This window comes from Flavobacterium sp. LS1R10 (genome assembly GCF_003968825.1).
Taxonomy (GTDB): Bacteria; Bacteroidota; Bacteroidia; order Flavobacteriales; family Flavobacteriaceae; genus Flavobacterium.
Genome location: NZ_RYDH01000001.1, coordinates 340,093 through 455,435, shown reverse-complemented (window position 1 = coordinate 455,435; position 115,343 = coordinate 340,093). Strand labels below are relative to the sequence as shown.

Genomic DNA, 115,343 nt, shown 5'->3' with positions numbered 1-115,343 from the left:
TGTGGTAACCAAAGATGGTATTGACATTAAAGTTACTAATGATGATAAATATGTGCAAAAATTTTCTGGATATAAACAATATGATTTTATGCAAAAAATTATTTTTCAGCAGAATATCAGCACACGACATAGTATAAATTTACAATTTTCTACCACATCAAACATTCCCAGATATGACAGGCTAACTGATTTGAGTTCAAACGGAAAATTTAAATCTGCAGTTTGGAATTATGGTCCACAAAAAAGGTTAATTTCTTCTTATAAATTAGACAAAAAGAAGGTATTCTTAAACAGTGATATGAATTTGGTTGCCAGTTATCAAAACATCGAAGAAAGTAGAATTACCCGTAATTTCGGCAATCCAACGCAAAGTTCAAGGATTGAAAAAGTTTCGATATTTGCCATCAATTCTGATTTTAAAACAAAAATAGGTAATGGTGATTTTATTTATGGCGCCGATGTTTATTATGATAATTTAAATTCTTTAGGAAATAAAAAAAATATTTTAACTAATGCTGAAAGCATTACTGATTCGCGTTATCCAGATGGAAAAAACAATACTTTTAGAGCCGAAGGTTTTGCATCCTACAGCAATGACATTAACAAAACAGCCTCGTGTAATGTAAGTGCTAGGGCTGGTTACACGACTTTGAATAGCGAAATTTTAACCAATTTTCTGAATTTACCTTATACTAGCGTATCACAAAAAAACTTTACCTATAGCGGTGCCGTTGGAATTGTAAATAATGCCAGCGAAAACACAAAAATAGGTTTTAATTTAGCTTCTGCATTTCGAGTTGCAAACATTGATGATTTAGCAAAAATATTCGAATCGGCAACAGGAACTTTAATTGTACCAAACAAAGATTTGAGGCCTGAAAAATCAGTAACGGCTGATTTGAGCATTACTTTTTGGGAAGGTAAGCGTTTTCAGTTTGAAAATATTTTTTATTACACAAGACTGTATGATGCAATAATAACGGGTTCTTTTACGTTAAACGGACAATCTTCGATTGTTTATGAAGGAAAAAACAGTCTCATTCTTGCCAATCAAAATCAAGGAAAAGGAAATATTAGCGGAATTTCCTCTACCTTAAGAAGTTATATCACAAAATCATTCTTGTTTTATGGCGTTTTCAATTTTACTCACGGTAGAGTCCAAAATGCGGGGGGTAATTTTCCTTTAGACCATGTTGCTCCATTTTATGGAAAAACAGGTTTTAAATATGAAAGTAAACTAGTAAATTTGGATTTATATATGTTGTATAATGGAAAAAAAGAGTTGAGCAATTACTCGCCTAGTGGAGAAGATAATTTGCAATATGCTCCAAAAAATGGAATGCCTTCTTGGGAAACCTATAATTTGAAAGGATCATTATCTTTAACGGAACAGTTCACTGTTTATTCCGGTATTGAAAATATTTTAGATATACAATACAGGACTTTTGCCTCTGGAATTAATGCTAGCGGAAGGAGTATTTACCTTGGAGGGAAATACAATTTTTAGAACCTAAATCACTAAATACAAAAAGCCCTAAATTTCATTAAATTGTGGTTTTTTTGTGTTTTTAAGACTCGGGCTACTCAATAACCATCTCCGGAATATCACCTTCAATAATTAAATCAGCTTCCGTAGAAGCGATGATATGTTCTACAGTTACACCCGGTGCGCGTTCCAAGAGTTTGAAACCTTGAGGGGTTACTTCTAAAACGGCTAATTCAGTTACTATTTTTTTAACACAGCCAACACCTGTTATCAGAAGATTTATTTATCAATCATTAATTTTGAAAAAGCTTCAAATAAATGATACACATCTTTTTCATTATTTATAGGATATTCAGCTCCTTGATGAAGTGATTTGCCTTTTCCGGTGTAAGCTTGTATCCTTATGACATCTGCATTAGGCCAATCTTTTAAATTACTTCTGTTTTTTTGTTCAATGTAAGAAATTCTTATATTTCCAACATCAACATAACTAGCGCCCTTTGAATCTTTTAAAATTTCCATTTTATTTCTTTAAGATTTTATAATTAAAACTGTTTTCATCATCTTTTAATTTAAGAATATATATGCCTTTTTCTAAATTTATCATATTTATTTCGTTTGAAAAAGTTGTTCCGGATAAAACTTTTTTACCTTGTAAATTAAACATTTCATACTTGTAATTTGAATTGTCTAAAGTTTGTAAATGCAAGATGTCTTTGACAGGATTAGGATATATTATTACTTTTTGCAAATCAAAGTTTTTAAAACCTAAAGTGTTATTTGTAAAAAGCCTTATTAGACCAACAGAACTTTTGTTATTGTATGAATCGAAAGCACCTCCAACTAATAAATTGCCATCAGATTGTAAAGCAAGCACATAAACATAATTATTAAATCCAATACCAGAATTAAATCCTGTATCGCGAGTTCCATCTGTATTAAGGCGAGTTATATAATTTTGTTTTATTACATCATAATTATAAGTAGTAAAATAACCCCCAATGATTATTTTTCCATCAGGTTGCAACGCAAATGAACTAACGTAAGCATCTGGTCCGTTCCCAATATTAAAAGAAGTATCTTTAGTCCCATCAGTATTTAAGCGAATAAGATGGTTTTGATTTAAATTGTTATAGAATGTAAAAAGACCACCCACAAGAATTTTTCCATCATTTTGTAATACCAAAGTTAAAACTCTTAACCAAAAACCTGTACCTATATTGAAGGATGTATCTAGTGAACCATTAGAATTTAAGCGTGTTATGTGGTTTTGTGTGTTTCCATTGTATGAAGTAAATTCTCCTCCTGCAAGAATTTTTCCGTTCGATTGTATTGCTATAGTATTTACATAAGCATTAAATCCTGTTCCACTATTAAAAGTAGTATCTATTGAACCATTAGTGAGTAAACGAATTAAATAGTTTTTAGCAGAACCATTATACAAAGTGAAATAACCTCCTATTAAAATTTTTCCATCAGATTGGACGGCAATTGATGTTACTCGGTCATTAAATCCAGAACCTATATTAAAAGATGCGTCAACACTACCATCTGTATTAAGACGGATTATATGATTTTGTATTGTTCCATTATAGGAAGTGAAATTCCCTCCAACTAATATCTTTCCATCTGATTGTAAAAAAAGGATATTTACGGGAGCATTAAATCCAATTCCACTATTAAAAGTCAAATCAATTGCCCCATCGGGATTAAGACGACTAATGCGATTTTGCAACAGACCTTTATAAGAAGTAAAATAACCTCCAAGAATTGCTTTGCCATCTGATTGCGATACAATTGTATTAATAGCACCAGTGCTGTTAAATCCTATAGCTCCGTTGAAAATCAAATCATTTGAACCATCAATGTTAATACAAGTAATGCCTGCCTGTGTTGGTATTTGTTTATATTTAATGAATGTGCCTCCAACAATTATTTTTCCGTTTGATTGTAAAGCTATTGAACGGACAATACTTGTAAAACCACCATTATCAAAACCATTCCCTATATTAAAATTAGTGTCGAGATTACCATCCGGCAAGAGCCTGCTAATTCGATTTTGAGCGGTGTTATTATATATTGTAAAACTACCACCAACGATTATCTTACCATCAGTTTGTAAAGTCATAGAGTTTACATCTGAATCAAACCCTTGAACACTATTGAATGTTGTGTCATAATTGCCATCACCATTGAGTCGAGTAATATAATTTTGAGAAATGCCATTATATGATCTAAAACTTCCGCCTATCAATAATTTACCATTGTGTTGTAAAGCGAGAGTTAAAACATCATTGCTAAAACCTGAACCAATATTAAAAACAGCATCACGACTCCCGTCATTATTTAGGCGAATAAGGTGATTTGCAGTCGAACCGAAATATGATGTAAAACTTCCTCCTACAACAATTTTTCCGTCAGTTTGTATTGACAAAGCTTTAACAGCACCATTAAATCTATTACTCACCAAAAAACTAGTGTCTAAAGCACCATTAGGATTTAGCCTAGTTATATAATTTTGAATTGTTCCATTGTATGTTGTAAACCTACCTCCAGCCAATATTTTACCATCGGATTGCCTTGTTAAAGTTAGCACTTCATTAGAAAATCCAGTTCCTGTGACAAAAGAAGTATCTCGACTTCCATCAACATTAAGCCGAGTAATATAGTTTTGAGATGCACCATTATAGGATGTAAAATTGCCTCCAACCAATATTTTTCCATCAGATTGAACAAATATGGCGTTTACATAATTATTGAAGCCAGTACCTATATTAAAAGATGCGTCTAGGGTGCCATCAATATTTAAGCGAATAATATAATTTTGTGCATTGCCAATATAAGTAGTAAATTTACCTCCTACCAATATTTTACCATCGGATTGTATTGCTGTTGTTTGAGAATCTAAATTTCCTTGAATACCATAAAGATGTTCTATATCACCAGAGTTTTGTGAATAGCTAGTAAAAGATAAAATAGTAACTAGTAAAAAAAACAATCTTTTTCTCATGAAATTTAATATTTATATTCTTTCAAAAGTAAATTTTAAGAATTCATAATTTTTAATATTTTTTTCTATTATTGAACTATTTTTTCTAATTTTGAACTAATTAATCTATTAATAATAATGATACAACAGCCCGAAATCAAAATAAAACAGATACGTGAATTAAAAAATTTAACGCAAGAGCATATCGCAAATCAATTAGGATTATCGGTAAGAGCCTATTCCAAAATTGAGACCGGAGAAACCCAACTCACTATCAACAGGCTGAATGAAATCAGTAAAATTTTGGGAATTGATCCAATTGAAGTTTTGGGTTTTGATGAAAGACAAATTTTCAACAATTGTAAACAAGATGGTTATATTGGAATTAATCATATCAGCGCATCGGAAAAATTAGTTCAACAATATGAAGAAACTATCCAGTCCTTAAAAGAACAAATTTTACTTTTAAAGCTTTTGATGGATAAATAATAGTTCATTTCACAAAGATTTTAAAGCCACAAAGACCGTCAATTGACAGTCTTTGTGGCTTTATAAGAGGGGACACTTTTAGTCAATTTCCATCTCCGGAACGTCACCTTCAATAATTAAATCAGCTTCCGTAGAAGCGATGATATGTTCTACAGTTACACCCGGTGCGCGTTCCAAGAGTTTGAAACCTTGAGGGGTTACTTCTAAAACGGCTAATTCAGTTACTATTTTTTTAACACAGCCAACACCTGTTAAAGGCAAGGTACATTTTTTAAGTATTTTAGATTCGCCAGCTTTGTTAACGTGCATCATGGCTACAATAATATTCTCGGCAGAAGCCACTAAATCCATTGCCCCACCCATTCCTTTGACCATTTTACCAGGAATTTTCCAGTTGGCAATATCACCATTTTCGGAAACTTCCATTGCACCAAGGATTGTTAAGTCAACATGTTGTCCACGAATCATTCCAAAACTGAATGACGAGTCGAAGAAACTTGCTCCAGGCAAAGTAGTTATGGTTTGTTTTCCGGCGTTGATTAAATCAGCGTCTTCATCGCCTTCTAAAGGGAATGGACCCATGCCGAGAATTCCGTTTTCACTTTGAAATTCGACGTCAATTCCTTCTGGGACATAATTAGCAACTAATGTTGGAATCCCGATTCCGAGATTCACATAGTAGTTGTGTTTTAATTCTTTTGCAATGCGTTTTGCAATTTGATTTTTATCTAAAGCCATAATCAGAAAATTTTTCTCACGGTTCTTTGTTCAATTCTTTTTTCATATTTCACACCTTGAAAAATTCTATTTACAAGTATTCCTGGAATATGAATTTCGTTTGGATCTAAACTACCTACAGGCAATAATTCTTCTACTTCGGCGATAGTTATTTTTGCCGCTCCGGCCATACAAGGATTAAAGTTTCGTGCTGTTCCTTTGAAAACTAGGTTGCCGGCTTCATCACCTTTCCATGCTTTTACGATGGCAAAATCAGCTTTGAAAGCGTATTCCATAAGATGCATTTTTCCGTTGAATTCCCGTGCTTCCTTCCCTTCGGCTACTTCAGTTCCATAACCGGCAGGGGTAAAAAAAGCTGGAATTCCTGCTTGTGCCGCACGACATCGTTCTGCAAGAGTTCCTTGCGGGATTAATTCTACATCGAGTTCTCCAGATAGCATTTGACTCTCAAATTCGGCATTTTCACCTACGTAAGAAGAAATCATTTTTTTGATTTGGCGTTTTTGCAAAAGCAATCCAAGGCCAAAATTATCTACTCCTGCATTGTTTGAGATACAGGTTAAATCCGTAGTTTCTTTTTTTACTAATTCGGCGATGGAATTTTCTGGAATACCGCATAATCCGAAACCGCCCAGCATGATGGTCATCCCGTTTTCAATTCCTTGAAGGGCTTTATGTACGTTATTTACTTTTTTGTTAATCATAAAATTGAATGCTAGTTGACGAATTTTAATTTAAAGAAGAACCCAATCTGTTTGTAGTATTAATAACAACAAGATTTAATTTTAAGAACGAATTGCCTAGCCCAGATAGAAGCGACATCCTTTTAGTCTCCTTTTTTAAGGAGACTAAAAGATATAGCGGATGGCTGGATTAGCTCCAGATGAAAATTTTACAATTCAAATTCATCGGTATTTTGTTCAATATTAGTGGTGTCTATTACTTTTGGAGCGGTGTAGCAGTCTACTTTTATGGATAGATTTGCGGGTCTTTCAAAGGATGCTTTGGATACTTTTAGGGCGGGATCTTCGTAACAAAGTTTCATAAAATAACCCCAAACCGGCAGTGCTGCTGTGGCACCTTGTCCGTAAGTTATGCTTTTGAAACGGGCAGAACGGTCCTCGCAACCCACCCAGACTCCAGTTACAAGATTAGGAACCATTCCCATAAACCATCCGTCAGATTGGTTTTGTGTAGTTCCTGTTTTACCTGCAATAGGATTTTTAAATTGATAGGGATATCCTGTCCAGCGTTTGTCTCCGTTTCCGCCGCCGGTGGTGCGCAGACGATCTCCGGACCCGCCTTCCGTAACGCCTTCTAATAATTTGATCACGGCATACGCGATGTCTTTGTTTAAAACATCATGTGATTCAGGGATGGGTTCGTAAATAATTACGCCACCTTTATCTTCGATTCGAGATATAAATTGGGGTTTCATATACACGCCTTGATTGGCAAAGGTGCTGTAAGCAGCAACCATATCTTCGACGGTTATTTCAACGGCTCCCAAAGCAATGGAAGGCTGAAGTGGAATCTCTGATTTGATGCCTAATTTATGGGCTAAATCGACTACAGCTGCCGGACCTACTCGGTCTATTAATTTTGCGGATACAATATTGATGGAATTTGCCAATCCTCGTTTTAGGGTTACCATTCCGCTGTATCTGTTGTTGGAGTTTTTTGGTTCCCAATCTTCGGTAACATTATGACGTCCTTTTCTAATCATAAAAGGGGAATCAATAATGGAATCACAAGGTGACATATTCAATTGCTCTATGGCTGTAGCATAAACAAAAGGCTTGAAAGTGGAACCAACTTGTCTGGCACCTTGCCCTACGTGATCGTATTGAAAATATTTATAATCGATACCCCCAACCCACGCTTTTATATTTCCCGTTTGAGGTTCCATCGCCATGAGTCCGGATTGTAAAAAATGTTTGTAATACCGAATGGAATCCAATGGCGTCATAATCGTGTCTTTTTCTCCTTTCCAAGAGAAGACTCTCATTTTAGTTTTTATGCTAAAGGATGCTATAATTTCTTCGTCCGTTTTTTCCAGTGATTTTAATACCGCCCATCTGTTTGAGGATTTCATGGCTTGGCTTAAAATGCGTTGTGTTTCTACAGAAGAGATGTTGACAAATGGCGCATTTTTATTTGTTTTGGATTGCTCGAAAAATTCTTCTTGAAGATTGGCCATGTGCTCCGTTACTGCTTTTTCAGCGTGCAGTTGCATTCTGGAATCAATGGTAGTATAGATTTTTAGACCATCTTTGTAGATGTCATAATCTGAACCATCCGGTTTTTTATTTTCCTCCGCCCATTTTTTCAGGTAGTCTCTTAAATATTCTCTGAAATAGGTTGCTGTTCCGTCTTTGTGCGTTTGTAATTTGAACTTTAATGTGATTGGTAAAGCCTGCAGTCTTTCTTTTTCTTCTTTTGAAATTATTTTTCCTTTTTCTAATTGCAGAAGCACTACATTTCTTCGGTTTATCACTCCTTGTGGATTTCTCACAGGATTGTAAAGGCCAGAATTTTTAAACATTCCCACTAATATTGCCGACTCGCTGATGGTTAAATCCTTTGGTTCTTTCGAAAAATACGTTTTTGCGGCTGAACTAACTCCGACAGAATTGTTTCCAAAATCGTATACATTACAATACATGGCAATGATTTCATTTTTAGTGTATTGTCTTTCTAATCGGATGGCAATAATCCATTCTTTTATTTTTTGTACAATTCTAAAAGGCAGGAATTTAGATCCTTCTCCGTGAAATAATTGTTTGGCTAATTGCTGCGTCAAGGTACTGGCTCCTCCGCTGGTTCCTAAGCTCGAGATGGCTCTCAAAGTACCTCTTCCGTCAATGCCGGAATGCTCATAAAAACGAGCATCTTCCGTTGCGATTAGTGCTTGAACCAAATTTTTTGGCAAGTCAGAATACTTTAATTGAGATCTGTTTTTTTCGAAATATTTCCCTAAAACCACTCCGTCAGCGGATATGATCTCAGTCGCTAAATTAGAATCGGGATTTTCTAAATCTTCAAAAGAGGGCATCGAACCGAAGATTCCCCAGGAAGCAAACAGGAAAAATAAAGCAAGACTTCCTAACCCTACAAAAAATATTTTCCAAAAAATATTTTTGTAATGAGCCATGTCTTTGTCATTATCTTTAGCGGGACTGTTGTTTTTTTTGATAGCCATAATACTATTTTATTCTTTTTTTTCTATTCTAAAACCTACATCTGTAACTCCGTCTAAAGCCGTCACGCCGGGAACTTTGCCGTTTTCTCTGACTGCTTGCTTAATATGAACGGTGTATTTGGATCGAAACCGTACATTTTCCTTATAAAAAAGTTTGCTTTCTTTTATGTCTGAAAATCCATTCCCTAATAGTAATCCCTCCGGATCAGCCATTTGGTATTCGAGCGTGTCTACTTTTGTAAAACCATTAGGTAGTTCTAAAGCTACAATTAAGAACAAATTGTTGTATTGATACGCATTATTCGCTCTCAAATTCACAAACAAATTATAGCGTTTTGTGGAATCTAGTTCTGGTAAATGGAACGTTACAATGCTGTCTTTATGCCACGCACTACCCACAGATTGATAGTCATCAAAAACCCTTTTTTTATCACACGACCAGAATAGAATTACTACCAAAAGAAGTAAAGCGCTATTTTTTATCCACATTTTTAGTAATAATTATAGGTTTTCTTGGCTCCACAGGCTTTTTGTCATTTGGAGTTTGACGGGTATTGTTTGCAGGTTTGTTGCTGTTTGCTACAATTGCATTTTCACCGCCTGGTTTTCGTTTTTTATTTGGTTTTTTCTTCGTTTTGGGTTGATCAAAACGAGTTAAACTTTCTTGTCCCATTGCATTATTGAAGTTTTTCTCTGGTTCTGCAATGATTTCTATTGCAAAATCTTCTAGCGAAGAAACTTTATTTTTCAGTTTGTTTTCAGCGATGATTTCTCGGACTTGATCAATTTTCAATACGTGCCAATTTGCAAAATTATTTGTGTAGGCAAACCACATTAATCCTTTGAAAATATCTTGTTTCTGGCAAATGGCATCTCCTTTTTCCGTTACCAATTTTGTTTCAAAATCCGGGAAGTCTTTCAAAGCATCCATGTACGTATCCAGTTCATAATTCAAACAGCATTTCAATTTTCCGCATTGTCCGGCTAGTTTTTGTGGATTCAAAGATAGTTGTTGGTACCGTGCCGCTGAGGTATTTACACTTCTAAAATCCGTCAGCCAAGTCGAACAACACAATTCTCTTCCGCAAGAACCTATTCCGCCTAAACGAGCTGCTTCCTGACGGAAACCTACTTGTTTCATTTCTATTCGGGTACTGAATTCTTTAGCAAAATCTTTAATTAATGCTCGAAAATCAATTCGGTCATTTGCCGTGTAATAAAACGTAGCTTTTGATCCGTCCCCTTGAAATTCGATATCTGAAATCTTCATTTCCAGTTTTTGAGCAATCGCCAGTTCCCGTGCGCGCACCTTCATTGGCTCTTCTTTTTCCCGTGCCGCAGACCAAATATCAATATCTTTTTGGGATGCTTTTCTATAAATTTTCGGAATTTCGTTGCCCAGGTGATTGGCTCCTTTTTTCTTCATTTGAATTTTAACTAATTCTCCTGTCAAAGTAACAATTCCTATGTCGTGTCCCGGAGAAGCAACAGTAGCCACGATATCGCCCATGCTTAACGTTAATTTCTCTGTATTGCGGTAAAATTCTTTTCTGCCGTTTTTGAAGCGTACTTCCACACAGTCAAAAGGGGCGTCACCATTAGGCAGACTCATATTAGAAAGCCAATCAAAAACCGTCAATTTATTGCAGCTGTCGGTGCCGCAAGTCCCATTATTTTTACAACCTTTAGGTGATCCACCATCAGAAGTTGAACAACTTGTACATGCCATAATTTTATATATAGTGTTGCGACGAGCACAACTTATGTTTTTAAAACGTTTAATGTGTAAAGATAGTATTTTTTAATTTTACGTCACAACGCATAAAAGCACGAATGCCTCATAAATTTTCAATAAAAAAACCCATTACAAATTAGTTTGTAATGGGTTAGTTTTGAATCCCTTCTTATAAAGATATGATGTGTTTTATATCTATTTTGATTTCAAAGATTGCCCCATGAATGTCTTCAACCGTTGAAACGGTTGGCTATAGTTTAATGGCTGTGTGTGTTTAGAACATAGCCTACGGTTTCAACCGTTGGCAACGTAAAGTAAAGAACAATGCATTATTTTTCAAAGATTGTCCCATGAATTTTTCCAACCGTTGGCAACGTAAAGAATAACACATTGTTTTTCAAAGATTTTCTCATGAATGTCTCCAACCGTTGAAACGTTTGGCTATAGTTTAATGGTTGTGTGTGTTTTGAAGATAGCCACGGTTTCAAATTTGGCTTAACCCATGTAATTTTATAAATTCGTCAAATTCATCTTGAGAATTTTTCTTTAAATGATGTTGCTTTTGATTCTTTATGTAATTATAAACGGATTCTAATTGAGATTCACTAACGGAATAAGCGGCATAACCTGTTTGCCAAGCAAATTTTTCAATCATTAAATTTTCTCCATTTATAGAATGTGACGAGCTCCCTTTAATTTGTTTTATTACATCTGCAATTGATTTTTGTGGATTTAATAAAAATAAGGCGTGAATATGATCGGGCATTCCATTAATGATTCGTACGGGACATCCCAATTCAATTAATTCTTGTCTGATATAGTCGTATACTTGTTTCTCTATTGAAAAGTCAATTAATTTACCCCTGTTTTTGGTTGCCCAAACAGCATGAATCCATAATTTATTAAAGGAATGTGGCATACAATTAGTTTTAAATTTCCACTAATCTACAACTTTATATAATTTATCTGACAATCGAATCCGGAATGGCAATTTAAAGGTACAAGTGTCTCCTGAAACTGCTTTTTCTTGTGCTAAATCGTTCACCAGCATTTCTTCGATTACCAGTTTTTGCTCGCCTGTTGTGGCTCCTTTAATCAGAATCGTATCGCCAATTTTGATTTCGTTTTCTTCAATTAGAAACTGACCAATACTTGGTTTTGGATAAAAGTGAGTTCCTTTTCCAATGTATTGTTTTTTGATCTTTATTTCTTTTTTGAGAACGGTAGCTACTCTGCGAGCAATTTTTGACTCAGCCAATTCACTAAGATTCGGAACTCCTGCTAATGGATCTTGATTATTTTTGAAAGTCAAAACGTCTGATTTTCCTTTTTTGAAGATCTTATTTCCGTTTTTAACTCCTCGTCTAATAGCTTTCTGTTCTTCTTCCGGCAAATGAATTATAGTTACACATTCAGCAGAACAACAGTTTTCCATTTTTCCCTTGCACGAGTCACATTGAATAAAAAGTAAATGACAACCTTCGTTCACGCAATTCGTATGTACATCACAAGGTGCGCCACATTGATGGCATTGCGAAACAATATCGTCTGTAATTCTTTCGCCCAAGCGATGATCAAATACGAAGTTTTTTCCAATGAATTTACTTTCTAAACCTTCTGCTTTTACCTGGCGTGTGTATTCAATAATTCCGCCTTCCAGTTGGTACACGTTTTCAAAACCTTTGTGTTTGAAATAAGCACTGGCTTTTTCGCAGCGAATTCCTCCGGTGCAGTACATCAATAGTTTTTTGTCTTGTTTGTGTTCAGCTAGTTGCTCTTCGATAATGGGTAATGATTCCCGAAAAGTATCCACATCTGGTTTTATAGCTTTGGTGAAATGTCCAATTTCACTTTCGTAATGATTTCGCATATCGACTACAATCGTGTTTGGATCTTCTAGAAGTTCATTGAATTCTTTGGCTTTTAGGTGAATTCCAATATTCGTTACATCAAAAGTTTCATCAACCAAACCATCAGCCACAATCTTATCACGCACTTTTACAGTCAGTTTCAAAAACGAGTGATCGTCTTGTTCTACGGCAATATTTAATCGGATTCCTTTCATGAAATCATAAACTTCAATTGAATCTTTGAACGCGTAAAAATTATCGGCAGGCAATGATAATTGGGCGTTGATTCCCTCACTGGCTACATAAATCCGACCCAAAACTTCAAGTGAGTTCCACGCCAAAAATAATTCGTTACGAAATTGTGTTGGATTTGAGATTTGCGCATAAGCATAGAAAGACAAGGTAAGACGTTGTTTTCCGGCATCATCAATCATGATGGCTCTTTCCTCTGCGCTTAATGTGTTATACAGTTGCATGCTATAAACAGTTTTAAGTTGAGAAATATATTTTTTGCAAAAGTATGAAAAAAGGTTCAGAGAGGCAAAGTTTTCAAGGAACTAAGGTTCACAATCAAAAACAATGCTTGCTTAATTTACGGTAATGTCTTGATGGTTTATTTTTTTTGGAGCTCTTTCCAGCTTTTCGCTCTATCTCTTGTTTCCGCTATCGCTACAACAAGAGGATGCCGCTGCAATCTGGGCTAGGGTAGTTGTGGTGAATAGAAGGGTTAGTTTCTCAGAATTGTAATTAGCTCTTCAAGCCACACGAAAGGATTCGTGCGGGAGCGGGGGACAATTTTGGGTTGACCTTCCTGCGTTTATTTTGTCATTCTGAGGAACGAAGAATCTTTATCTGTTGAGCAATTTATAAGGACTCTTCCTTAGTCAGAGTGACAACTTTGTCTTAAATGCAAATAATAATCACCATCAATAAACAAAAAAACCACGCCGAAACGTGGTTTTATATTCTATGCTTTGACTGGGATTAGCAATACTCGTTAAATGCGTCTTTCAAGTTTTCAGCAATTAGTTCTGCTGGGCGACCTTCAATGTGGTGACGCTCTAGCATGTGCACTAATTCTCCGTTTTTGAACAAAGCCATACTTGGCGATGATGGAGGAAAAGGGAACATGTGTTGTCTTGCGGCATCAACTGCATCTTTGTCAACTCCTGCAAAAACAGTGATTAAATGGTCTGGTTTTTTAGCGCCATCCAAACTCATTTTTGCTCCCGGACGTGCGTTTCTGGCAGCACAACCACAAACCGAATTTACAACTACAAGCGTTGTTCCTTCTAATTTCATTGCGTTTTCTACTGCTTCAGCACTATGTAAATCTTGAAAACCTGCAGCGGTTAATTCCTCTTGCATTGGTTTTACCATTTCTTGTGGATACATATTTTTTTTATTTTAAATCAATACTAATTTTGAATTGCAAAGTTACAAAGTTTACAATCAAGTATAGGAGTTGAATTATAAAGTTTTGTTATAGTTTGATTTCTATTTAGTTGCTTTTGAAGCCACATGAAAAATAGCTTTTATAAATAGCATTTTGGGACATTTTAGAATAACGGTAATGTCCTCAATAAAAGAAGTTTCCTCATCCAGAAATTTAAAAATCAAAGTTGGATTTCCTTTTTTGAACATCGAAGAAAAGATAGAAGAACCCAATTCATTTTTTCGGTCTAAGATGTCTAACAGAAGTAAATCGTAAAACCAGAATTTAGTGCTTTTATGAAACTTAGTAAAGTCGGTTTCCCTTTGTAGAAAGGCAACCAATTCTGTTGATTTTTTATCCGAATTTTTGAAAGTATAGCCCGTACTAGCTTTCGTCCAACCACCAGAAGTTCCTATATTGATTACGTTTTTAGTATTCGCTTTCCAAAAAGGATAACACGTCATAGGAATGCTACCTTGCTCTTTTTCGACGATTTCATAGTTTGTAATCCCAAGTTTTTCGATGTATTGCTGGATTTCGTTTTCGTATTCTTCGGTCTTCAAATGGTGGTGCGAAAACAAGGTGTATTCCAGTAAAGCTTCAGTTTTGGAAGTGGGCAACACATACATAAAACGGGTATTCCCTTTTTGCTCCACCGAAAAATCCATGAAAGTAGCTTGTTCGGGATTGAAAACAGCTTGCTCACTTTTAATAAACCAACCAATAAAATGCTGTTGTAAAACAGGATATTTGGTCTGACTTTCTGCTTTTTGTTTGTTGTAAATGCTGTTGAATAATTTCGTGCACGAAAAGGATTCACTTTCGGTTTGTACCAGAATTATGGTTTCGGATTCTTCAATTTCCAATACTTTTTCATGAATGAAAGTAATATTTTTTTGTTTCGAAAGTAGATCAAATACCTGAGTGTAAAAATACAATCCTTTCACCATATTGTAGCGGTACGGTTTCAAGTCTAAATCCCGGCGAAAATCTCCATTGGCAAACAAAGCCGAATCCCATTTCTTTGAAATAGATTGTTCCCAAAGTGAATCGTTAGTTTTCCAAAAACACCACGTTCTGTCGTTTGTTTTTTTGGTATTTTCATCCAATAACAAAATACTCTTGTCCTTAAATTTTCCGGATTGGACCATTTTATACACGGTCATCAAAGTCGATAATCCTGCGCCGGTAAAAATATAATCGTAGTGTTTCATTTGGGAATTTGACATTTCCATCAAAAATAGACAATTTTATTCTTTTAGTTTCTCTAAAATCAGCTTTAATTCTTTTGGTTTTAAGTACCCGCTGTGTTGAAAAATAATCTCGTTTTCACTATTTAAAACACACAAAACAGGAAAGTTCAATTGCTTGTTGACTGTTCCTAATGCGATGGCGAGCTCATGGGTTCCGAAATTATTTCCAGTCGGCTTATATTGAAAAGTAGTTTTATTGAAAATAACCGTTCGTTTTTCCTCGGCATTGAAATCAATGAAATAAAAAGCAGCGTTGAGCTCCTTGATGATTTCCTCGTTTTTAAAAGTGGTGTTTTTCATCGCATGGCAAAACGAGCACCATTCGGTTTGAATGAAGACAATCGTTTTTCTCTTTTTGATTGTTTGTAAACTGTCTATTTTTTCGAATGAAACCGAATGCAACTGCGCAAATCCAGCGGGAATCGCACAGCATAAAAGCAACAGTATGAAAAGTTTTTTTCTCATTATCTCAAGGTATATCGGATTCCGAAAAAACTTCTGATTCCTTGATTGGGTCCATATACGTACGTCGTGTCAAATGTCAACCCATACGGGTTTTCAGGCGTTGCCAATACTTGTCCGTTTGTGTCGTAGGTTACATTTTTATCAAAAGGATCATTTGTTCTTGCAATTAAAAACGGGTTATTTTGTTTAGGCAAAAAGTTCAACAGGTTTTTAATTCCGACATAAATTTCAAAATCAGGTAAACCAGAATAGGTGAATTGAATGTTTTGTAAACTGTACCAAGGTGATTCTGGAGCACGGGGATCTAAAGCGCTTAAAAGTGGGAGTCGCATAGGGCTGTATAGATTTCCGGTGTAATCAATATTTAAATCGATAGCTTGAATTTTATAGGAAGCACTCCAGGTTGCAGTAAATTTTTCGGTTAGAAAAGGTGTTTCTTTTAGACCATTTTGAACGTTTTTGTTGTCTAACAAAGAAGCGCCGGTGATAATTTTTAATCCATTAGGAAAATTGAAATCGACATTCATACTGATTCCTTGACTTATCGCATAGCCATTGATGTTGTCATAAATGATTTGGTTGGGATCAGTAACATAATCAGAAACAATTTTATTGCTGAATCTGGTATGGAAAAAGGAAGTTTCAATGCCAATAAAGGTTCCGTTATCAAAATTTATTTTCTTAATATAATTCAAATTAGCATTGATGGATTGTTCCGGCTTCAAATTATTTACGATTACAATTTCACGAGCGCCAGTCAAGGCAGCATGATCTTCGGTAAATAAATTTACCACTCTAAAACCTGTTCCGGCGTTCAGTCGAATAATATTATTATCGTTCAATTTCCATTTATAGGCAATTCTTGGCGTCAAGATACTTCCGTGAAACGAGTTGTAATCGTAACGCAGTCCCAAGAGTATCTTGTGTTTTTCGGTAAATGTAATTTCGTCCTGAACAAAAATTCCCGGCAGCCAGGTTTTCTCGGGATTGTTATTTCCCTGTTTTAATGTTGCCGGTGTATTGTCATCGTAATAATTGTATCGGGTAGCAATTCCGGTTAGTAAATCATTCCTCCCTGTTTTCTTGTCCCAAGTTAGTTGTACAAAACCAATTTTTTGATTGGCAATATAACTGGTTGTCCCGTAGCGACTGTCTTGAAAATGTACATTTCCTGAAAAGGAAAGCATTAGTTTTTCCTGAAAAGGCAATTGGTAACTTCCTATTAGTTCCGCTCGTTTTGTATAAATGCTTTCGCCATAGATCTCGTCTCCGCCACGGTGTTTTTTCTCCCAACGCACATCGCCGCCAAAACGGTCTTCATAAACCCCACGCGCCGCAATAGTGAACAAACGGTTTTCTTTTCTGTTGAAAGTCCATTTTTGAAAAAGGGAAATTCGGTCTGAAAGGGTGACATCAGTAAAATTGTCGCCATCGTTGTCTGTTTTTTGATTGTAGCTAAAATAATTTAAACCCAAAAGAGCTGTCGCTTTCTTGCCTACATTGATTTTTACTCCTAAATCAAGGTTGGTTTCCAACCAAGAAGTAGAAAACACATCTGCGGAGAATAGGGGAGCGTTTGTTGGATTTTTGGTAATAATATTAATCAAACCTCCAACGGCCTCACTACCGTATAGAGACGAAGCGGGACCTTTTACGATTTCAATTCGTTCGACCAGTGAATTTGGAATTCCAGATAATCCGTACACCGTCGATAAACTGCTCACGATGGGCATTCCGTCAATTAGAACCAAAGTATACGGACCTTCAAGCCCATTAATATGGATGTCGCCCGTATTGCAAACGCCACAATTAAGCTGTGGTCTTACACCATTTACATTCTGTAATGCTTCATAAATACTGGCTGTTGGATTTTTCTTGAAAAATATTGGGGAATAAACTTCGACAGGAACGGGACTTTCCAGTCTTTTTACGGGTTTTAAAGTTCCGGAAACCACAACTTCGTTAAGTTGGTTTTCATTATTTGAAAGTTCCAAATCCAGAATAGTGTTTTCATTAATTTTGACCGTTATATTCTTTTTTAAAGTTTGAAAACCTTCTGCAATAATTTGTATTTTGTAATTCCCTTCAGCAATATTCGCTATACTGTAATTTCCTAAACTATCCGTTTGGGTGGCGTATTTTGTTCCAATTAAAAAAACTCGAGCCTCCGAAACCCCTTTTTTTTCTGATGAAATAAATCCAGAAAGATTTGTTTTTTCTTGGCTGTAGCCAAAGTGAAACATAAGGAAAACTAATAATGAACATAATCTTTTCACAATGCTTAAATTAAATTTAGGCAAAACTAAAAATTATATTTCGCAAAACCAATTTTTTAATTACATTTGTATCAATAACTTAATTGGTTTAGTGAGAAGTCTTCAAGAAGAAATCAATAAATTGATTTGTATTAAAATTTAAAAAGAGTATTCAAAAAACATAGCATGACCTTTTCAGAAGAAAATTATCTCAAGACCATTTACCACCTTACGGCAGTTTCAGAGGTGGATATCAGCACCAATGCGATTGCCGAAAAAATAGAAATCAAGGCGTCATCCGTTACCGATATGCTCAAGAAACTCGCCGAAAAAGAGTTAGTCAACTACATCAAATACCAAGGTGTTTCCCTTACTGATCAGGGACAATTAGCCGCTAAAATGATTGTTCGAAAGCACCGGCTTTGGGAAACTTTTTTAGTTGAAAAATTAGATTTTTCATGGGATGAAGTGCATGATCTTGCGGAACAATTGGAACACATCAAATCTGAAAAACTCATCAATAAGTTAGATGATTTTCTGGGAAATCCCACTGAAGATCCACATGGAGATCCGATTCCGGATGCTAACGGAAGAATTATAAAAGTAGACAAACAACTGCTTTCTGAATTCGAGAAAAACCAAATCGGGATTTGTGTGGGTGTCAAAGATACATCTTCTGATTTTTTAAAATATTTAGACAAACAAGAAATCGCTTTGGGTTCCCAAATTGAAATTATCGAAAAGGAAAGTTTTGATTCCTCTTTGAGAATTCGGGTTGGAACAAAAGAAATAACGGTTTCAAATAAAATAGCCAGTAATATATACATCAAATAATTATGTTTCAATCTGTAGTAGATTATTTTACGAGTATCGACCCAATATTAGCCGCTTTGTATGCGAGTTTATTCACTTGGTTTCTTACGGCTTTAGGAGCCTCGTTTGTTTTTTTGTTTAAAACCATGAACCGGACGGTACTGGACGGAATGCTCGGATTTACCGGGGGCGTAATGGTTGCTGCAAGTTTTTGGAGTTTATTGGCTCCAGCTATAGAAATGACCGGCGGCGAAGGTTTTCAAAAAGTGATTCCCGCAGCTTTTGGTTTTTTTCTTGGTGCCTTGTTTATTTTTGGGATTGATAAAGTATTGCCACATCTTCACATTAATTTTAAAGTTACGGAGGGAATTAAATCGCCTTGGCAGCGTACTACATTACTGGTTTCGGCAATTACACTGCACAATATACCTGAAGGATTGGCCGTAGGGGTTCTTTTTGGGGGAGTGGCTGCCGGGATTCCGGAGGCTTCCATTGCGGGAGCTGTTACCTTGGCCATTGGTATTGGAATTCAGAATTTCCCCGAAGGTATTGCCGTGGCCATGCCGTTGCGGCGTATGGGAATGAGTAGAAGAAAAAGCTTTATGTACGGACAATCATCAGCTTTGGTAGAACCTGTTGCTGCTGTTTTAGGCGCTTTTGCAGTCACGTTTTTTACCCCAATTTTACCGTACGCTTTGGCTTTTGCAGCAGGCGCAATGATTTTTGTAGTTGTGGAAGAAGTGATACCGGAAACGCAACAGGATAAAAATACCGATATTGCCACACTGGGATTTGTTGGCGGATTTATAGTGATGATGGTTCTGGATGTGGCTTTGGGATAGGGTTTTTAATTTTTGCCATTTGTTATTAAAAAGAAGCGTAGCTTTATCTTTTAAACCGCGTTTATGAAAAAGTCAGTAGTATTCCTTTGTATGATTATCAGCAGTGCAGTTTTGGCGCAAATCCCAAAATCCCAAAAGGTCAAATACAGTACAATACATCAGAAAATATGCCCCAATCAAAAAGGATTTCAGTTGGTTCTAAAATCGATTTCTTCTGATTCCCGTTGTCCGGAAGGGGTTACTTGTATTTGGGAAGGGGAAGTTTCGGGAGTCGTTTCTGTTTACAAAGATTCAAAATTAATTGAAAACAAGATATTGGTTTTTTCGATGAAAAACGAAAAAGAAAATAAAGAGTGGTTTTCTAAATATTTGCCTAAAAAGCAAAAAAACATAAAAAACTATAGTGTTCTTCCGTATCCAAAAGAAGGTGTCAAAATCAACCCGAGTGAATACTATGTGAAAATTGGGTATTTAAAATAACTTTTTATATCACTACTGAATGACTGCATATCACTATAGCAAAATGAAAAATATTTTCATTGGGATTAAATATATATAACTTAAATATCAGATTTTTGTTAAAATTATGATGGTCTAATCGCATACGGATTACTAATTCATAATAGTACCATAATTTCAATTTTTGTAGGGATAAAACTAAAATCATGTTCAAAGTCAAATTAGATACAAGTTCAAATTTGAAAACATTTTCTAAAACATACAAACGTAAACAGTTGATATTGAGTCTAAAAATTCATTCTATTAAAGTATCGTACTTTTTTTATATTTTAAAGAAAGCACAGACTTATTGTTTTTTAAGATAGTTCAGACTACTACCAAACATTTTACATGGGCTCTTTTTTAACGTTTAAATACGAAATAAAATTTTAATGGCAGCCGCAATCACCACCACTGCCACAATTTTTATCTGATTTTTTCTTTTTGAGGAAGAATTTTTTAATCAAAAAAGCAAGTGCTATTCCAAGGGCAAAAAAAGCTAAAATTTCTTGAATATCCATATTGTAAAAATAAGAAAAAGCAACCAAAAGAGGTTGCTTTTTTGAGTTAAACTAATGAGAAAGTTTTTTACAACTGTGCCATAATTCCAAAATTGATGTTAAAAGGCATTCCGGGTCTTAATCCTGCAGGAACTCTTGAAACGGCATACTTTTCATTCATTAAATTAATGATATTCGACATCAGGCTCACTTTTTGACTAAGGTGGTATCTTGCTGAGAAATCTACAATAAAATTATTGTTTACTTTGTTTTGGGACGGAATAGTTCCCGTTCCTGCCAATGTTCTAAACGCATCTACATATTTTCCACTGATGGCCAAATTGAATTTTTCTGTTTCGAAAGCGGCAGTCAGAGCAAATTGATTTTTGGCGATGTACGGAATCTCATCTCCACGTGTTACATTTCCCCATATTGGGCTGTTAAAGTCACTATTTAATTTCGTATCCGTCAAAGTATAGGAAAAGCTAAGCGGTAGTTTATATCCTTTTTCTGAATTTTTCAGGATTTCATACGTGGCCAAAAATTCAATTCCCTTTACGATTGCTGCACCTGCATTGAATAAATCTCCAGTTCCAGTTCCGCCACCGGACATGTTATCCGAACCTTGTAAATTAGAAAAATCATTGTAATAGCCAATCAATTCTCCGTAAAAGGCATTTTTTTGAAAGCGAAAACCCAGTTCTGAGTTGATACTGTTTTCGGCATCTTCTCCAACTTTAGCGCCCGGAGGAGAAAACCCTTTGTGAACACTCGTAAACACATTGTAATCTTCATTTATTTTATACAGAATTCCCATTCCCGGTATCCAAACATCAGAACGGTTATTTGCATTTACGATATTTGTACCGGTTCTTGTAATATCGTTGCTCCCGTAATTAATCGATTCTAAATTGATATTTTCATATCGGACTCCTGGCGAGAACGTAAATTTGTCATAGGTAATCGTATAAAGCACATGAGCGGCAATTGCTTCGGCGTAGGTAATCCTATTTGCATCTGTGCCTGGAGTTCCGTTTGAAGTTCTATTCATCACTCCATTTTGTATGGCGTATCCGTCAACCCATTGAAAGCGATCTTCATAATCTTCGTGGTAGCGAAATCCAAAATCAAAATCGTGTTTCAGCGCTCCTGTTGCAAAATTATAATTGGCTACTGATTGGATTCCTTTGGCCTCGTACATCCGATTGTTGGCTTTAACTAATAAAGCATTATCAGCAGTGTTATTAGCTCCTGTTAAAGCTAAATATTCCGCATTATACTTTATTGGATCAATTAATATAGAATTGATTCCTACTTTTGTAGTTCCAAGTTTTAAGGCATCAAGTTTATACCAATTTCTGGCAAAATCATTCTTGTAGGCCTTTGTGGTGATGTTGAAATTTTTTGAGGGTTGAATAAAATGGGTCAACATGATTTGTTTGTGCTCCGTATCAAGATAATCTTCATTTGATCCGGCATACCTTCTGTAAGGACTCTTGTTGTAATCGTCTTCGGTCAAACCAAGGTAAGTTTCATTGGCAAAATCTTCGCCAAACTGGACTTTAGCGGTTAAGGATTGAAAGATTTTGGCATCGAGATCCGTATTAATTCTAAATTTAGCAACATAATCATTTCCCTGAAAACCGGTGTTTTTAGAACTGTTGTCTATTTTTTTAAATCCGTCTGAATTTCGGTTGTTGTATTCTAAAACGTAACCAAAATTTTTGCGTTCATCTCCAATATTTACGTATGTTTTTTTGGTATTGAAACTACCAATGCTGGCTACAACTCGGGCTTTGAAACGATTTGGGATTTGAGTAGAAACCATATTGATGGCGCCGCCGGTAGTATAAGGACCGTATTGTATTTGACTTCCTCCTTTTACAATTTCGAAAGACTGCATTCTGTTTACTGTTGGGAAATAATACGCGGCAGGAGCGGCATAAGGAGCAGGTGCTATTAGAACGCCATCCTCCATTAGTGTAATTTTACTCGAACGATCTGGGCTGGTTCCTCTCATACCAATATTTGGGCGGAGTCCAAACCCTTCTTCTTCCTGAATATTGATGCCGGGAACGGTTCTTAGAATCCTGGAAACATCATCATAATTAAAGGTTTTTAATTCTTTTGGAGAGATAAAATATGTTGATCCGGCTTTATTTTTGGCTTTAAATTTACTTCCAATGATCGCATCGGTGGTAATAATAACTTCGTTTAAACTTTCAATACTATCTTTTTGAGTTTTTGTAAGTTCCTTTTCTTGTGCAAACAAAACGGACGTAATTAATAGCGAGCCGATAATTATAATATTTTTCATTTTTATTTAGATTAATTCTACACTGCAAATGTAGAACCTAAATCTTATTTAGACAAATTAAAAATAATAAAAATTTGACATTTTAACTTTTGTTGACATATAAGTAATGAGATTAAAATAATGTCGTATTTGTTTTTAACTCAACCTCAGTCTTTATTGAAGGTTTGACATTATAATATGTGACAATATATCGTTCCTATTACTTAGTTCTCATAAAGGAATTAAATTTATGAGTCTTAAAAGCATGTATAACCAAGTGCTTTATCCTATTTTGCTTGATCTTCTTAATTTCTTTTGCTGCTAATTCGCAAATTGTTTGTCCAACTTGGAGTTATTTAATAAGTAATCAAATCGCACGGTAAAAGGCTAAGATCTGCATTTTAATTTTTTTAAATTTTAGCTTTTTTCACTCACACTCATACGAGTGATTTTAAAACCATTGTAGTGTGTGATTACTTTAAAATTTGGTATGCAATTAAAGCAACAACATACGCAAATCCGGACATAAAGATCAATTGTCCTGCCGGCCATTTCCAGGAATTGGTTTCTTTTTTAGTAACGGCGAGTGTACTGGCGCATTGCAAAGCAAAAGCATAAAAAAGTAATAGTGATATTCCGGAAGCAAAATTAAAAACCTTTTCTCCGGTAACCGGATTAATCTCGGCAGCCATTTTATTTTTAATAGTGACTTCATTATCGCTACCACCCACACTGTAAATAGTGGCTAATGTTCCCACAAAAACCTCCCTGGCGGCAAAGGAACTGATGATGGCAATTCCTATTTTCCAGTCGTAACCCAGAGGAGAAATAGCAGGTTCAATGGCTTTTCCCATGATTCCGATATAAGAGTTTTCCAGTTTTTGGGAGGCCACTGCATTCTCAAATTCAGCTTCAGGCAACGGATTATTTTTGGTGTTTTCAGTGACAATGGTTTCTGCATCATTGAATTTTTCTCCTGGTCCGTACGAAGCTAAGAACCATAAAACTATAGAAATAGCCAGTATGATTTTTCCGGCACCAAAAACAAAGGCTTTTGTTTTTTCGATCACATTAATACCTACGTTTTTGAAAAGCGGTAATTTATAATTGGGCATTTCTACCACAAAGTATGTTTTTCCTTTTATTTTAAGGATTTTATTCAAAATGTACGCTGAAAAAATAGCCGTTCCAAAACCCAAAAGATACAACAGCATCAAGGTCATTCCTTGCATGTTCAGAAAACCCAAAACACGAGTATCCGGAATTACCAGAGCAATGATTATGGCATAAACAGGTAATCTGGCGGAGCAGGTCGTGAATGGGGTGACCAGGATGGTGATCAATCGTTCTTTCCAGTTTTCAATGTTTCGGGTTGCCATAATTGCCGGAATCGCACAGGCCGTACCGGAAATAAGTGGGACTACACTTTTCCCTGATAATCCAAATTTACGCATAATTTTATCCATCAGGAAAACAACTCGGCTCATGTAACCGCTTTCTTCAAGAATTGAAATAAACATAAATAGGAAAGCAATTTGAGGGATGAAGATCAAAATACCTCCAATTCCAGGAATTATTCCCTGCGAAATTAGATTGGTTAAAACGCCGGCCGGTAATTGCTCGGCAGCAAGAGCGCTTATTGTAGCAAAGGTACCGTCAATGAAATCCATTGGAATTTTAGACCATTCGAAAATAGATTGAAAAATAACAAACAAAATCATGAAGAAAATCACATAACCCCAAATCTTGTGAGTCAGGACGCGATCCAGTTTGCTGCGAAAATCTTTAGCAATTGTCTCATCGACTTTTAATCCTGTTTTCAAGACGTCATTGATGAATTGGTAGCGTTTTATGGTTTCTTTTTGTTGCAAACGCTTTAGATCCGAATGCGATTTAGTAAATGAATTTCGGATTTCATTTCGGTCTAAATTCAGGAAATTGACGTCTTGAGTAATGACCAGCCATAATTTATACAAGAGCTGGTTGGGAAATGTTTTTCTTAAAGTATTAAAATATTCCGGATCAATGCTTGAGGCATTCAAGCAGGGTTCATTCGAAAGGGATTTGTAGTTGACTATCAATTTTTTTAGTTCATCAATTCCAAAACCTTTTCTCGAACTGATCAGCGCAATTTTTGTTTTTAAGTGCGCTTCAAGATACGGAATATCCAGCGTAATTCCTTTGAATTTCATTCTATCGGCCATGTTGATGACTAATATGGTTGGAATTTCAAGGTCTTTTATTTGGGTAAAAAGTAATAAATTTCGTTTTAGATTCTCCACATCCGTAACTACAAGGGCTACATCAGGGTATAATTTATCGTTTTTATTCAGTAATAATTCAATGACAACGTTTTCATCAATCGAACTGGCATTTAGGCTGTAGGTTCCCGGTAAATCCAAGATATTAGCCTTGATGTTATTGGGTAATTTGCAAAAACCCATCTTTTTTTCAACGGTAATTCCAGGGTAATTCCCTACTTGTTGATTCAAACCCGTCAATTGATTAAAAACAGAGGTTTTTCCGGTGTTAGGATTTCCAATTAAAGCAACATTGATATTTTGATTGGTCATTATAAATTGGTTTTTAGTATTTCAACTTCAATCTCACGGGCAGTTTCCAATCGGATAGCAACGTGTGAACCATTGATGTTTAAATATAAAGGATCGCCAAAAGGAGCAATTTGAAGTAATTCTACCAGATTGCCCGGTAAGCAACCCATTTCCAATAATTTTAATGGAACTGTATCAATGTCAAAGTCTTTTATAATGGCCTTTTCGCCTTTTTTGAGAGAATTTATCGTTGTTTGCAAATCTTATTTAGATTGAATTAAGATTGCAAAAATACACATTTTAATACAAATAAAAATGATAAATATCACATTTAAACCTTAATTAAGACAAAAAAAATGCATGGATTGGGATGGGATTTATCAGAAAAGGCGAAGAAATTAAAGGTCAATTAATCTTATTCGGCACTCAAAAAACGAATGTCGTCGATTAATCGTTTCATGTCTTCTTTGTTAGTACCGTCATAAAACCCACGAACTCTTTTTTTAGTATCTACCAATACAAAATTTTCCGTGTGAACCATGTCGTATAATTCGCTTGGTTCTCCCAGTTTAACGGCCAAATACGATTTTCTGGCCATCTCATAAATTTCTTTTTTATCGCCGGTGACTAAATTCCATTTTGAGGCATCTACCTTATATTTTTTGGCGTAAGCCTTCAAAACCGGAACGCTGTCCGTCTCTGGAAAAACAGTATGCGACAATAACTTCACCTTGGGATCATTGGCAAAAACTTTCTGGATATCCGATAAATTGGTGCTCATTTTTGGACAAATGGAGCCGCAAGTGGTAAAGAAAAAATCAGCCACATATATTTTTCCTTCATAGTCTTTTTGGGTGATGGTTTTTCCGTTTTGGTTGACAAACGAAAAATCAGCAATGGTATGGTATTTACTTTTATACTGAATCGTACTGTCTACTAATTCCGGATTTACATCAGAAGGATTAAAAATAGGAAGTGTTTTTTTTGGCTTTAAGGCCGAATAAAATAAGGATAAAACGACTGCAGAAAAAACCAGGAAGACGCCTAAAAAGATTCGGTATTTTTTTAAAATTCGTAACATAATGTTATTTTAATACAAAAATACGAAAACGAAATTTGTTTTTAATTCAAATTAACACAATCTTATTGGGATAAAATTTAACAAGAAGTTAAAAGTTTTATTGATAGCTTTGTAAAACTAACTAAATATATATTAAAAATGAAAAAGAACATCAATAAGCAGTTGCTTTTTGTGATTCCTGCAATCATGGGTTTTACGGTAAGTCAAGCCCAGAACACAGCCGTGGCGAAAGAGCCAGGAATCAATGTGAACCACATGGACAAGAATGTACAACCCAACAATGATTTTTTTCGCTATGTGAATGGAACATGGTTGGATAATACAGAAATTCCAGCTGATAGAACCCGTTGGGGAAGTTTTGATGAATTGCGTCAAAAAACAGATGCCGATGCTTTGGCAATCTTGAAGGAAGCCACTAAGAATCCGAGTTATAAATCAAATACTGATCAAGGGAAAGCCGTTAATTTATACCAGTCGATATTAGATACCATAGGAAGAAATAAGCTTGGGATAGCGCCTTTAAGGCCGTATTTGACAAAAATAAACGCAGTTAAAAATGCGAAAGACCTAGAGGCATTATTAATTGAAATGGAGCCAATTGGCGGTATTGGATTTGTGGGAGCCAGTGTAGGCACTGATGCAAAGAACAGCAATAGAAATGTAATTAATGTAGGATTGGGTAGCGTAGGTTTGCCAGACAGAGATTATTATGTTTCTGAAGATGCCGACTCTAAAGAAAAACGAGCTAAATACGTGCTTCACGTTGCTAAAATGTTACAGTACCTTGGTGATACTCCGGTAGTTGCTAAAGCGAATGCCGAAAAAATCCTGGCACTTGAAATCGCCATGTCTAAACCAAGATTGGATAGAGTAGAAAGAAGAGACCGTCGTAAATCATACAACCCAATGACGGTTAAAGATTTACAAAAACTGACGCCTTCAATCAACTGGGATAATTATTTCACAAAAATAGGATTGCCTAAAGTGGATTCCTTGATAGTGTCGCAGCCTAAATATATGACTGCTTTAGAAACAATTTTCAAAGAAAATAAAGTAGAAGACTGGAAAGCATACATGCGTTGGACTTTATTAAACAGAGCATCAAGTCAATTGTCAACTACTATTGAAGACGCAAACTGGGAGTTTTACGGAAAAACCCTGACGGGCGCTGTAAGTCAAAGACCACGTGACGAAAGAGCACTTCAAACCATCAACGGAACGGTTGGAGAAGCGTTAGGAAAATTATATGTAGAGAAAATGTTTCCGGCTGAAGCCAAAGCCAAAGCGGAAAAAATGATCAAAAATATATTTCTTGCTTTCGAAAACCGAATCAATAATTTGCCTTGGATGTCTACAGAAACTAAGGTAAGTGCACTTGCTAAACTGCATAAATCAAGAATAAAAATTGGATATCCAGACAAATGGAAAGATTATTCAGCCTTGACCATTAAAAGTCCAAAAGAAGGCGGAACGTATTTTGATAATGTTAAAAACTTGGCAAAATGGCGTTTTGAAGAAAACATAGCTGAATTGAACAAGCCAGTCGATAAAGAAAAATGGGGCATGTCTCCACAAACGGTGAACGCCTATTTCAACCCATCAAATAATGAAATTGTATTTCCAGCAGCTATTTTGCAACCGCCTTTTTATAATTATCAAGCAGATGAAGCCGTAAATTATGGTGGAATTGGAGCCGTTATCGGGCATGAAATTTCACATGGGTTTGATGATTCGGGATCGCGTTACAATGCTGACGGAAACTTAGTAGATTGGTGGACCGCTGAAGATTTGAAACAATTCTCTGCTTTAACAGGAGCGCTTGCAGCTCAATACAGCGCTTTGCAACCTATTCCAGGAACTTTTGTAGATGGTAAATTCACGCTTGGTGAAAACATTGGAGATTTAGGAGGCGTAAATGCCGCTTATGATGGTTTGCAATTGTACCTGAAAGCAAACGGAAACCCGGGATTAATCGATGGATATACTCCGGAACAACGGTTCTTTATTTCCTGGTCAACGATCTGGCGTTCCAAAATGCGTGATGAAGCCTTGAAAAACCAAGTGAAAACAGATCCGCATTCTCCAGGAATGTACCGTGCGTATGTGCCTTTGCAAAATATTGATACGTTTTATCAAGCCTTTGATATTAAAGAAAATGATGGAATGTACATTGCTCCAGAAAAGAGAGTAAAAATCTGGTAGAAATTATTCACGAGAGTATGATCCTGATGTGATTTCTCCTTAGTCGAATGACACAGATACGTAGCTTCAGTCCAGAAAAAAATACAGGTATAAAAATTATCTTGTAGTATGAAAAAGTCCCATTTGCCTGAGCAAATGGGACTTTTTTTATTCTGTTTTGATACTGTTTTTTCGGGTTCTTCTCAGCGAATAATTCACCAGATACAAGCCAAATAAGGTGACGCCACCTCCTACGGCTATGGCAGTATTGAGGGTTTCCCCAAAGATTATTGCGCCTAAAATCACGGCAATAATTGGGTTGATATAGGAATACACACTACTGATCTCCGCAGGAAGATTTTGAAGAGCATAAATAAAGGCAATGAAAGTAAGTATGGAACCAAAAACAACTAAATAAGCGATAGACCACCAGGAAGCAGCAGGAATTTCACTTAATTTGACGGAAATTCCAGTTGCGCCAGTGTAGGCGAAAACTAAAATACTAGAAATAAACATTTGCAGTCCCAAACTAAAATACGGATTAAAAGTGGCTGCTTTTTTCTTCGTGTACAAGGTGCCAAAAGCCCAAGTTAAAGTAGAAATTATGGAAATGATTATTCCAAATCTGAAACTAGGAATCAAAAAATCACTCAGGTGGTCGTAAAAAATCACACAAACCCCACTGAAACTGATAATCAAACCCACAACTGATACTCTGGATAATCGTTCGCCTCTAAAAAAAGTAATGATCACAATCCATAAAGGGACGCAAGCACCAATAATTGCGCCTAGACCACTACTGATATACTTGACGCCCCAAGTGCTTAATCCGTTGCTTAAAACAAAATTAAGAATGCTTAGAATGATGATCGTTTTCCATTGTTTTCCCTTTGGCCAAGGCGCCTTTTTAAATAAAAAATAGGAAATATACAGGAATCCTCCTAAAAATTGTCTGATGGCGACAAGTTGTAAGGCGGGCATGTGTTTCACGCCCTCTTTAGAAGCAATCCAGGTAGTTCCCCAAAAAAAACTGACCCAACACAAAGCCAAAATTGGCAGTCCAATAGTGTCTATTTTGGACGAAACGGCATTCTTAATTTTAGTTCTCACATTACAAATTTGGTTTCGTAAAAGTATACTTTAAAACCGTTTCTATGCGAGCACTCAAAATTATTTTTCCAGTTGAATTTTCTTCAGAATTAAATTTTGGCAAAGCTAAATCCAGATCCTTCGCTTTTTGGGTGTAGTACTGTTCTCGAGAAGGATGAAATGGAGCCACTGCATTGAAGGTTTCATTCCATGAATCCGTTTCAATAATTTTTTCAATGATTCCAATACAATCGTCTTGATGAATTAAGTTAATGGTTGCATTAGGGTTGTCAAGATTTTCTCTGCCGGCCAAGAATTTTACAGGATGGCGGTCCTGGCCAATTAATCCGCCAAAACGCAATACCGTCGTTTTAAAATGACTGTTGTTTTGCAAAAGCTGTTCTGTTTCCAGTAATTGTTTGCCGCTTTCCGTATCCGGTTTTGGGATAGTTTCTTCAGTAACAAAAATAGCTTCATCATTATAAACAGATGTCGAACTGATGAAAAGTACGTTTTCAATAGAAGATTTTTCGATAGATGGAATCATATTTCTAATCTTGGCAACAAAGTTTTCTTGCGCTAAACCACGAAGTTTTGGTGGGACATCAATGATTAAAATTTTAGAATTTTCCAGAAAATCAGAAAGGTTTCCTTTGGTTTTATTTTCTGAAAGCGCAATTAAGAAAGGAGCGATTCCGGCATTTTTCAATACGTCTAATTTCGCTGTAGAAGTCGTCGAGCCCTTCACGGAAAATCCTTTTGAAAGGAAGGCTTTCGCCAAAGGCAAACCCAGCCATCCGCAACCCAGAACACTAATTTTTGTCATTTTCGTTTTTTGTAATCAATCGTAATTTTCAAATTTATATGCGGTTACAATTGGTGGCCGTGCATTCTCATAAATTTAAATTTATTCAAGGTCATAAAATGTGACCTTAAAGAAATTCCATCATAATTTTTTCAAACTGTCTTTCACTACTGCTAAACTATCTTTTACAACAGGATTTGTTACAGTAGTATTCAAAGTATTCACAACAACCGGACTCGCTTTTATTTTTTGCCTAATGACAACCGCATCGTTCAAAACAAAAGGGGTTGGCATCATCCAGTTTTCTCTTTTCGTGATTTCAAATAAAGGATTTGAAAGTAGGTCAAAAGAACTTTCTAACAGTTCCATGTTGAACGCAGTTGCAGCATTAAAACTAAACTGCAATTCTAAAGGGGCGTTTCCTACCACATAATAACTCAATATCTTCTTTCCTTTTCGCTGGTAAATTGAATTTTTCCGACCTAGTGTAGTCACGCCATTCGCTTTTAAATTATGAAGTATCATTTTTTCATTGGCAAAAATGTCATAGCGATTAACGTTTCTGTTCGGGGAAATTTTTATTTTGACATGTCTTTGATTTCCTATAATTCGGTCTTCCAGAAATGCGATAGTTGGTTTCGGAATCGCTTTTTTAGGAGCTTTGGCAGCATAGGTAAAACCAGAATTGTATTTGCTAAACAACGGAATTTCGTTCAAATTGGTTGCCTTTTTCGGGTTTACACCCAAATAGCCTGTGGTCCAGGAATCGAGATTGGTGTCATACGTGGCCCAATTGGCTTGATCTGTGTCAGCATTATAGAGGTATAATAAACTATTTGACTTCGCTTTTCCGGGTTTGTATCCCGACTCTAAATGCGCTTTCGCAAAAAAGCCAATGGAAAGCAAAAGCAGGAGTATAGACCAGATTCCCTTTTTGGCGAAAGCCCCAAAAATAGGCAGCAATAATCCGAATAGCAATACGGTAAGAAGGGCACTTCCAAACAATACCTTTAGTCCCAAACCGATAGGAAACATTTGGATAAAAGGAGCTATAATGATCAAAGCAGGAATGCTAAAAATAAGATTTAATGTTTCGCTTGATTTTTGAGTCACAATGAAAACCCCAAAAAGGAATAGACCAAAGTACACCGGAATAATCAAGAATCCAGCTCCCGGTAACATAAAAGCTATGATGGCATTAATCACAATCCAAATAAATAATGGCGCTACATAATGATTGATGTTGACTTTACGACATGAAAATAAATGATAAAAGACCATGCTTATTGCTAAAGCCAGCAGTACGAAAGCAGCTATGTAAGCATGTCCGTTATAGGTAAATCCGTTCAGCAAATCCGTGTATTGAGGATAGACGAGCAGCAATCCTTTCCATCCAAAAAAGGTAATTATTCCCGTTGCCGTCAGGGAACCAAACAGCGGAATGAATCCTTTTACAATTTCTCGGGCTGATATAAGGCGTTTGGCTCTTCCTATAAATAATAGCGAAAGAAACAACGCTAAAGCGAGTAGAACCATAGGCAAAACCCAACTGAAAGGATAGCTTATAAAAGTGTATGGAATGGTAAAATAGACATACTCTTCACTGGATTGCACCGCATTTAAATCCGTATTGGAAAAATAATTTAACAACGGCATTAAATATGAACCCTGATGAGCCAGCGTATTTTTGTTTAAATGCTGGATGTCATCCTGAGCGGTATGGTAGTTAAAATGGTCGTCAATAAATGCAAAGTTATAGCCCTGAATATCGCCTTGTTCCCTAAAAACGGTCAAATCAGTGTCGTTGGGTAACATTTTATAAATACTGTACATCAAGGAATTAGATACTGGAAAAGTCGCTTTTGCAGCAGCAAACTCTTTTACTAATCCTGCATTTCCATTGTTAGTTTCCATCAGCATGTAGCTGGGGCCGGAAGAACCACGGGCTTCAAAGTTGAGTACCAGTCCCACTTGTTTTGCCCATTGATGTTGGGTTACAAAAAGTGCAGCACCATTAAGTCCTAACTCTTCTGCATCCGAAAACAGAATAATAATATCGTTTTTATGCGGGGTTTTATTGTATAAAAAAGCCCGAACACTTTCCAGAATTGTAGCTACACCGGAACCCGCATCACTAGCTCCAGGCGAGTAGGAATGGGGTGCGCTGTCATAGTGTGAAAGCAACAACAAGGCTTTGGAACTATTAGAACCTTTGATACGAGCCAAGATGTTTTTTGATTGTACAAGATTTCCCCAGTCACTTAGCGTATAGCCGGTTTGAACAGAAGTCTGCAGTCCTAACTTTTTTAGCTCTTTCAGGAGGTAATTTGCGACCACATCATGATTGTCGGAGCCTACATAATGAGGTTTTTTTGAAATGGATTTGATGTGATTCAAAGCCCTTTGGGTCGAAAACTCAGTAAGGGACCCTTGATCATTGGAAGTCCATTGCGGCATCATCGTAAAGTAGATTAACGCTAGGGTTACTGAAATAAACAAACCGGCAAAAATGGAGAAATAATCTTTTTTCATGGTAAGTAAGTGGATTTGGATGCGGTGTTAAATGTCTTTTTTGACTAGCATGTAACACTCATTGTCTAAAACTAAATACCCCTGATCGTACAGGAAATAGTAAGTATTTCCTGTTTTGGTTCGCAGAATATTAGTAAAAAATTCAAAATCAAAACCTTTGCTTAATAATTTTGCGCGGGTGGTTTTTGATTTTCCATCGGGATTAAGTTCAATTAGAATGCGGTAATTTTTACGCAACTTATTGTTGATGTTGCGCATAAAATTAGTGCTGTCTTTGTTCATTTTATTGTTGTAGGCGTTGCGACATCCGTCACTGCAAAACTTTTTATCTTCACGGCCTACAATTTTCTCTTCACATTCTAAGCAGGTTTTTGTCATGGATTTGTTTTTTTGATATCGTATAAATCAGTTCTACGGTCTTTTAGAATGCGTACGCTACCGTGCTCGTGAAGCTCTTTCAGTAAATCTAAATCTACGTCTACAATGAGTGTCATCTCGGTATTTGGGGTTGCTTCGGCTTTGATTCCATTACTTGGAAAAGCAAAATCAGAAGGTGTAAATACTGCTGATTGCGCATATTGAATATCCATGTTGTTTACCTTTGGAAGATTTCCTACACATCCTGCTATGGCTACATAACATTCGTTTTCAATCGCTCTGGCTTGTGCGCAATGTTTGACTCTGGTATAGGCGTTTTGAGTATCTGTTAAGAACGGTACAAATAAAATATTCATGCCTTCATCTGCCATTAATCTAGAGAGTTCCGGAAATTCAACATCATAACAAATCATGATGCCTATTTTACCACAATCGGTATCAAAGGTCTTAATTTGTGATCCTCCGGTCATCCCCCAGTGCTGTACTTCGTTTGGAGTAACATGAATTTTGGCATACATTTCTGAAGTTCCGTCTCTCTTGCATAAAAAACCCACATTGTAAAGCGTGCCGTTTTCTAAATGAGGCATACTTCCTGTAATAATGTTGATGTTGTACGAAATGGCTAGCTCCTGAAAGCGTTTGCGAACAGGCTCTGAATGTTTGGCTAATTCCCGTATGGCTTCTGCCTCGGACAAATGATTGTAATCCGCCATCAACGGAGCGGTAAAGAGTTCTGGAAATAGTGCAAAATCACTGCCATACCCGGAAACGACATCAACAAAAAATTCACATTGTTCAAATAAAGCTTCCAGATTGTTGAGTTGGCGCATCTGCCACTGAACGAGTCCCAGGCGGATGACACTTTTCTTGAGGTTTATTAATTTAGGGCTTTCGTCGTAATAAATATTATTCCATTCTAGTAAAACGGCAAATTCTTTAGAATCGGTATCGCCTTCCAGATAGTTTTTCATGACCCGGATTACGTGAAAATCATTGCTCAGCTGAAAAGAAAGCACAGGGTCGTGTAGCTCTTTTCTTTTTACTTTTTCGATATAATTTTTAGGAGTGAGGGTTTTGGCGTGTTGCCCATAATTTGGAATCCTGCCGGCAAAAACAATTGCTTTCAAATTCAATTGTTCACATAGTTCTTTACGGGCGTCATACAAACGTCTTCCCAAGCGGAGTCCTCTGTAGCTTGGATGAATAAACACATCTATTCCATACAAGACATCCCCTTGTGGATTGTGGGTCGAAAAGGTATATTTTCCTGTTATATCAGAATAATTATGGTTTTTGTCTACTAAGCTTTCATCCACAATTAGCGATAATGCAGAGCCTACAACTTTGCCGTCTACTAAGATTACGAGTTGGCCTTCCGGAAAAATGCTCAATAATTTTTCAATATGATGTTCTCTCCAATAGGAACCTACCATTTCCGGATACGATTCTACCATTGATTTTTTGAGCTCTTTATAGTCTTCAATCGCTAGATTTCGTAACTCTACTTTGTTTATTTTGGCTTGCATGAAATAATGATTTTATCAAATATAGCTAAAATTTACCAATTACAAACGGTTACAAATAGTTACAACCGAAAGTAAATAGTTAACAACCGAATGCTTTTTAGCTATGATCGCATCTTTGCCCTGTTGATTTGAAAGACCAATTCAACAAACATACACTAACATTTAAATAGTATACGCCATGAGCACATTAAGAAACAAAGTACAGTTAATTGGACATGTAGGAAATGATCCGGAAATCAAATCATTTGACGGAGGAAAAAAACTAGCTAATTTTTCCTTAGCTACAAATGAAAGCTACAAAAACGACAAAGGAGAAAAAGTAGAAGAAACCCAATGGCACAAACTCGTTGCTTGGGGAAAAACGGCTGAAATCATAGAGAAATATGTTACCAAAGGAAAAGAAATTGCCATTGAAGGAAAATTAACCCATAGAAGTTATGACGATAAAAATGGAGAAAAACGTTACATCACTGAAGTTGTCGTTGATGATGTTTTGCTTTTAGGGAAATAGGTTTTTCAAGACTAAGCAATAAAATAATGCCCTCTGTATCAGAGGGCATTTATGTTTTGAATCAGGATACTTTTTTTAATAAATCAAACAACGGACACCGCTTACAGCGATTGTCTTCCCCTTTTTTGAATTTTTTGCAACATTTAGATTTGCAGTTTTCTGCAATCTTAATGGTTTTAAGGATTTCTTTTTGATTTTTTTTCTTTTCCTTTTTTTTCTTTTCCAATTTTTATAAAGAATTAAAAACTAAGGCAAATGTATATTATTTTTATCTGTTCTAAATAAATTTTAACATTTAAATAGCAGGTTTGACAAGCGCCACTTGTTGTAAGTCTCTGTCAAATAAGTATAAACCGCCTTTGTCATCTCCTATTAAGTTGATTTTGTCCAAAATAGATTTTGCGGTCGCTTCTTCCTCAATTTGCTCGGCAACATACCATTGCAGAAAGTTATGTGTGGCATAATCTTTTTCAGAGAAAGTGATGTGTACCAACTCATTTATCGAATCCGAAACAAAAATTTCATGTTTATAAAGTTCCTCAAACATATCTTTGAAGGTTTCATAAGTAGTTTTTGGGGCTTTTAAGTCCGTTATTTTTGCATGGCTACCACGTTCATTTACATACTTGATTAATTTGAGCATGTGCAGGCGCTCTTCGTCAGATTGGGCAAACATGAATTGAGCAATTCCTTCCAGTCCGCTCACTTCAGCCCAACACGCCATAGAAAGGTAGGTTTGCGAGGATTCTGCTTCAATGCGAATCTGTTTGTTTAGGGCAATTTCAATATTTTTAGATAGCATAATTTTAGTTTTTAGTAAAGTTAAAAAAAATAAGTCACTACTGATTCATCAATTCCTGAAAACAATCCACAAATTGTCCCAGATGAAAACCGTCCATTAATCCATGATGTACATGAACAGACATGGGCATGGTTCTTTTGCCACTAGGGGAGACTTTCATTTTGCCAAAAGATATTTTTGGACAGCTGTCCGGAAAGGAAAAACTTCTAGCATGGGATAAAGAGGAAAAATCCAGCCACGGAATTGCTGAAAAATGGATCACGTTATCCTCCTCAAAGGTTCGGGTAAAAAGTCCTGTTGTGGTTTGAATGCGGGCAATCTCTGTAGCGGAGGTCGTTTTGAAAACTGCAAAATCAGCATTGTATTCGATTAAAGAAAATCCGAAAGTGCCGTCCTCCCGACCAATTGTAGCTGAAGCATTAATTTGGTCACAAATATATATTTGGTCCTCTGAAACTCGATACTTAAAAGATTCAATGGTATTTACCGCTACTAATGTTTGGTGTAAATAATAATTAAAAAAAGAAGAATTTAGTGCTTTTGCAGCTGCATAAGCTTTCGTACAATCAATTTTGACTGTGGCTCCAAAAAAAGGTTCTTCAAATTGTCTAAAAAAATGAAAATGTTCTTTTCTGGGCCAATTTTCTATATCTAAAAGGGTTCTCAAAATGAAGGGATTTTATTTAAAGTTCAAAAGTACAGCTATTCTTTGTGAATAGTTAGGAGTTAGTTGATTCTCTATTCTAAAATGGAACAGTTAGATAAGGTGTAGTTCTAAAAAAAGCCCTAAAGAAATTTTCCTTTAGGGCTTTTTTATAAGTAAGTATGAAGCTTATTTTACGGAGAACGTAACTCTTCTAACTAATTTTCTTGCATTTACTGAATTTTTATCTACAGAGGTATCTTCACCGTTTGCAACAACATTCAATCTTGATGCATCAATGTTAGCTTTTACCAATGTAGTTTTAACATGGTTAGCTCTTGCTGTAGATAATTTATCATTGTAAGCAGATCCTCCTAATTCATCAGCATGGCCAATAATGTCTACTGAAGCAGAAGGATTGTCTCTCAAGTATGTTAAAATAAAACTAGTAGCTTCTGTAGATACGTCAGTTGGTCTTGATTGATCAAAGTTAAAATAAACAGCAACATAACCACCATTAATTAAACTTTTGATTAGTTCGTTATCATATACAACGTTACTATCGGGGGTTTTGCTAGCATAATTCTCTAGGACGTAAGCTTCTGTAGCATCAGGAACATTGTTGTTATTTTTATCAATTGATCTTCCTTTTGTGTCAACCAAAGCTCCTGCAGGGGTATTTTCTTCTTGATCTAAATAATTAGCTACGCCATCTCCATCCGTATCCAGCATTTTATTTTCGATAGCCATAAATCTTGTATCAATTGCATCAAATTTACCTTCGTGATCGATAACCCAGTCCGCATGTTTTTCGTTTTTACCTAAGTAAACTGTTAAACCTACTGTACCATTAAAAAGAATTCCTGAGAAACCTCTGGCATCACGAGTACTTGCACCATCAAAAGCGGCATCTTGCGCAGCATTAAGAATAGTTGTGAAATCTCCCGTTAGAGCAATTCTGTTTGATAGTTTAATTTGACCTGTAACACCGGCCATAAAGTTACCCATTCTGTCTTTCAACGCCGAATTTTGGTCTTCTAATTGTGCTAAACCAAAACCTGCATGACCCAATAAACCAAGAGTGTTTGTCCATGTTTCAAAATTCATGATTCTTCCTAAATTAGCGACGGCTTGAATATCTGCTCTGTAATATTTAGTGTCAAAATCAATTGAATTGTTTTTGCCTTGGAAGCTGTTGTATCCAATGTCAGCCTTTAAACCAAATTTGTTGTTGAACATATATCGAACTCCAAGATCAGCAACAAAAGGACTAGGTGTAGAGGTGAAATAACCAGCAGTCATTGGTCTTTGTGTTTTATTAACACCACCTGCTAATTCAACAGACCATTTGTTGTAATCGTTTTCAGTATTTTTCTGAGGTTCTGTTTGAGCGCTTAAAGTTGTAATCGCTGAAGCAAAAACTAACGTAAGTATGATTTTTTTCATCATATAAAAATTTAAAGTTTTTACAAACCTACAGTACAAAAATGGAGGATAGCCGGTAAAGAGTAAATTATATAAGGATTCGTTCCAATTGTAATAAACAATGTACTAAAACGGGCATTTTTTGAATGTTTTAAAGCGTTTTTGATAGCTCAAAATAGGTATTTATATGCTGAATTTGTGTCTTTTTTACTTAAAAAAGAGGTTTAAAGGGGCTAAATTTAAGACAGAACAGATCTGACAAATGCACTCGCATACTCTAATTTTAGCCAATTGGATTGGTGGATTTATCGTAATTCCAATCGTTTTAAAACGTCTGTTATTTTTTTGAAAGCAATGAAATTTTCGTGTTCTATTTTATGGTCAATTTTTTCATGTGCCCAAGTGGTATGAAACGGAATGTGAACGGCATGTCCGCCAATGGCTAAAACCGGAAGTATATCTGATTTTAAGGAATTGCCAATCATAAAAAATTCCGAAGGTTGTATTTCCAATCGTTTGATGAGATCAGAATAATCTTTTTCCTGTTTGTCTGACATCACTTCTATATGGTGAAAATAATGTCCCAAACCAGAATTGTGCAATTTTCGGCGTTGGTCTAATAAATCGCCTTTGGTAGCTACAACCAATTTGTATTTTCCGTTCAATGCGTCTAAAGTTTCTTGAACACCATCCAATAAAACGATAGGTTTCTCCAGCAATTCTTTTCCATATTGAATAATTTTTTCGATTATTTCAATAGGAATGGTATTATTCGAAATATTCATCGCGGCTTCAATCATCGAAAGAATATAGCCTTTGATTCCGTAGCCGTATAATTTCAGATTGTCAATTTCGACCTTGAAAAGTTCTTTAGAAATTCCCTGATGCGATAAATAATCTTCCATCAAACCGCAGAATTTTTTCTCCGTTTCATCAAAATAGGTTTCGTTGATCCATAAGGTATCATCGGCATCGAAGGCAATTACTTTTAAGCTCATATTTTTTATTTACCGCGAATTCGCTAATTAATATATTTAAGATTACATATTAATTAGCAAATTTGCGGTTGTTTTTTCTTAATTTATAGTCTCTCCATTGGCAATGCCATCGGTATCCGGATTTACAAAAACCAGTTTCCCTTCGGCATTAGTGGTCATCAATATCATGCCCTGACTTTCTACGCCACGAAGGTTTCTTGGAGCCAAATTCACTAAAACAGTAACTTTTTTTCCTATTATATCTTCGGGCTTAAAACTCTCCGCAATTCCTGAAACAATGGTGCGCACGTCAATTCCAGTATCTATTTTCAAAATCAAAAGCTTGTTCGCTTTCGGCATTTTTTCGGCTTCCAGAATTGTTCCTGTACGGATATCCATTTTGGTAAAATCCTCAAATTGAATTGTTTCTTTCTGTGGTTCGGCTACTTTATTCTCTGCTTTGTTAGCCGTTTTAGTCGCCTCTAATTTGTCAATTTGTTTCTGTATTTCCTCGTCTTCAATTTTGGCAAACAATAATTCCGCTTCTCCAATTTGGTGACCAGCTGGAATCAAATCAGAGTTTTGAGCAACAGTATTCCAATTCAAAGGACTTTTTATTTTTAGAATTCTTGATAATTTTGTAGCTGTAAACGGCAAGAAGGGTTCGCAAAGTGAACTCAACGCAGCCGCAATTTGCAACGCAACGTACATTTGTGTCTGCACGCGCTCCGGATTGTCTTTGATTACTTTCCAGGGTTCTTCGTCGGCTAAATATTTATTTCCTAAACGAGCCACATTCATCAACTCGCTCAATGCTTCCCGGAATCTGTAACGCTCCAGAGAACTTGAAATCACCGCTGGATACGCTTTCAATTCCGTCAAAGTAGCTTCGTCCACTTCCGAAAGTTCATTTGGAGTAGGTACAATTCCGTTGTAATATTTATTGGTTAAAACTACCACGCGATTAATGAAATTTCCGTAAATCGCCACCAATTCATTATTGTTTCTCGCCTGAAAATCTTTCCAGGTAAAATCATTGTCTTTTGTTTCCGGTGCATTTGAGGTCAACGCATAACGCAACACGTCTTGCTGATTCGGGAATTCTTCCAAATATTCGTGCAGCCAAACCGCCCAGTTTTTTGAAGTCGATAATTTATTTCCTTCCAAATTTAAGAACTCATTTGCAGGCACATTGTCCGGCAAAATATAACTTCCTTCGGCTTTCAACATCGCCGGAAAAATAATGCAATGGAAAACAATATTGTCTTTCCCTATGAAGTGAACCAGTTTTGTATCCTGATCTTTCCAGTACGGTTCCCAATCTTTTCCTTCGCGCAAAGCCCATTCTTTTGTAGAAGAAATGTAGCCAATAGGCGCATCAAACCACACGTATAATTTTTTTCCTTCGGCACCTTCAACAGGAACGTCAATTCCCCAGTCCAAGTCACGAGTTACTGCACGAGGCTCTAAACCACCGTCAATCCATGATTTTACTTGTCCGTAAACATTCGGTTTCCAGTCGTTTTTATGTCCAACAAGAATCCATTCTTTCAGGAAATCTTCATAACGATCCAAAGGCAAAAACCAGTGTTTCGTTGCTTTCATAATTGGCGTTTCGCCTGTAATGGTCGATTTTGGATTAATCAAATCCGTAGCATTCAACGTAGAGCCACATTTTTCGCATTGATCGCCGTAGGCTTCTTCGTTGCCACATTTTGGACACGTTCCCACCACAAACCGGTCTGCCAAAAATTGATCCGCTTTTGCATCATACAATTGCTCGGTCACTTCCTCAATAAAATCACCTTTATCATACAGCTTTCTAAAAAATTCCGAAGCGGTATCATGATGGATTTTAGCCGAAGTTCTGGAATAATTATCAAATGAAATTCCAAAATCAGAGAATGATTTACGTATAATTCCGTCATATTTATCGATTACTTCCTGTGGTGTAATACCTTCTTTTTTTGCTTTCATCGAAATCGCCACGCCGTGCTCGTCACTTCCGCAAACAAACAAAACGTCTCTTCCCTGCAATCTTAAATATCTGGAATATATGTCCGAAGGTACGTAGACACCCGCCAAATGGCCAATGTGAATTGGGCCGTTCGTATAAGGCAATGCCGCTGTAATTGTATATCTTTTTGGATTCTGTATCATGATTCTATTTTATTGAGCACAAAAATAAGCAATCCAATTTTTATTTGGAGCTATTTCCCACTATCCCTTGCAAATATATTCACGGAACGTCGCAGGAAATAAAAGTTAAGATAAGTAATTGTTCTGTTTTTAAGATAAAATAGAATAGATTTACAACTATAGGGGATTAAAACTATAGTGTGTATCCGATTTTATTTTGCCTACCGATAACAAGGAACCTCAAAAGAAGATCATTTGGATAGAATTCTGAGATCTATAAAAGGGTTTGTTTTATAAAAAACAGATTTTGGATCCAAAGAACAAAATAAAAGTAGCAATGTTTAGTATTTGACGTTAAATCAATATATTTGTAAATAATATAACAATTTTTAATAAAAAAGTTACAATGATAACAATAGCAGATCAATTCGGAATCAAAGACGCCCTAAAGCAATTAGGGATTGAGGAGGTAAATGAAGGAACATCAACAGGAGCAGCTAATTTTGCCAATGGAAAAATCATCGAAAGTTATTCACCAGCAGATGGGACTTTAATTGGAAAAGTAAAAACGTCTTCTAAGGAAGACTATGAAAAAGCAATGCAAAAAGCTTCGGAAGCATTTTTAGAATGGCGTATGGTTCCAGCTCCTAAAAGAGGGGATATCGTTCGCCAGATGGGAGATGAATTAAGAAAATTCAAAGAGCCTTTAGGAAAACTAGTTTCTTATGAAATGGGAAAAAGTCTTCAAGAAGGATATGGCGAAGTACAGGAAATGATTGATATCTGTGATTTTGCGGTGGGATTATCCCGTCAATTGTACGGATTAACCATGCACTCTGAAAGACCTTTGCACCGGATGTATGAGCAATACCATCCAATAGGAACGGTTGGAATCATTTCAGCGTTTAACTTTCCGGTAGCAGTTTGGAGTTGGAACGCTATGATTGCTTGGGTTTGCGGTGATGTTGCCATCTGGAAGCCAAGTTCAAAAGTACCTTTATGTGGAATTGCTTGTCAGAACATCATTAAAACAGTGTTAAAAAGAAATAACGTTCCTGAAGGCGTTAGTTGTTTAGTAACAGGAAATGAATCCGGAGACTTAATCAATAATGATAAGAGAATTTCGCTGGTTTCTTTTACAGGTTCAACTAGAATAGGTCGTCACGTATCAAAAACTGTTGCCGAACGTTTTGGAAATACTATCCTTGAATTAGGAGGGAACAATGCTATTATCGTTTCGGAACACGCGGATATCAGTATGGTATTAGTCGGAGCGGTTTTTGGAGCGGTAGGAACAGCAGGACAGCGTTGTACCTCAACCAGACGTTTAATCATTCACGAAAGTGTATATGACAAAACCATCAGCGTGTTGAAAAATGCGTATGGTCAATTGCAAATAGGAAATCCATTGGATGAGAATAATCACGTAGGACCGCTGATCGATAAAGGTGCTGTTCAGGAATATTTGAATGCGATTGAAAGCGCTAAAAAAGAAGGTGGAAAAATTATTGTTGAAGGTGGTTTGGTTGAAGGCGAAGGATATGAAAGTGGTTGTTATGTAAGACCATGTATCATTGAAGCTGAAAACCATTTTAACATTGTGCAAACAGAAACTTTTGCTCCTATTTTATATGTAATGAAATACAGCACGATTGAAGAAGCGATTGCGTTGCAAAACGGAGTTCCACAAGGACTTTCTTCTTCTATTTTTACAAACAGCATGAGAGAAATGGAATTGTTCCTTTCTCAATCGGGTTCTGATTGTGGAATTGCCAACGTAAATATTGGTACTTCAGGAGCTGAAATTGGTGGTGCTTTTGGAGGGGAAAAAGAAACTGGCGGCGGACGTGAATCGGGTTCTGATGCATGGAAAGCCTACATGAGAAGACAAACTAATACTATCAATTACGGAACCCAATTGCCATTGGCACAAGGAATAAAATTTGATTTGTAACCCTAAAATAGAATTAACTAAAAAAGGCAATTTGAATATTTCAAATTGCCTTTTTTAGTATTACAAATTCCTTGTAAACTTATTAAAAAACACGCACAATAATCTTTGTGATGTAATCTAACCCGTCATACACATCGAAAAAAACAAACCCTTTTCTACAGCAATAATAAAATCCAAAGTGCCCAGACAAATATATTTGACTTAGACGATTTTTTTTTGTTTTTTAAAGCTTGTGCAAGTGTTAATGTGGCAGTAATAGATCACTTTTAAACACAGGTTTAAAAAAATAGGACATCTAATTTCTTCCTTTTTCGTCAAAATACAATTGGTTCAAAGGTTCACTTTGCCAAAACTCCTTGGTGTCAACATCCATAATAGTCAATGGTCCTTTGAAGGCTGCTCCGGTATCCACATTCCAAACATTTGCCTTTTGAACGGGAGTCGTTTCACCTATTCGGGTGACAGGCGTGTGACCAATATAGATTTCATTATATAAAGTAAAGCGTTTTGGGTAAAACGCATGGTCGGTTTTCATTGTCGTGTCTAATGCCAAGGCCGTTTCCCATAAGGTTCTGTCCCAATAGAAAAGCCCGGGAAAATATTCAAAGTCAACACCATTCATATTCGTAAAACCGGCATGGACAAAAAGCCGTTGTTGCTCGTCCAGATGAAAATTTTCTAATGATTTCAGGAATTCAATGTGTTTTTTCTTGGTTTCTAAGCCAACCGTTTCGTAGGCTAAAACAGTTGCTTCTCCACCATGTTTGTGCCAAAGCAGATTGTCTTTGCTTTCGCCGAGCCATTCCAGCAATAAATCATCATGGTTTCCGCGGATGCAAATGCAGTTTTGTTTGGTTTTTAAATCAATGATAAAATCAAGTACCTGAGGAGATTGACTCCAGCCATCGACGTAATCTCCCAGAAAAATCAGGGTGTCGTTTTTAGTAACGTTGGCTCTTTCCATAATTTGGTGTAATGCTCGCAAACCACCGTGGATATCGCCTATAACAAGTGTTCTCATGTACGGGTTGTTCATTTATTAGTCTAAAAACAGCAAGAAATACGAGCTGTCTTTCAAGGTATAAAATTAAGTAAAAGAGTGGTGAAGTACTACTTTTTAACTTATTTTTTTAACTAAAGTTAAAGGAGCTCTTTTTTAAAAATTCTGATTTTTATAGCAAATAACAGGGCTAAATTCCTCAAATCTCATTTTAAAGTAAAACTTGAAATATCACTGCTTTACGGGCTTATTTTACTTTTCAGGACATTTTAAAAATAAATAAATCAACAAAAAATTACTGCACATCATATTTCATCTTTCTCAAAATTCGCAACGCTTCCTTGAACGATAAATACACGTGGTTGAAAGGTTTCAACAGTACTTTGGCATCTATTAGCTTTTGTTTGGCTTCTTCAAAACCGTTGAGGTAGCAAATCATAAATGTTGAGGGTAAATTCTCTAAATCTTTTTCTTCTCGTTTGCTTAATGAAAGTCCTTTTTGGAGTTTGTTCAGCAAAGTAATATTGGCATTATAAATATGGAACAGCATTTTCTTGTTGAATTCCGGTGGTTGAAAAAGCATCTCTCTCTCAATTTTATAATAGCCATTGTCGTGAAAATGAATCGTTTGTTTTTCTAAAGGATAATAACTCGTTTTATCATTCAGACCCAAAGGAACATACTCAATAATGGTAAAAGTATCTTCGTCAAAAGTGATTTCGACCACATCCTGAGCCGAATAAAACAGCTTGATTTGTTCGTTGATCAATTCAATATCCACGCGGGATAAATACGTTTTATCACGGGATTTTTTTGCAATTCCTGCCCAGCAAATCACAAATAACTCCTTGAATACTTTATACTTTGGCGACATGTCTTTGTGGCGTAAATTCATAAAATCAATCACGCCATCAAGTGTGTATTCAATGCTGTTTCGGGAGTTGTTTTCAATGCCAATTACGGTTTCCGTATTCTGATAATTCTTTTCAATTTCGCCTTCAACCGGTGTCGTGTTGCTGCCTCTTCGGATAAAAATACTGTTGGCAGGAATCGTGTGAATTCCTTTTTTGAAATAGGAGGTGTTGCTTTTTGGCTTGATTGTTACCAGTCCGATAACCTTGTCCTTTGGTAGATTTGGAAAAGGTATATTTTCATATTGAATTTTGGGTGGATTCTCCAGATAGGCATTCACTAAATTCTGAATCCGACTGTCATCAAAAAAATCATCCCCCACAATAGTATTGTCTTGGTCTTCAACCCCCACTACAATATAGGAGTTATTCATAGGGTTTGAATTGGACAGCGCGCAAATGTGTTTGAGAAACTTGGCTTTTCCTTCCCGTGTATGCAAATTTAACTGGCGCTTTTTGTCATAAAAACTACTTTCATCATTGTGAGCAAGCAGGTTTTTAATAAGAATGCGTTTGTTGATCATTGGTACTGTTTATTATGTATTTTTTTTTCAGTGTTGTAAAGACATATTTGTTGATCCTATTTTGATCCTTTTCTATCAGAATATTTTAATAAACTACCGCTAATTCGCAGATTTTAAAATTAATTAGAAAATCTGCGAATTAGCGGTTGCATTTTTACCTGTTGCATTTTTTGTTTATTCCCTTTTATAAATATAATGATAACTCGATGTATTGTAGTGTTTTATAATAAATAATGGGGATAATCAATTCCTTTTTAAAATAGTAGCAGCGGCTTGTGCGGTTGGCAACACCATCAAATCGGCAATATTTACATGGTACGGTCTGGAAACTACAAAGTGAATAATGTCAGCAATGTCTTCAGGATGTAATGGCTCAAAACCTTTGTATACATTGGCGGCTCTGTCTGTATCGCCTTTGAAACGCACTTCACTGAATTCTGTTTCCACGGCACCGGGATGAATGGCTCCCACCCGGATTCCATAAGGATTCAAGTCCATTCGCATAGCTTGGTTTAAGGCATCAACAGCATGTTTGGAAGCACAATAGACGTTTCCGTTTGGATATACTTCTTTTCCGGCTATGGACCCAATGTTGATAATATGACCTGATTTTCGTTCGATCATTTGTGGGATTATGGCTTTTGAGACATACAAAAGTCCTTTTACATTGATGTCAATCATGGCATCCCAGTCGTCTAAATCTCCTTTTTGAATGGGGTCTAAACCATGTGCATTTCCGGCATTATTAATCAAAACATCAATTGTAGCAAAGACTTCCGGAATAGAATTGATGCTTTCGAAAACCGCTTTTTTATCTCGAACGTCAAAAGACAACGTATGCACTTTGGTAAATGCTGAAAGCTCCTTTTTGAGTTCAGTCAATCGGTCCTCACGGCGTCCGCAAAGAATAATCTGATAGTTATTTTTAGCTAATATTTGTGCTGTTGCTTTACCAATTCCGCTGGTGGCTCCGGTCACTAAGGCTGTTTTAGTCATGAAATTTTTTTCTTTTTTGATTCTAAAGTTGTTGAGTTGAATAGGGATTCTAGGCTACATTTGTTCCCATACTTGCTGCCCAAATAGCAAACCAATCTTCTTTGTCTAATTCTAATTCAACGGCTTTCATCAAGGATTGGATTCGGGCTACATTTACCGTTCCGGCAATAGGAATTACTTGAGCAGGGTGTTTTAAAATCCAGGACAGCAAAATCGAGTCGGAGCCTAAATGGTATTTTGAAACTAAGGTCGCCAATAATTTTTTTAAGCGATGGGTTTGCGGAATATCTTTTCTGAAAACAGATCCAAGTGGATTCCAAGACATAGGCCGAATGTTATTGGCCTGCATATAATCAAAACTTCCATCCACCATAGGTTCGAAATTAGTGGCCGAAAATTGGACTTGATTGTACAAGACTTCTGTTTTTTGACCAATTAATTCGGTTTGTGTAGAAGTGAAATTAGAAACTCCAAAATCGATGATCTTCCCTTCTGATTTTAGCTTCAAAACGGCTTCGGCAATTTCATCCGGCTGCATCAAAGGACTGGGTCTGTGTAGTAAAAGCACGTCTAAATAATCGGTATGCAGGTTTTTTAAGGAGTTTTCAACGGACCAGATGATGTACTCTTTTGAATATTCATAATGTTTGATCGTATTGTTCCGGTTTTCGGTCACCATTTGGATTCCGCATTTGGATATCAATTGCATTTTTTCCCGGTCAATACTGCTGGCTGCAAATGCTTTTCCAAAATCAGACTCGGTGGTGTAATCCCCGTAGATATCAGCATGGTCAAAAGTGGTGATTTTATTTTCTAAACACACATTAATCATGTTTTCCATTTCTTTGGTATTGAGATTTTTATCCCAAATCCCCCAGTTCATGACGCCTGCTACAATGGGTGATAATTTAGTTTTATTCATGTTTTTTATTTTTTATTAAAATGCGTAAATCTTCAAATTCGAAATATATTTTCCAAAGTTCTTAAAAATATAAAAATTGTATCATAATTCGGCCTTAAAATTAAGTCTTTTGTCGAAGTTTTAACCATTTTTTAACATCTTACTTCTAAAAAAAAATTCAATTTGCACCTTCAAAACGACGGCATTAAATTCAAGGTTTTAAAAATAATAAAATGGAAGAAAATACAGCGGCTTTAGACATCAGAGCAATCAATGAAAAAATTGAAAGAGAGAGTGCTTTTATAGACCTTCTCACAATGGAAATGAACAAGGTTATTGTAGGTCAAAAGCACATGGTGGAGCGTTTGTTGATTGGACTTTTGGGTCAGGGTCATATTTTATTAGAAGGAGTTCCCGGATTAGCAAAAACATTAGCGATCAATACGCTTTCACAAGCCGTACATGGTTCTTTCAGCAGAATACAATTTACGCCGGATTTATTGCCTGCGGATGTTGTGGGAACAATGATTTACAATATTAAACAAAATGAGTTTTCGATAAAAAAAGGACCAATTTTTGCTAATTTCGTCCTTGCGGATGAGATAAATCGTGCACCTGCCAAAGTACAATCCGCCTTACTGGAAGCCATGCAGGAAAAGCAAGTAACTATTGGAGACACTACTTTCAAACTAGACCGTCCATTCTTGGTTTTGGCTACTCAAAATCCTATTGAACAAGAAGGAACGTACCAATTGCCTGAAGCCCAGGTGGATCGTTTTATGTTGAAAACGGTTATTGATTACCCAAAAATGGAAGACGAACGTTTGATTGTTCGCCAGAACCTGAAAGGGAGTTATGAAAAAGTTAATCCAGTAGTTTCAGTAGAGCAAATCTTGCGCGCACAGGAAGCCGTTCGGGAAGTATACATGGATGAAAAAATAGAGAAATACATTCTGGATATCGTTTTTGCCACACGGTACCCGGAGAAATACAAATTGGCTGATTTGAAACCGTTAATCAGTTTTGGAGCATCTCCTCGAGGAAGCATCAATTTAGCAAATGCTGCAAAATGTTACGCTTTTATCAAACGTCGCGGTTATGTAATTCCAGAAGATGTTCGGGCGGTAGTGCATGATGTATTGCGTCACAGAATTGGTGTTACCTACGAAGCAGAAGCCGAAAACATTACTTCGGTTGATATTATTAACAAAATTGTAAACGAAATAGAAGTACCATAAAAGTGAATAGTAAAAAGTGAATAGTAATTAGCCTTTTTTGGTTGCTACTCACCACTCACTTCTCACTAATTACCAAAGAAATGGATACAAAAGATCTCTTAAAAAAAGTACGAAAAATAGAAATCAAAACCCGAAGATTGAGCGATCACATCTTTTCGGGGGAATACCACACATCTTTTAAAGGGCGCGGAATGACGTTCAGCGAGGTGCGTCAATACCAGTTTGGAGATGATATTCGTGCTATTGATTGGAATGTTACGGCGCGATACAATGAAGCGCACGTAAAAGTGTTTGAGGAAGAACGGGAATTGACCATGATGTTGATGGTGGATATATCAGGATCAGAAAGTTTTGGTTCGAAAAATCAATTCAAGAAAGATATTGTTACGGAGATTGCGGCAACAATGGCTTTTTCAGCCACACAAAACAATGATAAAATAGGTTTAATTTTGTTTTCTGACGCAATCGAATTGTATATTCCGCCAAAAAAGGGAAGATCGCATGTATTGCGCATCATCAGGGAATTGATCGAATTTCAGCCCAAAAGCCGTAAAACAGATCTTGCCCAAGCCTTAAAATTTTTATCGGGAACCCAGAAAAAGAAAGCTATTGTGTTTGTAATTTCTGATTTCATGTCGGAAGAGTATGAACATACATTAAAAATAGCCTCTAAAAAACACGATATAACTGGGATTCGCGTGTACGACATTCGGGAAGAAAAAATGCCGAATTTAGGGATGGTTTCTATGCTTGATGCCGAAACCGGAGCAATTGAATTGATAAATACCAGCTCGAAAGCAGTGCGAATGAATTATGAAAAACAGTACCATAATAAAGTAACCTATTTTAAAGAAACATTCAGTAAATCAGGTTCAGGTGTGGTAAACACAAGAGTTGATGAAAGTTATGTGACTAAATTGCTGAGTTATTTTAAATCGAGATAAGGGTTCAATAATAAAAGATGAAAAAACAATTATACCTACTATTGCTGCTTTCTACGGCTGTTTTTGCACAACAAAAGCAAGTAGTCACAAGTATTGATACAATTAAAAATAAAATTGGTGCCGAATTTAAATTATCCATAAAAACTACTGTTGACACTTCGTCTAAGGTCATTTTTCCAAACTTAAAAAACCTTGGCGCTTTAGAGGTGATTCAGTCGTATCCTATTGATACGGTCAAAATGGACGGCCGTTATGAATTAATCAAGAAATACGGGTTGACCCAATTTGATTCTGGCAGATATGTGGTTCCAAGTATCAAGATTTTTATCAACAGCAAACCGTTTTTTACGGATTCGCTTTTGGTTGAGGTAGCGAATGTTCAAGTGGATACTTTGAAACAAAAAATGTACGACATCAAGGACATTGCTCCTGCGGATAATTCAATTGGGGATTGGTGGAAATACCTGCTGATTGTTGCTTTGATTGGTGGTATAGGAGCGTGTATTTATTGGTTTATTAAAAAACGACAAGAGAAAAAACTACACAAAGAAATTTATAAAACGCCTATAGAAAGAGCGACTAGTTTGCTGGATTCTTTGGAGAAAAAAGAACTTTGGCAAAAAGGAGAAGTCAAGGCCTATTACAGTGAATTGACTGATATTGCCCGAAATTATATTGAAGAAGCCATAGAAATTCCAGCTATGGAAAGTACTACATCAGAGCTGATTCTTGGACTTAGAGCGGCTTCTGTCAAAAAGAAAATGACGCTTTCGAAGGAAATTATCGATAATCTGGAGCGTGTTTTGAAACAAGCCGATTTAGTGAAATTTGCCAAATCGAAACCATTGGATTTTGAAATAACCGAAGACCGAAATAAAATTCAAAAAGCAATTTTAACCCTGGACAGCTCCATTCCGCTGGAAGTTCCAGAAGCAGAAGAGATACTGTTGAATGAAGCACAAAGACAAAAACAAATTCAAATTCAGTTGCGCAAACAAAGAAATAAACGGATTCTTACGGCCAGCGCTATTGTACTTTTTTTATTGGCAGCGACCACCACTTTTTTTATTGTTACCAAAGGGTTTAGTTATGTGAAAGACAATATCATTGGTCATCCTACAAAAGAATTATTAGAAGGCGAATGGGTAAAAAGTGAATATGGAAATCCAGGAATTATCATAGAAACACCAAAAGTACTCAAGAGAATAGATCTGACTAAAACGCTTCCTAAAAATGGAATGGCATTGATTAAAGAGATGCAATCGTTTGTGTATGGTAGTGTTTTAGATCGTTTTTATGTGATGGTTTCTACGTTAAAATTCAAAGCAGAAACGCAAATTGATTTGGCTAAATCGATGGACGGGGTATTGCAATCATTAGAATCCCAAGGAGCTCAAAATATGATTGTTAAACAAGAAGAATTTGAAACCAAAGAAGGGGTCAAAGGGATTAAAGCCTACGGCACTTTTTCCCAAGTTGATGGCGGTGATACGACAGGTGTAAAAATGTACTATGAAGCAGTATTGTTCAGTCAGGAAGGTGGATTACAACAAATTTTACTTTTTCATGAAGAAGGAGATACCTATGGCAATGAAATCTCAGAACGAGTTTTGAACTCGGTCGAATTAAAACAAGCAAGTAAATAATGGATAAAATAACTTTTTTGAACCCAGAATTTTTTTGGCTGTTTCTACTGATTCCAGTTGTGATTGCCTGGTTGCTTTGGACAAAAAACGAACAGATCGCAACATTAAAAATTAGTTCTATAGCAGGATTTAAAGGCGCAGAGTCGTATTTGACAAAGTTAAAGCCACTGTTGAATGTATTCCGGGTTTTGGCATTGTGTTCTTTAATTGTTGCCATGGCCAGGCCAAGAACGGTGGATGTAAGCAGTAGAACAAAAACAACTAAAGGAATTGATATTGTTATGGCAATAGATGTTTCTGGAAGTATGCTGGCCAAAGATTTGAAACCAAACCGAATGGAAGCATTGAAAAGAGTCGCAGCTGATTTTGTTGAAGAACGACCAAATGACAGAATAGGATTAGTGGTGTATGCCTCGGAAGCGTACACAAAAACACCGGTGACCAGCGATAAAGCAGTAATCCTTAATGCGATTAGCAGTATAAAATACGATACTGTTTTGCAGGACGGAACCGGAATCGGGATGGGATTAGCCACTGCCGTAAACCGATTAAAAGACAGTAAAGCCAAAAGTAAAGTCATTATTCTTTTGACAGATGGTGTGAATAATGCTGGATTCATTGAGCCGGAAACAGCCTCAGACATCGCCAAGCAATATGGAATAAAAGTATACACAGTAGGAATTGGAACTAACGGAATGGCCATGTTTCCCTATAAAATAGCACCTAATGGAACGTTTTTATTCCAAATGATGAAAGTGGAAATCGACGAACAATTAATGAAAAGTATTGCCAGAAAAACGGACGGAAAATATTTTAGAGCCACCAGCAATAGCAAGCTGGCCGAAATTTATGCCTCCATCAATAAACTGGAAACTACAGAAATAGAAGAACTAAAATTCTATGATTACGATGAAAAATTCAGGCCTTTTATATGGTTTGCCGGTTTTTTGTTGTTGCTGGAAGTAGGACTAAGGAATACAGTTTTTAAAAGCTTTATATAAAATCCCCACCCCAGCCTCCCCGAAGGGAAGGGAGCACGAACTGGAATATTGGAATTAGAATGACCAAGTTTAGAATTTTGATTTAGGGTAAAAATCTAAGATCAAAATTCATAAATCTAAAATTAAAAATGGAATTAGACGAAAAAAAATATTTATACCTTCTTTTTATACTGCCTCTTTTAGTGTTGGTTTTTCTGGCCAATTTATATTGGAAAAGAAAGAAACAGCGCGAGTTTGGAGATTTAGAAATGGTAAAAAAATTAAGTCCGGAAAGTTCCGTTTTTAAGCCAGTATTAAAAATAGTCGTGCTGATTTTAGCTTTTCTTGGACTGATTTTTGCTTTGGTAAACCCAAAGATTGGCACCAAGATGGAAACCGTAAAACGGGAAGGGATTGACATTGTTTTTGCAATGGATGTTTCTAAAAGTATGCTGGCCGAAGATGTTGCGCCCAATCGATTGGACAAAAGCAAGCAAATTGTCTCACAAATCATCAACCAGTTAGGAAGCGATAGGATAGGTATTGTGGCGTATGCCGGAAGTGCTTTTCCGGTATTGCCCATCACTACGGATTACAGCGTTGCAAAAATGTTTTTGCAAAGCATGAATACTGATATGGTTTCCTCCGTAGGAACATCGTTCAACGAGGCAATCAAATTATCGTCAACCTATTTTGATGATAAAAAAACGAGTAAGTTATTGATCATGATTTCGGATGGTGAAGACCATAATGAAGGTGCTGAAGAAGCGGCTGAAGAAGCCAATAAGTTGGGAATTAAAATTATTACAATTGGTGTTGGAACTGAAAAAGGAGGTACAATCCCATTGAAAAGAAATGGAATTATTGAAGGTTTCAAGAAAGACAATAACAACCAAGTGGTTATAACGAAGTTGGTTCCAGAAAGTCTGACAGCGATTGCTAAAGCCACAAAAGGGGGTTATGTAAACGGAAATAATACCAAAGAAGTGCTTGAATATGTAAAAAATGCATTGAATAATATTCAAAAAACCGAATTTGAAGCGACGGAAATGGCGGATTTTCAATCGCAATTTCAATGGTTTTTGGGCTTTGCCTTCTTGCTGTTATTTGTAGATGTCTTTCTATTGGAGAGAAAAACAAACTGGGTTAAGAAATTGAATTTATTTAACGAAAATAAATAATTATTTCCTAAAGGTTATTAGCCTTCTGGATTTATAGATACAATAAATGAAAAGATTTAAAATTATCATAATTGCTTTTTTAATGATTGCTTTCTGCGGAACGGCCGGTTTGTACGCACAACAAAAAGACCGAATTTTGCCTAAAGCAAATGCAGAATATGCGGAAAACAAATTCGCAGAGGCAGAGGCTAATTACAGAATTTCGGATTCAAAATTCCCTAATAGTACCGCTGCGTCCTTCAATCTTGGAAATAGTATTTACAAGCAAAAGCAGTCTGGAGAAGCCAAATTTGCGTACGCCAAAGCATTTAAAAATTCAAAAACGAGACCTCAAAAACACAGAGCCCTGCATAATTTGGGAAACGTATTCATGAATGAAAAGGATTATACTCAGGCGGTAGAAGCGTATAAAAACGCCTTGCGAAATGACCCAACCGATGAGGAAACCCGTTATAATTTTGCTTTGGCCAAAAAAATGCTGAAAGACAATCCGCCAAAGGATGACAAGAAAAAAGACGACAAGAAAGATAAAGACAAGAAAGACGATAAAAAGGACGAGAAGAAAGACAAAAAAGAGGACGATAAAAAAGACGATAAAGGCGATCAGGACAAAGATAAAAATGAGCCAAAACCCAATGAAAATGGGGAGCCAAAACCAGCACCTGGAGGTATCTCCAAGCAGCGTCTGGAAAATTTACTAGATGCTGTAAATAGAGAAGAAAAGAAGGTTCAGGATAAGGTGAATGCCCAGAAAGTAAAAGGAAAACCAGTTAAAACGGAGAAGGATTGGTAATTCAATTAGACAGTTTGAAAATGAAAAAATATATAGCAGCAATCGTTTTATTGGTGTGCAGCTCCCTTAATGCTCAGGTTCAGTTTGAGGCCAAAGTCAGCAAAAGTACGTTGGGCTTAAATGAGAGGTTGCGTATTGATTTTATGATGAATGTAGATGGGGATAATTTTGTGAAGCCTTCATTTGAAGGATTTAGAATTGTTGCCGGGCCCAGCCAGCAAGTAAGTCAGTCCTGGGTAAACGGGAGAAGTTCTTTTGAGAAAGTCTATTCATATATTCTTTTGCCAAATCAAAAAGGAACCTTGGTTATCAAGCAGGCAGCCATAGAGTTTAATGGTCAAATTTATAAGACAGCACCAGTAAAAATAAATGTTACTGAGGCTACGCAACAACCCAGAGATCCAAACGATTCACAAGTGTCTGCGGATGAAAACTTATATCTTGTTGCCGATGTGTCTAAAACAAATCCGTACATCAACGAACCCATTACGGTCGTGTACAAATTGTATTTTGCAAATATTGGCATCTCAAATTTAGGAGAACTGACCAAGCCAAAATACAATGATTTTTGGAGTCAAAATATTGAAATAAAACAGCTTGCTGCCGAAGAGGGGATGTTTAAAGGCCAAAATTATCGCTATATCGTGCTAAAAAAAGTAGTGCTATATCCGCAAAAATCAGGAAAACTTAAGATCGAGCCCCTATCATTAGCAGTTGATGTGCAGTTACCAACGAACCAAAGGGATATGTTTGGTCGAATGGTACTAACGGAAACGACCCAAAGAGTTTCGGCCGGAGCCAAAACCATTACCGTTAAACCACTACCCGAGTCTGGAAAACCAGAAAATTTTACCGGAGCGGTTGGAAGTTTCGACTTCAAAGTCACACCGTCTAAAACCGATTTAAAAAACGGAGAAAGTCTGGATCTTGTTGTCAGCGTAACCGGAAAAGGGAATCTAAAATTGTTCAGTTTGCCAAAACCAGTTGTGCCAAATGCGCTGGAAATGTATGATGCCGTTCACAGCGAAGACATCAGTACACCACTTTCCGGTATGAGCGGAAAAATGTCAGACAGTTATACTATAATTCCGCAATACAGAGGAAATTATCCGGTAAAACCAATGCTGTTTTCTTATTTTGATCTGGATTCCCGTACGTATAAAACACTCCGTTCTCCAGAGATTATGATCCATATTCTTGATGGCCCTTCTCCGGCAGATTCTTCTGCTACAGCTGGAAATAAAAATAAAATTGCAGCGGTTGAAGAATTTAAAACGATCAAGTCAAAAACCAATCTGGTTACCATTGATAAAGAGGATTTCTTTGGATCGAATTTGTTTATTGGATTGTTAGTACTGCCTTTTTTATTGGTTCCAATAATTGTGTTATTCAAAAAGAAAAAGGAAGCTATGGATGGCGATATTTCCGGAAACAGAATCCGAATGAATAATAGACTGGCCAAGAAATATTTATCAGTGGCCAAGAAACAAATCAATAACAAAGAACTGTTTTACATTGCACTGGAGAAAGCGATGCATAATTTCCTGAAGGCAAAATTACACATTGAAACCTCTGAAATGAGCAAGAATAATATTCAGGAATTATTGTTGTCCCGAAATGCAAAACCGGAAGCTGTAAACGACTTTATTGTGCTTACTGAAAATTGTGAAGTGGCCCGTTATGCACCTTCATCCAGTGTTACAATACAACAGGATTTTGATAAAGCAGTTTATATCATCGCTGCGTTGGAAAAACAGATTGCTTAATAAAAGTACTAAAATTAATTTTTGAGTAAATACACTATGAGCCTTTGTGCCCTCGTTGCAAAAAAAGATAATGATGAAAAATATACTATACATACTTTTACTTTCAACTCAGTTTTTCTTTGCCCAAAACGGCTTTGAAAAAGGGAATGCGTATTATGAAAAGGCAAAGTACACTGAAGCCGTGGCTGCCTATGAAAGTGTTTTGAAAACCCAGCAGCAGCACTCTTCGGAATTGTATTTTAATTTAGGAAATGCCTATTATAAATTGAATCAGGTTGCGCCTTCGATCTACAATTATGAAAAAGCATTAGTGCTCAATCCAAACGATCAAGGAAGTATTAACAACCTGAAATTCGCTCAAAAAAGAACAATTGATGAAATTAAAGTAATCCCAAAAGTAGGTTTTGCAAAATTAGTTCGTGATTTCACGGGAATTTATCATTATAATACCTGGGGATGGGTTTCTGTAGGATTGGCTGCCGCTTTTTTGTTGTTTTTTATCGGGTACTATTTTTTACAAAGAACACTTCCTAAACGGATTTTCTTTTTTGGAATGTTTCTGGCTGTTTTTCTTTTACTAATGGCGCTGGTCGCAGCTATTATTGAGAAAAGTCATTTTGATACCGAAAAACCAGCCATTGTTTTTGCCGAAATGGCGAATGTGAAAAGCGAACCCAGAAATGGCGGTAAATCTATTTTTGTGCTGCATGAAGGAACTAAAGTTTATGTGAAGGAAGTCATCGAAAAATGGAAAAAAGTGCAGCTAACGGACGGAACCGAAGGCTGGATAGAGAGCAGTGCAATTAAGGAAGTGAAATAATAGTTCACGGTTTCAAATTGTCCAGTTTCTTTATTTATAGCAGAAACAGGGCGGTTTTCATGGTAATTAAACTGACCGCCACCATATTTAAAATCAGTTTCAAAATTGCAAATTCTACAGTTGGCATTTAATATTTGTCTCATGTTTTTATATTGAAACTTTAAAAACATAATCACCCCATGACATAAGTATTATTGCGATTAAATGCCCAATTTACTCTGAAGCTTAGTAAGAATTTAATGCAGAAATAAATACAGTAAATTATGAAAAATTGTTTTCCATTTTATTTGGTTAATTTTACCATCATGAACTAATAAAACTGTCCCTTTCGTAAGTTTTAATGATTGACTTTCTGCAATTTCAGAGTTTATAAAAACGCTATCATCTTTTGATATCTCCCAGTAATTTTTTTGATGTACTGTAATTTCTGTTTCAGAAGAAGTTTTGTAAATGTTAACTGTAAAAATCTGTATTATTGTATTGTTTTTGACTTCATATATTTTTTTTTCGTTGCTTATTTGATATGAGCCGTCTTTAATAACCTCATTGTTTATAGATACTTTATTTCCAATTTCTACTTCTGCTAAATAATATGATCTTTCTATTTCAAAAATTTTGCCATCAACAAGTTTTTGCTCAACAATAAATAATTTTTCCCGACGAATGTTATTCAAATAATTTCCAATATCTAAATCTGGAATTACATTTTCATTTGCTAAAGTGAAAAGCTTAATGCCTGTTTTGCACGAAATCGCAAGCTGGGGTAATTCAAATCAAGCAAAAAAGATTATTGCAAAAATGGTAAAGTAGAAAATTGTAATGGCTGAAATAAATAAGAATTCATTAATTTTTGTTTAGAATCTCTTAATTATGGTAAAAGTATTTGATCTAATATCTCAAGATTCAAGGCCTATAAGTCTATTGCATCATAAACCAAAACTTTCTTCCAAAGATGGGAACAGTTTTTTACAAAATCCTGATGAATAGGGTGGTCCTGATATATTTTTTGACCCGCTTCATCATCAAAAAATAACAGCTCTGAAACGTCCCAAGAAGTGTCTACTACTTCCCGTTTTTCCGTAGAAGCTAATATACCCAAATGAAATTGGCGAACCGTTGGAATTGCTGCTAAAGTTTTCAAGCCGGAAATCAATTGCTGTTTATCTTCTTCCGATTGGGGGTTCTTTAACCAAAAAAACACATGGTGTATTAAATTTTTTTCATTGGAGTGTTTTGTGAATCCAAAAGCACCTGCAATACCTACTAAAGCCGCCGAACCAATAAACTGTCTTCGTATCATCTGATTAATTTTAAATGTAAATATCTAAATTAAAAATAGAATAGGATCACTATTTATCTCAAATTTTAAAAGGAGAATGACTGCTGTTTTTGAAACAGAACGGTTTTTGCAAAACAAGATAGTTTTTCTCATTAATCACCATGAAGCCCGGCTTTCACTAAAGCCTTAAAACAAAAAAGACCTTACATTGCTGTAAAGTCTTTTTAAAAAGCTCCTCTCTTGGGCTCGCCCCTCGGGACAGATTAGCAGTTAAATCTCGACTGCGCTCCATTTGACAAGATTGATACGATCTAATTATTTTATTTCCTTATCTAAAATAATGGCAGGAATTTGCTGTTTCATTACAAAAGCATTAAATTTCTTGACATCGTTATCCACGATATCTTTTATTTTCTGGAGTTCGGCATCTATTTTCATAGCTAAATCTTCATAAACAACATAAGCATTTCGGGTTGGTTTTGATTCCGATGACGAAATATTGGATCCTAATCCAGCCATTTTGTCGTTCAATTGAATTGGGTATGCTAACACATCTTGTGGTGCTTTAGCTTTTGGCTGCATTAATGATGACTCAATTTTATCCAAATTTTCCAGAGTCGATTTCGTCATTTTTTTCATTTGATTGACTGCCACAGTATCTTTTACAGTTGCTATGTATCCATTAATTTGCGTCCGAATTTTTCGCAGTTGGTTAATCGCGAGATGAGCTTCATTGACTTTTTTATTGACTTTTTGGTGCAAGTCAAATTGCTCTTTTAAATCAGCATCACTCGTGGTCATTCGAGGATCAAGTTTGATTTCAACAGCTGACTCTGCAATAATGGTTTTGTCTTCAATTAACCGAACAATATAAGATCCCGGTACTACTTTTGCGCCAATACCAGATCCTGCCCACATTACATTAGTTCCGTCAACTGCAGTTGCATTTGGATAGCGCATGTTCCATACAAATGAATTCATACCTGCTTTTGCGGTGATGAAACCCGCTTGCTCTTTTTTTGGATCTTGATAAAATTCCTTGGAAATTTTCATGGGTTCACCCTTCATGTCTTTGGTTGAAGAGTAGGTATTTATCGTATCTCCTTTGAGTGTCAGAAACTGTAATTTTATCTCAGTTGAAGGTTTCTTTTTGAAAAAGTAACGTACAATTACTCCATTTGGGGCATTAGTTCCTGAACTCATGTCATCGCTTTGTCCGCCTTGCATTCTATAAGCAGGACGCGGTTTGAAAAGGTGTTTGTTTCCTTTTACTGTTTTGTCTTTTATTTCATAAAGCGGTGTAATATCATCTAATACCCAAAAAGATCGGCCGTGGGTTGCAACGATTAAATCCTTTTCTCTTTTTTGAATTTGTAAATCTCTAATAGGAGTAACCGGTAAATTCAAGTTTAGTTTTTGCCAAGAATCTCCATCGTTGAAAGAAACATAAACGCCTCGCTCAGTTCCAGCAAACAGTAATCCGGGTTTGTTAGGATCTTCACGCAATACTCTGCAATATTCATCAGATGGAATTCCATTGGTTATTTTAGTCCAACTTTTTCCATAATCAACCGTTTTGAACATATACGGTGTACGATCGCCGTACATGTATTTATTGGCTGTTAAATATGCTTTTCCTTTTTCGTGTTCTGAAGTGTGAATCATACTAATCAAAGAAAAGTCAGGTAATACTGTTGTTGGTAATGAGATATTCTCCCATTTTGCCCCATTGTTTTTAGTGATATGTACTAAACCGTCATCAGATCCGGTCCAAATTACCCCTTTTTCTAGCGGTGATTCTGAGAGGGTGAATATGGTAGCGTATACTTCCGCTCCTGTTTGATCCTTAGTTATTGGTCCGCCCGTTTCTCCTGTAGTTTTTGGATCATTTCGGGATAAATCAGGACTTATAATTTCAAATGAATGACCTTGATCTTCCGTCACGTGTACTACCTGAGAGGTAACATACATTCTTTTTGGGTTGTGAGGCGAAAAAACAATTGGGTACGTCCATTGAAAACGGTATTTTTTAGCACTTGAAGGAGCCCCAATATTCGATTCTGGATACGGAGAGATATCTTTTCCTTGGCCTGTTTTTTTGTTGTAAGAACTCAATTGACCGTCGTACTCGCCACCGTATGTAATGTCAGCATTCGTTGGATCTGCCTCGATGTATCCTGCTTCGCCACCCGCAACGGCGTACCAAGATTCAGGACCTATACTATTGCCACTAGTTCTAGAAGCAATCCGAATAGAAGAATTGTCCTGCTGAGCTCCGTAGATATTATACGGGAATTCATTGTCTACTGATACATGATAAAATTGAGCGGTTGGCGTATCTAGTTCCGTGAAGGTTTCCCCATCATTAAAGGTAACTTCTCCACCACCATCATCACCAATGATAAAGTTATCTGGGTTTAAAGGATTAATCCATACATCATGCGTATCTCCGTGTCGGACATTTATTTTTTTAAAGCTTTTACCGCCATCGCTAGTTTTCCAAGCATCTACATTTAATACAATTAATCCATTTTCGTTTTTAGGATCGGTTTGTAAATTCATGTAATACCATGGTCTTTGCCAAAGATTTTTATCTTCATTAATCAATTCCCAGTGCTCGCCTGCATCGTCAGATCGATACAGTCCGCCTTTTGTATTTTCGATCAAAGCATACAAGCGATTCGAATTTACTGGAGACACAGCGATTCCCATTTTTCCGAGGATTCCAATTGGCATTCCTGGTTTTTCGTTAAGCGATTTCCAAGTATCACCGCCATCAATAGATTTGTACATTCCAGATCCTTTTCCTCCTGATGACATAGAATGACCGTTACGATACCCTTCCCAAAGCGTTGCGTAAACAATTCTAGGATTGGTAGGATCGATACGAACACACATGGCGCCCGTTTTTTCATCTTTAGAAAGAACTAATTGCCATGTTTTTCCACCATCTTTTGATCGGTAAACACCGCGTTCCGGATTAGATTTAAAAGGATTTCCCATTGCTGCAACAAAAACGATGTTAGCATCAGAAGGGTGTACTTCAATATTAGCGATTGCATCCGCTTTATCGAGGCCAGATTTTGACCAAGTTTTTCCGCCGTTTACAGATTTATACATTCCGTCACCAAAAGAGATATTGGATCTCATATCCGCTTCGCCCATTCCTACATATACTACATTCGCATCAGATGGAGCAACTGTAATTGCACCTACAGCAGATGATTTAAAAATACTATCAGAAATAGGAAACCACTCATTTCCTCCATCAATTGTTTTCCAAACGCCACCTCCTGTTGAACCAAAATAATACGTCAAAGGATGGTTGGCATGTCCTGCTACCGCAAGTGATCTTCCCGATCGAAAAGGTCCGATATTTCTCCATTTAAGCGCATTAAATACGCTATCTGAGACAAAATTTGAAGTTGTTTTGTTTTTTACATTCTTTTTTTGAGCATAGCCTAAGCTAGTGGAAAGTGTTATAAAAAAGACAAGAACGATACTAAAATTAATTCTTTTAAAATAAGTTTGGTTCATAGGTTTTAATAGATTGGTTAGTGGTTGTTAAATTTTAAACTTCAATAAGGATTTGCCATTTTTAGTTTTAAACACTGCATATTGGAAAAACACATACCTAGTTATTTATCAAATATAAGAATTAATTTAGTAGTAATTGTAGTTGTTAAACGGCGTTGCATGGAAGCACAGATTTGTAACTAAGTTAAAATGGTTATCAACAAATTTTCTATTTCTATCTTTGAACTAGGTGAGGTCTTAATTTCATTGTGAATTTAAAACAAAAAAGACCTTACATTGCTGTAAAGTCTTTTTTAAAAAGGTTCTACCGATAGCTATTGAGGCTTGTTCGGGTGATTTATTCGATGATTAACTTTTTATATGTTTTCAAGTAATCTCATTGAACTTTCAGGATTCTGTATTAGGTTTTCAATATCAATTTTGCTTTACATCTTCTTGCTTTAAATTAAAGTTGTAGCCAACGTACAAGTGATTTAATAGATGCGGGTATTTTTAATTTTAATCTTTTAAAACTATTTATAGTCTTGCGGTAATTTTCGAATTTTTGTTGCTTTTTCAAAGGCAAATCCCATTTTTAAAAGGCTGTCTTCATGATACGGTCTGGCTATAAATGTAAGACCCCATGGCTCTCCCGTTGTTTTGTAGCCCATAGGAATAGTAAGGCAAGGGTAGTTGGCCGCAGCGGCATGACCGGCGTTATTATTGTTTATGGATAAGATAGCGTCGAGTTGGTATTTTACCATCGGTTTTTCAAAAAAATTGACTCCTTCTTTTTTGATTTTGGCCTTTATTTGCAGTAATTCTGCTTCAGTAGTGTTTTCGGCTAGCATTTGTTCAAAACGTCCTTGTCCGTAGGGAATTTTTAGTATCGAATCATTTTTATTGTACGCTATAATGTCAGCAATAGAGCGGATAGTAAGTTCATTTGATGCATATTTATTCAAATAATTAGGAAGATCAACTTTCATGTCGGCACTAAGTATGGTGCCAAAACCGTCGAAGTTCATTGGTTCTGGATCATATTCAACGACTATACCACCTAACTTAATTATGGTATTGATACTCTGCTTATAAATTGAATCTCCTAAAAAGTTTTTAATGGCACCAAATCGTAATCCTTGCAGCGTTCCCGACTTTAGATCATCGAGGTACTTTATGTTTTTTGGATTGTTCTTGGTTGCAGGATCATTATTGTCTTCTCCACTCATAGCCGAAAGAAGGATTCCACTATCAGTAACATTTTTTGTCATTGGCCCAGGCGTGTCTAATGTACTTGAGATTGGAATAATACCCGTTCGGCTCAATAAACCAGTAGTTGGTTTTAGACCAATAATTGAATTTTGCCACGAAGGAGAAAGAATAGAACCTGAAGTTTCAGTTCCCACTGCTGCCGCTGCATAATTGGCGGCTACCGCAGCACCACTTCCTGAGCTCGAACCACCAGTGTCAAATATTTTCCGTCCATAGGGATTAAGCGTTTGCCCTCCCACTGCACTATAGCCATTAGGACCAGTCAGGAAAAGGAAATTAGCCCATTCGCTTAAGTTTGTTTTACCTAAAACAATAGCACCTTTATCTTTTATTTGGGTAATTATAAATGCATCTGCAGCGGTATTGTTTCGTAACAAATGTGTTCCTGCGGTGGTAGGCATGCCCTTTACGTTTGTATTGTCTTTTACAAGTATTGGTATGCCGTAAATTGGATGGTCGTGATTGGATTTGTTTTTATCTCTCTTTCGTGCTTCATTAACTGCTTCAGGGTTAATAGCTACAATTGCATTTAGCATCTTATCTTTATCATTTTCATATTTGACAATTCTGTATAAATACCACTGTGTCAGTGTTTCATAGCTAAGGCTGCCAGATTTAATATGGGATTGAATGGTGGGAATGTTTTGTTCTAAGATTAAAGGTTTTAGTCTTTGATAATCGTCCTCCGAAAAAGCACCTATCTGTTGTGCTATGTTTTCCCAAATAGTGTTTTTATCCAGAATTTTTGACTGGATCAATTTGTATTGCATTCTTGTTGATGCGTTGGTAGCATTTTTTGCTAGTTCTTCGGTTTCGTCATAAGGGGCCCATGCCGGAATAACTGTTTTTTGAGTTGGCTTACAAGCCAGTATAAAAAAGAGAGAGAGGAAAAGAATTTTCTTCATTAAATCTAAATTTAGGGTTATGTATTGGTTTTTTTTAGGTCAGTTCTAGTTCGTTTTTACACTATTTACTTAATCGAAGCAACTATAAACAAAAGGTGTTGGATGTATATTCGAAAGAAAAGATATTAAAATCCGCAAGTTCAAACAGCATTAAGTGTCTTTATTTATTCCCGAACCTATTTGTAAATAATAAGTCATGTGATCGAAATTCAAAGATATACAATTAATGTACTATTAGCGTAAAATTATAGCAAAGGCAGGATAGGATTCTTTAAAAAAAGGAGGTGGGTTTTTGGCAAGAGGCACTATTAGAATTGTAGTTTTTTTTTGATTCATGTTACCGTTTTTTAGAGTTAAACAATTGGCATGACAAGTCAGAATATAAAATGGGTACCTCGAGATTTTAGATGGGTACCGAATAGTGTGCCTTTTTTTTATAAACGAACCTAGTAACTTGGCAAAATCTAGAATTAGCTTTTATCTACTGAATCACCCTGAAGTCCCGATTTCACTACAGCTTTAAAACAAAAAAGACCTTACATCACTGTAAAGTCTTTTTAAAAAGCTCCCTCTCTTGGGCTCGAACCAAGGAGTGTAATTAGCAGTAAAATCAAGACTTTACGTTGTTTTACTTTTTTATGTTACCGAATTGTATGCCTTTTTTATTAATTTATTCGTGTTTGAATATAAAAGAACGCTTTATTACTTCTCTCTAAATGTACAAAAATATTGGTTTTTTATCGAATATAAACTACTTATTTAAGTTCTTTATCTGTTTTCTTCTTTTAATATCCAATAAATATCATTAAAGAAACTATCAGCTTCCAATAGATTTTTTAACTTGAGTTCATTACAAATTTCCCCAACTAATAAGCAGTATTGCTCATAATCTTCGCCACTAAAAGAACCACTATGAGCTTTAAAATAAACCCCTGCTTCTTCTTTTAAAACTTTAATTGGGTTTGAATTAAGATTAGCAAATCGTTCTGGCTGATAGGTCATCATTATTTCTGTGACATAATTTACTCTAGCTCCATTTATAGTATTAATCATTTCACGAGCCTTAGCAAAAACTTTCGATGCTGGTAAATTTTGATTGTCTCTGATAAATTTTACTAGTTCTCTAAATTCATTTCGATGGTTATATACTTTGTGTCTTAAACGCAGTAAACTACCACTTTTCCATAGGCCACTTTGACCTTTTTTACCCACAAGGGAGTCTATTGCATCTTCAAATGATTTTTGAGTCAATCTAGGAGAATCTATAATATTATCTAATACACCTTTTGCTTGTTTATAGTCTTTTGTTCTTTGAATAAAAGCTTTTTTACTTTCTGCATTACTATATTTAGCTAAATGTTCTCTTAACTTAGCATAACTAAAATTATATTCATTAGTGCTTTTGGAAGGAACAACTTTTTGTCCTTTAAGAAAATTATATTGCTCAATATAAAACTGTTCATAACGATTAATAATCATATAACCAGCAACATCCGCATTTTGTGTAGATGTAATCGTTGAAAAATAATAACTGGCATCCTTCCAATTTGAACTTTCAATAATTGTATTTATAACAATGGATGATTCTTGATTATCCATTAATCCTCCTTTTGTCAGATTGGCAGAACCAGAAATGATAATTCCGCGATCTCCATTTTTAAACATAAAAAGTTTTGGATGAAAAACGGCTGATTTGTTTAATGCTTTATCCAAATACAAAATAGCATTTGGATTTTTAAGAAATAAAGTATGCAGTTTTCTTAGGGCATCTGGTTCAGTCAATCCAAAATGTTGTCCTGCAATAACCTGTATTGCTTTTCCTTTTTCAACATGTTTTTTAATGTAAGGAAATAGTAAATTTAATCCTGACATTTTAAGAAATGCAGTGGCTAAATAAATTTTATCTGTATCTTCAAAACTCTTGATGATATAATCAAGATGATTAGATGGTTTGTTATTTGTAATAAATTCAACTTTTATCATTTCTTTTTTTGACATCTATATTACTTTTTTTAACATCGATTAGGTATGTGTTATTATAAAAGTCAATCTGATTTTTGATTAATTTTTTTCTGACACTTTAATCAAAAAGTGTTTTTATAATTCCTTCAAAATTCTTTCAATTTGCGATTGCTGATGCAATTCGTCACCGCTTAAATCAAAAGGGACTACTTCTAAAGTTAAGTCACCTTCATAGATAAAATTGTCCAATTTGTTTGAGAAGTTGGGATTTGAAGGATAAATAAGGACAAGACACGGATCAATTTTTTCGTTAGTGTATTTCCTGCCATAAGCGTATAATTGGTACATATCCGCTTGAGATATATTATAGTTTTTCCTTTCAGCAAATTCATCAAGTAATTTCCACTTAGTGTCTACTATTTTTTTTCTTGTTGCTTCTTTATCAATTACTATGTCTGGTTTTAAACGAAATTTATTTGCTCCCTTATGTTTCTCAACCAAGAAGTATGATTTATCCTGGACTCGTATTTTAAAACCATCTGAATATTTGCCAAATAGAAAAGCAATGTAATCTTCAAATATTTTCTGCATTGGAAACAATATTGCCATGTTTAGATTGTCACCTTTAAAGTTTGTAAATGATTTGTTTAAAAGGAATATTTCAGACCATAAAAGAAGTGATTTGTATTTTGATAATAATCTGTTTGATGAATTTATAGCCGTTAAGTCTGCTTTTATATTAGACGATACATCAACCTCTTCTAAGTGAGAAAGTAATTTATTAATAGAATAGGAATTATTATAGCTATTTGTAATTTTAAGTAACTTGATTAATGTCGATTTTACCAAACGATTAGCCGGGATGTTCTGAGAATACTCAGAGAACTCACAATAGAACTTGGCTTTGTTTGCAAAATTATATTTGATGTTTTGATTGATTTTTAATTTACCTTTCAAATACGGAACGTTATCTTCATGAAGAACATAATCTGATTTTACACCGCGAGTAAATACTCTTTCTGCCTCGTTTATATATGATTTGATAAAAACCTCTAAAATTGGAAAATCTTTTTTCGTTTCAATATGTGCTTTACTGATATTAACAAAAGGTGAGTTTTTGAGGTGTTTTAACATTCTTAAAAAAACACTCTTAGTCTCACCTAATTCATCAGTCGTCTTATTAAAATGAATTTTAGGGAGAATTTCCAAATGCAAACCATCTTTGGTCTCAATGACACCAACATAATTCTTTACTTTTATTTGTTTTCGCTTTCCTTTTGAAAATAAAGAAAATGGCTTTTCTCCATCGGGTGAATCATCTTGGTTTTGAGAAATGTAATTGTGAAAGCTATCGAATTGTTTTTCTGGTAAGTACAGTTCCGAAAGAGAACTTTGCGATTCATTACCGTAGTCGTTTAATGAACGAATTACTCCGTACTCACAAATATGATATGACTGTCTTTTCAAACTAAGCTTCTTTTAGTTGTTTTGAATAAATAGAAGTAAAGAATTCAGTTGTTATTGATTCAAAATCTTCAACAACTAAGTTTTCATTAATTTTATATAGTGTTTTTTCTTCAAAGCCGTCTACTTCTTTTCCAAATATTTTTTTCTGTTCAGAAGTTGGTTTTGGTATAACGATTCTATTTTCATCTTTTTTACCAAATTCTTTATTATCACCTAATACTAGTTGAATTTTTTCATAGTCTCCATAAAAGTATTCTTCTAGTAATGGGAGAATCTTATTTCTAAAAACAGAACACAATTCATCTTTAGTTCTTATATTAAGAAAAAAAGCATGTCCAAGTAAATGGTCTTTATCTAGTAGGAATTCTATTCTTTCATTCATCATTGAAACTAAAGCCCTTAAATCAATACCTTCAACATCAACATTAAGAAGTGATGTCTCAGCTGAATATTCAAAAAACACAAACCTTCTTCGTAAAGCTGTATCAATTAAGGCAATTGACCTGTCAGCAGTATTCATCGTACCAACAATATAAACATTACTAGGCACACCAAACATTTCTACACTATTAGCACCTGAATATGTCAGTTTTGCTCTTAACGATTCCTTAGCACCAATACGTTTTGAATCTTCAATTAATGTAATTAATTCACCAAATATTTTTGAAATGTTACCTCTATTTATTTCGTCAATAATTAATACATAATTAGCATTATTGAATTTTTCTTTTGACAAGATAAATTCAATAAGAGCTTTTAAAACACTATTATAACCAAATATATATTTATCAAATCTAATACCAAGAAAATCTTGTAAAAAATCTTGTAAATGAATACCGTCCTTTTCTTTAGTCTGAATATTGATTAATTCTATTACGTTATTAGCTAAAAGTTCAAGTAAACCAGTAATTAGTTTTGTAGGAAAAGTAATAATCGAACCTTCGTCTCTAGTAATTTCGACGATATCATTTGTAAATTTAGATATCGAATGGGCAGAATTATGTGAATTTAAAAAAGTATCGCCAACATTTAATATTGATAAGTCTTGTGCTTTTTTACATAATTTTTTAAATATTCCGTCTTCAATATGGTATTCAATATCACCGTTTGCATTAACCTGAGGTTTAATGCCTTCAACAAATTCTTCATAAGAATATGATTGATGAAAAGTAACAAACTGAATTTGTCCACTCTCTACAAAAGCATCAAACTCTTTTTTAATTTGTTCTCTGGTCATATCACTTAAGTCATTACCTTTTACAATAGATAAAGCATGATTTATTGAATGATGGGTTTTTCCAGTTCCTGGCGGACCATATAAAATCTGATTCAGTGGCTGGTCAGTTAAAGGGTATGGTTCTACAACTTCATTTTCCTCATTTCTTCCTGTTCCGTGAAGTAAATCTTTGTTTAGTAAGTAATAATATATAAACTCTGGCTTAAATGCAAAGATTTTACGACCATCACTCAAAGTATTAGAAAAGCCAAATTTAAATGCCTCAGAAAGTAAATCAACTTTAAGGTTATAATTAAATGGCTTCTCTCCTTTGTTTGGTCCCCATTCAAATGCATCCCAACCACAAATTAAATAGTCACTACTAGTTGGATCAGCATAAATTCCTAATGCAAAAGTTTTTTCAAACTCAGACTGAGGAGCGTTATAACCACGCATATCAACAGAACCTTGCATTTGATGTTGTTTTTCATTTTCGACACGACCACTTCTCCATTTAACCGGTTTTAGATAAACATGAATAATGTAATCTACAGTGTTGGCATGTTTTAATTTATAACATACATATCCGCTATTTCCCTCTTGAATTAATTCATAAGTCCAATTATTAATTGCAAGCGACCTTTCAAGATATTCTTTTTGATTATTAAAATCTAAATCCTTTCCCTCTAGAATAAGACCTTGATTATTTACTATTTTTGCCATATGTACTTATTTATTAAAGTATTGCTCTTTTATAGATTTAGCGATTACAAATGATAACTTTGGCGGGACAGCGTTACCAACTTGTCTCCATTGCTCTTTAAAGGAACCCAAGAAAATATGTTTATTACTAAAAGTTTGTATTCTTTTAATTTCTTCAATCCTTAAGAATCTATTTTTCCAATGAAATGGTCCCATATTATTTGAATGACTTGCTTGGATTGTCCAAGATGGCCTTTCAGGTGAAAGCTTTAGTAAAAAAGACCAATACCTAGAGCGCCACTTAAAAACAGGTTCAGGATGATTTCTTTCTTCAGTAAAGAATAAATAATTATCCCCAGGAGGTATTTCTTTTAAAAGATCTTTGTGTTTGGAACCAGCTTCCATTTTTATATCCTCAGGTAAATCGAAATCAATGTCCTTTAAAATGTCACCACAAGTTACCCAAGGTTTTGTGTCTTTTACAAGTTTAGCTGGATCAGAATGAGTTTTGTCTGGAAAGGTAAAATCTTCCATTTCTTTTTTAACTCCTATACAAATAAAACGCTGCCTTGTTTGTGGAACACCATAATCTGCAGCATTAATAACTTTATGGAATATTTTATAACCCAATCTTTCACTCTCCTTTTCTACCATTTCCAGTGCTGATTTGTGAGGCTTAAAAACAAAGCCATGAACATTTTCAAAAAAGAAAAACTTTGGATTCAATTCTTTAACAGCTCTAAAATAATTGGAAACAGTCATAAAACCATCTTCATCATCAATACCTCTTTCTTTTTCTTTACGATAAAATCTAGACTTTGAAAAAGGGGGGCATGGAGGTCCTCCAACAAGGCCATCAATGCTTTTATGTGTTTTTTTAATTTTTTTGAAATCTATATTTTCAATATTATCACAAACCACCTCTGAACTTGGAAAGTTCACTTTTAATGATTCGCAAGCCCTATCCCATATATCGGATGCGAAAACTGTTTCAAAACCAGATTGCTCAAAACCAAAATCAATACCGCCAACTCCCGAAAAAACACTTACAATTTTTGGTTTCATTATATATTTTTAATTAAATGTTTAACCATTGCTTCTCCTAATAAGGATGGAACAGCATTACCAATTTGTTTTTGAATAGAACGTCTTGTCCCTACAAAATTATAATCTTCTGGAAAGGTTTGTAATGCAGCAATTTCTGGCACCCTTAAACGTCTATTATTCCAATGGAAAGGACCTACCCAAGGTCCTGGCTGTGCCGAGATAGTCCATGATGGGAGATTAGGGTGTAATTTTAAAAGAAAATTCCAAAACCTCTTATTAGCTTCAAACTTTGGATTAGGATGGCCGTTTCTTGCCGTTAGTGCAAAATAATTCTGTCCAGGTGGTACTTGATTAAGTTCATTTTCATATGTTTTACCCAAAGTCAATTCTTCTTTCTCAAAGTATTTATCATCATCAAATTTACCAATCCAGTCTATTACTCTTTCATAAGGCAATAAATTATCATTAAATAAAATTTCTTTACTACTACCATGTGTTTTAATTGGTTCATCCAATATTTTATTTTTTGATGCCATAAAAAACACTCTTTTCCTTTTCTGAGGAACACCAAATTCAATTGCATTTGACTTATAGACAATAAAATTATATCCTAATTTATCAATACCTTCTTCTAAATTCTGAACCGCACTTTTATTTTTTGGATGTAATAAACTCTCTACATTCTCCAATAAAAACCCATCTGGTTTTAATTCATCAATCATTCTTAAATATTGACCAATCATATTACGTGGATCTTCGCTCCCAAGCCTATTTTTATGTGTTACCCAATATCCAGCTTTAGAAAAAGGTTGACAGGGAGGACCGCCAACTAAAATTAATTTTTCAGGATTATTATTTTTTATAATTTCAGAATAACTAATACCTGACATTTCTTTAATGTCTTTGTGAAAATGTTTGGTATGGTTAAAATACTTGTTACTCTTCATTGTAGCTACACTGTCTTTGTCAAAATCTAAACTTGATATAACTTTAGAACCAGCTAATTGAGCGCCTATATCTAGTCCACCTGCTCCAGAAAAAAAACCAATAGTTTGTATTTTACTATCAATAATTTTTTCAACTTGATCGTTAACATTATACCCTCTATGATTAAAGTTAATATTTATTAAATCTTTTTTTCCAAACTTTTCAAATTCATCTTCAAATAATAACAATTGAGGTTCTTGTAAATATATTAGAGACTCTTTTGGGAATTTATATTTTTTATTTTGTGCTTCTGTCATTATGCTCTGTATTCCTTTAAGGAAATTTATTATTAATTTAAATTGGTTAAAATCGTAATATTGCTATCTTATCATTTGTCAATGAATTTTAGAAAATCAAATCCTAAGAACCATGAAAATTTAGACAAATAATCCATACTACAATTGAACTTTCCATTTTCAATTTTAGAAATAGTCGTTCTACTTACTTTCATAATTTCGGCTAATTGTTCTTGATTGTACCCTTTTTTTTCTCGGATTTCCCGAATGGATTCCCCCATTTTTAAGCGAGAGTCGTGGAGGTAACCTTCCATCGAATTCTCTGCTATTTCAAAGTCACTATTTATCATTTTTATGCTTCTGTAATTTGTCTTGCAATAATCTCAATGGCTTCTTCTTTACTAACAGTATTGCCAAACTCTTGTAAAGATTCCTCATCTTTATAAACCCCATTACTGTCATTCCAACAAAGCCACTCTATTAATTCCAATCTAGACCAAGAATTTAATTCTTTTATCAATTCATCATCACTGAATTCCATAAGTTTATAGAATGGATGCTTCAATTTTTCTTCTTCACTTATATATATATTCATAATGATAGTATTTTATGTACTCTTTAAATCACTTAGTTGGATTAACGAATAAAGTTCCTATGTGCTCAAGACCTTTATTATCAACAACTGTGAGCCAAACATTAGTTTCTACACCATGGACAGCATTAGACAGATTGATTTCTATTTTTTGTTCGCTAACTTTGATTACTCTACCTTCAACTTGGGAATAATCGGATTTATTTATTGTTACTTTATGACCAATTAAATCATTGGTTTCTACTTCAACTATTTCTAGATCGTCTAATCGCACTGTATTTATTGGTGGAAAAGATAATCCGGTATTCAACGCTTGAATATCTGCTCTTGGCCTTTCGTCGTCTTCAATTACTTCTAAAACCACATATAATTGGTTTGGATTTTCATCTGCTAAAGGCGTATGAAATTTTACAATTTGTCCTTGTTTAATGGGTGTCATAATTAATCTTTTTTATGTAGACTATTTCTTGTGTATTTAACAAAATCAGTAAAACGAGTGCAATATAATGAACAATTCATGAACAATTGTACTCCTTTCAAATTTTAAATTAAGATAGGAGGGTAATCATATTTTCCCTCACTTGGTTTTGGTTCCTAAAGTGTTACGAATAACACTGTTGATATTGAAAATTTGGTTGTAAGGATAAATCATTGAGAGGGTAGGGAAAAGAATAGAGATTTTGCTACCAAGCAGTTTAGTACGCCTATATTCATTAAACTGATTTGGTTTAAAATGAAAAAAGACAGCTGTTACACTGTCTCTCTCTCTCTCTCTCTCTCTCTTATTAATCTTGATATTTCCAAAGAAATCCTGACGAACTCCTTCTTTCTCCTCTGCAACAACGTGAGATACAGGTTTTGGATTGTCCAGTAATCCTACTTGCGTCTGCAACGGAATTATAACGAGCTAAAATTTCACCATCTAAAGTAAATTGAGTGACTTCTTTTTTCCTATTATCCGTAGCAGGTTTAAAGGTATTGTTTTGGGAATAAGACCAAAAGTGCCCTTTCCAAACTGTAGCTGTTAAACAAGCGTTGGAAACCCTCCGTTTGTCATGCCCTAGTGTTAATTGAATTTCTTTTAAACCATCGAAAGAAGCTATTAAATTACCTTCTAAATCAAACTGGTAGACAACCTTATTGAATCCCCCACCAGAATCTGAATTATACCCATTCTCTTGACTATTGTATTGTAAGATATATTTTTTTTCTTTCTCAGCAAGTTCATTAGAGGAAGCTGCAGTGTCAATTTGTTCCCATCTAAAAGCATCCGCTCCATACGTTGCGATTGCTTCTTGAAAATGACCTCCCGTACCTTTATTGGCTTTTTTAATGTGGTCTGCCTTTCGCTCTTCTATTGACCTGGTCGTTATTCCTATGTAAGCTTCTTCTGTTCCTTGGTTAGTTACTTTATAAACTATTCTCATCTGCTTTTCCATCCTCCATTTTTATTTTAAGTTGATACTTACCTTTTTCAGAACTTTCTATTTTTTCTTCTGCTCTCAATTTATCCAAACATTTGTACAAAGTATTTTTCGACATAGTTCTAGTGTCATTGTTTACAAATTTTTTAATTAATTCAGCACTTAGGACGGTCTGACTACCGTGACTACTATGACTACCGTGACTTTGAATATAGTTATGTACTAAATCTTTGTTTGTTGAGTCTTCTCTGTAATCAATTTTAACTTTACTGTCGTATAAGTCATTTTTATCCACATCACCTAGTTCTTCAATCCATCTATCCTTATCTATCTTGTAAACGGTTGCTATAGAACTATCGACTTCAATATATTTATTAAATAACATACTAGAATATTTACCCTTGCCATTAGGGATATTTGCAAAACCTAGTGCGTACTCAAACTCTTGAAGAATTACCCTGCTTCCTGCAATGTTATCTTGTTCGATGGGTCTGTCGTTTCCTTTAATATTATGATGTATTACAATTATGGTTTTTTTAGAACTCACAACATATTCTCTGAATTTATTAACAAACTTTACACACTCGTGACTTGATTCAATTTGGCCTTGAAACAAATGAGTAAGGCTATCGATAAATACAATATCTGCGTTAGATTCTTCAATACAATCTTGCAATTTTTGCCAATCTTTATCAGAGTTAATAGACTGAATAAATTCTTCTGGCGGTGTTAAATAATTTTGACCAAACAATTTCATTTCTTCTGTATCTAATCTAGAAATTTGTTTTCTAAGTCGTGCAAATCTCAATCGTGCACTTTCTTCAAGGTTAACAAAAACCACCTTTTTGGGACCACCGTTAATTTCTTTGCCATAAAAGGTAGTTCTGCCCACAGCGAGTGAAATCGCAAAATTCTCTGCGAAAGTTGTTTTTCCTGCTTTACTTACTCCAACAAAAAGCCCTTTGGAGCCCTCTATTATGCCATTCCATATTTCTACTGGCTCTGGTTCATTTTCAAATTTTTTAATTAAATCGATTGCCTTATATACCAATTGTGGCTTCTCATTTAATGGATTTTCATTCTCCTTTTTCATCCTCGTCTTCCAATTTAAGTTATTAATTTATTTAGTCATACTAGTCACGCTAGTCATACTAGTTTGGTTGGACATATAAAACTATCGTGTTTACATGTTAGTTTTATTAATTTAATTATCTCATTTTTTTATCTTTTTAGTTTGTAAATCCTACTTTTCTTTCAGTAGCGTTTACAAAGATTCAAATAAATAAGAGGTTAAAATGGGGGTGTAGTATAGGTGCAGTATAAAATTGGCGCTAATATGAGGTATATGGGAAAGGAAAAGAAAGAGAATAATTTAAATATTTTGTTTGCGCAGTATAAGCAATATTTTATTGTCTGGATTTCTCAGTTTGAAGATGCTTTGTGAAGTATTTGTTCACAATTAAAGAATTCATTTTAACCTTAGTTGCTTCGGTTACTTTATAAGTCCTTAAATCTTTAGAATTAATTTTTTCAATTGACCTCTCCTTGATTTTTAAGAAACACTTGACAGCGATACGCCATTTTTGATCTCCGTTATCTTCAAATTCAAATTCAGAAGTGTTAATTATCTGTATAAAGTACTTGAGTTCACTTGTGGTGCCAATCCATTGAATTAACTTTTCAATAGGTTTGTTTTGAAAAACATACTCAAAATCTAGTAATTCTGTTTGCTCGTCAATTAGTTTTTCTTTTTTCAACACATTAAAAATAGTACGTATTCTATTATACTTTGTACCGTCTTTGTACTTGAACGAATTGTTTTTTGTGTTTTTGTTTTTGAAATTTAAATAATCATCGGTTAATTTTTCAATGGCAGTGTTTAATTCTACGATGTATTGCTTGAATTCAGGGTCTTTAAAGAAGTCTTTGAGTACTTCTTTAAGTCTTAAGATAAAATGTTGACAAATGTTGTTTCTTTCTAATTCAGTTAGCTTTTCAAACTCATTAATAACTAGTTTCGTTTTTGACTTAAACTTTTGTAGCTTAAAGCCATTAAAAGTTATGGTCTCAGTATGAGTTATAGTGTCTGAGGAAGTTTTTAGTGCTGTAGTAAATGAAAAATCAACTAATTTTTCAAAACCACCATCGTACTCCCTGTTATTTAAATTGCAATACTCCTCATAGAATTCTTTTACTAAATAATCCGGCTTTTTAAATTCCTTAAGATCGTCGATTAATTTATCAAGTTGCATGGTGCTTGTAGCATTAAAGTTTTAGTCCTACAATATTAATCGTTTTTTAATGAGATAAAAAATGGAGAGAAGAATCTCTCCGTTTTCAATTTGTACAAAAAGCTTTTTCAGTGGTTCTTTGATAAAGGAGAAACCGTCTCAAAAGATTGGGTATTCAAAATTCAGCATAACTCCTTGTTTTATAATAGTTACTCTATAGATTCCTCAATAAGGATTTCAAAAGAGTGGTAATGGTAAGCATTGCCGTTTATTATAAAAATTGTTTTTAATTCTGTTGTTACTTTAACCTCACTAACCCATACCAATCGCCCTTTCCTTAGCATTCCCACATTGGATAACACCTTGACTTTAAAAGGGCAAAAAAGCAATTTGAGTACATTGTAGTAGGTAATTACATAAAGTTCTGTAGGCGAACTGTATTGTAGCACATTTGCTAATTCATGGTCTTCCATAATTTCTTCTTTCTCTACCTCCCGTTAAGTATTCCCTGCAAACAAAAGAGCGATGATTAATAATGGAGGAACCAATTGGGAATGTTGTTTTGGATGGATTTACCTAGGTCATTGATTAGTTCGTATGCGTTGACATTACGTTCTAGGTTATTATCGATGTAAGAGGATTTGTTTGCTTCTGTAAATAAGTTGTACAGATTCCAGAAACTTATCGAACCATCGGGACTTCTTGAGAAGTTTGGACACTGATAATAGTCTTTCACAATATTGTTTATCTGACTGTCATTCAATGAAATTGGGAAGATTGACTTCTGTGTTTGTTTGTCTAAGTGTGTAAACATTCTGAATTTTCCAATTAAGTGTGCAAATTGCGTTTCAGACAACTTGTGTTCAATCATTCGCTCCATCATTTTTAGATGGTTGTCTCTCTTGTAATTAGAGAAAAGTTTAATCATTTTGTCTTCTAACTCATGTATAGAAGATATCCTTATTTCATTGGAAAAGCCATCAGTACTAATGCACAGGTTGGTACACACCTTATTTTTGAAACCAATAAAGACTTTAAATTTCTCCATTGATTTTTTACTATAAAGGTTTTCCTGATTATACGCTCGGACTCCGCCAATGCTCAACGTAAGCTCATTTCCGTTAACAATTTGCTTTGTCGAGGGTAAATCTATGATGAAAGCGCATCGTTCATAATAGATGGTCTTTTCGTGTTCTTCAAGTTCCTTTGCAGGTTTTCCTATTGCTGATGGAATTCTTCCTTTTACTACGTGGCTTACTCTAATATCAGGTGTTTTCTGAAGTACACCAGGCAGTAATTTTTGAATTATTTGTTGGCATTTATCTACAAACTGGAAATGGCTAATTGTTGACTCGTTATCCTTTGAGAATACAGGGATTATACAATCTTTTCCCAAATGTTCTAAACTGACTATTTCAGTATTGGCTTCAATAAAACTACTTGATGGTTTGTTTATTATCTCGTTCTCATCTACTAGATGCTCGTTGATGCTACTATTAAGTACTAATTCCATGGTTCTCTTCAATTAATGGTTTTACAATTTCTTTTTCGTCGACTAGGTGACTAGCGATGTTTTCTATCTGGTTTTTCCTGTTCATAATGGCATTGTGGATCTGCTTTTGAAGTGAAGGATATTTTGAATACACATGCTTCAATCCCTCAAGATTCTCACACGCATTAATTTCAGACATAGCAATTTCAACCGAAATTCCAAGATTGCACCATTCAATAAGCTTCTTTCCTGTGGATGAATTAATGACGAATTCAGGTTTCCCGGAAAATAAACCAGTTCTATCTTTAGAAGCGGTCACAAGATGATTGTCATTTATAAGCTCAAAATTGACTGTCAGCTCATATTCGAACCCGTCTCTTGTTATTTCCTTCGTACCTAGCTTCATTACTTTAGTCTTACCGTTGCCGTCTTTGTCAAGACTGTAATCTGTTTTGCGTCGTACAGTAGTAATTATGTGGCAGTTTGAATTAAGAATTTTATCGATAAAGGCTTGATGACGCGGAGTTATTTTAGCCCAATCTTGGAATCTTCCTCCAAGTTGTTCATGTAGTTCCAAGCAACCTCCTTTTCCAGACCATTCGTGTGTAATGCTGTCAATTATAACTACTTCAATTTCTTCTTTCTCACAAACCTCAATGGCTTGAATATAACGCTCTGGAGCGTATGACTCATTCAACGACAATACGTTAAAATCTCCTAAGTGGGAGTAGAGGCTGGCACTGTTATTTTCAGTGTCAATTATAGCTATTTTAGTCCAATCGTTAGTGATTCCGTAAGCTAATAGTAATGCTGAATAAGATTTACCAAAGCCACTTGCTCCGCTTAAACCCAGTCTTAATTTCACTTGGTTTCTTTGTGCTTTTTGTAATTTCATACTGATATTATTTGATGTTGTTATTGGTCGTTATTCGACATAATAAATTATTGTTATAAAAAAAAGGAACTCCTTTTGAGAGTTCCTTAATTACTTATAGCGAGGTGTTTTAGTACACCATTTCGTTTTTTAGCACGTTGCTTTCTACGATGCTTTCTTCTTCTGAAAGGTATTCATATCGGTGAGACATTTTGATGATTTCACCCGTTTCCCTGATGGTAAACTCATAGGGATCTACTGTTACCTTTTTGATTGCTCCTGGCATTTGTGTTCCAACCAACGCCTTACAGGTTGGTTCATTAAACGTGCATGGTACATTAGTTGTTCGTGCGGTAAAATAAGTTCTTCCAGTATCCTTGCTTTTTACAGATTCAATTCCACCTTGTACTTCTAGAGCATAGAAAACTTCACCACCCTCTCTTTGATAGTTTTTGTAACCTACAATTGTAACCATAGTTTTTATAATTTTAAGATTAAACATTGACGGGCATATCCCAAATTATAAAAAGAGTAGGGGGTGAATTGTGGTTTGACTCGTCTGTGACTTTAAAAAAAAATTAAATTTTTAAAAATTGCTATTATAAATACTATCTCTTCTTAACTTTTCCTTTTCAAGTTCCCTGCGTTCAATATTTCGTCTCGTTGCCTCTTTTTTTTGTCTCACGTTTTCTCTTTTATCTGCGAGTTTACCGTCTTTGATTCTTTTTTGTTGATCTGATAGTTCTTGGTAATGAATCGTTGTTTGAATAAACTCATTAGAATGGTCACAAAGTACATTACAAGGGACACTAACTTCACCTGAATGAACTAACTTGTAAAGATTATTAGATTCAGTCAATTCAATTACTATTCCGTCTTTTATCCAAGTTGCTCCATGATCCGTTACACTATTAAACTGTTCATTTTTATCTTCATATTCACAAATTGGGCTTCCATATCTTCCTTGTAGAATTTTGTAATAGACTTCGTAATAATATTTAGGATTGTACAAATTGGAATTTTTATTGAATTCCAATACATATTGAAGGTGTATTATTTTTAATTGATTGTTTTCTACTACATGAGTAATTTTAAACTTGCAGCCTTTTTCTAAATTTAGGTAAAGGGTGTCTTTGTAGATTTTCATTATCCCCTCTTTAATGTTTTTTTTAGTAACGCTATCAAATTCCGCTTCTGTCATATTTAAATGATAATTCATAAAAAGTATTTGATTTTTCTTTGGGGTAGATTTGCTCTTTAAAGTTATTTCAGTTATTTCATCATAATAATCTACAAAGGAGGCTAGGATTTTTTTTTCATTTTGTTTGCAGCATGTTAGAGTTATTATCAGGAAAAATAAGATTGTGTTTTTCATTTTGATGTGGTTTAAAATTTTAAAAGGGCATTACGCCTAAATAGATTAGCTTGTTGTTTTCTTTGACTTCGATTGAAAGCAGAGGGTGTTTGTGGGCAGTGTCATAAAAGTTGTAATTGTGCACTTCTTTATCTGTGCCCCATGTTTCCGGTTCTATTTTCATTGTAAGTTCTCCTTCTGAGTTTTCATGAGCATGATTAAGCATTCCTTTAAAAAATTGATAAAAATCCTTTTTATTAGGCGCTTCTGTCTCTACCTCCGCTGACATTAGAAAAGGTAAAAATGATTCTGGATCGTTATTGATGCATGATAAAATCAATTTAGCCTTAATTTTTTCCATTGATATCGTTTTATTTTTTGGTTTTTGATTAAAACCTTAATTCATTCTGAAGATGTAATTGTTTTCCGGTACTAAATATAAATATAGCTGTCACAATACCCACTTTTAGTGATTTTCTGACCATTTTAAGAATTCAAGCCACTCAAAATATGCAGTTGATATGGAACTATGTTTTATTGTAAATGAATTATCTGTAAGTACTTCCGGCAAATCGATAAGTTTACGTACTTCTAATAATATTTTGTCAGATGCAATTCTAAGTAAACTTTCATTCACAATGATTTCGTTATTCTCGTCATGTAAAATCATGTTGACCATCTCAGATAAATTATACCCTTTGATTTCTAATTTGCGTATATATTCACCATCTGTGTATCTTATGTTGAATTTGAACGCGTTTTTCACATCAGCGATTTGAAGTGATGACATGAAGTTACTGTATTCGTCGTCATCTTCCAAGTTGGAGGAGAATAGTGGTTCTGGATTCTGGTATAACATTTTAACTCCGTCGTGTGTTGAGATTTCAGAGATTGTAAGTGTGGTTGTCATTTCAAAATAGCATTATACCTGAACAGATAATTTGGTATACAAATCTAATTTAATTTTCGACTTATAAGTCGAGTAGTGAAAAGAATTTTGACTCAACCGTTTGTTTTCTTTGTTCAATGCAGAAGCATTTAGAACAGATAGAATTAGAATTAGTCAAAAGAATTTACAAAGAGTTCCTTGTAAAATTCAATGGCAATAAATCTGAGTTTGCCAGAGCTGCACTATGTTCAGAAACTACCGTAAGAAGAGTATTTAGAAATGAACAAAGAATGACTGTTGATTTACTATTGAGATTCTGTTTTGCTTTGGGTATAGATTTAAATCAAATTTTTGAAGGAATAAATATTTTAAATGAAAAATGAGTCTAAAACGCATTAAATACGTTAGACTCATTTTATACTATTTCAATTTATCTTTTAGATTAGCCATTGCCTCACTCACTTTCTTCTGCACTACCTTCCCGTAACTTTCCTGCGTAATAACCATGTTTGAATGTCCTAATAGTTCGGAAACGATTTCCATTGGAACATCATTGTACAGTAAAACTGTAGAAGCAAATGTTTTCCTAGCAATGTGATGTGTCAATCTTTTTTCAATTCCAGTTATAGCTGAAATTTCCTTGAGATAAGAATTGAATTTCTGATTACTTATAGATGGGAATATACGATTACAATCGGTAGAATATTTCTCAATAATTTCTTGAGCCTTTGGTAGAATTGGAATTGAGATTTGACGCTGTGTTTTCTCTCTCTTCATCTGAATCCAGTTAATGTTATCAAACCCTATTTGGATGTTCTGCTTCTCAAGATTTGCCATTTCATTATACGCTAATCCTGTGTAACAACAGAATATGAATAAGTCTTGAATTGTGCTTAATCTTTTTTGTTGCAATACTGCTTCTTCAAGAGTTTTGAGTTCTTCTGTAGTGAGGAATATAACGGTTTTACGGACTGTTTTGGACTTGTGGAGTATAAACGGATCTCTGTCTAAATATCCTTCTGAAATGGCTTGTTTTATTGGGGTTCTAAGTCTTTGAATGGTTTTGTTGATGGTGATTTGTTCTTGTTTCTTCTCGGTTTTTAAATAATAGTCAAAATCGTCCAAAAACTGTAAACTCAATTCTTCTAATGGGTAATCTGTTTTTTTAAATTTCCATTTCAGGAATGCTTCCAGATGATTTCCAACGTAAACGAATTTGTTATAGGTGTTGTCTTTGATTTCTAATCCTACGAGTTTTTTGATTCTCGCTAGATACTGTTTGTAGTAGGAAAGGACAAATTCCTTCTTTTTGATTTCTACACCTACGAATGTTTTGTAGATGTTGTCAAGAGTACAATCTTCGCCCTGAAGTTGAAATACCAAAATAATATTGTTTATCTTAATTTGGACTTGTTCAATCTGAGCATTAATAAATTTGTAGTTTGTGCCTTGTACGCTTACTTTTTGAAGTTTGTTTTCCCAGTAGTTTGGGTTTACAAATAGTCCAGTAGAGAATTGTTTTCGCTCTTTGTTAAGAGTTATTCTACAATAAAGGGGACATAGTCCTTTAGAGTTTGTCTTTACGCCACTTATTACGAATAAGATGGTCACTTTTTTTTGGTTCATTTCCAATTGTGTTTGAGTTAAACAATTGGCATTACAATTAGTAAAATGGGGGTCACCTTTAAAATTTAGATGGTCACCTTATAGTCACCCTTTTTTGTAAAATAACTTGGCAACTTGGCAAAAGCCAGAATTAGCTTTTATCTACTGAATCGCCGTGAATACCCGCTTTCACTACCGCTTTAAAACAAAAAAGACCTTACATCGCTGTAAAGTCTTTTTAAAAAGCTCCCTCTCTTGGGCTCGAACCAAGGACCCTCTGATTAACAGTCAGATGCTCTAACCAACTGAGCTAAGAAGGAAACTGTATATTTTTATTCTGGTAAAAAATGAACGTTTTTGTGTGCTTATTAATGAAGTTTATTTCACTTGTAAAGCGGTGCAAATATAGGGCTTAATTTGATTTCTGCAAGCAAAAATAAATTTTTTTTTAATTTTTTTTACTTCCCTACAATTGCCTTGTAAATGTCGTTTCCGTTAGCAAATAATAACAGTGTTATAAGTAATACGAAACCAACCATTTGCGCATTCTCTAGGAATTTGTCACTTGGTTTTTTACCACTGATGATTTCATATAATAAAAACATAACGTGACCTCCATCAAGTGCCGGAATAGGCAATAAGTTCATTACACCTAGCATTATGGATAACAATGCAGTGATGTTCCAGAACACTTGCCAGCTCCAGGTATTAGGAAAGATGTTAAAAATAGCAGCAAACCCCCCAACTTCTTTATAGGCTTCAGTTTTAGGATTAAATATCGTTATAAGCTGATTCCCATAATCAACTAATCCATTAAAACCAATATTAATCCCAATTGGAATTGATTCTGCAAAACTATATTTCTCACGATTAACTTTATAAAGATTCAATTTTTCAATATTAGAATAAGGTAATCTTGAAGCGTAAGCTATTCCTAATTTTGATTTGTTATTAAATATTACTGTTGTCTGAATGATTTTACCATCTCGTTTTAAAGTTACGGGAACCGTTTTCCCACTAAAGTTTTTAAATTGTGATATTGCTTGATCAGCATATTTTATAGGGCTGCCATTAAAGTGGGTTATAATATCTGCAGATTTTATAGTTTTAAAATTAGGAGAACTCTTTTCAATCTCACTAACGATAAATGGAATCCTCATTTCTACTAATGTACGTTTAACGCCAGAATTACTTATTTGATTGATAATATTTATAGGAAACTCAATTATTTTAGTTTCATTATTTCTTTCAACTGTAACTTCTTTAGCTAAGAATAAATTTTTAGAGATATCATCATAACGTTCCATTTTCTTTCCATTTATAGAGAGTATTTTATCGCCTGTTTGTATTCCTGCTTTTTCAATAGCTGGATTTGTTACCCAAATTCCATCTTTCAAATCCGCATTTGCTATGAAAATATCGCCATAAGCAAATGCCATTCCGATATATATAATGAAAGCCAAAATAAAATTTACGGTAACGCCTCCCAACATAATAATCAAACGTTGCCAAGCCGGTTTAGAGCGAAATTCCCAGGGTTGCGGAGGCAAGGCCATTTGTTCCTTGTCCATGCTTTCATCAATCATTCCGGAAATTTTCACATAACCGCCAAGAGGCAACCACCCGATACCGTATTCAGTTTCGCCAATTTTCTTTTTGATAAGGGAATATTTAACATCAAAAAATAAGTAGAATTTTTCGACTCTGGTTTTAAACAGTTTAGCAGGAATGAAATGTCCTAATTCGTGAAGTATAATCAGTAATGATAAGCTCAATAAAAATTGAGAAAGCTTGATAACTATGTCCATTTTTTAATTTTAGTTCTTTTACAACTCACAAAAGTAAGGTTTTCTATTTGTTTAATTCGCAATAATTGTTCCATACCGTTTTAAATGTTTGTTAATTAATGAAAATTCAGTCCCTCGTTTCGCTGCTGTCTCGTAACTTTACTTTTTTTAAAAGGAAATTCCCTTTGTCTTTATTTTAATTACATACTTAAATTACTACTATGTCATCTCAATTATTTTCTCCACTCCAAATAAAAAGCATCACGCTTAAAAATAGAATTGCAATTTCTCCTATGTGCCAATATTCTGCTCATGATGGCTTTGCTAATGATTGGCATCTTGTGCATCTGGGAAGTCGCGCCAGCGGAGGCGCAGGATTAATCATTCAGGAAGCGACTTCGGTTTCTCCAGAAGGCAGGATTTCTCCGGGCGATTTGGGACTTTGGAAAGACGAACAAATCGAAAAAATACAGCAAATTAATCAATTTATCATCAGTCAGAATTCAATTCCCGGAATCCAATTGGCACATGCCGGAAGAAAAGCCAGCGCCGCATCACCATGGAACGGAGGTAGAAAAGTAGCTAAAATACAAGACGGTTGGGATCCAGTAGCGCCAAGTGCTGTAGCCTATCACGAAAACGAAGAAGTGCCTCTTGCACTAGATAAAACAGGCATTCAAAAAGTAATTACCGATTTTAAGTCGGCTACTAAAAGAGCAGTTAAAGCAAGCTTTCAAGTTATGGAAATTCATGCTGCGCACGGGTATTTGATGCACCAGTTTTTATCTCCTTTGTCTAATTTTAGAACCGATGAATACGGTGGAAGTTTCGAAAACCGCATCCGTTTGACGCTTGAAGTTCTTGAAGCAGTGCAATCAGAATGGCCCGAAAATTTGCCTTTATTGGTTCGAATTTCAGCTTCAGATTGGGCAGAAGGTGGCTGGAATTTGGAGGAATCTATTCAACTTTCTAAAATTCTAAAAGAAAAGGGAGTAGACTTAATTGACGTTTCCTCTGGCGGAGCGGTTTCGCATCAACAAATTTCGTTAGGTCCAAATTATCAAGTTGCTTTTGCCGAAAGCATAAAAAAGGAAGCTGGAATCCCAACAGGTGCCGTAGGTTTAATCACCGAAGCTGCTCAAGCGGAGGAAATCATTGCTTCGGGAAAAGCAGATTTAATATTATTTGCGAGAGAATCATTGCGCAATCCGAACCTTGGGTTGACATTTGCGCATGAATTAGAAGCAGAAATCGCTTGGCCAAAACAATACGAAAGAGCTAAAAAGTAAATAATAAACGTATTATTTTTGTCATTCTGACGAAGGAGGAATCTCCGTTAAGTGAGTTACTTAATGAGATTCCTCCTTCGTCGGAATGACAATTTTCATCATAAACTGTATAAAAGATACAACCATGCAAAAAATAAAAACTGCCTTACTCTCTTACGGAATGTCTGGCAAGGTATTTCACGCTCCTTTTTTAAATTTTCATCCAGGTTTTGAACTGCTGGGTTCGTGGGAACGCAGTAAAAAGCTAATTCAAATTGATTTTCCAGAGATGAAAAGCTATGCTTCTATCGATGAATTGTTAGCTGATGAAGTAGATTTAGTCATTGTAAACACGCCCGTCGAGACGCATTATGAATACGCTAAAAAAGTTTTATTATCCGGAAAACATGCTGTTGTAGAAAAAGCATTCACGACAACGGTGGAACAAGCTCAGGAATTGGCAGCTATTGCCAAAGAAAAAAATGTAAAACTATCTGTTTTTCAAAACCGTCGTTGGGATAGTGATTTCAAAACCGTGCAAAAAATTATTTCAGATAAGATTTTGGGCGATATTGTGGAAGCCGAATTCCATTTTGATCGGTACAATCCGCTTTTGAGTCCAAAACAACACAAAGAAACCGCCAATTCCGGTGCTGGAATTCTCAAGGATTTAGGGCCACATTTAATCGATCAGGCCTTGTGCTTGTTTGGATTGCCACAATCTGTTTTTGCTGACATCCGCATCACACGGGAACATTCTTTGGTTGATGATTATATCGATATTTTACTGTATTATTCTAACTTTCGTGTCCGATTAAAAGCGGGTTTTTTTGTCCGGGAAGCGATTCCCGCTTATATTATTCATGGAAAAAAAGGGTCATTCCTGAAACCGCGTGGCGATGTACAGGAAGACGAATTAAAATTAGGAATGAAACCCAATCTGGATGTTTGGGGAACGGAATCAGTTGAAAAAAGAGGGTTGTTACACACGGAAATAAAAGGCAAAACGGTTCAAGAAATCACACCCACGCTTCAAGGGAATTATTATGACTTTTTTGACGGCGTATATCATTCGATTACAAATGAATCTATAGAACCGGTTACGGCACAAGAGGGTGTTCAGGTTATGCGAATTATTGAAGCGGCAATCCAAAGCAGTGCGCAGAAAAAAGTAATTGACCTATAAAATGTACCGCGAATTCGCTAATTTTTTTAAACTTTTGTGAAAATTAGTGAATTCGCGGGAATTACTTTTTATGAACAATAACGTTGTAGCTTACATCAAATGTGTGGCTCTGACACAACCAATCGTTGCTTTTTGTAATTTTGGCACAATAAAATTCTAAAACAAATCACTTTGATAGATTTAAACTTTTTAGGAAGGTCAAAAACGAAAGCTAAATTCAAGAAAACATATAAAGATGCTAAGATTTCGTATCTGAAAAGAATTCGTTGGGCAGTTTCTATGTTCTATTTTGGTATGGGTTTGTGTTTTGCTACTTGGGCCAGCCGAATTCCGGATATTAAAACAGCATTGCACCTAAGCGAAGGGGATTTAGGGAGTATTTTATTTGCTTTGCCACTAGGACAATTGGTGGTGATGCCTTTTTCCGGTAAATTGGTCACTCGTTTTGGCAGTCATCGGATCTTGATTTTTTCCTTGCTTTTTTATGTTTTTAGCTTGACAAACTTGGGCTTGGCTGTTGCGGCTTGGCAATTGTCATTGGGATTATTCGTGTTTGGAATTTTTGGAAACTTGTCTAACATAGCCGTGAATACACAGGGTGTTTACACAGAAGTACTTTTCAAAAAAACAATTATGTCCTCTTTTCATGGGATGTGGAGTTTTGCCGGATTTACAGGTGCTTTAGTAGGATTGGGTATGCTGGCATTTGAGTTGACTCCGTATGTTCATTTTTTGATTGTTGCCGGAATAGTACTATTGATGATGGCATTTAATTATAATTTTTTGGTCAAAGCCAAAGAAACGATCCAAGTCGAGAAGAAAAAAATGTTTTCAAAACCAGATAGCGGTTTAATTTGGCTTGGTGTCATTGGCTTTTGTTGCATGGCCAGTGAAGGTGTTATGTTTGACTGGAGCGGCGTTTATTTCAAAGATGTTATCAAAGCACCCGGACCATTAGTGATTTTAGGATACACTTCTTTTATGATTATGATGGCAGGTGGGCGTTTTTTAGGGGATGGACTGATCCGTAAATTTGGAAGAAAAAGAGTCTTACAAATAAGTGGTATCATGATTTCGGCAGGACTTTTTACAGCAGTACTTTTTCCTTTTATTATTCCCGCAACCCTCGCTTTTATGTTTGTAGGACTAGGTGTTTCTACTATTGTGCCTACTGTATATAGTGTTGCCGGGAAAACACCAAACGTTTCTCCCAGCGTAGCCCTAACCACAGTTTCCAGCGTAAGCTTTCTTGGATTTTTGATGGGTCCGCCTATTATAGGGTACATCGCTGAGTTGTCCAGTCTGCGATTTTCATTCGCATTTATAGGTATTTTTGGATTTCTGATAGCACTGATGGTATCCCGAATTAAAGCTATAGACTAATTGAATTTTTGATTTGTAAAACAAGTTGTCTTCGTGTTTTTAGAATCAGATCTCCAAAAGACCTCTGTTGGAGTAAATTAAACCGAAAGACTGGTGGTCAGACATGCTTTTATAATTTAAAATATTTTCAGATTTGTATTTTATGCTTTCTTCAACCTGAGCTTCCCATCCAAAGGTGTTATTCGGAAAATCGTTTTGGAGTTTTTCGTAGGAACCAATAAAAGCAGTCGTTAGTTCCTTGTAATTTGATGCAGTGTGTGGCTTTTCGCCAAAATAAATAATTTTCTTCAGTACAGAAAATACTTTTTTATTAATGCTGTCTGCTACAATTGGGAGTTCTTTAGCTATTAGGATTTTTAAGCTTATTGTAGGACATGGCTTTTTGCAGTGTAATGTAGTTGTTGTTACAAAATTCTGGTATTCAAAAACTAATTCATTAGAGCACCGTGTGATAGAAAAAAGGATAAGTGAAAATAAGACAATGTATTTCATCTTTTAACAGATAATTAAACACAAAGGGACCTACTTGAGGCTTGGTAAGAATGAATTAAACGGTAAATTTGTAAAACAATCGAGCATTTTAAAATTAGAAGATATGAAATTTAATACTAAAGTGATTCACGGTGGACAACACCATGACCCAAGCACAGGAGCCGTTATGCCACCGGTATATCAAACATCTACATTTGCACAAACAAGTCCCGGACAACCCATAAATCCGGATTATGAATATAGCAGAGCTGCAAATCCTACCAGAACCGCACTGGAAAATGCATTAGCAAGTATAGAAAACGGAACCCGAGCATTGGCTTTTTCTTCAGGGTTAGCGGCTACAGATTGTGTTTTGCGTTCTTTCAAAGCAGGGGATGAAATTATAGCAATGGATGATTTATATGGAGGAACCTATCGCATGTTTACCCGTATTTACAAAGATTCCGGAATAAAATTTCATTTTGTGGATATGAATGACATAGAGAAATTCAAGTCATTGATAACTGAAAACACAAAATTAGTTTGGGTAGAAACGCCAACAAATCCTTTGATGAAATTAGCAGATATTCAGGAAATTGCTAAAATCACCAAAGAAAAGAAAATACTTTTCGCAGTTGATAATACTTTTGCAACGCCTTATTTACAAAAACCATTAGACTTAGGTGCTGATATTGTCATGCATTCGGCGACGAAATATCTTGGCGGTCATTCTGATGTAATTGCGGGAGCTTTAATTGTAAAAGAGGAGGCGCTTGGGGAACAATTGCATTTTCAACAATTTGCAACTGGAGCTACATTAGGGCCAATGGATAGTTTTTTAGTACTTAGAGGAATAAAAACGTTGCATTTGCGTGTCGAAAGACATTGTCAGAATGGAAAGAAAGTAGCGGATTTTTTAGACAATCATATAAAAGTAAAGACGGTGTATTATCCAGGATTGCCAAGCCATCCGTTTCATGCAATTGCAAAAAAGCAAATGAGCGGTTATGGAGGAATGGTCTCGTTTACCTTTGTTTCTGGTAAAAAAGAAGATGCTATTGCTTTTCTAGAAAAAATTAACGTATTTACCCTTGCAGAATCCCTTGGAGGTGTAGAGTCATTAGCAAATCATCCGGCTTTGATGACTCACGCATCAATTCCGGAAGACAAACGGGCAGCAGTTGGTATCACAGATGATTTAGTCCGGTTAAGCGTAGGAATCGAAGATATCGAAGATTTACTGGAAGATTTGAAACAAGCCTTAGCGTAAGATTTTTTCAAAATAAAAACAAACCCCCAATTCTAATTTAGAGTTGGGGGTTTGTTGTGTGAAAGTATTACCATTATTATTACAAATAATAAATATACCCTACATTAAACCAGACCAGCCAGTCGTTTGCTTTGTTTTCTTTATAAATTTCCGGATTAGGATTTAAACCATCTACCCAGTTGGAAAAATAATACTGCATTCTTAAGTCGACCATTAAATCCGATAATGGAGATAATTTATAGCGGGTTCCCACGCTGGATACCACGGACCAGACAGATCCGCTTTCAGAAGAAAACCCATACGGACGACCATCAGTTGGGGTTAGATATTTAGGAAATGTAGTTAACGGAGTTCCTAAAGGGCCTAGTGAGGACGAAGCTTTTGCATTGTAATAACTAAACTGACCTCCCAGGCTTATAAAAGGCCCTAAGCTTCCTGTTTGGGAACTGAAATCACGAATACTCCAGGGAAAATATTCCAGTTGCATTCCAATGTTAGTAACAGCAGTGCTTCCTGTCATTGCGCGCAATTGATCTGCTTCCAGTGAGGGTTTCTCTGGAGCGACCCATTCGCCAAAGTGTTTTAAGTGGGTTTTATTATACGATAGCTCACTTCTTAATTTGAAGTGGTTGTTAAAATACGTTTCCGGGGTATAACAACTACAGTCGGCTTTATAAGAAAAATTCAAATAATGAATAATCCCTATTCCTATACCTGTATTTCCTGAGTTTGTTGAAAGGTCATTTCGTTCCCCATAATCAGATTGAAAAGCAACAGGCCCAACAACCACTCCTATTTCATGCGAAAAACCACCGAATTGTGCATTAGAATGAGGTAAAAACCCAAAAAAAAAAGGGTAAGCAGGGTTATTTGTTTGATCATTAGGGGGATAAATTTTCTAATCCTGACAAATATATAAAAACATCATTCACTAATAAAAATAAAATTATAAATAAGTTTACAAATTCTTGTTTTACTTACGAAAGTCATAGTGATTTTAGATTAAATGGTATATCTTATACACAATTGATTGCAAATGGGTAATAAAAAAATAATTCTATTGATAAAGTGGAAAAACTAAGTCTGAATATTTTTATAAAATGTATCTTTGTATAGTTTAACGAAATCGTTTTCTTAATCAATTATTTATAATCTATGTTACTAAAAGTAAATGAATTTATGGCTCAAGTTGAAGCCAAAAATCCAAATGAACCTGAATTTATTCAAGCTGTTAGGGAATTCGCTGAAACTGTAATCCCATTTATTGCAGAACAGAAAAAATACGACGGAAAAAATTTGCTTCTCAGAATAGCTGAACCAGAACGGTCGATTATATTTCGTGTTCCGTGGGTTGACGATAGTGGTGAAATACAGGTTAACAGAGGTTTTAGAATTCAAATGAATTCAGCAATCGGACCATACAAAGGGGGAATACGCTTCCACCATACGGTAAATTTATCAGTGCTTAAGTTTTTAGCATTTGAACAAGTATTCAAAAATAGTCTGACCACTTTGCCAATGGGCGGAGGAAAAGGAGGATCGGATTTTGATCCACAAGGAAAATCAGATGGGGAAGTGATGCGTTTCTGTCAGTCTTTCATGACGGAATTGTGCAGACACATCGGGCCACAATTAGACGTTCCTGCAGGAGATATTGGTGTTGGAGCCAGGGAAATTGGGTATCTATTTGGTCAATACAAAAGAATAAAAAATGAATTTACTGGAGTGTTAACCGGTAAAGGACTGGCTTACGGAGGTTCTTTGATCAGACCGGAAGCAACAGGGTATGGAGTGGTTTATTTTGCGGAACAAATGCTTAAAACCATAGGTCAAACTATCAATGGAAAAACAGTTTCCATTTCTGGATTTGGGAATGTGGCTTGGGGAGTCGCTTTGAAAGTAAATGACCTTGGCGGAAAATTAGTTACTATTTCAGGTCCAGATGGGTATATTTATGATGAGGAAGGTATTTTCGGAGAAAAAATTGACTTTATGCTAGAGATGAGGGCAAGAGGCGATAACAGATGCGAATCGTATTTAGAAAAATATCCAAATGCCGCTTTCCACAGAGGTAAAAGTGTGTGGGAAGTAAAAACAGATATTGCCATTCCTTGCGCAACTCAAAATGAGTTGAACGAGGAAGATGCAAAAAACTTAATTGCAAATGGAGTTATTTGTGTAACCGAAGCTGCAAACATGCCATGTACGTTAGAAGCTATCAAAGAATTCTTAAACGCAAAAGTCCTTTTTGCACCAGGTAAAGCGGCAAATGCAGGTGGTGTTGCAGCCTCTGGATTAGAGATGACACAAAATTCTATTCGTTTAAACTGGACCAGTGAAGAAGTAGATAGCAGACTAAAAGAGATTATGGTAGGAATCCACAATCAATGTAAAAGATATGGTACGGACGAAGAAGGATATGTGAACTATGTAAAAGGAGCAAACATTGCTGGATTTGTAAAAGTAGCAGATGCTATGCTGGCACAAGGGGTCGTGTAAATCAGCTTTAATTATTGTATAAAATGCCTTTTGTCTTTATTCTGGACAGAAGGCATTTTTTGTGTGTAACAAAATGCTAAGACTTTCGTTTGTTCTATATTTGTAATTCAATAGTCATACAGATAATGAACAAGAGCGTTTTATTTTTTTTGCTGCTACTTTTTGTGCAAATGGGTTTTGCTCAAAACGATTTGTCGTGGCAGGGTTATTTCTCCTATAATGAAATAAAAGATGTCTCCGTATCTGCAACAGCCGTTTTTGCTGCTTCTGAAAATGCGTTGTTTTCTAAAAACACAACCAGTAATATAATCAAAACCACCAATACAGTAGACGGACTCTCCGGACAAACCATCTCGTCGGTATTTCATAGTACAGCCTCCAATAAAACAATTGTAGGATATGAAAACGGACTGCTAATCGTGATTAATGAAGTTGATGGAAGCATGCTCAATGTAGTCGATATTATCAACAAACAACTTCCTTCGGATATAAAGAAAATCAATCATTTCATGGAATTTGAAGGGATAGCTTATCTCTCGTGTGATTTTGGTATTGTCCAATTTAATTTGGCCACCATGCAATTTGGGGATACTTATTTTATTGGGAATGCCGGTGCCGAAATCAGTGTGAGCCAAACCGCATTGTACAATGGTTTTATTTATGCTGCCACAAATAAAGGAATAAAAAGGGCTGCTGTTTCTAATAAGAATTTAGTCGATTTTAACCAATGGACCACAATAGCCTCTGGAATCTGGTCTGGCATAACAACAGTAGGTTTAAATCTGTATGCTGTGGGCGCTTCGGGATACATTCATAAATTTAATTTGGTTACGGATTCGTTTGCGGGATCTGTCCGGCTTTCTCAACCTGCATTGGATATGAGAACATCGGATGGTTATTTAGTAGTTACAACTTTAAGCAGGATTTATATTTATAACAGCCAAATGGCATTGGTACATCAAATAAACACCAACCAACTGCCGGAACCCAATATTAGTTTTACGTGTGCTACTATAATAGGCGACACTGTTTTTATTGGAACAAAAGAAAACGGATTGACTACCACTACGCTTTCTTTAGGTGTAACTTTTGAAAACATAACACCCATTGGTCCGTCAAGAAACAATATATTTTCGCTTCAGGTGGCGCCCAGTTCGCTTTGGGTAGTTTACGGAGATTATACGTCCGATTATAATCCGTATCCGTTAGACAGTTATGGGATTAGTAAATTTAGCGCTACAGGGTGGTTGAATATTCCGTATGAAGCAGTTTTAGGAGCGCAATCAATGACCAGAATAATAGTTAATCCAAGCAATGAAAACGAAGTATATGCCAGTTCTTTTTTCTCAGGACTGTTGAAAATAGAAAATGACGTACCAAAAATTTTGTACAATCAAACCAATAGCGGCTTAGAGTCATTAACCTTTGCAGGGCCTAATTATAAAGACATTAGGATCAATGGAACCGCATTTGACAAAACAGGAAATCTTTGGGTTACCAACAGCCGAATAAAAAATGGATTGAAAGTCTTGAGGCCTTCGGGTCAATGGCAAAGTTATGCGATGGATGCTATTTTGGACTCGCCAAATGACAACAATTTTGGAACAATTGCAATAGATAGAAATGGAACCAAATGGCTTTCTACGAATGGTGATGGTGTGATTGGTTTTAACGAAAGTAACACTAAATTTAAAAAAATAACAACAGGCGCTGATTTGGGTAATTTACCAGTTTCGGATGTTCGAACTATTGCAATAGATACCAGAAACCAGCTCTGGATCGGTACTACAAAAGGGTTGCGAATTTTGTCAAATGTAAGTAGTTTTCAATCGGATGACCAGATGACGACCAATCCCATAATTATTACAGACGATAATCTGGCCCAAGAATTGTTATACGAACAGTTTATTACGGATATTGCTGTAGACGGTGCCAATAACAAATGGATAGGAACGGCTGATTCCGGTTTGTTTTTAGTCTCGCCAAACGGTCAGGAAACCAAATATCATTTTACAATAAGCAACTCGCCGTTGCCCAGCAATGTGATCAATGACATTGAGATCAATAGCGCTACGGGCGAAGTTTTTATTGCTACTGCAAAAGGGCTGATTTCTTTCAAAGGAATTGCAACTGCTGCTAATGATGATTTAAGTAACGCGTATGTGTACCCAAATCCGGTACGACCGGAATACCAAGGAACCGTTAAAATTGCCGGATTACTGGATAAAGCCAACATTAAAATCACTGATATTGGAGGAAATCTGGTTTATGAAACCACTTCCGAGGGTGGAACAATAGAATGGGATACCACCGCCTTTGGGAAATATAAAGTGGCTTCCGGTGTGTATATGATTTTTATTTCGGCGCAAGACGGAGTGGAAACTAAAGTTAAAAAAGTAATGATAATCAGGTAATTTAGAAGAATGAATTTTTCAATCTTTAAATTTTTCAATCTTTAAATTAAAATTGTGCTCGTAAAAACCAAAGCCATTGTTCTTTCATCTTTAAAATTTCAAGAAAAAAGCTTAATTGTGAAATGCTTTACGCTGTCACATGGCTTGAAATCGTACTTCGTTCGGGATGCTTTTTCAGGAAGGAAATCGAATCAAAAAATCGCTTATTTTCAACCTTTGACGATACTCGAAATTGAAGCCGTTCATAAAAACAAAGGCACTTTAGAAAATTTCAAGGAAATAAAAATCGGGACTCCTTTTCATTCGATACATTCGGATATTTATAAAAGTACAATGGTGATGTTTATCTCCGAAATGCTGCACCATTCGATCCATGAAGAGGAAGAAAACGAATCACTGTTTACATTTTTAGAAACCGCATTACAGTGGCTAGACAACCACGATGAAATAGCTAATTTTCATTTAATCCTATTATTAGAAACTACAAAATATCTCGGTTTTTATCCTGACATTTCCGATATGGATATGCCTTTTTTTGAAATGGTTGAAGGTATTTTTACACCTTTTCATGCCGTTAGTTCGCTCACAGAACATGAAAGTAATTTGTTTAAAAAACTGATTGATTTAAAGTTCGATACCGATCAAAAAACATTCCATGTCATCGAACGGCAAATCGTTTTAAGAATACTGATCGATTACTACAGTTTTCACTTGGACGGCTTCAAAAAACCAAAATCGCTGGATGTTTTAAAAGAAGTTTTTTCATAGGACAAAAAAATTCTTCATAATTTAATTTTGCATCAAAAAGTAAAGTATATTTATCTTTTAATCAACTTTGTTGTTCTTTATGGAAAATAAGCTTTAACTAATTAACTTTATGGAATCAAAATCAAAACAAAAAGGAAAAGTTTAAAAAACACATAGGTTGCTAACTATTTAAAATCATTGATATGAAGTATATAAAATTAATTTTGATTTTGATTTCAATAACTATTATTTCGTTACAATTATTTACGGACTACAATATTAGCAAGTGGATAAAAGCAGCAGGATACCTAATTCTTGTCATGCTATTTTTTTTAGAATATCGTAACTCAATAAAAAATACGAGGAAATAGCAGTTAACTATTAATGTTCTTCGTTGTCATATTGTTGAATTTTAGTAATTTAAAAAAGGTGTGTAATGAAAAATAGACTAAAAGTTGAACGCGCCATTTTAAACTTAACCCAAGAAGAATTAGCGGAGAAAATAGGAGTTTCAAGGCAAACTATAAATTCAATTGAAACCAATCGCTTTGTGCCATCAACAGTTCTTGCGCTAAAATTATCAAGGTTGTTTGGAAAATCAGTTAATGATTTTTTCGAACTGGATGATGATGACAAATAAGGGTTAAATACTTCAATTTGATAAGAAATTGTATTTAATACAAATTCTTTCAAAACAAATTCACTTTAGAAAATTGCAAAGCCATAAAAGTTTCAAGAAAACCAAAATCGCTGGATGTTTTAAAAGAAGTTTTTACCTAGAAATTCGGGCGTGACCCTACGTAAAAACTTCGGGTCGGGCTGTTCGTTCCAATCTTTTATTTCGTAAACTTCATAAAAGGATTTCCTCTTCCATCCCTCACGCAAAAACTCGTAACTCATAACTCATAATTCATAACTATTCCTTACTTTCGCACCTCGATTTAGAAAAGGATAAAATGAGCACAAAATTTACTGAATACAAAGGACTTGACTTACCAACTGTAGCGTCAGAGGTACTTGATTTTTGGAAGAAGGAAAACATATTCGAGAAAAGTGTAACCACTCGTGAAGGAAACACCCCATTCGTGTTTTTTGAAGGGCCGCCTTCGGCAAATGGATTACCGGGAATTCACCACGTAATGGCACGCGCCATTAAAGATATTTTTTGCAGATATAAAACTCAAAAAGGGTTCCAGGTAAAGCGTAAAGCCGGCTGGGATACGCATGGCTTGCCGGTGGAATTAGGAACCGAAAAAGAATTGGGAATCACCAAAGAAGATATTGGAAAAACCATTTCCATCGAAGAATACAACGAAGCGTGCAAAAAAACCGTAATGCGTTATACAGACGTATGGAACGATTTGACCGAAAAAATGGGCTATTGGGTTGATATGGAAGATCCGTATGTGACCTATAAATCCAAATATATGGAAACGGTTTGGTGGATTTTGAAACAAATCTACAACAAGGACTTGATGTACAAAGGCTACACCATTCAGCCTTATTCCCCAAAAGCAGGGACAGGATTGTCATCTCATGAAGTCAACCAACCAGGAAGTTATCGTGATGTAACGGATACGACTGTTGTGGCACAATTTAAAGTCCTCTCCCCAACCCTCTCCAAAGGAGAGGGAGCTGAAACTGAAAATTCGGTATCAAAGGCTTTCGGACTCGACTCCCTCCCCAAAGGGGAGGGCTGGGCTGGGGATTTTTATTTCCTCGCTTGGACGACAACGCCTTGGACATTGCCAAGTAATACCGCTTTGACTGTAGGTCTAAAAATTGAATATGCTTTAGTAAAAACATTCAATCAATATACATTTCGTCCGGCAACATTGATTTTGGCTAAAAAATTAGTTGCAAAACAATTCGGGAAAGGGTTCTTTGAAAGTACAGAACCTGCTGATTTTGAAAATTTCAAAGAAGTCGACAAGAAAATTCCGTTTCAGGTTTTAGCAGAATGCAAAGGAGCTGATTTAGTTGATATTCGGTACGAACAACTAATGCCATTGGTGCTTCCGTATCAAAATGCTGAAAATGCTTTTAGAGTAATTTCAGGAGATTTTGTAACTACCGAAGATGGAACAGGAATTGTACATACCTCACCTACTTTTGGTGCTGATGATGCAAGAGTAGCAAAAGAAGCTACGCCAGAAATCCCGCCGATGTTGGTGCTGGATGAAAATGGAACTCCGGTTCCATTAGTAGATTTACAAGGAAAATTCACCTCACATGTGGGCGAATATGCTGGTAAATATGTGAAAAATGAGTATTATAACGATGGCGAGGCGCCAGAGCGTTCCGTAGATGTTGAAATTGCCATTCGATTAAAAGAAGAAAACAAAGCCTTCAAAGTAGAGAAATATGTCCACAGTTATCCGCATTGCTGGAGAACCGATAAGCCGATTTTATATTATCCATTGGATTCCTGGTTCATAAAAATCACGGAGGTTAGAGACAGAATGTTCGAACTGAACGAAACGATTAACTGGAAGCCAAAATCGACTGGAGAAGGACGTTTTGGAAACTGGATAAAAAATGCCAATGACTGGAATTTATCGCGATCCAGATTCTGGGGAATTCCATTGCCAATTTGGAGAACTGAAGATAAACAAGAGGAAATCTTAATTGGTTCTGTTGAAGAATTATACAACGAAATTGAAAAATCTATCGCTGCAGGTTTTCAAAAAGAAAATCCTTTTAAAGGTTTTGAAATTGGAAATATGGCTGAATCCAATTACGATTTAGTTGATTTGCATAAAAATGTAGTCGACGAAATCACCTTGGTTTCTGCTTCTGGAAAGGCAATGACACGTGAAGCTGATTTGATTGATGTTTGGTTCGATTCTGGTTCCATGCCTTATGCGCAATGGCATTACCCTTTTGAAAACAAAGATAAAATAGACGCAAATAAGGATTTTCCTGCTGATTTCATTGCTGAAGGAGTGGATCAAACGCGTGGTTGGTTTTATACTTTACATGCCATTGGGACATTAGTTTTTGATAAAGTTGCCTATAAAAATGTAGTTTCTAACGGATTGGTTTTAGACAAAAACGGACAAAAAATGTCTAAACGTCTGGGCAATGCCGCAGATCCATTTGAAACATTAAAAGAATACGGTCCAGATGCGACGCGTTGGTATATGATTTCGAATGCAAATCCTTGGGATAATTTGAAATTCGACTTAGAAGGAATCGCTGAGGTACGTAGAAAATTCTTTGGAACCTTGTACAACACGTATTCGTTTTTTAGTTTGTATGCTAATATTGATGGTTTCAAATATGAAGAAGCAGAGATTCCATTAAGCGAAAGACCGGAAATTGACCAATGGATTATCTCTGAATTGAATACCTTGATAAAAGATGTAGATACCTATTATGCAGATTATGAGCCAACGAAAGCGGCTCGCGCAATCTCTGAATTTGTTCAGGAAAATTTGAGTAACTGGTACGTTCGTTTGTGCAGAAGACGCTTCTGGAAAGGGGAATATGCACAAGACAAAATCGCGGCATATCAAACTTTATATACGTGTTTGTTAACCATAAGTAAACTTGGTGCGCCAATCGCTCCGTTCTTCATGGACAAACTTTACAGAGACTTAACTGTAGCAACACAGTCGGAAAAATATGACAGCGTACATTTGGCCGAGTTTCCAATTTCGGTTGAAAACTATGTTAATAAAATGTTGGAGAGCAAAATGCAGAAAGCACAAACCATTTCATCATTGGTTTTATCACTCCGAAAAAAGGAAATGATCAAGGTGCGTCAGCCGTTGCAAAAGGTAATGATTCCGGTGCTTGACGACAATCAAAGAGCCGAAATTGAAGCTGTTTCTGACCTGATAAAAGCAGAGGTAAACGTGAAGGAAATCGTACTTTTGGATGATGCATCCGGTGTTTTGGTGAAACAAATCAAGCCTAATTTTAAGGCACTTGGACCCCGTTTTGGAAAGGATATGGGGTTGATTTCTAGGGAAATACAAGGGTTTTCTGCGGCACAGATCAGTCAATTGGATAAGGATGGAAGCCTAAGTATTGTTATTGCAGGAAATACCGTAATTTTAACACAAGAAGATGTCGAAATTACCTCACAGGATATTGAAGGCTGGTTGGTAGCAAACGCTAACGGAATAACGGTTGCGCTGGACATTACAATTTCATCAGCATTAAAACAAGAGGGAATTGCCAGAGAATTAGTAAACAGAATTCAGAATATTCGTAAAGATTCCGGATTTGAAGTTACGGATAAAATTAAAGTGCAACTGAAGAGAAACGGACTTTTAGAGCAGGCAATTTTAGAAAATGAAGCCTATATAAAATCAGAAACACTGACCAGTGAATTGGTATTTGTAGATGAAATAACAAACGGTACGGAAATAACATTTGATGAAATAAAAACAATGATATTAATTTCAAAATAATATAAGATGACAGATGAAATCACAAGATATTCTGATACTGATTTAGCAGAATTCAAAGAGATAATCCTTGGGAAAATTAAAAAAGCACAGGCTGATTTAGATCTGATAAAAAGTGCGTACATGAATGATTTAAATAACGGAACTGACGATACTTCGCCAACTTTTAAAGCCTTTGAAGAAGGAAGCGAAACGATGTCTAAAGAAGCAAACTCTCAACTGGCAATTCGTCAGGAAAAGTTTATTCGGGATTTGAAAAATGCCCTTTTCCGTGTCGAAAATAAAACGTACGGAGTGTGTAAAGTCTTCGGTAAATTAATCGGGAAAGAAAGATTGAAAATTGTCCCTCACGCTACAATGAGTATTGAAGCAAAGAACCTGCAACGATAAACTACTAGTTAAACAATATTTAACGCTCCATTGGGAGCGTTTTTTTTGATTAAATTGCTATTTTTGCGCCATTAAAATTTATAAAATGTCATTACGAAAAGCGTATCTCCTTATTTTTATTTTACTGCTTGTTGATCAAGTCACTAAAATCTACATCAAAACTAATTTTATCTTAGGGGAAGAAGTCGAAGTATTCAAATGGTTCAAAATCCTTTTCATTGAAAATGAGGGAATGGCATGGGGAACAGTAATTCCGGGGGTTTACGGAAAATTATTTTTAACCCTTTTTAGATTGGTTGCTGTAGGCGGAATTGGGTACTGGCTATGGGATTCTATAGAAAGAAAAAATAGTTCTAACTATCTAATTGTTGCCATCTCATTGATTTTGGCAGGTGCTTTTGGGAACATCATCGATTCTGTTTTTTACGGAATTATTTTTGATGATAGTCAGCAAGAAGTGGCTACTTTATTCTCGGATCAACCGTATGGAACCTGGTTTCACGGAAAAGTGGTAGATATGTTTTATTTTCCTTTTTGGCACGGAAATTTACCTAGTTGGTTGCCAATTTGGGGTGGAAAAGAATTTACTTTTTTCAATGCAATTTTCAATATTGCAGATATGGCTATTTCGACAGGAGTTGGAATCTTGATTTTTTTCAACAAAAAAGCTTTTCATCACGAATAGATTCGACGTTTTTTATAACATACAAAAAGACCTGTTCCTGATTTGAGCAAGTCTTTTTTGTTTGTATTAATTTTTATTGTGTCCGGGGGCATATTGTTTAGCGCTTTTCCCTCCATATATTTTTTTTGCTTGACCTGGAGGTAGTTTTTTAGCTTTATAGGATGATCTGCTGGTTCCAGTGTGAATACTGCAGCTTGAAAAGGAAACTGCAAAAAGGATGACCATAACGCTTACGGCAAATCTTGAATTTTTGAATGTTCTCATAAGTTAAGTGGATTGTATCAGTTACAAAAGTACGGATTAAAATTTATAAACTTGATTCGGAGTCACACAGTAATCCAGTTGTATATCGCCTTCAAAAATATCGGTAATCAATTCTTCGGGTTCGAAGAAAGAAAGTCCAATTTTGATTGCATCCGGTTTGCACTCTGATAAAAATTTGTCATAAAATCCTTTGCCGTAACCCACCCGATGTCCTTTTTTGTCGAAAGCCAAAAGCGGAACAAAAATCACATCGATTTTAGTAGAAGGAACTTCAATACCATCTACCGGTTCGGGAATGTTATATTTATTTTTTTTGATTCGGGTATTATCAGTCAAAAGAAAATGCGTCATCTTTCGGGTGGCAAAATCAGCTTTGGAAACAATAATCTCTTTGTCTTTTCCGGATAATATGTGAAGAATAAATTCTGTATTGACTTCCTTTTGTTCTGTTATGGGAAGGAAAATATGAAAATAGGTTTTCTCCCAAAGAGGAAGTGTGAGTGTTTTATTGGCTACAGCCAAACTCTTTTCCTCGATTTCATTTTCGGAAAGGAAGTTCCGTAAGGCTTTGTATTTTTTCCGTAAGGCTGTTTTATTCATGTTTTATTATTTTGAACCGGATGCAAAAGTATGGATTGTATACTCGTATTTAAAGAGAAAGATGGTAGATGGCATCACCCTGGTATACGATGGGCGCATCATTTACATTAAAAATATAACCTGAATTGGGTGCTTTTACTTTGTGTTCAACCTTTCCGTAGGGATCAGAAATAGAGCCTAAGAGTTGTCCTTTGGTTACGTAATTGCCAATTTTAGTATAACCGTGAAACATCCCGGAGTATTTGGCTCTGACCCAGACGGATTTTTCTATATAAATCGTTTCTTTTTCAGGAATGATGGTTTTTTTCTTTGCATTTAACATCGCCAGATGATGCAATATTCGTTTAGAACCTTCAACTCCTTCCTGTGTGACCGCTTCATCTATGTCAATGGATTTTCCGCCTTCAAACAGCAGCATTTTTACCCCCAATTTGTTACATGAATTTCTAAAAGTTCCCGGAATGTTTTTTGAAAACATCGTAAAAGAGGTGCTAAAAATATCCGACAAGGCTTTCAGTTCTGGATTATTAGGAACAATACGAATTTGTGGGGCATTGAAGCGACTGGCGCCACCGGAATGAAAATCAATTACATAATCTACATGTGGAATAATTTCTTTAAGTAAATTATACGCAAACCGGCTTGCAAGTGAGCCCGTTTTACTGCCAGGGAATACCCGGTTTAAGTCCCGTTTGTCTGGAAATTCTCGGGATTGATTCACGAATCCAAAGACATTAATCACGGGAATACAGATAATGGTTCCTGTTTTTGGTTTATTGATTTTTTGTACAATCAGCTGGCGTACAATTTCGATTCCGTTAATTTCATCTCCATGAAGCCCCGCGGTGAATAATACGGTTGGCCCGTTTATTTTTGACCGTTCCACAATTATTGGAATTTTCAGTTTGGTCATGGTATGGAGTTTTGCAATTTCCATATTGATGGTTTTGCTGTCTCCCGGTAAGATGGGCTCTTTTAAGATCGTTATGTTTTTAGGTTCTCGTAGATTCATAGAAAGTTTAAAGGCTAAATTTAGAAAATTATTCGGGAAGAAATAAGAAGTGCGTCATTTTTCGCTTTTGAAAAATGTTATTTGTATTTTTGAAGTGCAAAATTAAATTAAAAAGAATCAATCTAAAATGCTACTTCCTTCACTTGAACTCCAAATCCAAACCTTACCTGATAATCCAGGCGTATACCAATATTACGACAAGGAAGGGAAAATTTTGTATGTAGGCAAAGCCAAAAATTTAAAAAAAAGAGTTTCTTCGTATTTCAATAAAATTCATGACACGGCCAAAACCAATGTGCTCGTTAAGAAGATCGTGACCATAAGACACATTGTGGTTCCTACGGAAACCGATGCCCTTTTACTAGAAAATAACCTAATAAAAACCTTGCAGCCGCGCTACAATGTGTTATTGCGGGATGATAAAAGTTATCCGTGGTTGTGCATCAAGAAAGAACCTTTTTCGCGCATATTTGCGACTCGGAGAATGGTCAAAGACGGGTCGGAATATTTTGGGCCGTATACTAGTTTCAAGACCGTAAGTACTATTTTAGAACTGATCAAAGAGTTGTATCCGCTTAGAACTTGCAATTATGATTTGAGTAAAAGCAATATCGAAAGTGGAAAATTCAAGGTGTGTCTTGAGTATCATATTGGTAATTGTATGGGGCCTTGCGAAGGATTAGAAACTTTAGAAAATTATCAAAAGCAAGTGGATGCGATTCGTGAAATCCTGAAAGGGAATTTCAAGGAAAGCATGAAGGATTTCAAGCGGGTGATGACCAATCTGGCCGCCGACATGCATTTTGAAGAAGCACAAAAAATAAAAGAGAAAATCGAAGTGTTGGAGAATTACCAGTCGCGTTCCACGATTGTAAATCCAAAAATTACGAATATTGATGTCTTTTCGATTGTATCGGATGAAAGTGCGGCGTACGTAAATTTTCTACAAATTTCGCACGGTTCGATTATTCGTTCACACACGATGGAAATCAAAAAGAAACTTGACGAAACCGATGAAGAATTACTGGAATTAGCAATTATTGAACTGCGGGAACGTTTTCAATTGCTGTCGCGTGAAATAATCGTACCGTTTCCCGTTGATTTAGGGGAGAATATAAAAGTAACTGTTCCGCAATTGGGAGATAAAAAGCAAATTTTGGATTTATCCATTCGCAACGCTAAGTTTTACCGAATTGAACAACTCAAACAACTGCAAATTGTAGATCCAGACCGTCATACAAAAAGGATTATGGCACAAATGCAAAAAGATTTGCGATTGCCTGTAGAGCCAAGACATATTGAATGTTTTGACAACTCGAATATTCAAGGAACAAATCCTGTAGCGGCTTGTGTGGTTTTTAAAGATGGAAAACCCAGCAAAAAAGACTACCGCCATTTTAATATAAAAACAGTCGAAGGACCGGATGATTTTGCTTCAATGACCGAAGTGGTTTATAGAAGGTACAAACGATTGCTGGACGAAAAGGAACCGTTACCGAATTTAATAATTATTGACGGTGGAAAAGGGCAATTGTCATCAGCGCTGAAGAGTCTTGACGAATTGGGTCTTCGCGGAAAAATAGCCATAATTGGCATTGCCAAAAGGCTCGAAGAACTTTTTTATCCGGGTGATTCTATTCCGTTATATTTAGATAAAAAATCAGAAACCCTTAAAGTAATCCAGCAATTACGCAACGAAGCGCACCGTTTTGGGATAACGCATCACCGGGATAAAAGGAGTAAAGCAGCACTGAATTCTTCGATAGAATCCATTCCCGGTATTGGCGAAAAAACGATGCTGACCTTGATCCAACACTTCAAAAGTGTTAAAAGATTGAAATTAGCAACAGAAAAAGAAATTTCGGACGTTATAGGTGTGTCTAAAGCCAAAAAAATTACCGAATTTTACAAGGCAACAAATCAATGATTAATCTAGAGTATCTAAACTTGGACAAATAATACCCAATCGCGTCCAGTTTTAGTACTGCCAAATTGCTGCTTATGAAGAAAATTGCACTAATATTTCTTGTTTTTACTAGTTTGATGGTGTTTTCGCAGGAGCAAAAAAGACCCAAAGTAGGATTGGTTTTAAGCGGTGGTGGTGCAAAAGGATTTGCTCATATAGGAGTCCTTAAGGTGTTAGAAGAAGCGGGTGTCAAGATTGATTACATAGGCGGAACCAGTATGGGTGCAGTTATTGGAGGGTTGTATGCTTCAGGTTACAATGCAAACCAGATCGATTCTATTTTTCAAGCGACCGATTTCAATGAATTAATAAATGATTTTATCCCCAGGTCTTCCAAGAATTTTTATGAAAAAAGAAACGACGAATTGTATGCATTGGTTTTGCCGTTTGACAAATTCAAAATAGGAATTCCAGAAGCTTTGTCTAAAGGGATCTACAATTATAATTTATTGAGCAGAATTACCAGAAACGTAAGACACATAAAGGATTTTAACCAGCTTCCAATTCCTTTTTTATGTATTGGAACTAATATTGAAACGGGAGAGCAAGTGGTATTGAACAAAGGGAATCTGGCACAAGCCATGATTGCCAGTTCCGCATTTCCCTCCTTATTTTCTCCGGTGGAAATTGATGGAAAAATCCTGGTAGATGGCGGCGTTGTTAATAATTATCCCATTGAAGAGGTGCGAAAATTAGGTGCGGATATCATTATAGGAGTTGATGTTCAAAATGATTTATTAGACCGAACAGAACTCAAGGATGCTACTAAAATTTTAGTTCAAATCACCAATCTTCAATCTATAGAGCGAATGAAAAAAAATGTAACGGATACTGATATTTACATTAGACCAGACGTTACACAATATGGTGTGATCTCATTTGACAAGGGAAAGGAAATAATAAGAAAAGGGGAAGAGGCAACATTTGGGATTTATGAGCAACTCAAACAACTTGTTGATGCGTCCAATCCCTACACGAAGCCCAAGTTAAAACTACTGTCAGACAGTCTTCAAATAAGAGCAATAAACAGCAATGAATTAAAGAATTACACGAAAGAGTATGTCATAGGGAAGCTAAGATTTAAGCCCGGAGTAAAAACGTGCTATGATGATTTATTAAAAGGCATTAATAATATCAATGCAACCAAAAATTTCAGCTCTATCTCATATTCATTGGAACCTAATAAAGGGGGTGTAGACCTGAACATAAATTTAGAAGAGAATTCAACAAAAACCTATTTAAAATTTGGCCTGCATTATGATAATTTATTCAAAAGTGGCGTTTTGGTAAATTTGACCCGTAAAAAAACACTTTTTAAAAATGATATAGCCTCTCTGGATATAGTTTTAGGAGATAATATTAGATACAATTTAGATTATTACATTGAAAATAGATTTAATTTGAGTTTTGGTTTTAAATCTTATTACAACCAATTTAACAGGAATGTAGCCAAAGAAATAAGCAGTACAACGTTTAATAATCCGGATATAAATTCGATTAATGTAGATTTTACGGACTTGACAAATCAAGCATATTTCCAGTCTTTATTTGTTCAAAAATTTCTGATAGGAGGCGGAGTCGAACTCAAATATTTAAAAATAAAATCAGAAACACTCGCCAATGTAGATCCAATAATTGACAACAGTAATTACTTCAGTCTTTTTGGCTACATGAAATTTGATTCTTTTGATAATAAATATTTTCCTAAAAAAGGATGGTATTTTACTGGTGATATTCAAACCTATTTGCTTTCGTCCAATTACACGGGCGATTTTCAACCGTTTTCTATTGCTAAAGCAGATTTTGGTGTAGCCGCAACTTTATTTAAGAACGCTACAGTAAAATTCCAAACCGATGCCGGGTTTTCTTTTGGTCAGGAAAGCGTTGCTTTTTTTAATTTTATTTTAGGAGGATATGGATATAATCCGCTTAATAATTTCAAATATTTATATGGATACGATTATTTAAGTGTGGCCGCTAATAGTTATATAAAATCAACAGGAACGATAGATTATGAGTTTTATAAAAAAAACCACATCAATTTTTCGGCAAATTTTGCTAATATTGGAGATCGGATTTTTGAGACCGTGGATTGGGTTTCAATTCCAAAATATTCTGGCTATGCCGTAGGATATGGTTTAGAAACAGTCATTGGACCTATAGAAATAAAATATTCCTGGTCCCCGGAACAGCCTAAAGGATTTACATGGTTTAGCATCGGGTTTATGTTTTAATTGTAATTTATTTGAATTTTAATTCCGATATTTGTTATTATGAAAACAATTTGGAACGGTTTGTTAGGATATCTGCAATTCCTCATTAAGAGGAGTCCGGAATAGATTGTATTTTTTTTGATTTAATTAAATAAGTTTATTTCGATAAAACGATAAGCTTTTAAACTTTAACTTTTAAGCAAAAAAATCATGCCTTTATACCATAAATTGGGGAAATTTCCCCAAAAAAGACATACTCAATTTGAAAAGCCTACAGGTGATTTGTATTACGAACAGCTTTTTGGAACGGAAGGTTTTCACGGTAATTCGTCCTTGTTATATCATGTTCACAGACCAACACAGGTAAAGGAAATTTTAAAATCCTATTCAGTAGAACCAAAAATTGCCATTGGAAAAAACATCAAATCATTACTTTTAAAAGGTTTTGAGTTAAAGCCGGAGGACGATTTTCTGGACAGCCGTAAAGCCATGTTGATCAATAAAGATTGTATTATAGGATTAGCCGCACCAAGACAATCCTTACGCAGATATTTCTATAAAAACGCCGATGCTGATGAAATGATTTTCATTCATAAAGGGAAAGGAAAATTGCGCACCATGATGGGAAATATTTCTTTCGAATATGGAGATTACTTGATTATTCCACGTGGAATGATTTACCAAATTGATTTTGAAACTTCGGAAAATAGATTGTTTTACGTCGAATCATTTGCTCCTTTTTACACGCCAAAACGCTATAAAAATGAATCAGGTCAACATCTAGAACATTCGCCATTTTGCGAGCGCGACTTTATTTTGCCAACAGAATTAGAAACGCACGATGAAAAAGGTGATTTTCTAATAAAAATCAAGAAAGAAGGAATGATGCATGAATTCGTTTATGCCACACATCCCTTTGATGTAGTAGGTTGGGACGGTTATAATTTTCCATACGGATTTAGTATTCATAATTTCGAACCTATAACAGGTCGGGTACACCAGCCACCACCAGTGCATCAGACTTTTGAAACTTCAACTTTTGTTGTTTGTTCGTTCTGTCCGCGATTGTACGATTACCATCCAAAATCCATTCCTGCGCCTTACAATCACAGTAATATAGATAGTGATGAGGTTTTGTATTATGTAGATGGGGATTTCATGAGTCGCAACAATATAGAGCAAGGTCACATTACACTACATCCAAAAGGGATTCCTCACGGACCGGCGCCAGGTGCTATGGAACGCAGCATTGGTCATACAGAAACCCACGAATTAGCGGTTATGGTTGATACCTTTCGTCCCTTAATGGTCACCGAAGAAGCGATGGGATTGGACGACGGTCAATATTACAAATCTTGGGTCGAGTAATTAGAAGCTATTTCCTGCTGTACGCTTTATCTTTTCCTGGCTAAAGAAGCCAGAAAAAGGATGCCGTTTCCATCAGGGCTAGGGCTTTAGAGTAAACAACAACATAATTTTAAATTAATACATCCGTGTACATCTGTTTTATCCGCGTCAACCGCGTTCCAAAACTAGAGATGCCGAATCAAAAAATAAATCACAATGAGCAAAGAAGTAAAATCAGTAGAATACGGACTCGAAAAAATATTTGAAGGAGCACAAGATTTCCTTCCGTTATTAGGAACCGATTATGTAGAATTCTACGTAGGAAATGCAAAACAATCCGCACATTATTATAAAACGGCTTTTGGGTATCAGTCTTTGGCGTATGCAGGATTAGAAACCGGAGTGCGAGACAGAACGTCGTATGTGTTAAAACAAGATAAAATCCGCATTGTATTAACTACGCCATTAACACAAGATTCTCCAATACACGAACATTTAAGAAAACATGGAGACGGCGTGAAAGTTGCAGCGCTATGGGTAGAAGATGCCACCAGTGCGTACGAAGAAACCATGAAACGTGGTGCGCGCTCTTTTATGGAGCCTACGGTAGAGAAAGACGAATTTGGAGAAGTAGTACGTTCCGGAATTTACACTTACGGAGAAACGGTACATATTTTTGTAGAGCGCAAAAACTATAATGGTGTTTTCCTTCCTGGTTATAAGGAATGGAAATCCGAGTATAATCCGGAACCAACAGGATTAAAATACATTGACCACATGGTAGGAAATGTGGGTTGGAACGAAATGAATACTTGGGTTAAGTTTTATGAAGACGTGATGGGATTTGTAAATTTCCTTTCTTTTGATGACAAACAAATCAATACGGAATATTCAGCATTGATGAGTAAGGTAATGTCAAACGGAAACGGAAGAATCAAATTTCCAATCAACGAACCTGCCGAAGGAAAGAAGAAATCGCAAATTGAGGAATACCTGGATTTTTATGGTGGTCCTGGAATTCAGCATATCGCAATAGCAACGGACGATATTATCAAAACAGTATCGCAACTCAAAGCAAGAGGAATTGAATTTTTGTCCGCTCCTCCACATACCTATTATGAAGCCATTCCGGAGCGATTGGGAGATCACATGAAAATGATGAAAGAAGATTTAAACGAAATCGAGAAACTAGCCATCATGGTAGATGCCGATGAAGAAGGATATTTGTTGCAAATTTTCACAAAACCGGTGCAAGACAGGCCAACCTTGTTTTTTGAAATTATACAAAGAATGGGAGCCAAAGGTTTTGGAGCGGGGAACTTTAAAGCGCTATTTGAATCAATTGAGCGAGAACAGGAATTGCGAGGAACGTTGTAAAAAAGCATTATTTTTACATATTGTGAAAAAATAACTAATAAACAACATGTTTTTTTGTAAATGTTGTGTTAAACTTTTTTTTTAACAAAAAAAAGTGGATTTGTTAACTACCTTTGCACTCGCAAAAAGGGAAGGGGTGGTTTCCTTCCTGATTTCATATAAATTTCATAGTTTATAGTTTTTTGGTTAGTTAATAGCATAAAAACTCAGTCATTATTTGACTGAGTTTTTTTGTTTTGATATATTTGGAACAAAATTTGCTAATAGAGTCAATAAACAGACAAATTAAGTGATGAAAAAACTATTCTTATTCTTTGTGTTGATTATAACAGTAAGCTTTGATTCTCCTCAGGAAGATGCTTACGGAGTGGGTGAGTGGTTCAAATTCAGGATACACTATGGAATAGTCAATGCCGGTTATGCCACGCTGGAAGTAAAAGAGGCCATTTTAAACAACAAAAAAACGTTTCATGTTGTTGGTAAAGGATACACCACGGGGATGTCTCGTTTTTTCTTTAAAGTAGATGATTTATACGAAAGCTACATTGATAAGGAAACAGGAAATCCGTACCAGTTTGTTCGAAAAATTGATGAAGGCGGCTATACTAAAAATCAAGAAGGGTTTTTTGACCAATCTACAAACAGAGTTGTTGTAAAAGATTATAAACATAAAACCGAAAAAACACTTTACATTCCAAAAAATACTCAGGATATTCTATCGGCCTTTTATTATTTAAGAAACTATCCTAGTATCGATAAATTAAAAATTGGAGAATCAGTGGCAATCGATATGTTTTTTGATGATGAAACTACTAAATTCAAGCTAAAGTTTATTGGACGAGAAAATATTACCACTAAATTTGGCGTTGTTTCAGCTATGATTTTTAGACCTTTGGTACAATCAGGACGCGTTTTCAAAGAGAAAGAAAGTCTTACTGTCTGGATTTCGGACGATGACAATAAAGTACCGCTGAGGATAAAAGCCAGTCTGGCAGTAGGGTCAATCAAGGCAGATATTGAGGGATACAGAGGATTGAAAAATCCTTTTAAAACAAAAAAATAATGAGTACTAAAGACAATTCAGAAGCTATTTTAAAAGAAATTGAGCTTAAATATGATGCGATAAATCAAAAAACAGAAACACAGCTCGAAGGAGTATTATGGTCTAAGCCAATCACCTATTGGGATTATATTCAGACAGATGCCCTGTTGAATCTTCAAATTCAGAGAACGACGCTTCCGGACGAAATGGTTTTTATCATGTATCACCAGGTTAATGAATTGATATTTAAAATGATTCTCTGGGAGATGCGGCAAATTTCCTATTGTGAAAGCATTAATACAGTATTTTTCACGGAACGATTAATGCGAATCAGCCGTTATTTTGACATGTTAACCACCTCTTTTGATATTATGGGAAATGGAATGGAAGTGGAGCAATACATGAAATTTAGAAATACACTAACTCCGGCCAGCGGCTTTCAAAGTGCGCAATACCGCTTGATAGAATTTTCATCAACAGACCTAATAAATCTGATTGATTACCGTTATAGAGATACCATTGACCGGAATACAACGTATGAGTTTGCACTGGAACATTTGTATTGGCAAGCAGCCGGAAAAGAGTATCACAGCGGTAAAAAATCATTTTTACTGGAGGAGTTTGAAAAAAAATATAAGAAGGAATTCTTAGCCCACATGGAGGAATACAACACCATTAATATTTGGCAAAAATTCAAACAATTACCGGAATCAGATCAAAAAAATCCAGAACTAATTCAAGCCATGCGTCATTATGACCATACGGTAAATATTACTTGGGTAATGCAACACCTTAATACAGCAAAAAAATATATTGATCAAAGTGGAAAAGGCGATGGAGAAGCTACTGGCGGGAGTGACTGGAAAAAATACATGCATCCAAAATATCAAAGAAGAATTTTCTTCCCGGAATTATGGAGTAGCCACGAATTAGAAAATTGGGGAGTAGAAATGTAGATTGAATAAAAAAAAACAAGATTTGAAACAAATATTTATAATTATAATAGCACTTTTTTCTTTAGTATCATGTAATAAAATGAAGGAAGTTGTGCCGGAAAAAGTAGTGAAACTTGTTCCTAAAAAGAGTGAGTTTGGGTTTGTTCTTGCTGATTTTAATATCGTTAATGATACTATAGAAAGGGGAGATACTTTTGGAACTATTATTCAAAATCAGAATATTGGGGAACGAAAAGTATATGATATTATTGCTAAAGTGAGAGATTCGTTTGATGTAAGAAGTATTAGAATCAACAGGCCTTTTACGTTGTTGAGGTCCAAGGATAAAAAACATAATTTACAGGCTTTTATTTATCAACCCGATGCGCTGAGTTATTACGTGATTGATATGCGGGACACAGCGGTAGTTGTTTATAAAAAAACCAAACCAATTACAATTAGGCGACGCACCATTGGTGGAGTTTTGAAAGAATCATTGTCGGAAACTTTAGACAATGCTAAGATTGAAGGGGCTCTAGCGAATAAAATAGCTAAAATTTACGCCTATTCAATTGATTTCATGAAACTCAAAAAAGGAGATCGTTTTGCGATAACGTTTACAGAGCGCTTTATAAATGATTCCGTTTATGACGGAGTCGAAGAACTGGAAGCTTCTTTTTTTGAATACGGAGGAAAAATTATTTACGCGTTTCCTTTTGCGCAGAACCCCAATTCAGATAAAATTCAATATTATAATGAAGAAGGGAAAACACTAAAAAATTTCTTTCTTAAGTCTCCAATAAAATTCAGTAGAATTTCGTCAAGATTTTCAAACAGTAGATTTCATCCGGTTCAGCACAGATGGAAAGCACATAAAGGAACGGATTATGCGGCGCCTCATGGCACACCTATAACCACTACGGCAAGCGGCGTTGTGGAGCAAAGTGGTTTTACTGCCGGAAACGGGAATTTTGTAAAAGTTAAACATAACGGGACCTACTCGACACAATATTTGCACATGTCAAAAATACTCGTGAGACGCGGACAACGGGTCAGTCAGGGACAGGTTATCGGTTTAGTAGGAAGCACAGGTTTGGCAACAGGGCCACATGTTTGTTATCGATTTTGGAAAAACGGAAGACAAGTAGATGCATTAAGACTTAAATTGCCTAGTGGTGAGCCGATGAATGGCGCTAATAAAAGTCGGTTTTTGACACAAATAACGCCCTTGAAATTCGAACTGGATAGTGTGGCTAACCTGTAAATAACATTTGTAAAATCATCACAATTTTTTTCAAAAAAGACGAGTTGCTTAGTGTTAGTCCCAAAAAACACTGAAATCTTGTTATATTACTATAGTTTAATATAATGCAAAACCATTTTTCATTAAAACTAATTTCACTATTTTTACCCTATTAAAATAATACTACAAAATACACAATAAATGGCTTTAAATACCACAAATCCAACCGAAACAAGCGCTTGGAAAAAACTTGAAAAGCATTACAGCGAAATGCAAAAAGCGTCGATTCAGGAATTATTTCAATTGGACGAATCCAGAACAAAAAAATTCAATTTGAAATGGAATGATTTTTTAATTGATTATTCAAAAAATATTATTAATCAAGAAACACTTCAGTTGTTATTACAACTAGCAGATGAAGTAGGACTTAAAAGTGCTATTGCTGATTATTTTAATGGTGCAATAATTAATCAAACCGAAAATAGAGCAGTACTTCACACCGCATTGCGTGCCAAAAAATCAGCAATAATAAATGTTGATGGAAGTAATGTACTTACTGAAATTAATGAAGTAAAAAGTAAAATTAAATTATTTACCAATGAAGTAATTTCCGGCAAAAGAACAGGTTTTACAGGGAAACCGTTCACGGATGTGGTCAATATAGGCATTGGAGGCTCGGATTTAGGGCCTGTTATGGTTGTTGAGGCATTGCAATTTTATAAAAATCATTTAAATGTTCATTTTGTTTCTAATGTGGATGGGGATCATGTAAATGAAATCATAAAAAAACTAAATCCAGAAACAACGCTTTTTGTGGTTGTTTCCAAAACATTTACAACTCAAGAAACATTAACCAACTCTGAAACCATCAGAAAATGGTTTTTAAAATCGGCTACTCAAGAAGATGTGGCCAAGCATTTTGTTGCCGTTTCTACCAATATTCAAAAAGTAACAGCGTTTGGGATAAACCCAGACAACGTATTCCCTATGTGGGATTGGGTTGGAGGGAGATTCTCTTTGTGGAGTGCCGTTGGACTTACGATAAGTTTAGCCGTTGGGTACGATAATTTTGACGGCTTGCTAAAAGGAGCCAATGAGATGGACGAGCATTTCAAAACTGCCGATTTTGACCAAAACATGCCGGTTACGTTAGCGTTATTGAGTATTTGGTACAACAATTTTTTTGGTGCCGAAAGTGAAGCTTTGATTCCGTACACGCAATACTTACAAAAATTAGCACCCTACTTGCAACAAGGAACAATGGAAAGCAATGGTAAAAGTGTGGGTCGGGACGGGAAACCGGTCAATTACCAAACGGGGACGATCATTTGGGGAGAGCCAGGAACGAATGCGCAACATGCCTTTTTTCAGTTAATTCACCAAGGGACAAAACTGATACCTGCAGATTTTATTGGATTTGTAACTCCTCTATACGGCGACAATGATCATCATGATAAACTAATGTCTAACTTTTTTGCACAAACAGAAGCATTAATGCATGGGAAATCAGAAGAACAAGTACAAGCTGAATTTGATACACAAGGAATTTCAGCTGATAAAGCAAAATTCCTTTTGCCATTTAAAGTTTTTACAGGTAACAAGCCTACAAACACTATTTTAATCCAAAAACTGACACCCGAAACCTTGGGTTCTTTGATAGCCTTGTATGAGCACAAGATTTTTGTACAAGGAGTGATCTGGAATATTTTTAGTTTTGACCAGTGGGGAGTTGAATTAGGAAAACAATTGGCAAATTCTATCTTGGAAGAAATTAATACAAAAACGGTTCAAACACATGACGGATCTACCACTTTTTTATTGAATCATTTTTTGAAGAATAAATAGGAGCAAATAAGCTACTGATTTTTATGATCGTATCAATTTTCATTTAAGGTTGATTACTGCTCTGTTTTTGATGGAGGTATAAAACACTAAAAGCCTTGATTTTAGCTAATTCAGGGCTTTTTAGTATTTAAGTAATTCTGGCAGAGTACTTTTTTTAAATTTGTGTTATTTTTTTTAGTATTTGCAATTGGTAATTTGGTGTGGATAATTTAATATAAAATGATTTTAATTGAATAATTTCTTTTTTTTTAATTAAAAAAAGCGAGATTATTGGTTTGAGATAAAAATTCTGTTTAAAAGAAACGATATTCTTAACGTTATGTTAACTTATTAAAGCAAAAATGTTATATTTTTGCCAAATATTAATAAACTAGACAATATGAAAAAATTTTTAAAGTTGTTTTTTGCATTAGCGTTATTATTTTGCGCTAATCCTAACCTTTACGCACAGGGAAATACAAATTCCTCTGTAAGCGGAAATGTTTATGATAACGATTCTCAAACTTTACCAGGGGCATCTATTCTTGCAGTACATACTCCTTCAGGTTCCCGTTACACTGCATCTACAGATGGGACTGGTAATTTTAGTATTTCAAACATGAGAGTAGGGGGACCTTACAAAATTACTATCACTTATGTAGGTTTCAGAAACCATGAAGAAAACGAAATTTATCTTCAATTAGGAGAAAATAAAACCTTTAAAATTGCTTTGGCTGAAGAGTCAAATCAATTGAAAGAAGTAGTAGTTAGAAGCGCAAGAGACAATACGTTTAATTCTCAAAGAACAGGA

General features: G+C 35.4%; 98 protein-coding genes, 1 tRNA gene and 1 pseudogene (2 of these 100 only partly in view). 37 read left to right on the top strand and 63 right to left on the bottom strand.

Annotated features, from left to right (window positions below; genetic code table 11):
* Positions 1-1,507, top strand: the 3' portion of a protein-coding gene (locus EKL96_RS01980; RefSeq protein ID WP_158615211.1) for a TonB-dependent receptor plug domain-containing protein. The gene continues 692 nt to the left of window position 1, outside the view; 1,507 of the gene's 2,199 nt are visible here — the last part of the coding sequence; the start codon falls outside the window, past its left edge; its stop codon occupies positions 1,505-1,507.
* Positions 1,508-1,580: 73 nt separating this feature from the next.
* Here the strand turns inward: EKL96_RS01980 and EKL96_RS01975 are convergent.
* The 3 genes and pseudogenes from EKL96_RS01975 to EKL96_RS01965 all read right to left on the bottom strand — a co-directional run.
* Positions 1,581-1,763, bottom strand: a pseudogene (locus EKL96_RS01975) (succinyl-CoA--3-ketoacid-CoA transferase); the annotation flags it as partial.
* 2 nt (positions 1,764-1,765) lie between these two features.
* Positions 1,766-2,008 (bottom strand): hypothetical protein, encoded by a 243-nt coding sequence (locus EKL96_RS01970; protein ID WP_126457713.1) that lies wholly within the window; start codon positions 2,006-2,008, stop codon positions 1,766-1,768.
* Position 2,009: 1 nt separating this feature from the next.
* Positions 2,010-4,496 (bottom strand): T9SS type A sorting domain-containing protein, encoded by a 2,487-nt coding sequence (locus EKL96_RS01965; RefSeq protein WP_126457712.1) that lies wholly within the window; start codon positions 4,494-4,496, stop codon positions 2,010-2,012.
* Positions 4,497-4,613: 117 nt separating this feature from the next.
* Here EKL96_RS01965 and EKL96_RS01960 point away from each other — a divergent pair, with 117 nt between their 5' ends.
* Positions 4,614-4,964 (top strand): helix-turn-helix domain-containing protein, encoded by a 351-nt coding sequence (locus EKL96_RS01960; RefSeq protein ID WP_126457711.1) that lies wholly within the window; start codon positions 4,614-4,616, stop codon positions 4,962-4,964.
* Between the two features lie 78 nt (positions 4,965-5,042).
* Here EKL96_RS01960 and EKL96_RS01955 read toward each other — a convergent pair whose 3' ends face one another.
* From EKL96_RS01955 to EKL96_RS01905, 11 genes are all read right to left on the bottom strand, one after another.
* Positions 5,043-5,702 (bottom strand): 3-oxoacid CoA-transferase subunit B, encoded by a 660-nt coding sequence (locus tag EKL96_RS01955; RefSeq protein WP_126457710.1) that lies wholly within the window; start codon positions 5,700-5,702, stop codon positions 5,043-5,045.
* A 2-nt stretch (positions 5,703-5,704) separates the two neighbouring features.
* The gene (locus EKL96_RS01950) at positions 5,705-6,406 is read right to left on the bottom strand and encodes a CoA transferase subunit A (RefSeq protein WP_126457709.1); all 702 of its coding nucleotides are present in this window, start codon (positions 6,404-6,406) and stop codon (positions 5,705-5,707) included.
* A 188-nt stretch (positions 6,407-6,594) separates the two neighbouring features.
* A complete protein-coding gene (locus EKL96_RS01945; RefSeq protein WP_126457708.1) occupies positions 6,595-8,904 on the bottom strand; it encodes a penicillin-binding protein 1A in 2,310 nt (769 codons plus the stop codon).
* A gap of 9 nt (positions 8,905-8,913) precedes the next feature.
* Positions 8,914-9,393, bottom strand: a complete 480-nt coding sequence (locus EKL96_RS01940; RefSeq protein WP_126457707.1) for a gliding motility lipoprotein GldH — start codon at positions 9,391-9,393, stop codon at positions 8,914-8,916.
* Positions 9,377-10,633, bottom strand: coding sequence for a stage 0 sporulation family protein (locus EKL96_RS01935; protein WP_126457706.1), 1,257 nt, complete (start codon positions 10,631-10,633; stop codon positions 9,377-9,379). The genes EKL96_RS01940 and EKL96_RS01935 overlap by 17 nt, the downstream gene beginning before the upstream one ends.
* A gap of 490 nt (positions 10,634-11,123) precedes the next feature.
* Positions 11,124-11,558, bottom strand: a complete 435-nt coding sequence (gene tnpA / locus EKL96_RS01930; protein ID WP_126457705.1) for an IS200/IS605 family transposase — start codon at positions 11,556-11,558, stop codon at positions 11,124-11,126.
* A gap of 21 nt (positions 11,559-11,579) precedes the next feature.
* Positions 11,580-12,965, bottom strand: coding sequence for a rhodanese-related sulfurtransferase (locus tag EKL96_RS01925; RefSeq protein ID WP_126457704.1), 1,386 nt, complete (start codon positions 12,963-12,965; stop codon positions 11,580-11,582).
* A gap of 508 nt (positions 12,966-13,473) precedes the next feature.
* Positions 13,474-13,884, bottom strand: coding sequence for a BrxA/BrxB family bacilliredoxin (locus tag EKL96_RS01920; RefSeq protein ID WP_126457703.1), 411 nt, complete (start codon positions 13,882-13,884; stop codon positions 13,474-13,476).
* 102 nt (positions 13,885-13,986) lie between these two features.
* Entirely contained in the window at positions 13,987-15,153 is a 1,167-nt protein-coding gene (locus EKL96_RS01915) for a lycopene cyclase family protein (protein WP_233579253.1), read from the bottom strand.
* Between the two features lie 21 nt (positions 15,154-15,174).
* Positions 15,175-15,642, bottom strand: coding sequence for a thioredoxin family protein (locus EKL96_RS01910; RefSeq protein ID WP_126457702.1), 468 nt, complete (start codon positions 15,640-15,642; stop codon positions 15,175-15,177).
* Positions 15,642-17,885, bottom strand: coding sequence for a TonB-dependent receptor (locus tag EKL96_RS01905; RefSeq protein WP_126459048.1), 2,244 nt, complete (start codon positions 17,883-17,885; stop codon positions 15,642-15,644). The genes EKL96_RS01910 and EKL96_RS01905 overlap by 1 nt, the downstream gene beginning before the upstream one ends.
* A 198-nt stretch (positions 17,886-18,083) precedes the next feature.
* On the opposite strand from EKL96_RS01905, the gene EKL96_RS01900 reads away from it, so the two are divergent.
* The 3 genes from EKL96_RS01900 (at position 18,084) to EKL96_RS01890 (ending at position 20,032) form a co-directional block, all read left to right on the top strand.
* Positions 18,084-18,731 (top strand): metal-dependent transcriptional regulator, encoded by a 648-nt coding sequence (locus tag EKL96_RS01900; RefSeq protein ID WP_126457701.1) that lies wholly within the window; start codon positions 18,084-18,086, stop codon positions 18,729-18,731.
* A 2-nt stretch (positions 18,732-18,733) separates the two neighbouring features.
* Entirely contained in the window at positions 18,734-19,552 is an 819-nt protein-coding gene (locus EKL96_RS01895) for a ZIP family metal transporter (RefSeq protein WP_126457700.1), read from the top strand.
* 63 nt (positions 19,553-19,615) lie between these two features.
* Positions 19,616-20,032: a hypothetical protein gene (locus tag EKL96_RS01890; protein WP_126457699.1), complete on the top strand. Its 417-nt coding sequence runs from the start codon at positions 19,616-19,618 to the stop codon at positions 20,030-20,032.
* A gap of 407 nt (positions 20,033-20,439) precedes the next feature.
* Here EKL96_RS01890 and EKL96_RS01885 read toward each other — a convergent pair whose 3' ends face one another.
* The 5 genes from EKL96_RS01885 to EKL96_RS01865 form a co-directional block, all read right to left on the bottom strand.
* Positions 20,440-20,571, bottom strand: coding sequence for a FeoB-associated Cys-rich membrane protein (locus tag EKL96_RS01885; RefSeq protein ID WP_126457698.1), 132 nt, complete (start codon positions 20,569-20,571; stop codon positions 20,440-20,442).
* Positions 20,572-20,638: 67 nt separating this feature from the next.
* Positions 20,639-22,867, bottom strand: coding sequence for a TonB-dependent receptor family protein (locus tag EKL96_RS01880; RefSeq protein ID WP_126457697.1), 2,229 nt, complete (start codon positions 22,865-22,867; stop codon positions 20,639-20,641).
* A 452-nt stretch (positions 22,868-23,319) separates the two neighbouring features.
* Entirely contained in the window at positions 23,320-25,419 is a 2,100-nt protein-coding gene (gene feoB, locus EKL96_RS01875) for a ferrous iron transport protein B (protein WP_126457696.1), read from the bottom strand.
* Complete coding sequence (locus EKL96_RS01870; RefSeq protein ID WP_126457695.1) at positions 25,419-25,658, bottom strand: ferrous iron transport protein A; 240 nt, start codon at positions 25,656-25,658, stop codon at positions 25,419-25,421. The genes feoB and EKL96_RS01870 overlap by 1 nt, the downstream gene beginning before the upstream one ends.
* A 155-nt stretch (positions 25,659-25,813) precedes the next feature.
* Positions 25,814-26,479, bottom strand: a complete 666-nt coding sequence (locus EKL96_RS01865; RefSeq protein ID WP_126457694.1) for an SCO family protein — start codon at positions 26,477-26,479, stop codon at positions 25,814-25,816.
* 138 nt (positions 26,480-26,617) lie between these two features.
* Here EKL96_RS01865 and EKL96_RS01860 point away from each other — a divergent pair, with 138 nt between their 5' ends.
* Positions 26,618-28,681: a M13 family metallopeptidase gene (locus tag EKL96_RS01860; protein ID WP_126457693.1), complete on the top strand. Its 2,064-nt coding sequence runs from the start codon at positions 26,618-26,620 to the stop codon at positions 28,679-28,681.
* A gap of 147 nt (positions 28,682-28,828) precedes the next feature.
* Here EKL96_RS01860 and EKL96_RS01855 read toward each other — a convergent pair whose 3' ends face one another.
* The 5 genes from EKL96_RS01855 to EKL96_RS01835 all read right to left on the bottom strand — a co-directional run bounded on the left by EKL96_RS01855 (position 28,829) and on the right by EKL96_RS01835 (position 34,990).
* A complete protein-coding gene (locus tag EKL96_RS01855) occupies positions 28,829-29,770 on the bottom strand; it encodes a DMT family transporter (protein WP_233579252.1) in 942 nt (313 codons plus the stop codon).
* A gap of 1 nt (position 29,771) precedes the next feature.
* Entirely contained in the window at positions 29,772-30,575 is an 804-nt protein-coding gene (locus EKL96_RS01850; protein WP_126457692.1) for an SDR family oxidoreductase, read from the bottom strand.
* A gap of 120 nt (positions 30,576-30,695) precedes the next feature.
* Positions 30,696-33,086: a M28 family peptidase gene (locus EKL96_RS01845; RefSeq protein ID WP_317125128.1), complete on the bottom strand. Its 2,391-nt coding sequence runs from the start codon at positions 33,084-33,086 to the stop codon at positions 30,696-30,698.
* Between the two features lie 27 nt (positions 33,087-33,113).
* Positions 33,114-33,464: a hypothetical protein gene (locus EKL96_RS01840; protein WP_126457691.1), complete on the bottom strand. Its 351-nt coding sequence runs from the start codon at positions 33,462-33,464 to the stop codon at positions 33,114-33,116.
* Positions 33,461-34,990 carry a bifunctional GNAT family N-acetyltransferase/carbon-nitrogen hydrolase family protein gene (locus EKL96_RS01835; RefSeq protein WP_126457690.1) on the bottom strand — a complete coding sequence of 510 codons (1,530 nt, stop codon included), beginning with the start codon at positions 34,988-34,990 and terminating at the stop codon, positions 33,461-33,463. The genes EKL96_RS01840 and EKL96_RS01835 overlap by 4 nt, the downstream gene beginning before the upstream one ends.
* Before the next feature lie 178 nt (positions 34,991-35,168).
* On the opposite strand from EKL96_RS01835, the gene EKL96_RS01830 reads away from it, so the two are divergent.
* Positions 35,169-35,501, top strand: a complete 333-nt coding sequence (locus tag EKL96_RS01830; protein WP_126452160.1) for a single-stranded DNA-binding protein — start codon at positions 35,169-35,171, stop codon at positions 35,499-35,501.
* 295 nt (positions 35,502-35,796) lie between these two features.
* Here the strand turns inward: EKL96_RS01830 and EKL96_RS01825 are convergent, their stop codons facing one another.
* The 5 genes from EKL96_RS01825 to metG all read right to left on the bottom strand — a co-directional run bounded on the left by EKL96_RS01825 (position 35,797) and on the right by metG (position 41,508).
* The gene (locus EKL96_RS01825; protein WP_126457689.1) at positions 35,797-36,303 is read right to left on the bottom strand and encodes a ferritin; all 507 of its coding nucleotides are present in this window, start codon (positions 36,301-36,303) and stop codon (positions 35,797-35,799) included.
* 37 nt (positions 36,304-36,340) lie between these two features.
* Positions 36,341-36,970 carry a chloramphenicol acetyltransferase gene (locus EKL96_RS01820; protein WP_126457688.1) on the bottom strand — a complete coding sequence of 210 codons (630 nt, stop codon included), beginning with the start codon at positions 36,968-36,970 and terminating at the stop codon, positions 36,341-36,343.
* A gap of 165 nt (positions 36,971-37,135) precedes the next feature.
* Positions 37,136-38,392, bottom strand: coding sequence for an OmpA family protein (locus tag EKL96_RS01815; protein WP_126457687.1), 1,257 nt, complete (start codon positions 38,390-38,392; stop codon positions 37,136-37,138).
* A gap of 284 nt (positions 38,393-38,676) precedes the next feature.
* On the bottom strand, positions 38,677-39,369 hold the full coding sequence (locus EKL96_RS01810; RefSeq protein ID WP_126457686.1) for an HAD family hydrolase: 693 nt from the start codon (positions 39,367-39,369) through the stop codon (positions 38,677-38,679).
* A 78-nt stretch (positions 39,370-39,447) separates the two neighbouring features.
* Positions 39,448-41,508 carry a methionine--tRNA ligase gene (gene metG / locus EKL96_RS01805; protein ID WP_126457685.1) on the bottom strand — a complete coding sequence of 687 codons (2,061 nt, stop codon included), beginning with the start codon at positions 41,506-41,508 and terminating at the stop codon, positions 39,448-39,450.
* A gap of 385 nt (positions 41,509-41,893) precedes the next feature.
* On the opposite strand from metG, the gene EKL96_RS01800 reads away from it, so the two are divergent.
* Positions 41,894-43,441 carry an aldehyde dehydrogenase family protein gene (locus EKL96_RS01800; protein WP_126452148.1) on the top strand — a complete coding sequence of 516 codons (1,548 nt, stop codon included), beginning with the start codon at positions 41,894-41,896 and terminating at the stop codon, positions 43,439-43,441.
* Between the two features lie 295 nt (positions 43,442-43,736).
* Here EKL96_RS01800 and EKL96_RS01795 read toward each other — a convergent pair whose 3' ends face one another.
* From EKL96_RS01795 to EKL96_RS01780, 4 genes are all read right to left on the bottom strand, one after another.
* Positions 43,737-44,462 (bottom strand): metallophosphoesterase family protein, encoded by a 726-nt coding sequence (locus EKL96_RS01795; RefSeq protein ID WP_126457684.1) that lies wholly within the window; start codon positions 44,460-44,462, stop codon positions 43,737-43,739.
* 274 nt (positions 44,463-44,736) lie between these two features.
* Positions 44,737-45,876 carry an ATP-binding protein gene (locus EKL96_RS01790; protein WP_126457683.1) on the bottom strand — a complete coding sequence of 380 codons (1,140 nt, stop codon included), beginning with the start codon at positions 45,874-45,876 and terminating at the stop codon, positions 44,737-44,739.
* A 243-nt stretch (positions 45,877-46,119) separates the two neighbouring features.
* Positions 46,120-46,872, bottom strand: coding sequence for an SDR family NAD(P)-dependent oxidoreductase (locus EKL96_RS01785; protein WP_126457682.1), 753 nt, complete (start codon positions 46,870-46,872; stop codon positions 46,120-46,122).
* Between the two features lie 49 nt (positions 46,873-46,921).
* Positions 46,922-47,794, bottom strand: a complete 873-nt coding sequence (locus tag EKL96_RS01780) for an aldo/keto reductase family oxidoreductase (protein ID WP_126452142.1) — start codon at positions 47,792-47,794, stop codon at positions 46,922-46,924.
* Between the two features lie 212 nt (positions 47,795-48,006).
* Here EKL96_RS01780 and EKL96_RS01775 point away from each other — a divergent pair, with 212 nt between their 5' ends.
* From EKL96_RS01775 to EKL96_RS01740, 8 genes are all read left to right on the top strand, one after another.
* A complete protein-coding gene (locus EKL96_RS01775) occupies positions 48,007-49,011 on the top strand; it encodes an AAA family ATPase (RefSeq protein ID WP_126452140.1) in 1,005 nt (334 codons plus the stop codon).
* Positions 49,012-49,091: 80 nt separating this feature from the next.
* Positions 49,092-49,955, top strand: coding sequence for a DUF58 domain-containing protein (locus EKL96_RS01770; protein ID WP_126457681.1), 864 nt, complete (start codon positions 49,092-49,094; stop codon positions 49,953-49,955).
* 17 nt (positions 49,956-49,972) lie between these two features.
* On the top strand, positions 49,973-51,601 hold the full coding sequence (locus EKL96_RS01765; protein WP_126457680.1) for a hypothetical protein: 1,629 nt from the start codon (positions 49,973-49,975) through the stop codon (positions 51,599-51,601).
* Positions 51,601-52,602: a vWA domain-containing protein gene (locus EKL96_RS01760; protein ID WP_126457679.1), complete on the top strand. Its 1,002-nt coding sequence runs from the start codon at positions 51,601-51,603 to the stop codon at positions 52,600-52,602. The genes EKL96_RS01765 and EKL96_RS01760 overlap by 1 nt, the downstream gene beginning before the upstream one ends.
* Positions 52,603-52,730: 128 nt before the next feature.
* A complete protein-coding gene (locus EKL96_RS01755) occupies positions 52,731-53,762 on the top strand; it encodes a vWA domain-containing protein (RefSeq protein WP_126457678.1) in 1,032 nt (343 codons plus the stop codon).
* A 46-nt stretch (positions 53,763-53,808) separates the two neighbouring features.
* The gene (locus tag EKL96_RS01750) at positions 53,809-54,555 is read left to right on the top strand and encodes a tetratricopeptide repeat protein (protein WP_126457677.1); all 747 of its coding nucleotides are present in this window, start codon (positions 53,809-53,811) and stop codon (positions 54,553-54,555) included.
* Between the two features lie 20 nt (positions 54,556-54,575).
* Positions 54,576-56,321 carry a BatD family protein gene (locus tag EKL96_RS01745; RefSeq protein ID WP_126457676.1) on the top strand — a complete coding sequence of 582 codons (1,746 nt, stop codon included), beginning with the start codon at positions 54,576-54,578 and terminating at the stop codon, positions 56,319-56,321.
* A 73-nt stretch (positions 56,322-56,394) separates the two neighbouring features.
* Positions 56,395-57,141 carry a tetratricopeptide repeat protein gene (locus tag EKL96_RS01740; protein ID WP_126457675.1) on the top strand — a complete coding sequence of 249 codons (747 nt, stop codon included), beginning with the start codon at positions 56,395-56,397 and terminating at the stop codon, positions 57,139-57,141.
* 236 nt (positions 57,142-57,377) lie between these two features.
* Here the strand turns inward: EKL96_RS01740 and EKL96_RS01735 are convergent, their stop codons facing one another.
* The 22 genes from EKL96_RS01735 to EKL96_RS01630 all read right to left on the bottom strand — a co-directional run bounded on the left by EKL96_RS01735 (position 57,378) and on the right by EKL96_RS01630 (position 80,607).
* Positions 57,378-57,815: a hypothetical protein gene (locus EKL96_RS01735; RefSeq protein WP_126457674.1), complete on the bottom strand. Its 438-nt coding sequence runs from the start codon at positions 57,813-57,815 to the stop codon at positions 57,378-57,380.
* Positions 57,816-58,051: 236 nt separating this feature from the next.
* Positions 58,052-58,441 (bottom strand): Dabb family protein, encoded by a 390-nt coding sequence (locus EKL96_RS01730; protein WP_126457673.1) that lies wholly within the window; start codon positions 58,439-58,441, stop codon positions 58,052-58,054.
* Positions 58,442-58,735: 294 nt separating this feature from the next.
* Entirely contained in the window at positions 58,736-61,957 is a 3,222-nt protein-coding gene (locus EKL96_RS01725; protein WP_126457672.1) for a WD40/YVTN/BNR-like repeat-containing protein, read from the bottom strand.
* Positions 61,958-62,469: 512 nt separating this feature from the next.
* The gene (locus EKL96_RS01720) at positions 62,470-64,113 is read right to left on the bottom strand and encodes an amidase family protein (protein WP_126457671.1); all 1,644 of its coding nucleotides are present in this window, start codon (positions 64,111-64,113) and stop codon (positions 62,470-62,472) included.
* A gap of 768 nt (positions 64,114-64,881) precedes the next feature.
* On the bottom strand, positions 64,882-66,111 hold the full coding sequence (locus EKL96_RS01715) for a phospholipase D-like domain-containing protein (protein WP_126457670.1): 1,230 nt from the start codon (positions 66,109-66,111) through the stop codon (positions 64,882-64,884).
* Positions 66,112-66,210: 99 nt separating this feature from the next.
* Complete coding sequence (locus EKL96_RS01710) at positions 66,211-67,542, bottom strand: McrC family protein (RefSeq protein ID WP_126457669.1); 1,332 nt, start codon at positions 67,540-67,542, stop codon at positions 66,211-66,213.
* Between the two features lies 1 nt (position 67,543).
* Positions 67,544-69,481, bottom strand: coding sequence for an AAA family ATPase (locus EKL96_RS14610; RefSeq protein ID WP_126457668.1), 1,938 nt, complete (start codon positions 69,479-69,481; stop codon positions 67,544-67,546).
* A gap of 6 nt (positions 69,482-69,487) precedes the next feature.
* Positions 69,488-70,525, bottom strand: coding sequence for a DNA cytosine methyltransferase (locus tag EKL96_RS01700; protein ID WP_126457667.1), 1,038 nt, complete (start codon positions 70,523-70,525; stop codon positions 69,488-69,490).
* The gene (locus EKL96_RS01695; RefSeq protein WP_126457666.1) at positions 70,525-71,751 is read right to left on the bottom strand and encodes a DNA cytosine methyltransferase; all 1,227 of its coding nucleotides are present in this window, start codon (positions 71,749-71,751) and stop codon (positions 70,525-70,527) included. Before EKL96_RS01695 ends, EKL96_RS01700 begins: the two co-directional genes overlap by 1 nt.
* Before the next feature lie 71 nt (positions 71,752-71,822).
* Positions 71,823-72,080 carry a helix-turn-helix transcriptional regulator gene (locus EKL96_RS01690; protein ID WP_199739562.1) on the bottom strand — a complete coding sequence of 86 codons (258 nt, stop codon included), beginning with the start codon at positions 72,078-72,080 and terminating at the stop codon, positions 71,823-71,825.
* 2 nt (positions 72,081-72,082) lie between these two features.
* On the bottom strand, positions 72,083-72,325 hold the full coding sequence (locus EKL96_RS01685; RefSeq protein WP_126457665.1) for a hypothetical protein: 243 nt from the start codon (positions 72,323-72,325) through the stop codon (positions 72,083-72,085).
* Positions 72,326-72,353: 28 nt separating this feature from the next.
* Complete coding sequence (locus tag EKL96_RS01680; protein ID WP_126457664.1) at positions 72,354-72,761, bottom strand: hypothetical protein; 408 nt, start codon at positions 72,759-72,761, stop codon at positions 72,354-72,356.
* A gap of 346 nt (positions 72,762-73,107) precedes the next feature.
* The gene (locus EKL96_RS01675) at positions 73,108-73,749 is read right to left on the bottom strand and encodes an NUMOD1 domain-containing DNA-binding protein (RefSeq protein WP_126457663.1); all 642 of its coding nucleotides are present in this window, start codon (positions 73,747-73,749) and stop codon (positions 73,108-73,110) included.
* Entirely contained in the window at positions 73,733-74,839 is a 1,107-nt protein-coding gene (locus tag EKL96_RS01670; protein WP_126457662.1) for an AAA family ATPase, read from the bottom strand. The genes EKL96_RS01675 and EKL96_RS01670 overlap by 17 nt, the downstream gene beginning before the upstream one ends.
* A gap of 313 nt (positions 74,840-75,152) precedes the next feature.
* Positions 75,153-75,998, bottom strand: coding sequence for a hypothetical protein (locus tag EKL96_RS01665; RefSeq protein ID WP_126457661.1), 846 nt, complete (start codon positions 75,996-75,998; stop codon positions 75,153-75,155).
* A 188-nt stretch (positions 75,999-76,186) separates the two neighbouring features.
* Positions 76,187-76,450: a hypothetical protein gene (locus tag EKL96_RS01660; protein WP_126457660.1), complete on the bottom strand. Its 264-nt coding sequence runs from the start codon at positions 76,448-76,450 to the stop codon at positions 76,187-76,189.
* Between the two features lie 56 nt (positions 76,451-76,506).
* Complete coding sequence (locus tag EKL96_RS01655; RefSeq protein WP_126457659.1) at positions 76,507-77,490, bottom strand: DUF3871 family protein; 984 nt, start codon at positions 77,488-77,490, stop codon at positions 76,507-76,509.
* Positions 77,474-78,334: an AAA family ATPase gene (locus EKL96_RS01650; RefSeq protein WP_233579251.1), complete on the bottom strand. Its 861-nt coding sequence runs from the start codon at positions 78,332-78,334 to the stop codon at positions 77,474-77,476. Before EKL96_RS01650 ends, EKL96_RS01655 begins: the two co-directional genes overlap by 17 nt.
* Before the next feature lie 139 nt (positions 78,335-78,473).
* Positions 78,474-78,818 (bottom strand): hypothetical protein, encoded by a 345-nt coding sequence (locus EKL96_RS01645; protein WP_233579250.1) that lies wholly within the window; start codon positions 78,816-78,818, stop codon positions 78,474-78,476.
* 111 nt (positions 78,819-78,929) lie between these two features.
* Positions 78,930-79,718, bottom strand: coding sequence for a hypothetical protein (locus EKL96_RS01640; protein ID WP_126457656.1), 789 nt, complete (start codon positions 79,716-79,718; stop codon positions 78,930-78,932).
* Between the two features lie 19 nt (positions 79,719-79,737).
* Positions 79,738-80,058, bottom strand: coding sequence for a hypothetical protein (locus tag EKL96_RS01635; protein ID WP_126457655.1), 321 nt, complete (start codon positions 80,056-80,058; stop codon positions 79,738-79,740).
* Positions 80,059-80,163: 105 nt separating this feature from the next.
* Positions 80,164-80,607: a hypothetical protein gene (locus EKL96_RS01630; RefSeq protein WP_126457654.1), complete on the bottom strand. Its 444-nt coding sequence runs from the start codon at positions 80,605-80,607 to the stop codon at positions 80,164-80,166.
* Positions 80,608-80,723: 116 nt separating this feature from the next.
* Between EKL96_RS01630 and EKL96_RS01625 the strand changes: the two genes are divergently transcribed.
* Positions 80,724-80,969: a helix-turn-helix domain-containing protein gene (locus tag EKL96_RS01625; RefSeq protein ID WP_126457653.1), complete on the top strand. Its 246-nt coding sequence runs from the start codon at positions 80,724-80,726 to the stop codon at positions 80,967-80,969.
* A gap of 37 nt (positions 80,970-81,006) precedes the next feature.
* Here the strand turns inward: EKL96_RS01625 and EKL96_RS01620 are convergent, their stop codons facing one another.
* The 3 genes from EKL96_RS01620 to rseP all read right to left on the bottom strand — a co-directional run bounded on the left by EKL96_RS01620 (position 81,007) and on the right by rseP (position 83,999).
* The gene (locus EKL96_RS01620) at positions 81,007-82,212 is read right to left on the bottom strand and encodes a site-specific integrase (protein WP_126457652.1); all 1,206 of its coding nucleotides are present in this window, start codon (positions 82,210-82,212) and stop codon (positions 81,007-81,009) included.
* A gap of 225 nt (positions 82,213-82,437) precedes the next feature.
* Positions 82,438-82,511, bottom strand: a tRNA-Asn gene (locus tag EKL96_RS01615).
* 138 nt (positions 82,512-82,649) lie between these two features.
* Positions 82,650-83,999, bottom strand: a complete 1,350-nt coding sequence (rseP, locus tag EKL96_RS01610; RefSeq protein ID WP_126457651.1) for an RIP metalloprotease RseP — start codon at positions 83,997-83,999, stop codon at positions 82,650-82,652.
* 200 nt (positions 84,000-84,199) lie between these two features.
* On the opposite strand from rseP, the gene EKL96_RS01605 reads away from it, so the two are divergent.
* The 3 genes from EKL96_RS01605 (at position 84,200) to EKL96_RS01595 (ending at position 87,815) form a co-directional block, all read left to right on the top strand.
* Entirely contained in the window at positions 84,200-85,267 is a 1,068-nt protein-coding gene (locus tag EKL96_RS01605; RefSeq protein ID WP_126457650.1) for an NADH:flavin oxidoreductase/NADH oxidase, read from the top strand.
* A gap of 124 nt (positions 85,268-85,391) precedes the next feature.
* Entirely contained in the window at positions 85,392-86,432 is a 1,041-nt protein-coding gene (locus EKL96_RS01600; RefSeq protein ID WP_126457649.1) for a Gfo/Idh/MocA family oxidoreductase, read from the top strand.
* Positions 86,433-86,603: 171 nt separating this feature from the next.
* Positions 86,604-87,815 carry an MFS transporter gene (locus EKL96_RS01595; protein WP_126452111.1) on the top strand — a complete coding sequence of 404 codons (1,212 nt, stop codon included), beginning with the start codon at positions 86,604-86,606 and terminating at the stop codon, positions 87,813-87,815.
* A gap of 45 nt (positions 87,816-87,860) precedes the next feature.
* Here the strand turns inward: EKL96_RS01595 and EKL96_RS01590 are convergent, their stop codons facing one another.
* Positions 87,861-88,307 carry a hypothetical protein gene (locus EKL96_RS01590; protein WP_126457648.1) on the bottom strand — a complete coding sequence of 149 codons (447 nt, stop codon included), beginning with the start codon at positions 88,305-88,307 and terminating at the stop codon, positions 87,861-87,863.
* A 103-nt stretch (positions 88,308-88,410) separates the two neighbouring features.
* Here EKL96_RS01590 and EKL96_RS01585 point away from each other — a divergent pair, with 103 nt between their 5' ends.
* Positions 88,411-89,556, top strand: coding sequence for a cystathionine gamma-synthase (locus tag EKL96_RS01585; RefSeq protein WP_126457647.1), 1,146 nt, complete (start codon positions 88,411-88,413; stop codon positions 89,554-89,556).
* Between the two features lie 79 nt (positions 89,557-89,635).
* Here EKL96_RS01585 and EKL96_RS01580 read toward each other — a convergent pair whose 3' ends face one another.
* Positions 89,636-90,451 (bottom strand): THC0290_0291 family protein, encoded by an 816-nt coding sequence (locus tag EKL96_RS01580; protein WP_410503639.1) that lies wholly within the window; start codon positions 90,449-90,451, stop codon positions 89,636-89,638.
* A gap of 260 nt (positions 90,452-90,711) precedes the next feature.
* Here EKL96_RS01580 and gdhA point away from each other — a divergent pair, with 260 nt between their 5' ends.
* From gdhA to EKL96_RS01545, 7 genes are all read left to right on the top strand, one after another.
* A complete protein-coding gene (gene gdhA, locus EKL96_RS01575) occupies positions 90,712-92,055 on the top strand; it encodes an NADP-specific glutamate dehydrogenase (protein WP_126457645.1) in 1,344 nt (447 codons plus the stop codon).
* A gap of 125 nt (positions 92,056-92,180) precedes the next feature.
* A complete protein-coding gene (locus EKL96_RS01570; protein ID WP_126457644.1) occupies positions 92,181-94,469 on the top strand; it encodes a T9SS type A sorting domain-containing protein in 2,289 nt (762 codons plus the stop codon).
* A 54-nt stretch (positions 94,470-94,523) separates the two neighbouring features.
* Positions 94,524-95,237 carry a DNA repair protein RecO gene (gene recO, locus EKL96_RS01565; protein WP_126457643.1) on the top strand — a complete coding sequence of 238 codons (714 nt, stop codon included), beginning with the start codon at positions 94,524-94,526 and terminating at the stop codon, positions 95,235-95,237.
* A gap of 415 nt (positions 95,238-95,652) precedes the next feature.
* Complete coding sequence (locus tag EKL96_RS01560) at positions 95,653-95,856, top strand: helix-turn-helix transcriptional regulator (RefSeq protein ID WP_126457642.1); 204 nt, start codon at positions 95,653-95,655, stop codon at positions 95,854-95,856.
* Positions 95,857-96,172: 316 nt separating this feature from the next.
* Positions 96,173-99,637 carry an isoleucine--tRNA ligase gene (ileS, locus tag EKL96_RS01555; protein ID WP_126457641.1) on the top strand — a complete coding sequence of 1,155 codons (3,465 nt, stop codon included), beginning with the start codon at positions 96,173-96,175 and terminating at the stop codon, positions 99,635-99,637.
* Between the two features lie 6 nt (positions 99,638-99,643).
* Positions 99,644-100,024 (top strand): TraR/DksA family transcriptional regulator, encoded by a 381-nt coding sequence (locus tag EKL96_RS01550; protein ID WP_126457640.1) that lies wholly within the window; start codon positions 99,644-99,646, stop codon positions 100,022-100,024.
* A gap of 85 nt (positions 100,025-100,109) precedes the next feature.
* Positions 100,110-100,709, top strand: a complete 600-nt coding sequence (locus tag EKL96_RS01545) for a lipoprotein signal peptidase (RefSeq protein ID WP_126457639.1) — start codon at positions 100,110-100,112, stop codon at positions 100,707-100,709.
* A 66-nt stretch (positions 100,710-100,775) separates the two neighbouring features.
* Here the strand turns inward: EKL96_RS01545 and EKL96_RS01540 are convergent, their stop codons facing one another.
* Genes EKL96_RS01540 through EKL96_RS01530 form a run of 3 tightly spaced genes read right to left on the bottom strand, consistent with a single transcriptional unit; the run spans position 100,776 to position 102,585 of the window.
* A complete protein-coding gene (locus tag EKL96_RS01540; protein WP_126457638.1) occupies positions 100,776-100,973 on the bottom strand; it encodes a hypothetical protein in 198 nt (65 codons plus the stop codon).
* A 36-nt stretch (positions 100,974-101,009) separates the two neighbouring features.
* Positions 101,010-101,573, bottom strand: coding sequence for a 5-formyltetrahydrofolate cyclo-ligase (locus tag EKL96_RS01535; RefSeq protein ID WP_126457637.1), 564 nt, complete (start codon positions 101,571-101,573; stop codon positions 101,010-101,012).
* Positions 101,574-101,622: 49 nt separating this feature from the next.
* Positions 101,623-102,585 (bottom strand): succinylglutamate desuccinylase/aspartoacylase family protein, encoded by a 963-nt coding sequence (locus EKL96_RS01530; protein ID WP_233579248.1) that lies wholly within the window; start codon positions 102,583-102,585, stop codon positions 101,623-101,625.
* Between the two features lie 127 nt (positions 102,586-102,712).
* On the opposite strand from EKL96_RS01530, the gene uvrC reads away from it, so the two are divergent.
* The 9 genes from uvrC to EKL96_RS01485 all read left to right on the top strand — a co-directional run.
* Positions 102,713-104,512: an excinuclease ABC subunit UvrC gene (uvrC, locus tag EKL96_RS01525; protein WP_126457636.1), complete on the top strand. Its 1,800-nt coding sequence runs from the start codon at positions 102,713-102,715 to the stop codon at positions 104,510-104,512.
* Between the two features lie 74 nt (positions 104,513-104,586).
* On the top strand, positions 104,587-106,785 hold the full coding sequence (locus tag EKL96_RS01520; RefSeq protein WP_126457635.1) for a patatin-like phospholipase family protein: 2,199 nt from the start codon (positions 104,587-104,589) through the stop codon (positions 106,783-106,785).
* A gap of 189 nt (positions 106,786-106,974) precedes the next feature.
* On the top strand, positions 106,975-108,132 hold the full coding sequence (locus EKL96_RS01515) for a homogentisate 1,2-dioxygenase (protein ID WP_126457634.1): 1,158 nt from the start codon (positions 106,975-106,977) through the stop codon (positions 108,130-108,132).
* A 195-nt stretch (positions 108,133-108,327) separates the two neighbouring features.
* A complete protein-coding gene (hppD, locus tag EKL96_RS01510) occupies positions 108,328-109,488 on the top strand; it encodes a 4-hydroxyphenylpyruvate dioxygenase (protein WP_126457633.1) in 1,161 nt (386 codons plus the stop codon).
* 292 nt (positions 109,489-109,780) lie between these two features.
* Positions 109,781-110,551: a DUF3108 domain-containing protein gene (locus EKL96_RS01505; protein WP_126457632.1), complete on the top strand. Its 771-nt coding sequence runs from the start codon at positions 109,781-109,783 to the stop codon at positions 110,549-110,551.
* Positions 110,551-111,486 (top strand): tryptophan 2,3-dioxygenase family protein, encoded by a 936-nt coding sequence (locus EKL96_RS01500; protein ID WP_126457631.1) that lies wholly within the window; start codon positions 110,551-110,553, stop codon positions 111,484-111,486. The genes EKL96_RS01505 and EKL96_RS01500 overlap by 1 nt, the downstream gene beginning before the upstream one ends.
* Before the next feature lie 22 nt (positions 111,487-111,508).
* The gene (locus EKL96_RS01495) at positions 111,509-112,729 is read left to right on the top strand and encodes a peptidoglycan DD-metalloendopeptidase family protein (protein ID WP_126457630.1); all 1,221 of its coding nucleotides are present in this window, start codon (positions 111,509-111,511) and stop codon (positions 112,727-112,729) included.
* 180 nt (positions 112,730-112,909) lie between these two features.
* Positions 112,910-114,553 carry a glucose-6-phosphate isomerase gene (gene pgi, locus EKL96_RS01490; protein WP_126457629.1) on the top strand — a complete coding sequence of 548 codons (1,644 nt, stop codon included), beginning with the start codon at positions 112,910-112,912 and terminating at the stop codon, positions 114,551-114,553.
* Positions 114,554-114,932: 379 nt separating this feature from the next.
* Positions 114,933-115,343 carry the 5' end (the start) of a carboxypeptidase regulatory-like domain-containing protein gene (locus EKL96_RS01485; RefSeq protein WP_126457628.1) on the top strand. 2,835 nt of this gene lie beyond the right edge of the window, so only the first 411 of its 3,246 coding nucleotides appear in the window; the start codon lies at positions 114,933-114,935; its stop codon lies off the right edge, out of view.

What these genes read in the sequence shown, in the direction of transcription:
- EKL96_RS01885 (WP_126457698.1), bottom strand. Translation starts at nt 20,571, where the DNA reads ATGGATATTCAAGAAATTTTAGCTTTTTTTGCCCTTGGAATAGCACTT.
- EKL96_RS01860 (WP_126457693.1), top strand. Translation starts at nt 26,618, where the DNA reads ATGAAAAAGAACATCAATAAGCAGTTGCTTTTTGTGATTCCTGCAATC.
- EKL96_RS01955 (WP_126457710.1), bottom strand. Translation starts at nt 5,702, where the DNA reads ATGGCTTTAGATAAAAATCAAATTGCAAAACGCATTGCAAAAGAATTA.
- EKL96_RS01780 (WP_126452142.1), bottom strand. Translation starts at nt 47,794, where the DNA reads ATGAATAAAACTAAATTATCACCCATTGTAGCAGGCGTCATGAACTGG.
- EKL96_RS01915 (WP_233579253.1), bottom strand. Translation starts at nt 15,153, where the DNA reads ATGTCAAATTCCCAAATGAAACACTACGATTATATTTTTACCGGCGCA.
- feoB (WP_126457696.1), bottom strand. Translation starts at nt 25,419, where the DNA reads ATGACCAATCAAAATATCAATGTTGCTTTAATTGGAAATCCTAACACC.
- EKL96_RS01605 (WP_126457650.1), top strand. Translation starts at nt 84,200, where the DNA reads ATGTCATCTCAATTATTTTCTCCACTCCAAATAAAAAGCATCACGCTT.
- EKL96_RS01905 (WP_126459048.1), bottom strand. Translation starts at nt 17,885, where the DNA reads ATGTTTCACTTTGGCTACAGCCAAGAAAAAACAAATCTTTCTGGATTT.
- EKL96_RS01960 (WP_126457711.1), top strand. Translation starts at nt 4,614, where the DNA reads ATGATACAACAGCCCGAAATCAAAATAAAACAGATACGTGAATTAAAA.
- EKL96_RS01715 (WP_126457670.1), bottom strand. Translation starts at nt 66,111, where the DNA reads ATGTCAAAAAAAGAAATGATAAAAGTTGAATTTATTACAAATAACAAA.
- EKL96_RS01630 (WP_126457654.1), bottom strand. Translation starts at nt 80,607, where the DNA reads ATGACAACCACACTTACAATCTCTGAAATCTCAACACACGACGGAGTT.
- EKL96_RS01675 (WP_126457663.1), bottom strand. Translation starts at nt 73,749, where the DNA reads ATGAGAATAGTTTATAAAGTAACTAACCAAGGAACAGAAGAAGCTTAC.
- pgi (WP_126457629.1), top strand. Translation starts at nt 112,910, where the DNA reads ATGGCTTTAAATACCACAAATCCAACCGAAACAAGCGCTTGGAAAAAA.
- EKL96_RS01620 (WP_126457652.1), bottom strand. Translation starts at nt 82,212, where the DNA reads ATGAACCAAAAAAAAGTGACCATCTTATTCGTAATAAGTGGCGTAAAG.
- EKL96_RS01890 (WP_126457699.1), top strand. Translation starts at nt 19,616, where the DNA reads ATGAAAAAGTCAGTAGTATTCCTTTGTATGATTATCAGCAGTGCAGTT.
- EKL96_RS01760 (WP_126457679.1), top strand. Translation starts at nt 51,601, where the DNA reads ATGGATAAAATAACTTTTTTGAACCCAGAATTTTTTTGGCTGTTTCTA.
- EKL96_RS01505 (WP_126457632.1), top strand. Translation starts at nt 109,781, where the DNA reads ATGAAAAAACTATTCTTATTCTTTGTGTTGATTATAACAGTAAGCTTT.
- EKL96_RS01790 (WP_126457683.1), bottom strand. Translation starts at nt 45,876, where the DNA reads ATGATCAACAAACGCATTCTTATTAAAAACCTGCTTGCTCACAATGAT.
- EKL96_RS01725 (WP_126457672.1), bottom strand. Translation starts at nt 61,957, where the DNA reads ATGAACCAAACTTATTTTAAAAGAATTAATTTTAGTATCGTTCTTGTC.
- EKL96_RS01530 (WP_233579248.1), bottom strand. Translation starts at nt 102,585, where the DNA reads ATGAATCTACGAGAACCTAAAAACATAACGATCTTAAAAGAGCCCATC.
- EKL96_RS01935 (WP_126457706.1), bottom strand. Translation starts at nt 10,633, where the DNA reads ATGGCATGTACAAGTTGTTCAACTTCTGATGGTGGATCACCTAAAGGT.
- EKL96_RS01910 (WP_126457702.1), bottom strand. Translation starts at nt 15,642, where the DNA reads ATGAGAAAAAAACTTTTCATACTGTTGCTTTTATGCTGTGCGATTCCC.
- EKL96_RS01840 (WP_126457691.1), bottom strand. Translation starts at nt 33,464, where the DNA reads ATGACAAAAACCTGCTTAGAATGTGAAGAGAAAATTGTAGGCCGTGAA.
- ileS (WP_126457641.1), top strand. Translation starts at nt 96,173, where the DNA reads ATGAGCACAAAATTTACTGAATACAAAGGACTTGACTTACCAACTGTA.
- EKL96_RS01880 (WP_126457697.1), bottom strand. Translation starts at nt 22,867, where the DNA reads ATGAAAAATATTATAATTATCGGCTCGCTATTAATTACGTCCGTTTTG.
- EKL96_RS01755 (WP_126457678.1), top strand. Translation starts at nt 52,731, where the DNA reads ATGGAATTAGACGAAAAAAAATATTTATACCTTCTTTTTATACTGCCT.
- EKL96_RS01810 (WP_126457686.1), bottom strand. Translation starts at nt 39,369, where the DNA reads ATGAGCTTAAAAGTAATTGCCTTCGATGCCGATGATACCTTATGGATC.
- EKL96_RS01560 (WP_126457642.1), top strand. Translation starts at nt 95,653, where the DNA reads ATGAAAAATAGACTAAAAGTTGAACGCGCCATTTTAAACTTAACCCAA.
- hppD (WP_126457633.1), top strand. Translation starts at nt 108,328, where the DNA reads ATGAGCAAAGAAGTAAAATCAGTAGAATACGGACTCGAAAAAATATTT.
- EKL96_RS01925 (WP_126457704.1), bottom strand. Translation starts at nt 12,965, where the DNA reads ATGCAACTGTATAACACATTAAGCGCAGAGGAAAGAGCCATCATGATT.
- rseP (WP_126457651.1), bottom strand. Translation starts at nt 83,999, where the DNA reads ATGGACATAGTTATCAAGCTTTCTCAATTTTTATTGAGCTTATCATTA.
- EKL96_RS01850 (WP_126457692.1), bottom strand. Translation starts at nt 30,575, where the DNA reads ATGACAAAAATTAGTGTTCTGGGTTGCGGATGGCTGGGTTTGCCTTTG.
- EKL96_RS01845 (WP_317125128.1), bottom strand. Translation starts at nt 33,086, where the DNA reads ATGAAAAAAGATTATTTCTCCATTTTTGCCGGTTTGTTTATTTCAGTA.
- EKL96_RS01825 (WP_126457689.1), bottom strand. Translation starts at nt 36,303, where the DNA reads ATGCTATCTAAAAATATTGAAATTGCCCTAAACAAACAGATTCGCATT.
- metG (WP_126457685.1), bottom strand. Translation starts at nt 41,508, where the DNA reads ATGATACAGAATCCAAAAAGATATACAATTACAGCGGCATTGCCTTAT.
- EKL96_RS01795 (WP_126457684.1), bottom strand. Translation starts at nt 44,462, where the DNA reads ATGAGAACACTTGTTATAGGCGATATCCACGGTGGTTTGCGAGCATTA.
- tnpA (WP_126457705.1), bottom strand. Translation starts at nt 11,558, where the DNA reads ATGCCACATTCCTTTAATAAATTATGGATTCATGCTGTTTGGGCAACC.
- EKL96_RS01665 (WP_126457661.1), bottom strand. Translation starts at nt 75,998, where the DNA reads ATGCAACTTGATAAATTAATCGACGATCTTAAGGAATTTAAAAAGCCG.
- EKL96_RS01740 (WP_126457675.1), top strand. Translation starts at nt 56,395, where the DNA reads ATGAAAAATATACTATACATACTTTTACTTTCAACTCAGTTTTTCTTT.
- EKL96_RS01515 (WP_126457634.1), top strand. Translation starts at nt 106,975, where the DNA reads ATGCCTTTATACCATAAATTGGGGAAATTTCCCCAAAAAAGACATACT.
- EKL96_RS01670 (WP_126457662.1), bottom strand. Translation starts at nt 74,839, where the DNA reads ATGAAAAAGGAGAATGAAAATCCATTAAATGAGAAGCCACAATTGGTA.
- EKL96_RS01635 (WP_126457655.1), bottom strand. Translation starts at nt 80,058, where the DNA reads ATGGAAAAAATTAAGGCTAAATTGATTTTATCATGCATCAATAACGAT.
- EKL96_RS01600 (WP_126457649.1), top strand. Translation starts at nt 85,392, where the DNA reads ATGCAAAAAATAAAAACTGCCTTACTCTCTTACGGAATGTCTGGCAAG.
- EKL96_RS01655 (WP_126457659.1), bottom strand. Translation starts at nt 77,490, where the DNA reads ATGGAATTAGTACTTAATAGTAGCATCAACGAGCATCTAGTAGATGAG.
- EKL96_RS01645 (WP_233579250.1), bottom strand. Translation starts at nt 78,818, where the DNA reads ATGGTTACAATTGTAGGTTACAAAAACTATCAAAGAGAGGGTGGTGAA.
- EKL96_RS01500 (WP_126457631.1), top strand. Translation starts at nt 110,551, where the DNA reads ATGAGTACTAAAGACAATTCAGAAGCTATTTTAAAAGAAATTGAGCTT.
- EKL96_RS01685 (WP_126457665.1), bottom strand. Translation starts at nt 72,325, where the DNA reads ATGAATATATATATAAGTGAAGAAGAAAAATTGAAGCATCCATTCTAT.
- EKL96_RS01590 (WP_126457648.1), bottom strand. Translation starts at nt 88,307, where the DNA reads ATGAAATACATTGTCTTATTTTCACTTATCCTTTTTTCTATCACACGG.
- EKL96_RS01785 (WP_126457682.1), bottom strand. Translation starts at nt 46,872, where the DNA reads ATGACTAAAACAGCCTTAGTGACCGGAGCCACCAGCGGAATTGGTAAA.
- EKL96_RS01550 (WP_126457640.1), top strand. Translation starts at nt 99,644, where the DNA reads ATGACAGATGAAATCACAAGATATTCTGATACTGATTTAGCAGAATTC.
- EKL96_RS01770 (WP_126457681.1), top strand. Translation starts at nt 49,092, where the DNA reads ATGGATACAAAAGATCTCTTAAAAAAAGTACGAAAAATAGAAATCAAA.
- EKL96_RS01625 (WP_126457653.1), top strand. Translation starts at nt 80,724, where the DNA reads ATGCAGAAGCATTTAGAACAGATAGAATTAGAATTAGTCAAAAGAATT.
- EKL96_RS01835 (WP_126457690.1), bottom strand. Translation starts at nt 34,990, where the DNA reads ATGCAAGCCAAAATAAACAAAGTAGAGTTACGAAATCTAGCGATTGAA.
- EKL96_RS01865 (WP_126457694.1), bottom strand. Translation starts at nt 26,479, where the DNA reads ATGTTACGAATTTTAAAAAAATACCGAATCTTTTTAGGCGTCTTCCTG.
- EKL96_RS01700 (WP_126457667.1), bottom strand. Translation starts at nt 70,525, where the DNA reads ATGAAACCAAAAATTGTAAGTGTTTTTTCGGGAGTTGGCGGTATTGAT.
- EKL96_RS01695 (WP_126457666.1), bottom strand. Translation starts at nt 71,751, where the DNA reads ATGACAGAAGCACAAAATAAAAAATATAAATTCCCAAAAGAGTCTCTA.
- uvrC (WP_126457636.1), top strand. Translation starts at nt 102,713, where the DNA reads ATGCTACTTCCTTCACTTGAACTCCAAATCCAAACCTTACCTGATAAT.
- EKL96_RS01895 (WP_126457700.1), top strand. Translation starts at nt 18,734, where the DNA reads ATGTTTCAATCTGTAGTAGATTATTTTACGAGTATCGACCCAATATTA.
- EKL96_RS01680 (WP_126457664.1), bottom strand. Translation starts at nt 72,761, where the DNA reads ATGACACCCATTAAACAAGGACAAATTGTAAAATTTCATACGCCTTTA.
- EKL96_RS14610 (WP_126457668.1), bottom strand. Translation starts at nt 69,481, where the DNA reads ATGGCAAAAATAGTAAATAATCAAGGTCTTATTCTAGAGGGAAAGGAT.
- EKL96_RS01920 (WP_126457703.1), bottom strand. Translation starts at nt 13,884, where the DNA reads ATGTATCCACAAGAAATGGTAAAACCAATGCAAGAGGAATTAACCGCT.
- EKL96_RS01950 (WP_126457709.1), bottom strand. Translation starts at nt 6,406, where the DNA reads ATGATTAACAAAAAAGTAAATAACGTACATAAAGCCCTTCAAGGAATT.
- EKL96_RS01640 (WP_126457656.1), bottom strand. Translation starts at nt 79,718, where the DNA reads ATGAAAAACACAATCTTATTTTTCCTGATAATAACTCTAACATGCTGC.
- EKL96_RS01830 (WP_126452160.1), top strand. Translation starts at nt 35,169, where the DNA reads ATGAGCACATTAAGAAACAAAGTACAGTTAATTGGACATGTAGGAAAT.
- EKL96_RS01660 (WP_126457660.1), bottom strand. Translation starts at nt 76,450, where the DNA reads ATGGAAGACCATGAATTAGCAAATGTGCTACAATACAGTTCGCCTACA.
- EKL96_RS01545 (WP_126457639.1), top strand. Translation starts at nt 100,110, where the DNA reads ATGTCATTACGAAAAGCGTATCTCCTTATTTTTATTTTACTGCTTGTT.
- EKL96_RS01690 (WP_199739562.1), bottom strand. Translation starts at nt 72,080, where the DNA reads ATGATAAATAGTGACTTTGAAATAGCAGAGAATTCGATGGAAGGTTAC.
- EKL96_RS01750 (WP_126457677.1), top strand. Translation starts at nt 53,809, where the DNA reads ATGAAAAGATTTAAAATTATCATAATTGCTTTTTTAATGATTGCTTTC.
- gdhA (WP_126457645.1), top strand. Translation starts at nt 90,712, where the DNA reads ATGTTACTAAAAGTAAATGAATTTATGGCTCAAGTTGAAGCCAAAAAT.
- EKL96_RS01970 (WP_126457713.1), bottom strand. Translation starts at nt 2,008, where the DNA reads ATGGAAATTTTAAAAGATTCAAAGGGCGCTAGTTATGTTGATGTTGGA.
- EKL96_RS01540 (WP_126457638.1), bottom strand. Translation starts at nt 100,973, where the DNA reads ATGAGAACATTCAAAAATTCAAGATTTGCCGTAAGCGTTATGGTCATC.
- EKL96_RS01900 (WP_126457701.1), top strand. Translation starts at nt 18,084, where the DNA reads ATGACCTTTTCAGAAGAAAATTATCTCAAGACCATTTACCACCTTACG.
- EKL96_RS01520 (WP_126457635.1), top strand. Translation starts at nt 104,587, where the DNA reads ATGAAGAAAATTGCACTAATATTTCTTGTTTTTACTAGTTTGATGGTG.
- EKL96_RS01800 (WP_126452148.1), top strand. Translation starts at nt 41,894, where the DNA reads ATGATAACAATAGCAGATCAATTCGGAATCAAAGACGCCCTAAAGCAA.
- EKL96_RS01815 (WP_126457687.1), bottom strand. Translation starts at nt 38,392, where the DNA reads ATGAAAAAAATCATACTTACGTTAGTTTTTGCTTCAGCGATTACAACT.
- EKL96_RS01570 (WP_126457644.1), top strand. Translation starts at nt 92,181, where the DNA reads ATGAACAAGAGCGTTTTATTTTTTTTGCTGCTACTTTTTGTGCAAATG.
- EKL96_RS01945 (WP_126457708.1), bottom strand. Translation starts at nt 8,904, where the DNA reads ATGGCTATCAAAAAAAACAACAGTCCCGCTAAAGATAATGACAAAGAC.
- EKL96_RS01535 (WP_126457637.1), bottom strand. Translation starts at nt 101,573, where the DNA reads ATGAATAAAACAGCCTTACGGAAAAAATACAAAGCCTTACGGAACTTC.
- EKL96_RS01720 (WP_126457671.1), bottom strand. Translation starts at nt 64,113, where the DNA reads ATGAAGAAAATTCTTTTCCTCTCTCTCTTTTTTATACTGGCTTGTAAG.
- EKL96_RS01745 (WP_126457676.1), top strand. Translation starts at nt 54,576, where the DNA reads ATGAAAAAATATATAGCAGCAATCGTTTTATTGGTGTGCAGCTCCCTT.
- EKL96_RS01765 (WP_126457680.1), top strand. Translation starts at nt 49,973, where the DNA reads ATGAAAAAACAATTATACCTACTATTGCTGCTTTCTACGGCTGTTTTT.
- EKL96_RS01730 (WP_126457673.1), bottom strand. Translation starts at nt 58,441, where the DNA reads ATGATACGAAGACAGTTTATTGGTTCGGCGGCTTTAGTAGGTATTGCA.
- EKL96_RS01585 (WP_126457647.1), top strand. Translation starts at nt 88,411, where the DNA reads ATGAAATTTAATACTAAAGTGATTCACGGTGGACAACACCATGACCCA.
- EKL96_RS01965 (WP_126457712.1), bottom strand. Translation starts at nt 4,496, where the DNA reads ATGAGAAAAAGATTGTTTTTTTTACTAGTTACTATTTTATCTTTTACT.
- EKL96_RS01940 (WP_126457707.1), bottom strand. Translation starts at nt 9,393, where the DNA reads ATGTGGATAAAAAATAGCGCTTTACTTCTTTTGGTAGTAATTCTATTC.
- EKL96_RS01775 (WP_126452140.1), top strand. Translation starts at nt 48,007, where the DNA reads ATGGAAGAAAATACAGCGGCTTTAGACATCAGAGCAATCAATGAAAAA.